Below are 115,343 nucleotides of genomic sequence, written 5' to 3'. Positions count from 1 at the left end.
TGGCATATCCATTATCAAAGAGTAAACGAGAATTTCGTTTTAGAAATATTTATATGAATTTTATGATATTTGCAATGTTGTTTTCAGGTGGAATGATACCAATATTTATTACTGTAAAAAATCTACATTTATTAGATACTATCTGGTCTCTAATTTTACCAGGTGCTGTGCCTATATTTAATGTAATTTTATTAATGAACTTTTTCAAGAGTGTACCAAAATCATTGGAAGAAGCGGCAGAATTAGAGGGATGTAATAAATGGCAAATTTTATTTAAGATATATATTCCTATCTCGCTTCCTGCATTAGCAACAATTTCATTGTTTAGCATTGTTGGACACTGGAATGATTTCTTTGGTGGATTATTGTACATAAATAAGGCAGCAAATTATCCACTGCAAACTTATATACAACAATTAACAGTGGATATTACAAAGGTGACAAATCCGGCTCAGTTACAAAGCATTGCTGATATTTCTAACAAAACATTAAATGCAGCTAAAATCGTTGTATCAACTATTCCATTGCTAATTATATATCCGTTCTTACAAAAATATTTTGTTACAGGAATGGTTATGGGATCGGTTAAGGAATAGAGTATTTTAAGAAGTAAAGAAAGGACATAGTATAATGAAGGATATATATAGAATTGATACAAGTCCATTTTGTAATAATAACAATGTTGTAAAAGGAGATAAATATAGATTTACTGTATTAACATCTCAAATGATAAGACTAGAATATGATGATAAAGGAATATTTGAAGATAGAGCAACTCAGAGAGTGCTAAATAGAAATTTTATATCACAAAGTTTTAAATTAATTGATGAAGAGGAAAATTTAGAAATAATAACTGATCATATTCATTTAATCTATGATAAAAAGAAATTTTCAAAGAATGGATTAACTATAACAGTGCGAGGGAATATAAGTAATTATCATAGTATTTGGCATTACGGAGAAGAAATTAATGATTTAAAAGGTACAGCAAGAACTTTGGATGGAGTTGATGGCGCAATTCCTTTGGAAAGAGGTCTAATTTCAAAAGATGGATTTTCTATTATAGATGATAGTGAATCGTTAATTTTAACAGAAGATGGATGGATTGAGACAAGGAAAAAAAAAATAACAGATATTTATTTTTTGGGATATGGAAGAGATTATATTAAGTGCTTTAAAGACTTTTTCAAACTATGCGGGAATACTCCTCTTCTACCTAGATATGCATTAGGAAATTGGTGGAGTAGATACTATAGGTATAATGAGAAAGAATATAAGAAACTATTAGATAGATTTAAAGAAGAGAAAGTACCATTTTCAGTAGCTGTAATTGATATGGACTGGCATCTAGTAGATATAGATCCTAAGTATGGAAGTGGATGGACCGGATACACTTGGAATAAAGAGCTATTTCCAGACCCTAAGAGATTTATGAAGTGGCTTCATGAAAATAACTTGAGAGTCACATTAAACGTACATCCAGCTGATGGAATAAGGGCCCATGAAGAAATGTATACTGATATGGCGAAACATCTAAATATAGATTATTTAAACGGACAAAATATTGAGTTTGATATTTCAAATTCAAAGTTTTTGGAAGCTTATTTTAAATATGCACACCATCCAAATGAAGAAAACGGAGTAGATTTTTGGTGGATTGACTGGCAGCAAGGCAATAATTCAAAGATAGAAGGTCTTGATCCATTATGGATGCTTAACCATTATCACTTTTTGGACAATAAACGTAATGGAAAGAGACCACTTACTTTTTCTAGATATGCAGGAATAGGGAGTCATAGGTATCCTGTGGGATTTTCAGGAGATAGTATTATAACTTGGGAGTCTTTGGATTTTCAGCCTTACTTTACAGCTAATGCATCTAATGCAGGATATGGGTGGTGGAGTCATGATATTGGAGGACATATGCTGGGTGTAAAAGATGATGAGATGGCATTAAGATGGCTCCAATTTGGAGTATTTTCTCCAATTATGAGGCTTCATAGTTCATCAAGTGTTTTTAATGGAAAGGAACCTTGGAGATATAATTCCATTGTTCATGAGACAATGAATGAATTTTTAAGATTTCGACATAGTCTAGTACCGTATATTTATACAATGAATAGAATTTTTAGTGAAGACGGAATTCCTTTAGTACAACCAATGTATTATAAAAATTCTGAATATGATGAGGCTTATGAAGTACAAAATCAGTATTATTTTGGATCAGAATTGATTGTATGTCCTATAACACATCCAATGAACAGAAAAACTGGAAGAGGAAAGGTAAAAGCATGGCTGCCAGAGGGAACTTATATAGATATATTTAATGGGATGATTTATTCTGGAAATAGATATATTAATTTATATAGGGATATTAGAAGAATACCAGTACTTGCAAAGTCAGGAGCAATAATTCCAATGATAAATATGGAAAATTGCTATAATCAGATAGATAATCCAAAAGATATTGAAGTAAGAATTTTTGCAGGTGATAATGGCAGATTTAAAATGTATGAGGATGATGGTAATACTTTAGAATATTTAAAAGGAAGATATGCAGAAACAGAAATGAATTTAGAGTGGGGAGACTCCACTAGATTTGTAGTAAAAGCAGTAATGGGAGAGTTTTCTGTTATACCAAAGGAAAGAAATTATACTTTTAAATTCATAGGATTTAAAGATTGTAAAGAAATAATGGTTATATCGGATGGTAAAGAAGTAATTTATGAAAAATATTATGATAATTTAATGAATACCATCATTATAAGATGTAATCAAATTGATGTACTTAAAGATTTAGTTGTTGATTTTAAGGATGTCATGCAGTTAAGTCGTAATAATATTGATAGAGAAATATTTGATTTTTTAAATGAAGCACAAATAAGATTTGATATAAAAGATAAAATTTATAATATAATAAATTCACATGAAAATAAAACTAAGATCATAGGGGATTTGCAAACATTAGATTTAGATAAAGATTTATTTGGTGCAGTTTGTGAAATTATTCTCGCATATTAGATAAATTGAGCATATAGGATGATTAAAAAAGATGCAGTAAAACCCTCAATACTTAAGTAATCGTTTAATGAATTGAATAATAATTATCGTAATTTAAATTAATAAATAGGAAGATTGATAGTTGAATATTTTAGTGGCCTTTGGTAAGGCGACTTACTAAAATAAATTATTTGAAAATATATTAATTGGAGGCAGTTATGAATAAGGAATGGTGGAAAGAAAGTGTAGTATATCAGGTATACCCAAGGAGTTTCAAAGATTCTAATGGGGATGGAATCGGCGATTTAAGAGGAATAATAGAAAAGTTAGATTATTTAAAGGAGTTAGGTATAGATGTGATATGGCTATCTCCAGTATATAAATCGCCAAATGACGATAATGGATATGATATAAGTGATTATGAAGATATAATGGATGAATTTGGAACAATGGAAGATATGGATGAACTTATTAAAGAAGGAAATAAGAGAGGAATAAAAATTCTCATGGATTTAGTGGTTAATCATACTTCTGATGAACATAAGTGGTTTATTGAATCTAAAAAATCAAAGGATAATCACTATAGAGATTATTATATATGGAGAGATCCAGTAAATGGGAAAGAACCAAATGATTTAAAGTCAACATTTAGCGGTAGTGCATGGCAATATGATGAGACCACAGGACAATATTACTTACATTTATTTAGTAGAAAGCAGCCAGATTTGAACTGGGAGAATGAGGAAGTCCGTAATAAAGTTTATGATATGATGAATTTTTGGATTGATAAGGGTATTGGTGGCTTTAGAATGGATGTCATAGAACTTATAGGTAAGGTTCCAGATAAAAAGATAAAAGAAAATGGACCAAAACTTCATGAATATATTAAAGAAATGAATAGAAAAACTTTTGGAGATAAAAATCTATTGACGGTTGGAGAAGCATGGTGCTCTAATCCAGAAATAGCAGAACAGTATTCTAATCCTGATGGAAGTGAGCTTAGTATGGTATTTCAGTTTGAACATATTTTATTGGATCAACAACCCAATAAGGAAAAATGGGATTTAAAACCATTGGAATTATTAGATCTAAAGAAAGCGTTGTCAAGATGGCAGTTAGAATTAGAAGGAAAAGGTTGGAATAGTTTGTTCTGGAATAATCACGATGTTCCAAGAATAGTTTCAAGGTGGGGAAATGATAAAGAATATAGAGTAGAAAGTGCAAAAATGCTTGCTACATTGTTACATGGAATGAAGGGAACACCGTATATATATCAAGGCGAAGAACTTGGCATGACAAATATAAGATTTGAGGAACTAAATGACTATAAGGATATAGAAACACTTAATATGTATGAAGAAAGAATAGAGCAAGGTTATAAGCATGAAGATATAATGAATTCAATATATGAAAAAGGTAGAGATAATGCACGTACTCCAATTCAATGGGACGATAGTGAAAATGCAGGTTTTACAAATGGAGATCCTTGGATAAAAATAAATCTTAACTATAAAGAAATAAATGCGAAATCGCAATTAAATGATGAAAAATCTATATTCAATTACTATAAAAATCTAATTAAAATTAGAAAAACAAATCCAGTAGTTGTGTATGGAAAATATGAATTGATTTTAGAAGAAAATAAAGAAATATTTGCTTATACAAGAACTTTAGAAAATGAAATGGTATTAGTTATTTGCAATTTTACAGAAAGCAAGGCAAAGTTTGTTTTTGATGGTATAAGTAAGTTTAAATATAAAGAACTTTTAATTTCAAATTATGATGTAGATATAAATCAATCAGTAAATAATATAGAGCTAGAACCTTATGAAGCGCGAATTTATAAATTTATCAATTAATTAAGGTTTTTATTGGGGAAGGAGTTATCCAAATGGAAAAGTATATATTTGGTGTAGATATTGGAGGAACTACCGTTAAACTTGGTTTGTTTGAGACTGAAGGAACATTACTAGAAAAGTGGGAAATTAAAACAAGAAAAGAGGAGAAAGGAAAATATATTATAAAAGATATTGTAGAAACAATTGAAAATAAGCTTAATGAGAATAATATTTCCAAAACTGAGGTATTAGGCATAGGGATAGGGGTACCAGGACCAGTTAAAGATGATGGAACAGTACTTAAATGTGTAAATCTTGGATGGAAAGTTTTTAACATAGTAGATCAGGTTAATAAATTAGTAAAGTTACCTATTAAAGCTGCAAATGATGCAAATGTTGCTGCACTTGGAGAGATGTGGAGGGGCGGAGGAAAAGGCTATAAAAATGCTGTAATGGTAACACTTGGAACTGGTGTTGGCGGTGGAATAATTGTTGACGGAAAAATAATATCAGGATCAAATGGTGCGGGTGGTGAAATTGGTCATATAAAGGTTTCTGATAACGAGACAGAATGCTGTGGATGTGGAAATAAAGGATGTTTAGAACAATATGCATCTGCAACAGGGATCGTTAGTTTAGCTAATAAGGCTTTAAAAAACACGAAAACAAAATCCGATTTAAAGAATTTTGGGAATTTATCAGCAAAAGATATTTTTGATTCTGCAAAGGCAGGTGATGAATTAGCATTAGAATTGGTAGATGATTTTGGTAATAGATTGGGGAAAGCCTTAGCTAATATCGCATGTGTTATTGATCCAGAGATATTTGTGATTGGTGGAGGAGTATCTAAAAATGGGAGTTTTCTGATTGAAAGCATCACTAAGTATTTTAAAGAAAATGCATTTCATATTTCAAGAAACACAAAATTTGAATTAGCTAAATTAGGTAATGATGCTGGAATATATGGTGCTGCAAGATTAATTTGTGAAAATTAAATAAGCTGTACGATAAAAGGAGGTTTGCCTTGAAAAACCATTACGTATATTCTCTTTATAAATTTTGCAAGTATTAATGAGGGAGTGATCGCCCGATGATTAAATTAAAAAAAAGAAATAATAAAAAGGGAATAAAAAATTTGTTTAATAAAAGAAAAAATATTTTCTTTTACTGTGAAAACATTATAAGAGGTTCTAAAATAAAAGTTAGATTGACAACTTCTTATGGATTATTAGTTTTAATTCCATTATTAATAGTAGGTGTTTCAATAATAATGCAATCTAAAAGTTCAATCGATAATAAAATTTCAAATTTCTCATCTCAGATAATGGCGCAAATTGGAGTAAATATATCAAGCGAAATGGATAAGAACTCCAACTTCGCTATGTCAATATTTACTGAACCTGATTTTCAGGATTATTTCGAAAATGGACAAAATGTTGATTATCATAAACTTAATGATTTAAATAAATTAATAAGAAATAAAGTGGGAACCAAGAATGATATGACCGGACTCGGAATTGTCAGTGCAGACAAAGGAAAAATAGGAAGTTTTTCAAATCAACTATCTGACGATTTAATGTTGAAATTATCAGATTTATCTAGCAAGTCAAAGGGAAAATTCTCATGGTCATTAAACAAAAGTTCATCAGGATATAAAATCTACGCTTCAGTTCAAATGAATACTTTGGCTACAGGTAAGAACTTTGGAATAGTTATAGAAGAATTGGATCCTAAATTATTTATTAATTTGTTTAAAGACATTAGTTTAGGAGATAATTCTGATATATTTGTTTTAGATTCACAAGGAGCTGTTATTCTAAGTAATGAATCAAGTCTAATTGGAACAGAATATAAAGATAAAAGTATTATAGAGAAAATTCAAGAGAAAGAATCAGCTAAAAGCAAGGATAAAAGTGCTAAGATAGAAAATTCTTTTTCAACAAGTGATGGTAATAATCTAGTATCTTATGCACCTTTAAGCGGTTCAGACTGGTATGTAGTAGGAGTTATACCGTACACTTATATAAACTCTGAATCTAATAGTCTAACAAATAATACTATAATAATTGGTTTGATTTCGTTTATGGTAGCCATGTTGGTAGCATTAATAGTATCAAGAAGCATATCAAAACCTTTGGGAAAATTAGTTTCACTTATGAAAAAGGCTAGAGATGGAAATTTAGCTTTGCATATAGAAGATAGTAGTAAAGATGAAATCGGAGAAGTAATAAGTGCATTTAATGAGATGGTGAGTAAAATAAGTGCTTTAATTGGTGATGTTAAAGCTATTACTAACAATGTATCTAATAACACCAAAATAGTTGCACAGGTTTCAGAACATTCTTGCTCATCTTCAGAAGAAATCGCAGCTACAATGAGTGAAATTGCTAAAGGGGCTTCGGAACAAGCTGTTAGTGTTAATGAAGGAATTGATTTCATGAGCGTATTATCCGATGGAATAAATATAGTGAGTAAGAAAACAGAAAACGTATGGTCAGTATTAGAGGAAACACAAAAAATGAAAAAAGAAGCAGTTATATCAGTTAATACATTGAAAGATAAAGCCGACGAAACCAATAATGTTTCAGCTAAAATTGTTAGCGATATAAACTCTTTAGATACAAATATAAAAGATATAAAAGAAATTATAGAGTTAATTGGTAGCATTGCAGAGCAAACTAACCTTTTAGCATTAAATGCAGCAATCGAAGCAGCAAGAGCTGGAGATTCAGGTAAAGGTTTTGCTGTTGTTGCTGATGAAGTTAGAAAACTAGCTGATAGCTCAAAAGAGTCATCTGATCAAATTAATAAAATAATTAATAATATTGAAAATAAAACAAGAATTGTAGTGAAAGAAGCAAGTAATTCTAGAATTATAATAAAAGAACAGATGGATGCAGTCGATGGTGCAGATGAGGCTTTTAAAGTTATATTTGAAGGAATGAACCAAATATCATACCAATTAAAAGATATAGTTGTGTCAATTAATGAAATAGTTGATTGTAAAGATAAAACTAAAATAGCAATGGAAAACATTTCAGCTATTTCGGAAGAAACAGCCGCAACTACAGAACAAGTTTCCTTCGGAGCTAATGGACAAATTAGCGAAATTCAAAAAATATTTGAATTTGTAGAAGAACTAAATTCAGTGGTTGAAAAATTAAATCTAACAATAAATAAATTTATAGTTAATTAGTTTTAAATGTAAATTTATTAAATAGAATCAAGATATTAGAAAGAAAATTAATTATATATAAATACTAATTTAACTACAACATAGTAGGGGAGAGAATATAATGATTAAAAGAGTTAACAAAATAATAACACTAGTAACAATTACAACAATTGTTACTACGCTTAGTTCATCGCCAATTGCATTTGCTTCCGATGCATTGAAAGAAAAGGATGGGGATTTTAATGCTGCCGTTGCTTACTCAAATAAGTATTTATACGATGGATATAGAGGAACTGATGGGGAAGAACAAACAATATACTACAATAATGGAAAGTATAATGAACTAGGTAATTCAGATGCATATGATGATTCTATAAAGTACGATAATAGGTATATTGAACTAGATAATAATGGTAAGGAAGATCTATTTAATTTGCAAACAGGAAAGTTTGAAGGGGAAGATATAGAGGATCAAAAATTTGATATTAGAAGAGATTTAGTAAAAAAATTAAAAGAAACCAATAGATATGGCAGTAATATAACAGATTATCTTAAATTAGGTGATAGAATTTCAAGTAATAAAGGTTCCTTTGGTGATGTATGGTATAAATATACTGCAGATTATAATTATGGACAAGCTATTAAATATGTAACAATAATCAATTTAGCTGCAAATTCCAATGATGAATGGGATAATATTACATTGAAAAAAGGTGATGGAATAACATCAGACTTTGGAGACAGCTATCAATTTTGGTTTTCAGTAACAACTAATGATCCTACTAATAAAGAAACTGATGGTATAGAAAAAACCTATAATGGCGATATAACTGCAGCATCAAAGTATATAGCTAAAAGATTAAAAGATTATTGTGGATATGATGCAGAGGTGACTACAGAGAATGGAAGTCCTGTTATCCAAATAATATCTGATGAAAAATTAGAAGGAACTGTAATAACGGGGCATAATAGTGATATTTCAATAGAATCTAAAATGGCACTTGCTAAAAATATTCAATATGTATCGGATGATACGAAAAATTCTAACGATGCTGTAAGAGATATGATTGCTGATAATTATACTTCTAAAACCGTAGAATCAGTATATGGAACTACAACAACAGATTCTGCTGTAAAATATACAACAACCATTGATATAAATGCGAAAACGGAGCATACATGGAGGAATATAAATTTAAAAAAAGGTGATGGAATAACATCAGACTTTGGAGACAGCTATCAATTTTGGTTTTCAATATCAGATAGTGATTTAAGCAATACAGACTCTGATGGACAGGCAAAGACTTATAATGGGGATGTAGAAGCAGCAGCAGAATACATAGCTGGAAGAATAAGAGATTACTGTGGATATGGTGCACAAGTTATTGAGCAAGATGGAAAGCCAGTAATTCAGATAAAATCTGATACAAAGATAGATGGAAATATAATAATATCTTATGATGACAATATTTTAGTAAAAACAGAGGAAAACTCTTCTTTGACAGATGAAGATGATGGAGGTAATTCGGGAAATAGCAGTGGAGAAGATACTCCAAGTGGTCCAGAAATAGATAATGAAGATAGTGATAACAATTCAGAGACAAATAGTGGAGAAAACACAACTGGTTCTGACACAAACAATGGAGAAGAAACTTCAAGCGGAACACACGCTATAATAAATTATGACAAGGAGCCAATATATTATGGCTTTGTAAATAATTCTGGCAAATATATGGATGTCTCTAAGTTTGCAAACATTAAACTTATATATACAGTTAATGGAGAAACTAAAACAGAGAAAATAGAAAAATTTGGAGAAAAATATGGAAATGAGAACATTGTAGCTAATTTAACAGACGTAGGGTCAGATTTATTAACACAGGATTCAACTTATATCTATGTTAGTGCAAATGTAGAATTCACTTCAGATAGTGATATAAACATTGCATATCCAGATGGTACAAACAGCAAAAAGTATATTTTAAAGATTTCTAAGGCTGTAGGAGATAAAGTTGATGGAGCAGATACACCTAAAGAAGTTACAGCATATGAAATGAATGGAGAATCTGATTTTCTATCTTGGATTCAGCCTAAACTTAGTGATGATTGGTATAATTTAGATGTATGCGCTAAAAATGGAAACATATATGTTATAAGATTCAATAAAGACGGAGGCAATAATAAGATACAAGTAAATCAAGTTGGATTTGAAACTGTACGTGATGATGATTTGAAGGTTAGTAGGAATAAGATATATAAGGTTAATGATCCATCTATTGAAACTAGAATTAAAGGACAAAAATTAACAGTTACGGATGCAGGTGAAATAAGAAATTTAATAAGACCATATTATTCTATAGATGCTGAAGGAAACTTGTGGGTATTAGGCTTGAAAAAGATATATGAATTTAATGGAAATGGCTTTGATGAAAAGTATACAATTCCTGCAAAGATAACCAACTTAGACGTTTACGATGGTAACAATTTAATTGCTTGGGGAGATAATGGTACAGAATATGGTTATGTAACTAATATTAATGAATTTTCAAGGACTAGTGATGAAAAGGATTTGGGAACTGAAAATAATGGCAATGAAGGTAATGGTGGCGAAGGAAGTACTAGTGATAAAGACAATACTTCAAGTGATGAATCAGTAATTAAAAGTGGATGGATTAAAACAAAGTCAGGTTGGCAATTTTTTGATGAATTAGGAAAACAAGTTAAAAATTCTTGGATTAAAGTAAATGAAAAATGGTATGTAATTGATGAAAACGGTATTATGAGGACTGGCTGGATTAACATAAGTGGAAAATGGTACTACCTAAATTCTGATGGAAGTATGGCAACAGGATGGATGCAAGAAGGGAGTAGTTGGTATTACCTACAATCAGATGGAGAAATGTCAACAGGCTGGGTAAATGATGATGGGAATTGGTATTATTTAAAAGAATCTGGTGAAATGTCAATTGGATGGATTTCTAATAACGGAAACTGGTATCACCTGGGAACTGATGGGAGTATGAGTACAGGCTGGTTGAAATATGGGAAGCACTGGTATTACTTGGACGAAAATGGAAAAATGTTATCGGATGCAACTATGAACGGATATAAACTTGGAACTGATGGTGTTTTAATTTAGTGAGAAAGATGGTGAAAATATGAATAATTCAAGAAAAAAATTAAAAGTTTTATGTAGTTTAGCACTTATGTCGACTACAATCCTATCAACTTTATCAATTATATCAAATACCGCATATGCAAAGTCTGATTTTATAGAAATGCCTATAGTAAATACTTCTGAAAAAGGAGTATTTAATCAAAAGCTTTTATTATATGATGTTTCAACAGATAAATCTATGTATAATCCAGGATCAAATGTAAGTGTAAAAATTGATCTGGTCAATTATACAGGAAATGAAATATCCAATGGAACTATAGAGTTATCGGCAAAGCATCTTGATACACAAGTTGGAAATGCAGTAACTCAAAATTTTTCAATTGAAAAAGATGAAAATAAAGAGTTATTTATAAACTGGACAGCGCCTAATGAGGATTTTAAAGGCTATTTACTTGAAATAACGTGTAAAGATTCTGAAGGAAAAGTCATGGAGTCATCATCAACAGCTGTAGATGTCTCCTCAGGTTGGCTTAAGTTTCCTAGATACGGTTATCTAACTAATTATGAGAAAAGTGTTAATACAAAAGATATAATAGATCAGTTGAAAAAATTCCATATAAATGGTCTGCAATATTATGATTGGCAAGACAAACATCATGATCCTATAGCAGGTGAAGGTTCAAATGTTGAAGATGTATGGCAGGATTTATCAAAACATGATGTATATAAATCAACAATAGAAGGATATATTAAGAATGGTCATGAAGCAGGAATTTCTTCAATGCAATACAATTTAATATATGGAGCGACTCAAGGATATGAAAATGATGGTGTGAAAAAGGAATGGGGATTATACAAGGATCCAAGTGGAACTGATGGAGAACAGTGGACCATGGCAATGCCTAGCGGCTGGGAAACAGATGCGCTTTACTTTATGGATCCATCAAATAAAGAATGGCAGGATTATCTCTTTGCAAGGGAAAAGGAAGTTTTTGAAGCATTTGATTTTGATGGATGGCATATGGATACTGTAGGTGATTTTGGAACAGTGTATAAAGCAGATGGAACACCAGTATCAATTACAACTACTTTTAAAGATTTTATAAATGCAGCTAAGAAAGAATTTCCTGACAAATATATATTATTTAATCCAGTTGGAAATAAGGGGCACGAAGATGTAAATAGTAGTAATGTAAGTGGTGCATATACAGAAGTATGGCCTTGGGATGGAATTATAACATATAATTCCTTGAAAGGTATTGTGGATCAAGCAAGAACGGAGGCAAAAGGAAGATCATTAATAGTGCCGGCATATATGAATTATGACTTGGGAGATAAGCATAGTGAAGAAAAGCCTGGAAAATTTAATACTTCCTCAGTGCTATTAACAGGGGCTTCAGTCTTTGCAGCAGGTGGATCTAGACTTGAGTTGGGCGATGATACAAGAATGCTTACCAAAGAGTATTTCCCCAATAAAAATGTTGTTATGGATGAAGAGTTAAAGGTAAGGGAAAGAAAATATTATGACTTTATAGTTGCTTATGAAAACTTATTAAGAGATGGACAAATAAATAGTAATAATGAAATCCAGGTTGAAGGGCATGAGAATAGTAATATAGGTGAAGCTAATAAAATATGGACTTACGGAAAAAAAGATTCAAATTATGATGTTATTCAAATGGTAAATCTTTTAGGTGTTTTTGATAATACTTGGAGAGCTGCTGATGGATCGAAATCTAAGCCAATTAAAGCAGAAAATTTTAAGGTTAAATATTATGTAACCCAAGATATTCAAAGTGTTTTATTAGCATCGCCTGATGCTAATGATTGTAAATCACAAAGTTTAGAATTTTCAAAAGGAAACGATGAAAAAGGAAATTATATAGAATTTACAGTACCATCTTTGGAATATTGGGATATGATTTATTTAAAAAAATTAAGTTCTGAGAATATTGATAAGAATAATGATATAATAGGCGTTCAAGGTCAATTAACAAATCCAGGTTTTGAAGATGGATTTATGGGCTGGAATATATCCGGAAGAAGTTATGGCTTAGATTCCACAGATGCAGCATCTGGAAATAATAAGTTATATTTCTATGATAACAAGCCTTATACCAAAAAGATTGATCAAACAGTTGTAGGATTAAAAAATGGAAAATATACAGTAACGGCTATGGTAAAACAAAATACAGGGATTCCAGATTATGCAGCTATGGAATTAACTTCTGGAGATAAGACTGAAAAAGTTAATATAAAACATGGCGATAATTATAGAAAAATAGAAGGAACTATAGATGTTAAGGATGGAAAATTAAATGTAGCTTTTAACTTTATATCTACTTTAAATGGCGAAGCTAATTTACAAATTGATGATATTCAGTTATTAGATGAGAATGGAAATGTTGTATCAAAGGAAGCTAAGGTTATTAAACAGGGCGAAGGTGCAAGTTCATCTAACATACCAGAATCTGTTGGGAAAATAACAAATGGAGATTTTGAAACAGGTGATACAACAGGCTGGGTAGCAGCTAATCCAGATGGATTTGGAGTTAATGATGAAGATGCTTTTGCTGGAAATGATAAATGTTATTTCTGGGGTCAGGGAAAACAAATGTTACAACAAAAAGTAACTGAGTTACCTAATGGAACTTATACGGTAAAGGCAATGGTTAAACAAAATACTGGAAATCCTACCTCATCACAATTAGAATTATCAGGTTTTGGAGGAGAGGCAGCTTCGGTTAAAATTCCACATGGGGATTCCTATGTTGAAATTTCGCAACAAGTCACTGTTACTAATGGCACTTTAATAATCTCATTTATACAAGATGGCAGGGAATGGACAAATTTACAAATTGATAATGTTGAGTTAGTAGCAAACTAGATTTGATTAATATTAAGGTATATAAAAATAATAAATGTAAAGCTATCAAAGATGTTTTTAGAATTATACCTCGATTAAGCTTTTGAAAATAAAAAAGGAAACATAGCAATAATTTAGTGTAAAAGGAAGGACGAAAAAAATTTATTTTACACTATAATGAAAATATATTGCTATGTTTCTGTTATTTATAAGAAATTTTAATTAAAATAATTAATTATTTGGGAGGAAATTTATGAATTGGCAAAAGGAGTTAGTAGCTTATCAAATATATCCAAGAAGCTTTAAAGATTCTAATGGAGATGGAATAGGGGATTTACAAGGAATAATTGAAAAATTAGATTATTTAAAAGATTTAGGTATTGATTTAATTTGGATAAGTCCAATATACAAGTCTCCTAATGACGATAATGGATATGATATTAGTGATTATAGAGAAATTCTTAAGGAATTTGGTACCATGGAGGATTTTGATAATTTATTAAAGGAAGTTCATAAAAGAGGAATGCGTTTAATTATGGATTTAGTTATAAACCATACTTCAGATGAACATCCATGGTTTATAGAAGCAAGGAGTTCAAAAGATAATACAAAGAGAGATTGGTATATTTGGGGAAAGGGTAAAAAATCTACATATAATGAAGAGAATTTAGAACCAAATAACTGGGCAAGTATATTTGGAGGTTCAGCCTGGGAATATGATTCTGATGGTGATGAGTATTATTTACATTTATTTAGTAAGAAAATGCCAGATCTTAATTGGGAAAATGAAGATTTAAGAAATGCACTTTATGAAATGATTAATTGGTGGCTGGATAAGGGGATAGATGGATTTCGCGTAGATGCAATTAGTCATATTAAAAAGTGTGATTACAGTGATATGCCAAATCCAGATAATTTGAAGTATGTTCCATCTTTTGATAAGCATATGAAGCAGCCGGGTATAGAAGTTCTCTTGCAGGATTTAAAAGAACATACTTTTGATAAATACGATATATTTACTATAGCAGAAGCAAGCGGTGTAACAGTAAATGATTTGGAAGAGTGGTCTGGAAATGAAAAAGGGAAGTTTTCTATGATATTTCAATTTGAACATATGCATTTATGGAATATGGATAATGCTGAAAAATCTTTATTAGTGGATTTTAAAAAGACGTTATCTAGATGGCAGGACGCTGTTTATAAAGATGGTTGGATTGCTTTATTTCTTGAAAACCATGATTTAACAAGATGTGTATCAAAGCTTGGAAATGATAAAGGATATTGGAAAGAAAGTGCCAAAGCGTTAGCTTTAATGTATTTCATGCAAATGGGAACCCCATTTATTTATCAAGGACAAGAAATTGGAATGACAAATGCAGATTATGATAATATTGATGATTTTGATGATATTTCAACAGTGCATAGTTACGAAGAGAGAGTAGAAAATGGGGTATCAGAAGAAGAAGCACTTGCAATTGTGAAAGCGACTACGAGAGATAATTCAAGAACACCAATGCAGTGGAATAGTACATATAATGGTGGTTTTACTACAGGAACTTCATGGATAAAAGTAAATAAGAATTATAAAGAAATTAATGTAGAAGATCAGCTAAAAGATACTGATTCTATATTGAATTTTTACAAAAAAATGATAAAAATCAGAAAAGAAAATAAGGCTTTAGTATATGGCAGGTATGATATAATATTAGAAGAGAATGATAAAATATATGCTTATACAAGAACTTCAAATAATCAAAAATATATAATAATTACTAATATATCAGAAGAAAATGTAAAGTTTTATTATGAGGAAGAAAAATTGAAATATGAAGAATTACTTCTTTCAAATTATGAAGTTGATAAACATGAGGATATGACAAAATTTATATTAAGACCATATGAAGCACGATTATATAGATTGTATTAATAAAGAAATATTCATGCAAATTCAAATTATTATAGATAGAATTTTGGTTAATTTTACGTAAATTCAGAGCTTGTATGGAATTTATTTTGAGTTTTGGGGGAATGCGTAAGTTCTTAAATTATATGACTGCCATAAAAAAGAAAATAAATTAAATATTTGTCATGAAACGCTATATTAGCAGCTATCCATTATATTGCTTAATATAGCGTTTATTGTGCGTTGAAAGTTACTATAGATTCGGTGTAATATATTTGATACAGGGAAGAGAAAAAACAAAAAAATGTCGTTTCAAGTCTAATTTTATAAATAAGCAAATAAGAAACGTTGCTATTTACCAAAATAAACACAGATTAAAAAAGGCTAAAATATTTAGCTAATAATTAATTATGATAGGATGGTGATAAAATGCAGCAAATAGAAATTAATAAGAGAGAATTTACTCTTGAAGAAGAAATAAGATCTAAAGGTAAATATTGTTTTTTAAAAAGAATTACAGACATACTTTGTTCGCTATTTGGGTTATTAGTTTTAAGTCCAATATTCTTGATTGTTGGAATTTTAATTAAGCTTGAATCAAAAGGGTCTGTAATTTTTTCACAAGAAAGAATTGGTAAAGATGGCAGCGTATTTAAAATGTATAAATTTAGATCTATGGTCAGTAATGCCGAGGAGCTAAAAGATAAGCTGTGTCATAAAAATGAGATGAGTGGGCCTATGTTTAAGATGAAGGATGATCCTAGAGTAACTAAAATAGGTAAATTCATAAGAAAGACAAGCATTGATGAACTTCCACAATTGTTTAATGTTCTAAAAGGTGATATGAGTTTAGTTGGACCTAGACCATCGCTTCCAAAAGAAGTAGAAAAATTCGATAATTGGATGATGACAAGGCTTGAAGTAAAACCTGGTCTAACATGTTACTGGCAAGTATCAGGAAGAAATGATATTGATTTTGAAGATTGGATGAAACTAGATATTAAGTATGTAAGGGAAAGAAATACTTTAGTTGATATTAAGTTAATATTTAAAACATTTTTTGTGCTGTTTGGAGACAAGCATGCTAGATAAGTAAATTTAAGCATATGGACGTGTTAGTTTTTGATTATGTCTTAATAAGGCGCATTAGATAAAATAATAATTTTAAAGCTATGGGTAATATGGGAACAAATGAATTTAGTCAATTAGAATAAAGGAATATATGGAGGTAAGTATGAAAATAGTAGTAGCAGGAACAGGATATGTAGGATTAGTTACAGGAGCATGTCTTTCAGAGATAGGACATAACGTAACTTGTGTTGATATAGATAAAAACAAAGTTGAAATGATGAAACAAGGAATTTCACCAATATATGAACCAGGTTTAGATGAGCTTTTAAAAAGAAATCACGATGAAGGTAGATTAGATTTTACAATAGATTATAAAAATGCTTATAAAGACGCTGATTTAATATTCATAGGGGTTGGAACTCCGGAAAGAGAAGATGGTTCAGCAAACTTGGATTATGTGTTTAATGTATGCAGACAAATTGCTGAAAATGCTGAAAAAGATTGTTTAGTAGTAGTTAAATCAACAGTACCAATAGGAACCAATGATAGAATTGAAGAGTTTTTAAAGGAAAATGTTAAAAATGATATTCAAATAGAAGTAGCTTCAAATCCAGAATTTTTAGCACAAGGTACTGCTGTTGTTGATACTTTGTATGCTAAGAGAATTGTCATAGGAGTTGAATCTAAAAAAGCGGAAGAACTTTTAAAAGAAGTCTATGAAGGATATAATCAACCAATTGTTGTCACTAATAGAAGAAGTGCAGAAATGGTTAAATATGCATCAAACGATTTTTTAGCTCTTAAGATATCATTTATGAATGAAATAGCAAACTTCTGCGAAATGGTTGGAGCAGATGTTGAAGATGTAGCTAAAGGAATGAGTTTTGATCCAAGAATCGGTGATAAATTCTTAAATGCTGGAATCGGATATGGCGGATCATGCTTCCCTAAGGATACAAAGGCACTTCATTGGCTTGCAAATGACAATGGATATGAATTAAAAACAATAAAAGCAACAATAGAAGTAAATGAGAATCAAAAATATAAATTATTTAGACAAGCTAAGAATAAATTTGGAAGTTTAAAAGGATTAAAAGTGGCTGTACTTGGATTAACATTTAAGCCTGGAACAGATGATTTAAGAGAAGCTCCATCTATACCAAATGTAAGAAGATTATTAGATGAAGGTGCTGAAATAATTGCATATGATCCAGTTGGAGTTGAGAATTTCAAAAAGGTATATCCAAGTGGAATAACATATGTAAGCACTCCGGAAGAAGCTCTAAAGGATGCAGATATGGCATTTATATTTACAGAATGGAATGAAATTAAATCTTTAGATCTAAGTGTGTATGAAGATCTTATGTATACTCCAATCATATTTGATGGTAGAAATTGTTATAAAGTTAAAGAGGCTAAGGAAAGACAAATAGATTATTATTCAATTGGAAGAAAAGCTATATTGAATTTAGAAGAAAAAGCTTTAAGTAAAGTAAAAACAGCAATGGTAATATAGCAAGGGGAATTAAATGAAACTTTTTAGATGGACATGGTAACTCAATTTAAACTCATAGCTTAAAGAATGCTAACTATGGTATGGTAAATTTTTAAATGGTTAAGGAGGAGAATATTATGAAGGTATGTTTTATAACATCAAGTGGTGGTCACTTAACTCATTTAATCCAATTAAAAGAGTGGTGGAAAGATAAGGAGAGATTCTGGGTAACCTTTGAAAAGGAAGATTCTAAATCAATACTTAAAGATGAAAAAAAATATTGGTGCTATTTTCCTACAAATAGAAATATAAAAAATTTAGTTAAAAATACATTCTTATCAATAAAGATATTATTTAAAGAAAAACCAGATTTGATTGTCAGCACTGGTGCAGCACCTGCAATTCCATTTTTCTATATTGGAAAATTATTTGGTGCAAAAGTTGTTTATATTGAAGTGTATGATAGGATAGAAAAACCAACTATAACGGGGAAGGTAGTTTATCCTATAAGCGATTTATTTATATTGCAATGGGAAGAACAAAAGAAGTTTTACCCAAGAGGACAAGTATTGGAGGGATTATTTTGATATTTGTAACAGTAGGAACACATGAACAAGGCATGGAAAGATTATTTATCCAATTGGATAAATTAATTGAAAGTGGAAATATTAAAGAAGAAGTATTTGCTCAAATTGGGTACTGTAATTATGAGCCTAAAAATTATGAATACAAGAAAATGATTGGATATGATGAAATGGATGAATATGTGAGAAAAAGTGATATAATCATAACTCACGGAGGACCAGGAAGTATATTTCATCCTCTCCAATATAATAAGGTTCCAATTGTAGTGCCAAGAGATCCAGAGTTTGATGAACATGTTGATGATCATCAAATACTTTTTACCAAAAGATTAGATAAAAATTCAAAGATCATTGGAGTATATGATATAGAAGATTTATGTAGCGTAATAAGTAATTATAAAGAATTATCGGCAAAATGTAATACATATAGTTCTAATAAAAATGACTTCATTAGAAAGTTTGATAATGTAATCGGCCAGATAATGTAGACCAGCATTCATAAATAAAGGAGATTATTGATGAATATATTATATCTTAACAGAGGTATGGGTCTTGGAGGAGTTGAGAAATGTATTATTCAACTATGTAAATTATTCAATAGTAGTAATAAAGTTATAGTTGCAAGTATGGGTGGTGAATTAACTAAGGATTTAGAAAAGATGGGAGTTAAACACTACAATATTTTAAATACAGATTCCAAGAATCCTGATGTTATATTAAATAACTTAATAGCTATATATAAGATAGTGAAAAAAGAAAATATAGATATAATTCATAGTCATCATAGAATGACAACATTATTAGCTAAATTAATATCGAAAATTACTAAAGTTAAAGTAATACATACTCAACATTTATGTATAGAAGATAAGTTTAAGTTAACGAATGTATCTTTAAAAGGTATTAAAACAATAACTGTAAGTGAAGCAGCTAAAAGAATTTTAATTGAAAAGGCTGGTTTAGAAGAAAGGAATATAAAAACTATATATAACACTGTAGAAACTGAGCATGATAGTAAAGAAGTTGATGATAAGCTTTTAGAGCTAAAGAAAAAAGGATACTTTATAGCAGCTCAAGTAAGTAGAATAGTAGATTATAAAGGAGTTTATGATTTTATTTCTATAGCAAAAAGTACTGCATTAGAAAATGAAAAAATAAAGTTTGTATTAATAGGCGATGGACCAGAATTAAGCAATATTAAAGAACTTATAAGGAAAGAGAAATTAGAAGATTATATTTATCCGCTGGGAGCTAAGGATAACATTATAGAATACCTAAAATATATAGATGTATTATTACTATGTTCCTATATAGAAGGTTTACCTCTAACTCCGCTAGAAGCATTTTCACAAGGAATTCCAGTTGTAGCTACCAATATAGATGGAACAAATGAAGAAATAGAAAATGGATATAATGGATATTTAGTAGAGGCTAAAGATATTGAAGGCTTTAAAGAAAAAATAGTTGAATTATATGAAGATGAAGAAAAATATTCTTATATGAAGGGGAATTGCTTTGAAATTTTCAATAATAAATTCAATAAAGAGATATATTTTAAATTGCATCTTAAAAAATATAAAGAAATTTTAAGCAATGAAAGAAAATAATGAGTCCAAAATGTCATGATTATTTTTCATTATGTGAGGAAGCAGATTGGGATCATAGCGAGTCTATTAGTAAAATCTGCTGGTAAGAAGAGAACCAAAATCTATGATTTGGTGTGAATCGCTTACTCATGGAGCGTAACAAGTCGAGTTCCCTCTATAATGGAAAACAGGATTGGTAGATGGATTTGTTATTTTTTTGATTATAATTTAAGTTAGGTGAGATAAATGATGATTGGAAAAGGCATTAAGTATTTAAGATCATTAATGAGAATTATTGTATTAAAAATAAGATATAGTAATAGAATTGAGTTTAAAATTAAGAATTTAAAATCACTTTATATAGGTAAAGGTGTAAAAATAAGAATAAGTAAAGGAAATGTATTATCTCTTGGCAATAATGTTTATATCGAAGATTATTGCAGCTTCGAATGTATAAATGGAAGTATTTATGTTGGAGAGAATACATTTTTTAATACTAATAATAAAGTAGTATCTTTAGAAAAAATAAGTATCGGATCAGATTGTTTATTTGGACCTAATATAGGGATTTTTGATCATGATCATCGCTATGATATTAGCGATAAGCCAATAATATCTCAAGGCTATAATACTAAAGAAATAAATATAGGTAATAATATTTGGATTGGGTGTAATTCTACTATTACACGTGGAGTAAATATATGCGACAAAGTTGTTGTTGCTGCAAATTCAGTTGTAACTAAAAACATTGTTAATAAAGGGATTTACGGTGGGGTTCCCGCTAAACTTATTAAAGAACTGTAATGACAGTCAAATTCTTCTCTATTAGATGATATATATCGTCTCTTTAATCTGTTATTTTCTTTATATTTATCCAAAGATGAATATATAATTTCAACTTTGGGGTAATCTATATATAGAACTTTAAATTCAGTCATATAAAAAAATAACAAGTCCAAAATGCTATGATTATTTTCATTAGGCAAGGAAGCAGATTGGTCTCATAGCGGGCTATTAGGTAATCTGCTAACATAGCATAATGGGAAATGGGCTTAGCAGATGGATTTGTTATTTTTTTGATTATGCCTAAGAAGGGAGTAACAGATGCTTTTCGTTTTGAATGTATTATTTGATATTTTTATCTTTCAAAATTGTCTAATTGCGTATATTCCACAATTGGGGTATATTGATGAGCTATTCACATTTATGCTGATAATTCTATCAGTTTTTTATATATTTAATGGAAAAAATAAAATAAGCATGTATTCTAGTGAAGTTAAATCTATAATTTTATTTTTTTGTTTGCTACTTGTAGGAGTAGCAGGAAACGTAATGCATAAAATTCAACCAGAGAAGATTGCCATATATAAAGATATTTTAGCTATAAGTAAATTTGTAGTTTGTTACACATTTACGCTAATTGTATCAAATGATATAGATAAAGATTTATTGTTAGAAAAGGTAGCAAAAAGATCAAGAATTTATGTAAATGTAATATTTACTTTTTTGATTTTAAACATAATTCATGATATAGGAATGTCATCAGATATAAGATATGGAATAAGAAGTTATAAATTTCTATATCAGCATCCAACATATTTGGTTTCAGCTATTGTAATATTTTTATGTGTAATATTAAGTGATAATAGAAAAAAGTTTGATAATTTTATTATTTTTGAATCAATAGCTATATTGTTTTTTACATTAAGAAATAAAGCATTTGTATTCATATTAGGATATTTCTTTATGAAATTAGTTATGAAATATGCTAAATCTATAAAAATAAGATATATATTGATACTTGCTGTCATAGGAATCTTCTCGACATATAACAAAATAATGGAATATGCATCATATTATCTTACAGCTGCTCGGCCAGCGCTATTTATAGTAGGTTATAAACTAGCTTGTAAATATATACCTTTTGGAAGTGGTTTTGGAACCTTTGCATCAGAAATATCCGGAGATTATTATTCACCTATATATTATGAATATGGAATAAATTTAGTTAGTGGATTAGAGGAAACCGCTCATTCGTATATTGGTGATACTTTTTGGCCTTATGTATATGGTCAATTTGGCTTTTTGGGTTTAATTATATTTTTATGGATTATATTGAATATATTTAAATCAATACAGAAAAGATATCAGTATAACAGAGAAATTCAATCAGCGGCATTTTTGCTGCTATTATATATTTTAATAGCATCTACTGCAGAAGCTATATTTACGGATGTAACAGGCTGCTTTACTTTTGCTGTGATTGCTACGTATCTAGGAAACAACATTATAGACAGTGATTCGCAAGAATGTACTACTGCTAGTATAGAATAAGATAAAAATTAATTATCTATTTATAAGTTAAGAGTGATTTTATGAGAAGAATTTACTCATGAATCTTAGAAAACGAAATTTCATATATGTGAATGAGGATTATAGTGCCTGATATCAGATGAAGGAAGGTTGTTATGGAAAATAAAACGTTAAGAGTTCTCCAAGTTGTGGATTCATTAGGAGCTGGAGGAATTCAAGCCTTTATATTAAATATAAATAGAAATATGCATTTAGATAAAATTAAATTTGATTATGTAGTATATAAGAATAAAGAAGAAACTGAATTCTATGATGAAAGTGTTGAGAAAATGGGTGGAGAAATAATATGTCTAGAAAAAAATACTGGGATTAAAAGGCTGAAATCTTTTATGGATTTATATAGATTGCAAAAAGATAAAAAATATTCAGTAGTACATATACACGGGGATCGTGCAAAAAGCTTTTTTGAAGCAGTTGTTTTTAAGATATGTAAAACACCTACAATTATTATGCATTCACATAATGATAGAATAAGCAGAGATAAGAGGTTTTATCATTTACATTTAGGAATACAGAACATTATAAGAAGTCTTTGGAAATATGTAGTTGATTATGAATTTGCATGCTCAACTAATGCGGCACAATGGATGTTTTCCAAGGAAGATGTAAGAGATGAAAAAGCCAAGGTTATAAATAATGGTATTGATGAAAAAAAGTTTATTTATAATAAAAATGTAAGAGAAGAATATAGAAGAAAATTAAAGTTGGAAGACAAATTTGTATTAACTCATGTGGGACGCTTTAGCTATCAAAAAAACCATGATTTCTTAATAGATATTTTTAATTCTGTGAATAAGCAATATAGTAATTCAGTGCTATTGCTAATTGGAGAGGGAGAATTAAAAGAAAAGATTCAGGATAAGGTTAGATCACTGAATTTAGAGGATAAAGTAATATTTTATGGACTTTGTAATGAAATTCATAACATTCTACAAGCGTCTGATATATTTGTTTTCCCATCTCATTATGAGGGGCTTCCAGTGGTTGGAATAGAAGTTCAAGCCGCAGCTTTGATGGCTGTAGCTTCTGATGCTATAAGCAATGAAATAAAAATAACTCATTATTGGAAATCTCTTTCTTTAGATAGTCCACCAGAGGAATGGGCAAAGATAATTCTGAAATATAAAGATGGATATAGTAGAAAGGATACCTCTGAAGATATTATAAAATCAGGTTTTAGTGCTATGGCAATATCAAGAAACTTGGAAAACTTATATATGAATGTTGATAATAATCAAAAAAGTGGTAATAAATAATTTAGTATAGAATATCTTAGCGGTTCAAGGAGAACAAATATATGATAAGTGTTATTATTCCAGTTTATAATGTTGAAGAGTATATTAAAGAATGTTTAGATAGTCTTTTAATGCAGACGTATAAAGATTTGCAAATATTGATTGTTGATGATGGATCAACGGATAAAACTATGGATATAGTTAAAGATTATGAAGATAAATTTGAAGATTTCACTATATTGTATCAAAAAAATCAAGGTGTATCTGTTGCTAGAAACACAGCATTTGATTGTATAAAAGGTGAATATACTATATATATTGATCCAGATGATTTTTTAGAATCAGATATGCTTGAGAATATGTACAATAGAGCAGAAAAAGTTAATGTGGATATAGTAATAAGTGAATATTACGTATATTATGATGAAAAAGATAGCAGAAACTATATTGAGAAATATAGAGTAGATCCAAGAAAAATATATAACAATTATGAGGTTATGAATCTTATGCTGAATTATGAATTGCAAGGTCAATTATGGAATAAGTTTTTTAGAACTGAATTATTGAAACAGATTAAGTTTAAGTTTGAACCTCATAGATATATTCAGGATGCATTTCCAGTTTTTAAAGCAATACATTCTAGCAAGGGAATAGCTTTCATAGATAAACCATTGTATTACTATAGACAAAGAGCAACATCAACAGTTCATAAGAAAAATGCTAAGCTCGCAGAAGATTACTATTTTGCTATGAGTAGTATTATAAATTATATAGAAGATAAAAATATAAAAGTAGATAAGAAAAGCTTAAACATTTTTAGAGTCAAAGTTCTATCTCATTTTATAGCTCACTACACTAATGCACATGAGGGGAATAATCTAAAAAGTTTTAAGAAAAGTAAGTATGATGAATTAAGTGTGAAAAATAAAGATTTTTTATTTTTAAAGGAAATATCTAAAGACGATAAATTAAAGTTATTTTTATGGAATTGTGGTTTATACCCAGTTCTGAAGAAAATAAAAAATAGATGATAGATGATAGATTTAAGGTAGAGTGGCTTTGTTAAGAAAATATTAGTATGTACTCAAGCACAATAAAAAAAATAATAGACTAGTATGTTTGCTTATTTCGCAGTATACTTCGTCAGCAAATTTAGTTAATAGGCATTGTTATGAAATGAATTTACTTCCTTGTCTGAAACGAAATATTCAGCGCATCTTTGGTTCATTATTTTCTTTCATGTGCCTTTATAAGGAGAAACTATGAAAATATGTTTTATAACTACCACAATTTTTAATTTGGGAGGAGTTCAAAGAGTAGTATCTGTTTTAGCTAGTGAATTAAGTAAAAATAATAAAGTAGATGTAATTTGTACAGATAGAACTTTTAAAGTTAATAGAGAAATGTATAATTTGAATTCTAATGTAAGTATAAAGTTTAATTCGGGGCTGTTACATAAGAAGTTTACTAACAAAGTTATCTGTAAGATTTCTAGAGAGGTGAATTCTATAACTGGAATTTTAAACAATTCTGTTATGAGTGATTTATTGCTTTATGGATATTGTCCTAATGAAGTTCAAGATAGGTTTATAAATTATCTAAATACAAGAAATTATGATGTTATCATAGGTATAGAAGGTTATTATAGTATAGTTCTTGGAAAAATAAGTGATAAGTTAAATGGTAAGACTATAGGATGGATGCATAATTCTTATGATGCGTATTTAAATAATAAGGGCAAATATTATTGGAAGCAAGACGAGTTGTTTAAAAGATATATACCAAAATTAAATTGTAATGTAGTTTTAACTTATGATGACAAGATTAAATATAAAGAAAAGTTAGGAATAGATTGCAAGGTGATTTATAACCCTTTAAGTTTTGAATGTAATAAAAAATCTTCGTGCGATAAGAAAAGTATAATTTTTGTTGGAAGATTGCTAGAGCAGCAAAAGGGATTAGATCTTCTTATTAAAATTTTTAATATAATTCACAAAAAGAAAAGTGATTGGATTTTAAAAATAGTTGGAGAAGGTCCTGATAGAGAAAGTCTGATAAATCATATTGAAAAGTATAATCTAAAAAATAATGTAATATTGCTTGGTCAATGTGATAATGTTAAAGATCATTATTTGGAATCTTCAATTTTTGTTTCAACTTCAAGATGGGAAGGCTTTGGATTAGCTATCACAGAAGCAATGGAATGCGGATTGCCAGTAGTGGCTTTTGATAATTCTGGTCCTAAAGAAATAATAAGCAAGCCTAACATAAATGGAGTTTTAGTTGGGGATTATAATATTAACAAATTCGCTGATGAGATTATATCGTTAATAGAAAATGATGAGAAAAGAACAAGTATGTCATTAGAATCTGTAAAAAGAGCTAAAGATTTTAAGATAGATAATATTATTAAACAGTGGATTCAAATTATAGAAAAATAATAGATGCATGATGTAAGTATTTATAACCGGAGGAATAATGAGAGAGTATTCAAATTTAAAAAGTGGAATAATGATTACGTTCATATCTAAATATAGTAATATATTTGCACAGTTAATTATAAATTCAGTGTTAGCTAGGTTATTGATGCCAGCAGATTTTGGCATAATTGCAGTAATAACTGTATTTATATCATTTTTCAATATGCTTGGTGATATGGGGATAGGACCTGCTATAATACAAAATAAGTCTTTAGATGAAAAAGAAGTTTCAGATATATTTAAGTTTTCAGTAATTGGATCTATAGTTATAGCAATTGGATTTTACTTTTTTTCTTATTTTATAGCTTATTTTTATAATGATAAGATATATATAAGACTAGGAGGATTATTATCTTTTTCTGTGTTATTTTCTATATGTAATATAGTACCAAATGCTATATTATATAAAGCTCAAAAATTTAAACAAGTAGGAATAATAAATATAATTGTAAATGTAATAGTTGGTATTTTTACAATATCTCTTGCCTTTAAAGGATTCTCTTATTATTCATTGGTTTTCGATTCAATATTAAAAAGTTTATTTATTTTTATATTATGTTTTAGAATATGTAAATTGAAAATAAATAAAGGTTATTCATATAGTTCAATAAAAAAGATACAAAATTATTCAAGCTTTCAATTCTTATTTAATTTTATAAATTATTTCACCAGGAATCTAGATAACATATTAATTGGTAAGTTCTTAGGTGCATCAACTTTAGGGTATTATGATAAATCCTATAAACTTATGCTTTATCCAGTACAAAATTTAACAAATGTAATAACACCCGTATTACATCCAGTATTATCTGAATATCAAAATCAAAAGGACGTAATTTATGAAACATATATAAAAGTTATAAAAGTTCTTGCTTATTTAGGAATTTTTATAACCGTATATTGCTTCTTTTCTGCAAATGAAATAATACGCATAATGTATGGTCCTAATTGGGACGCATCAATACCAATATTTAAAATATTATCAATAACAATTGTGATACAAATGGTATTATCAAGTATTGGATCAATATTTCAAGCTACTGGGTATGTTAATAAATTATTTTCTACAGGAGTAGTATCAGCAATATTCACTGTAAGTGCAATAGTTACAGGGATAATGAATAGAAGTTTAATTATATTATCGTTAGGATTAGTTATAGCATTTATATTAAACTTTATCCAATGTTTCTATGTACTTATAACGCATGTATTTGAAAAAAGCTTTATTTCATTTTTATTACAATTAAAAAACATTCTTATTATCGGTGTATTAATGGTTGGAGGATATATATTAATAAGCAAAATAGTAATAAACAATATGTTAGTAAGTGCAATATTTAAATTTATTATTGGAACTATAACTTACGCTATAGGATTATACATAACAAAAGAATATAGACTATTGAAAAAGATAATTTTGAGAAAATAGAATTTAAATTATTGTTTATCCATAGATAACTCAATTAAGAATTAGACCTATTACATGAACATATTTACAAAGTTGCTAAAACTTTAAGTTTGTATCTTCACTAGAAATTATAAATATATTTGTGGAGAAAACATTTGAAAATGAGCTGTTAAAGGTTCTTAGCTGTAGGTTGTTCCATTTTAGCTTGTCAAACTGAAAGTTGGAGCATGCTAAAGTGGATACAACCTGCTGCTTAGAACCTTCAGCGATATTTTCATAGCTTTTCGGAATCAAAATATTTATGATTTCGGCGAAGTATACGCATAAGTTCAGGTCTTAGTTTGGTTATATATAGTTATAAAATCAACAAGGAGTATACGAAAAATGGCTTTATTAGAGTTGAGAAATATTAATAAGTATTATAGATTAAAAGATAATGACAAATTTCATGTATTGAATGATATTAATCTATCTTTTAATGCTGGAGAGTTAGTTTCTATTATAGGAGAGTCAGGTAGTGGTAAGTCTACACTAATGAATTTAATTGGTGGATTAGATTCTGATTTTTCAGGAGAATTACTTGTAAATGAAAAAGATATTAAAAAGTTAAGAAGAAAAGAGCTTGATAAATATAGAAAAAATGAAGTTGGATTTATTTTTCAAAGTTTTAATTTAATTGGTCATCTATCTGTTTTAGATAATGTTACGATTGCAATGACACTATCTAATGTTAGAAAAAAAGAACGATTGAAACGTGCAAAAGAAATATTAAGAGATTTAGGTTTAGAGAATCATATAAATAAGAAACCAAGTCAATTATCAGGTGGTCAAAAACAAAGAGTTGCAATAGCTAGAGCTTTAATAAATAATCCTAAAATAATTATTGCTGATGAGCCTACGGGTAGTCTAGATTCAAAAACTACAATTCAAGTTTTAGAAATAATGAAGGATATTGCTAAAAAGGGAAAGCTAGTAATTATGGTTACTCATTCTGAAAGAGTAGCATCCGCTTCAAGTAGAATAATTAAAATATCAGATGGAGAAATAATTGATGATAACAAGGTCATAGAATTAGATAATGAAGTTAATATAGAAAAACAAGATAATATTAGAAAGCAAAAGCAAAATCTTAGTTTAATATCATCTGCAAAACTAGCACTTGTTAATATGAAAGAAAAACTTCCTCGTAATATACTTGTTTCTGTGGGAGGCAGTATAGGAATAATGAGCATAATTTTAATGCTGTCATTAGGCAATGGGGTGAAATCTTATTTTAATAAGACTATGAATAATTATGTAAATCCATTAGTAATAGAAGTTAATATGCCTAGTGAAGAAAATGAGGATATAAATTTAGATGTTACAACAGTCCAGAAACCGGATGTTAATTCTACTAAACCATTTGAAGAAAGCGATATTGATACATTATCAAAAATAGAAAATGTATCTTCTGTGGAAAGGGGTTATAGTATAATTTCTCTTGGGGCGAATTCGTTAGTATACAATAATAAAACTAATAATTTAATGAATGTTTCAACAATATCTTCAAATATAACGGCATCTAATGTTGAAACTGGAACATTACCTAAAGATGGGGAAGTATTAATTAATAAAGCATTAAGCGATAATTTGGGGAAAGATATTATCGGGCAAAAAGTGAATTTACGCATACTTGCAAATCAAAAGATTTTAAATAGGGATTTTATTGTAAGTGGTGTTTATACAACAACAAGTGGAGATTTAACTGCAAATATGAAATCTGCTTTTTTAAATTATGCTGATTTAGAAAAGTTATATTCAGATAACGGCTATAAATTGAAGCCTAATGTGGTTTATGTTAACACAACAAATAGCAAATATACCCCTCAAATTAAACAAAAGGTTAATGAACTTGGTTATTCACAGTCATCTCAGGAACAAATGGCATCTATGTTTAATCAAATGATAGATATATTAACATATGTACTATCAGGAATTGCAGCAATATCTTTAATTGTATCAGCGATTATGATAATAGTTGTTATGTACATAAGTGTTGTAGAAAGAACTAAAGAAATAGGAATAATAAAAGCAATTGGAGCCAGAGCAAAAGACATACGTAGAATTTTTGTTTCAGAAGCTTTTTTAATAGGATTTTTTAGCGGCGCAATAGGTTTAATAGGTGCATATTTTATCATGAGAGGAATAAATCTCATGTCAAATAAACTATTTGCAGTAAGTGTGGTTTTAATAAAAAGAGAATACGCAATACTTGGAGTTACCGTAAGTATTGTAATAAGTACATTAGCAGGTTTACTACCAGCAAATAAAGCTGCAAGGTTGGATCCAGTAGAATCATTAAGGAGGGAGTAAAGAAAATAAAAGTAAAATAGCCTCGAAGCTATTAGCAGTATTTATTAATAAGAAGGTAGCTGGATCATTTACTTTCTTATAGATGGTAATGAAATAAAGTGAAAAGTTTAGTTACATATATAGATATCAAAAATAAAGGGTTAACTTATTAGATAAGTATATTTACAAATTTTCTAAAACTTTAAGTTCATATATTTAATAGAAATTATAAATATAGGTTATGCACTTAGTACGGGGTAGGCGCATAACCTATATTTTTTATTGGCATGCCTAAAAGATAGTCTTTTCTGCTTTAAATAAGGTTTCTTCATCAATTGAGTATTGTATTTAGAAATTAGAATCATGATTTTATTGATGAAAGTATTTTTCTTAGATACTTTAAAGGATGTTTTATATAATGTCTTAATGAATTAGGATTCATGGACGCCTACAAGTATAAGATATTATAAAGTAGAAAACTATATGTCGAATTTTGCATTTCATTATAGCAAAGTGGAATTAATGAATTTATACTACATCAATTCCATGATTTTTCAGCTTATAATTTAAAATGATTCAGGAATTGTTAAGGAAATTCAATTATAATAGAAATACGGGTAAAGTTTTTAGCATCCTAAAGGAAAGCTTTAAAGTCAAGCTTTTGTAGCCTGTTTTCATATATAATGCTTATGTTAATATATTAATTACAATCAGGTAACGTATATATGAAGATAATTAATTGGAGATTGATATAATTGCGCTCAAATATTGGTATTTTATTAAGTAAATCTTATAGAAATCTGGTCCTTAATTTTACAGTTAAGTATGTAGATTTACAATAAAAGAATAAAATTCAGCAAGTACTAATATTTTATTAAAAAAATATCGACAAAAAGCTCCAAATAAATACAAAAAGACGTAGACAAGCATAAATAAAGTTGCTATAATAATATTCGTAAACCAAAATAATATTTTTTAACCAAGATATTATTTTTAAACTAATAAGTAATTAATAAACCAAAAAATGAAACTCTAGGAGGAATATACAAATGATAAAAAGAATGACTAAAGCAACATCGTTACTAGTAGCTGCAGCTGCTATTATTTCAATAGTACCTGCACATGCAGCTGACTACACAAAAATCGATTCACAAGAAGGTACTATCTATAATGCAGTGGCATATAAAGATGGTAAGTTTTATGTTGATGGAGAAGTTAATGATAAAGACGAAGCAGCTTATTATTTAGCAGATGGTAAATACAATAATTTATCAGATATTGATAGTGGAGCAGATACTGATATTTATGGATCTAAATATTTAGATGTACAAGATGGTGACTATTTTGTCGACTTAGACAATGGTTCAGTAACTGATGAATCTATAAAAGAAAATGCAGAAGATGATGCTGCATCAGCTTTAAGAAAAAATCTTAAAAAGGATAACGATAAAAGATATGTTTCAACCGAAGCTGAAACAATTCAAGACTTAGCTGGAGCAGAAATTGCAGGAAATAAGTTCTCAGCTCCTTGGTATAAATTCCAATACACAAAAGATAATGCAACAAACGGTACAAACACTAAATTAAATGTATATACTGATGCTCAAGGAAACTATATTGATGCTGATTATAACTTAGGATCAATTAAAGTAACTACAACTGCTGCATCTGGAACTACTAATAAAACAGCAACTATAAGTAATACAGATGATACATATGATGCTGCTGGTGAAACTGTAAAAGATCAATTATCAGCAAGCGTTGATAGTGATAATGCTAAAGTAATTGGGCAAGATGCTAATAACATCTATAGAATAGCAAAAGTTACTGTAACAGTTAAGAACGGATCTACAATAGCTAAAATAAATGGAATAGATGTTTCTGTTGATACAAAGACTTTTGATACAACAGTATCTGGAAGTGTAAGCTTCAGTGTTATTCAAAAAATATCAAAAGCACAAGCTTCTGGCAATGTTGATGGAGCTAAATATGCTAAGTCAGTAACAACTTATATAGTTTCTGATGAAGATGGAAAGAATGAAGCTTTCACTTATGACAACTATACTGTTGCTAATGGAAAATTAGTTGGTTATACTGCTAATGGTACAAATGTAAAAACTGCTACAGGAACATTAAGTTCAAAGAATGGTTACTATTATGTTGATTTAGGTGATGAAGCAAGTGAAGATGTACAAGTAAATGGTAGTAAGAGTGCTGTTGATACAGATGCTGATGGAAATCTTTGGAGATTAGATGCTGGATATATCTACGAGTGGAATAATGATGAAGATTGGACAAAAGTGTACAAAGTAGACGGTTCTTTTGATCAAATGTCAGTATATAACAAAGATAATATCGTAGCTTGGAGTAAAGAAGATGATGTTTACTCAGTAATCGGTGGAAAAGGTACAACTACACCAACAGATCCTACTCCAGTTGTAAATAAAGGATGGGTTAAGACTGATGCAGGTTGGACATTCTACAATACTGACGGAACTCAAGTAAAAGGACAATGGGTTAACGATGGTGGAGTTTGGTATTACATCAAAGCTGATGGAACTATGGCAACTGGTTGGATTCAAGATGGATCAACTTGGTACTATTTACAATCATCAGGAGCAATGAAAACTGGTTGGTTAAATGATAACGGAACTTGGTACTACTTACAATCATCAGGAGCAATGTCTACTGGTTGGTTAAATGATAATGGAACTTGGTATTTCTTAAATTCATCAGGAGCAATGTTAGCTAACACAACTGTTGATGGATATAAATTAGGAGCATCAGGAGCTTGGATTAAGTAATAAATTAAAATAAGTAGAGGTCCAAATTATAAATTTGGACTTACTACAACAGAATACTAAAGATAAAAATTTATTGTTGAATAATTTCTTTATTCAACATAAATATAAGGAAATTAAGACTGTTCATAATGATTTATTTAAATCGTTATGAGCAGTTTTTTTGTGGTATCATTAAATAGTATTTTTACTAAAGTGTTAAAATAAAATTAATATAAAATTAAGATTTAAGATTATTCATCCGCGTTTACAGTAAAGTATTATAATGGTAACATTATTATTAGAAGAAATATAAAAATAGAATTAATCATATTGGATTCACAGCTTATTAATATACATATAGAAGTGAGTATCTGTAGAATTTATACTCTATTTATATATTAAATATAGAGATTTAGTTTAGAAATATTAAGTGGTGACAAAGGGGGGGCAGAATATGAGTAAAATGGTCAGAAGGATAATTTTAACATTTTTTATTATTTATAGCGTTTCATTTTTACAGACAAGCTCTTTGAATTTGCTTATGACAAAGGTTTATGCAGAACAAGATAATCCTTCTTTAAAAGATATTTATTTAAGTGATGGAGGAAATCTCGATTTTTCAGAAGATAAATACTCATATGTCACAGATGTTGGTAATGATATTGATCAAGTATTAATTAAGGCTAAACCGTATGATTTGCTAGATACGGTTAAGGTTGATGGAGAGATAGTAACTAGAGATGATAGTTATAGAAAAGTCGTACCTTTAGTAAAAGGTAAAAATAAGATAGAAATAGAAGTCTTAGATAATAGGAGCGATGCAACATCTACCTATAATGTGTATATTTATAAGGGAGGAAAAGATGCTGTTTATCTAAAGGATATCAATATAAATGATAGTAATATTGGATTTGATAAAAACACCAATTTTTATAATATAGAGTTAGATGAAGGAACAGATATAATGGAACTTCAGGCAACTCCAGATGATGGAAACTATTCAATGACAGCCAATGGAAAGCAATTAAGCAATGATTCTATAAAGGTTAAGTTTAATGGTATAGGAAAATATACTATTAATCTAGGGGTTAAGGATGATGATACTCAAAGAATTGGGAATTATACTTTAAATATGTACTTAGGTATTCCAGTAACACCTAATGTTAAGGATACAATTAATGCAGTAATAAAGCCGAATCAATGGGTGATAGTAAATGGAAGATGGAGGTACAATGATACTGCGGGTAAATGTTTGAAGAATACTTGGTATTATGATAATAAATATAAAAGTTATTTTTATTTCAACAGTAGAGGAAATATGCAAACAGGTTGGATGGAAGATGACGATAAGTGGTACTATCTGGAGGCAAATGGAGAAATGCAAACTGGATGGTTATATTATAAAAATGAATGGTACTTTTTAGATAATAATGGTGTAATGAAAACTGGTTGGATTAAAGATAATGATAAGTGGTATTTCTTGAAAGACGATGGCACGATGGCAACAGGATGGATAACCAGTAATGGAACTTGGTATTTCATGGAGCGTAACGGTAGTATGAGAACAGGGTGGATATATTATGGAAAACAGTGGTATTATCTAGATCAATCGGGCGCCATGAATACTGGATGGGTAAATGAAAATAATCAATGGTATTTTCTAAATGCTGATGGCAGCATGAAAGCTGGAGAATGGGTATATTGGAAAAATAACTGGTATTATTTGAATTACGCGGGTAATATGAGGTGTGGATGGCTTTATAAAGATGACAAGTACTACTATTTTAATGAGGATGGTGCTATGAGGACTAGTCCTGTAGAAATCGATGGATATATATATAATTTTAATAATGATGGTTCCGTGAATTTTGGGTAATTACCATATCTAAATCTGACTTTTAATTATTTGAAAAAAGCAAGTTTTGTGTAACATTATAGTAGGAAATACAGAACATATTAGAATAAAAGTCAAAAAGGAACCAATATTTCCAAGGAAATTTGTATATTATAGAGGAAATAAGTACGAATAAAGGCAGGATATCTATGTTTATTTAGTTAAAGAAACTTTAGGAAAATTCGATAATAAATATAGTAATAGATTATATACTTTATGAACTTGAATATGCTGTTTCTGGTGTTTAAATACATTAGAAATGGATGATAATAAATTTCGTAAACATAAGATGGGAGGACATACTAATGAGTGCAAAAAAAATCAATCTTAATAAGATTACTTCTTATTTATTAATTTTTACTGTATTTTTTACACTTATGCAGACAGTAAATTTGCAGAAAGCTAGTGCAACTGATGAAACTCAAATAAAAGGTCTGCAATTTCACATAGGAGATGTGAACGGAAAAACTAAAAATATTGATGGAAACGAGAAAGATGGATATGTATGTGAGTTTCTTCCAATAGGTCAAAATTTCACTTTGGTAGCTGATTCTGGTTATTCTATTGTAAGTGTCCAAAGTAGCTCAAGTTTTATGAATGTTAAGCCAGTAGCAAACTCAAGTGGAGGAAATGATTATGTAGTAAATACAATAACTGATTATAGCGATTTTACACTTACGGTGGTTATGAAAGATAGCTCAGGAAAACAAGTTACCTATCCGATAAGAATGAAATTCGAAGCGGATTCTTCTCTTTCATTTCAAAGTTTAAGGGTTACATTAGATGGTAAGATAACTTATAATTTATTTTTTACACAAACAGATGCAAATGGAAACTATCATATTTCTGATATAAATTCTGATGTTAAAATGGCGAAAGTTCAGTTGTTTGACAATAATAATACGCCAATGAATTTTTCTACTAATGGCGGTAGTAGTGCTGCAGAGGCGACTGTAAACTTAACTGGTGGAGATAATGTTATAAGTATAGGTGTGACAACCCAAAATATCTCTAGACAATATAAGTTGATTATAACTAAAAAAGGAGAGGCAAAATTACAGTCATTAGTGCCGTCGGCAGGTACTTTATCTCCAGCATTCAATTCAAATACGTATGACTATACAGTTCAAGTACCAACTACTCAAACAACAATTGCATTTACACCAATAGCTGTAGATAATTCATCTACTATTAAAGTCAATGGTGTGACTGTAAAAAGTGGAAGTAAGAGCCAAAGCATAAAGCTAGATGAAGGAGAAAATGATGTTGAAGTTATCCTTACAACTAAGGATGGTGATACAAGTACATATAATATTAAAGTTACCCGTACAGCTTTATTTAGAAGTTCTCAGCTTACTGGGTTGACACTGACATCAGGAACTCTAACTCCTGCTTTTAATAAAGGAATATATGAATATTCAGGAACCGTCGATAATAGTGTTACATCAATAGGGGTTACTCCAACAGCAGAGGATGTTAATGCGACAATTACGGTTAATGGAAAGAAAGTACCTAGCGGCGCAACTTCACCTTATATAAGCTTGGATGAAGGTGGAAATACTATAAATGTAAAAGTTACAGATTCTAAAGGAAATAGCAATACATATGTATTAAATATTACAAGAAGATATCCAAAAGACAATGTGAATTTAGCGAGTCTTTCTGTAACAGACGGAACAATGTCACCAAAATTTGATCCTGAGACTTATCTATACAGTGTTAAAGTTGCTAGAAATATTGAAAAAGTAAGAGTTATGTATACTTCACAAAATGACAAAGCAAAGATTAAGATAAATGGTAAAGAGTATACTAATGGACAATCTGATTACATAAAACTTGATATAGGAGCAAATCTTGTAGTTGTTGAAGTAACTGCTGAAGATGGAAAAACAACGACTACTTATAAGTTAAGTGTAATTAGAGGAGATATAGAAGGAACTAACCAGTGGGTACTTGTTGGAGGAAATTGGACATTCTATAATGCAGCTGGTATGCAAATTAAAAATCAGTGGGTTAAGTATGACAATCAATGGTATTTCCTGGACATAAACGGGTATATGCAAACTGGATGGATACAGGATTCTGGTAATTGGTACTATTTAAATAAAGATGGTATTATGCAAACAGGTTGGTTTTATGACAAAGGATATTGGTATTACCTTGAAGCTAATGGAGCTATGAGGGTTAATACATGGGCTACTTACGATGGAAAATGGTATTACTTTAATAACTTTGGAGAAATGCAAACAGCTTGGGCACAATATAAGGGTAAATGGTACCTTATGGATGATCATGGGGTAATGCAAAAAGGTTGGGTGACCTATGATAGAAATAAGTACTACTTGAATGATGATGGTAGTATGAGGACAGGATGGTTATATAATGGAAAGTCATGGTACTATTTAGATGATAGTGGAATAATGATAACTGGATGGAAGAATATAAATGGAAAGAATTATTACTTCGATGCGGGTGGAGTTATGAAGACTGGAATGCTTTTCCTTGACGGGCAATGGATAAATTTGAATAATGCATAATTAAGAATAGAAGTGATATCTTATGATAGGATATCACTTTTATTTTTGTACAAAGGATAAGCTAAAATTTATATATATGTCCAAATAATGTTATAATTGTAGAGTTATGTTTGTATTAGTTGAATGTAGGAAAAAATAATGATATCATAAAATTGTGTAGGATAGTCAATCACCATCTATAAATATGAATACATTTATTAAAATATTTTATAAATGAATGCAATTAGATTGAAAGGTACATATAGGAGGAGACAAAATGAATAAAGAGAAAAAAAATGTATCACTAAAGGTTAAACTTCAAGTTTCGTATGTAATTATGTCTATTTTGGTATTTATATCAGGAATAGTGAATTTTAAGCAGCTTAGTGATATAAAAAATGGTATTGCTAATGGAGATACATTGGCAAGAGATATTACGACAACTGTAGTGGTATGTATCATAAGTATAATTGCAGCAATTTTTGCTGGGTTTTATATGCATAAAAATATAATTTCAAGACTAAATACTCTTCAGAAATTTGCTATGAAGTTGGCAAGCTATGATTTTTCAGAAGGTGTTGAAATAACTAAATATGATGAAATTGGAGCTACTGCAAGGGAACTGAATATTGCTCAGGAGAATGTAAAAAATCTTATTTCAACTATTTTAAATGAAGCTTGTAACATGAGTGGGTTAAGTCAGGAACTATCTGCGAATGTAGAAGAAGTATCAGCCAAGCTTGATGAAGTTGATAATTCATCCAAAAATATAAATGTTATAATGACGGAAACAAGTGCAACGGCAGAAGAGATTGCTGCTTCTATTGAAGAAGTTAATTCCAGTATGGAAAGTTTGGCAAATAAAGCAGCCGATGGAAGTACAAATGCTGAAAAGATTAAAAGAAGAGCTGAAAAGGTCAAGGAAGATAGTAAAATTGCTATTACAAATACAACACAAATAAGAGAACAAAAAGAAAAAGATATAATAAAGGCAATTGAAGATGCAAGAGTTGTTGAGGAAGTTAAAGTTATGGCTGGGGCTATAGCCGATATTGCCGAGCAAACTAATCTTTTGGCATTGAATGCAGCAATAGAAGCTGCTAGAGCAGGAGAATCAGGAAAAGGATTTGCAGTTGTTGCAGAAGAAATTAGAAAACTTGCAGAGGAATCTTCCCAAACTGTTTTTACAATTCAAGATACAATATCTAAGATACAGGATGCAGTTAAAAATCTTTCAGATAACAGTAATGATATACTTAACTTTATGTCGAGTGAAGTTGATAAGCAGTTGCAGGATTATGCTAAGATCGGAGAAAAGTATAGCAATGATGGAGACTTTGTAAGCTCAATGTCAGAGGAACTAGTATCAATGGCTCAAGAGGTTGAAGCTACAGTCGAGCAGATAAATGAAGCACTTCAAAGTACAGCTGCAGATGTTCAAAAATCTTCTGTGAATAGCGAGAAAATACAATCAGAAATAGAAACTAGTTCATCAGCTATATCGCAAGTAGCCAATGCAGCAACTCAGCAAGCTCAGATAGCAATGCATTTAACTGAATTAGTACAAAAATTTAAATTAAAATAACAAGAATAAATATTAATGGCCATCAAATTTAGAATGCATTTAGGTGTAAACTATTTTGATGGCTATTTATAAATAACATGAAAAATACTAATATTGCATAATTTGAATATGTTTTCAATTTGACTAAATAATTTACTTTAAATAGTTTCAATTAAATAGGGTTGGGGGAATTTGTATGAGTATTAAATATAAAACACTCTTAATAGGCTTTTTTAGTATTTCATTAGTAATCGGAGCAACTATTTTAATATTTCATTTATCTTATTTTGGTTATATAAATAAAGACCAAGAGCAGCATATAAAAAGAGACTTCGATGTTATAGATTATATATTGAAAAGCGAAGAAGAGGATATGGAAGCAGTTCTTATTGATTGGGGACAATGGGACGATACGTATAATTTTATAAATACTAAAAAACAAGAATATATAAAATCAAATTTACAATCAAACACACTGAATAATTTAAATTTAAAAAGTATGATATTTCTAAATAGTAATAAGGATATAATTTATTCAAAAGAAAACGATATACAATCAGAATTAAGTAGAAATATTATGAATAAGTTAATGATTTCTAGTAAAAATTTTGATAAAACAGGATCTGGAAAAATCGGCTTAATATCGCTGCAAGGAAAGGTATATCTGGTTGGAATATTACCTATAACACCATCTGATAAGCATGAAGAGAGTAATGGATTTTTGATAATGACTCGTGAAATTGATAAGAAGTTAGTAAAGTATGTAGAAAAGGTATCTTCTGTAAGTTTTAATTTATCAGAAGCATTTCAAGATAAATATAAGAGAGATAAAGATCTATCTTATATTTACTTAGACGATAGTATAATAAGCTACAATAAAAATAATTTTGAAGCTTATAAAACAATCAAGGATATTAATGGAGAGGACTCCATTGAAATTACAATAGTGGATACAAATCATAGTGATGAACAGATAAATTATTTTTTGAGAAGTTTTATTTTTAAGTTTTTATGTTTAATAGTTATAGTTATTGTTTTTTATACTCTAAGTTTTGACAGATATATATTTAAGAGGATCACGAAATTAACTAAATTCATAGAAAAGGTTGGAAAAACAAAAGATATGACGCTAACTATTGATATTAATGGCAAGGATGAAATTAATAAGTTAGCTAATGAAGTTAATAGAATGCTTGAAAGGATTAATTCAGCGAATGATGAAATATTATTTCTTAGCTACACAGATAAACTTACGCATCTAAGAAACAGGGCGTATATGGAAAAACTGTTTGAGTCACTAGATAATAGTAAAGATATTAGTTATCATATCATAATAGGTGATCTTAATGGATTAAAATTAACTAATGATGCTTTGGGACACTCAGAAGGAGATAAACTGCTCCATATAGTAGGAAAAATACTGAAAGAGAATTGTGCCAGTGACGATATAATATCTAGGTGGGGTGGTGATGAATTTGTTATTTTGGTCAAAAATAAAAATAGAGAGTATATAACAAATTTAATTGATAGAATAAGGGAAAAATGCGAAAGTGAAGCAGAATTCCACTTCAAGATAAGCATTGCTTGGGGAAGCGCCGGATCGGATGAAGAAGGATCTAATACTGAAGCTATAATGGGATTAGCAGAAAAAAGAATGTATAGAAATAAACTTATGGAAAATAAAAGTGCTAGAAGTGCGGCTATAAATTCGCTTTTGATGACTTTGCATGAAAAACATAGTGAGACAGAGGAGCATACTATAAGAATTAAGAATCTAAGTGTAAAATTAGGTAAGAGCATAGGATTACCAAAAGAAAAACTAGATGAATTGGAGTTATTGTCTTCCTTGCATGATATAGGTAAAATCGGAATACCTGAACATATACTTATGAAACCATCTAAACTAACAGATGAAGAGTGGAAGATTATGAAAACTCATTGTGATATAGGTTATAGAATTGCATTGTCAACTCCAGAATTGGCTCATATTGCAAGTAAAATATTGGCTCATCATGAAAGATATGATGGTACAGGTTATCCGAATAAACTTAAAGGAGAAGAAATACCATTGCTTTCGAGAATAATAAATATAGTTGATTCCTATGATGTAATGTCTCATAAAAGAGTCTATAAGGATGCTTTTAGTAAAGATTATATAATTGAAGAGTTAAAAAGATGTTCGGGGACTCAATTTGATCCTCATCTTGTAAAAAAATTCATAGATTTATTAGAAAGAGATGGTGACCTTTGAAGATATTTGCATGTGCGTATAAAAAATATATGACGATATTAAGATTATATGTTTTAGTCACAATTTAACACATGCCTTACTAGAAATTTAATATTATTTTATTAATGTAAAATGCGTATAAAGGGATAAATTAATTAAAGAGTTTTAGAATAACCATATCAAAGATATAATTTTTGTATCACGATATGGTTATTTTTATGGGGATATTTATAGCTCAATTCGTAAATATAGTTATATCATTAATTATATAATTAGATATTTGTCCAATGAATTTTACATCATATAATGCACATTAAAAGTAACTATATATTGTTAGAATATTTAAACTCATCAGTATAAATGATATAATATATATAGATATTTTGGAGGCGATTGGCATGATAAGAAGAATTAATAAAATATTGGCACTTGTATTAATTGGGACAAGTATTATAGCTACAATACCAAATAGTGTTTTCAGTACTCCAGTTAAAGCGGAGACTAATGATATTTCAAAAATAATTTTAAATCCCCAAACTAATAACATAGCTCTTTCTGGAATTGATATAGGATCAATGGTTCCTGATGGAGATACTCTTATAGGAATGGCTGAAAACACAACTATAAACCCTCAGTTAGAAAATGGAGTAAAATTGATGTTTAGCAGCAAAGGAGCAAAGTCAATCGACAATGAGGAATGTGGCAAGTTATCGTACAATCTGTCGGGTTCGCTAGTTGATGAAATTTCAGCACAAGTTTATGAGGTTTTGAAAGATCCAATAACAAATGCAGTTGTATCGAAGGCAGAATCGGCTACAGGAGGTACTATACCAGAGGAAACGCTTAAAAACGTAATCGAACCTATAGTGGAGAAAAACTTACAAGCAGCATTACCAAGTGCTATTAAGAGCAGATTTCAGAATATCCCTATATATCAGTATACTGGGAAAAATAATTCAGGTGATGTTATAGCTCAGGCCTTTGTGGTAAAGGGGTTAGTGGGATCAATAGTTAATACTGTGGTAGGAAATGGCGCATATTGCGTAAATACTTATAGTGCTAATGTGAGGAATGCATCTTACAGCAGCATTGATATAGTTCCTTCATTGACATTTAATCCAGCAGTAGGTACAACGGCTTATTCAAAAGTAATTAATTTAGATAATGGTTCTAAAGTTATTGGTGATGGTATGAGTATCAATGTTATTGATTCCGTAAACAACAAGGTATATGTAATTAATAACCCAATTTATAATATGTTAAAGGCAAAACGGGGAGATTCAGATAAAATAAATAAAGATTTAAATATTATTGATTTTAATGGTGTTACTAATTTGAGTGGCAGCTTAAGTTTTCCTTTGGATATAGATGGAACTAAATTCTCTATTTTAAGCTTATCATTAACTAAAAACGGAGATATCACAGCAAATAAAAGTTATAAATATGCTGTTGTAGTTGGAGATTACGAAAAGAATTTATTAGATAAGATGATTGATGGAGTTAATCTAGGTAATGTTGGGGATAAGATAAAGGGAATGATAAAAAGTGGGACATACAATATGATTCCAGATATAAATACTCAAATTGGCGGCTTGATAGATAAAGGTAAAAATGAGTTTGATAAAACTATAGATGGAATAAGTGATGGGATAAATGACATAAATGACTCATTAGATGATCTTACTGATGCTCTTAAAGATAAGAATAATGATGTTGATGATGCTTGGGATAAAGTGTTTGATAGGTATGATAATGATAAAGGCTGGGGAAAACATGATGGATATATATATTATTATGATAAAGATGGAGTTAGTTTAAAAGGTGTACAAAAGATAAATGGAAAAATATATTATTTTAATAGAATTGATGGGGCCATGGAAACAGGTTGGCAGATTGTAGATGGTAAGAAGTGCTACTTCGATAAGAAAAAGGGCTGTGAACTGTTTAACCAATGGGTACAAGATGGTGATGATTGGTATTATGTTGGTGAAGATGGAGCCGTTAAAAAGATGGAGTGGGTCAATTATAATGGTAAATATTATTACTTAAAAGCTGATGGTAAGATGGTAAAGGACTGGTTTAAAGTTGATGAGTACTGGTATTATTTTAATAATGATGGATCAATGTCAACTTCAATTTGGAAATCGTCTAATGAAAAATGGTATTATTTAAAAGATAATGGACAGGCAGCTAGTGATTGGCTTAACTTGGGTAGTAACTGGTACTATTTTAAGAATACATCAGGAGAAATGCAGATAGGTTGGTTTAGAGCTAATGGAAATTGGTATTATTCAAATGATGATGGCTCAATGAAAACAGGATGGATTTATTCTAAGAATAATTGGTATTATTTAGATGAAGGTACGGGTGTAATGAAAAAAAATGAATGGGTAGTTATTGATGGTAAAAACTATTATTTTAATATTAATGGAGAAATGGTAACGGGATCAAGATATATAGATGGAACAAAATATGTGTTTGGTTCAGATGGAACCTTATATTAATTGAAGTCATGAATTAAATCTAAGGGGGAAGACGGCAACCTTCCTCCTTAGATTTTTAAATTATACTCAATATGGGATATTTAATGTAAAATGGTATTATATCTATATAGTTATTCAAAAAAGCTTCGATAATAAATAGAGTAATAAGATAAATTCAGGAATATTATTTGGATAATTGTGTGATAAGAATTCAATTGTTCAAAAGTACATATTATCTCTGTTAAATTTTATTATAATAGTTGTTTGAATTATGGTAAGACAAAAGTACTTTTTAATATAAGGTACTATGAAAAATATAAGATAGGGGTAGATTTGATGAAATGGAAGTTTATAAATAAAATAATTTCAGCAATTACCATTTCTATGACATTATTCACTCTAATTCCATTAAGGGCTTCAGCCGAATGGGTAAATGATTATCAAGGGAATTTTTATTATATGCAAGATAATCAAAAAGTTACAGGATGGAAGAGGATTGACGGACAGATATATTATTTTGATGGAAATGGGAAAATGCAAACAGGATGGATCAAAGCAGGCTCTTCATGGTACTTCTTGCAAAATGATGGAGCACTGAAAACTGGGTGGATTAATTATAATAAGAAATGGTATTATGCAGATTCAAGTGGTGTAATTCAAACAGGAATTGTTAATATCTCAGGAAAAGTTTATATTTTTGACGATAACGGAGCGATAAAGACAAATAATACAGTTATAAATGGAGAGTTTTACACTATTGGTTCTGATGGAGAAGTCGTTGGAACTAAAATGCCAACTCCAGAAAAAGAGTATGATGATTCAGGAAATTGCATTCAGGTATTGAAGAATACTGACAATAAGGTAATTACCTCTCCAACTGACTCGAAATTTAATGAAGTTATTGAGGATAAAACTGAATCGGATGACAATCCAAATGAAGGAAGAAGCTTTAAAGTTTTACTTAAAGATTCAGATGGATCAGAGCTTAAAACTAAAACTGTTAAATATGGTAAGTCATTTGACTTATATAAGCCAACTAAGGATGGACGTGTTTTTGCAGGATGGAATGCTAAAAGCAATGGATCCGGAAAGAGCTACGATGCAGATGATAGTATAAAAGTAGAAGAAGATATAATATTATATGCACAATGGAAAGAAGATACATCAGTTTATGTAGAAGATATTAATATAAAAGGAAACTCAAATGTTACTGTAAATAAATCAGTTACAATGACAGCAGAAGTATCACCAAGTAATGTTACTAATGCAGATGTGACATGGTCTGTTTCTGATGAAACTGGAAAAGCAACTATTGATAGCAATGGAGTATTGACTGGAGTATCAGCTGGTACAGTTATGGTGAAGGCAACTGCAAAGGACGGCTCTGATGTAAGTGGAACAAAAGAAGTTACAGTTACAAACACAGATGTAGTGGTTCCGGTAAGTAAGGTTACAGTAAGCGGACAAGCAGGAGAATCAACAATAACAACCGATGGAGGAACTCTTCAAATGAAGGCAAGTGTGTCTCCAGAAGATGCAACTAATCAGGCTGTAACTTGGGAAGTTCAAAATAATACAGGAAGCGCATCTATTGATTCTTCAACTGGGCTTTTAAAGGCAATATCTAATGGAACAGTTACAGTAAAAGCAACTTCAAATAATAATGTTGTTGGAAGTATGACAGTAACGATAAGCGGACAAAGTACAAAGATATTGGTAACCGATATGGAGATTACTACAACTAAAACTGATTTTGCAATTACAGAAGATGGTGGAACATTACAATTGAACTTAAATATAACTCCAACTACTGCAACTAATAAATCAGTAAAATGGTCGATTAAGTCTGGAGAAGACAAAGCGACAATTAATAGTTCAACTGGACTTTTAAAGGCGGTAACAAATACAAATGGAACACCAGTAACTGTACAAGCTGAGGCATTAGATGGTAGTGGAGTAGTTGCGACTAAAGATGTTACTATAAGTGGTCAAAAAATTAAGGTTTCTAAAATTACTATAGATGGACCAGATTCAGTAACAGGAACTGGGAAGGTAACTATGGATAAAACTGTATTACCAAAGGATGCAACTAATGGCGCGGTAATATGGTCTGTTGAGAATAATACAGGAAGTGCTACAATTGATGCTAATACCGGTGAATTAACTCCAAAGTCAAATGGAAAAGTAACAGTAAAAGCTACTGCTGCGGATGGATCAGGTATCAGCGATACGATAGAAGTTACTATAAGTGGTATAGACAATAATATACCTGCAACCAAGATTAATATAGCAACAAAAGATGGAGCGGCTTTATCAATAACAGAAGATGATGGAACACTTGGATTGATAGCTAGTTTATTGCCAAGTTATTCTACAACGACATCAGAAGCTGTAAATTGGGAAGTTATTAGTGGAAGTGATGGCGGAAGTGCTAAGATTGAAGGTGGAACAGTAGGAAGTTCTATAAATATAAGAGGAGTGACTAATGGAACAGTTACAGTAAAAGCAAGTGTAATAAATGCAGATGGCACAACCGCAATTGGAAGTGCAACTGTAAGAATAGCTGGACAAATTACAAATGTAACAGACATAATAATAAGTCCTGATGAAGCTCCAGAAGTAGTGGTTGGTGGAACATTGCAGATGAGCGCTAGTGTAGATCCCAATAATGCAACATATAAAATAGTGAACTGGTCTGTTTCCAATGGAACGGGAACAGCAACAATTACCTCTTCAGGATTATTAACAGGAGTATCTTCTGGAGATGTTAAGGTGATAGCTACTGCAGATAATGGAAAAGGAATTAGCAAATATATAACAGTAAAAGTAATTCCACAAGTTAAAGTCACTAAAATTACAGTTAATGCACCAGATGGAAGTGGAAATGAAATAACGGATGGCGGAACATTACAAATGACTGCAAGTTTTGAACCAACAGGGGCGACTAGTAAAAGTGTGACTTGGTCAGTAACACCTGGAACAGGAAAAGCAACAATTGATAGCAATGGGCTAGTAACCTCAGTATCAAATGGAACAGTTACTGTAAATGCAACTGCAACAGATGGATCAAAAGTTGTAGGAAGCCTGCCTATAACTATAAGTGGTAAAGTAGGGACAATAACTGTGGCAGGAACAGGAAATATTTCTACAATAGTTATTCCAAATGGTATATTACAAATGCTAGCAACGGTGGGGCCAACAGATGCAGTTAATAAAGCAATAACTTGGTCAGTAACGCCTGTAACAGGAAAAGCAACAATTGATAGTAATGGAATTTTAACTGCAGTATCAAATGGAACAGTTACTGTAAACGCAGCTGCGACAGACGGGTCTGGAATTGTTGGACAGTCAGTTGTAACAATAAATGCAGCATCTGGAATTACAATAAATCAATCAAGTAATACAGTAGCTGTTGGAAATACAGCGAAATTGACTTCAGTTATAAGCCCAACTAGTGTAACAGGTAAAAAAGTGATATGGTCTATAAGTAATATAGACGGAACAAATACGGATCTTGCGACTATTAATTCAACTGGAGATTTAACAGCAGATTTAACAGCTTTAAAACAAGGCAGCGTTAATATAAAAGCAACTCTTGATGATGGATCAGGAATATCAGTTACAAAAACAATAATAATAAATCCAAATAGTTAAAGAGTGTATAAAATACTAAAGGAAAAATGGTCAAGTTGTAGTTTTATGACTTGGCCAAATAATTAGGAAAGATAAGGGGGAGAACTTAATTGTGAAGTATGAATATTTAAGGAAATCTATTGCAGTAAGTCTTGCTATTTCATCATTAATTACTGTAGTTCCAGTAAAGTCTTTAGCTGCATGGATTGAAAACTATGATGGGAGTTGGAGTTATGCAGATATGTATGGTTATGCTAATGGAGGATGGAAGCAAATAAACGGAATTTGGTATTACTTTGATTCTTATGGATTAATGAGAACTGGATGGATTCTTGACAACGGAGAGTGGTATTATACTGATCTAAGTGGAGTAATGCAAACAGGTGTAATTCAAATAGAAGGAAAGATTTATATATTTTCAGAAAACGGTGCAATGCAGAAGGGAACTTCTATTATAAATGGAAGGATCTATAACCTTGATGATAGTGGAGCTTGTATAGGAAATGATTATCCAATACCGACTAAAAGTTTTGATTATTATGGAAATAATACACTTCCATATGTACCAAATCAAATAATTGATGAGGACTCAAAAATGTCAAAGGATATTCCTACAGACCCTTCAAAGGAAGTAAAAAAACAATATAAAGTTAAGTTTAAAGATCCTGAGGCTGAGGACGATGATGATGAGTTACTTAGGACAAAAACTGTTGATGAAGATACAATGCTTACTTTATATAAACCAGTTAAAAATGGGTATACTTTCATTGAATGGAATACAAACAGTGATGGCGATGGTACAAGCTACGAGTATGATGATAGAATAAAAATAACTAAAGATATTACATTATATTCTCAGTGGAAGAAAAATGAAAACACAAGTGATGAAACTACTATAAAAGTAGACAATATAGTAGTTTTAGGACCAGTTTCTGGAACTACAGAGATGAGTTCAATAACCACTAAGGGTGGAAGTTTACAAATGAGTAAAAAGGTATATCCTACCAATTCAGATAATCAAAAAGTAAAGTGGCTAGTTGTAAACGAGGATGGATCAGCAACAATAAGTGATACTGGCAAGCTAATAGCGGTATCAAATGGAAAAGTTATTGTAAAAGCAGTTGCAACTGATGGCTCAGGAGTTATAGGAACTAAAGAAATAAAAATAAGTGGTCAATAAAAAGTATGTATAGACCTGCACAAGAATATGCTTGGAACAAACTTATTCTTGGCAGGTATTTTTTATATTTAAAATTTTACTTATCTAAGTATTTAATCAGAATAAAATGCAGAAATTAAACTATAAATATATTTAAAATATAATAAATATAGAGTGTGTTATTATAAATTATTTTTAATTAAGAATCATGAAACTAATATTCATTATGGTAATATAGTTATGTTTAGTGTAAGATATGTATATTAGGGGAATTGTGTAAGATAAATTATATTTTAACAAGGGGGGAATAACTTGAAGATTTTAAATATTGCGCATAGAGGTTATAGTGGAAAGTTTGATGAGAATACAATGTTGGCATTTAAAAAAGCGATTGAGTATAATGCTGATGGAATAGAGGCAGATGTTCAGCTTTCTAAGGATGGAGTTCCAATTATACTTCATGATGAGACTTTAGATAGAACTACAAATGGCCATGGTTTTGTTAAAGATTATACTCTAGATGAACTAAAGATATTTAGAACTAAAAGTGTACCGGAAATTCAACTTTTAAAGAATGATTCTTTGCAGGAAATGGCACATTTAAAGTTAAATATGACAACAGAAAGAAACTATGAGGAAGGTAAACAAGTCGGTAGCTATAAGGTTGGGAAATATACTATGGAAGAAGCAGAATATTTTCAAAACAGAGGTGGAGAGGAAATACCAACTCTGCGAGAACTATTAGAGCTTGTTGCAGACTCTGATTTGAAAGTATTAAATTTGGAACTTAAGAATAGTGTCATAGAATATAAAGGACTAGAGAAAAAAGTTTTGTCTATGATTGATGAATATAATTTAAGAGATAAGGTTATAATATCAAGCTTTAATCATACTAGTTTAGTAAAAGTAAGAAAACTTGAGAATAATAAAAAGATCACTTTAGGTGCTCTGACAGAAACTATACTAGTTAATGTACCTAAATATTTGAAAGCCATTTCCGTTGATTGTTATCATCCTCATTTTTCAAGTATATTAAACGAAGAATATATTAAAGAAATTAAAGATGCAGGAATAAAAGTAAATCCATATACGGTTAATAGTTTAGTTGATATGAAAAAGGTGATAATGGTTGGAGTAGATAGTATAATTACGAATGAAGTTGAACTTTTAAATACATTATTATAAAAGTTTTTAATATTAGGAAATTATAATTTAGGGTAACCTCCAAAATAACTATGATCAATAATTTAAAGATTATATTTACTTTTATGTAAACGAAATTATATTAGATTTAGAATTTGAATCCTGTTATATTAAAATGTAAGGCTGTCTCCAAAAGTATCTATTTCTTTTGAGACAGCCTTGTTATAGTAAACCTAGGAGAGGTTTAAAAGAGCATATTATTTAGGTTAATATATTACGTATATTATTAAGCGTATAGTTTATATCTGATAATTTATACCCAAGCACCGCTTGCAGATAATCTATATCCGTTAATTACTGTATTAGCAGCCATAGCACCATTTGAATATAGATAGTACCAAGTTCCATTATCATTTAACCAACCAGTTTGCATAGCACCAGAACCGTTTAAGAAATACCAAGTACCATTAACGTTAGCCCAGCCAGTGGCCATAGCACCCGATTGATTTAAATAGTACCAAGTTCCATTTAAATTCAACCAACCAGTAGCCATAGCACCTGACGAATTCAAGTAATACCAAGTTCCATTTAAGTTTAACCAGCCAGTAGCCATAACACCATCAGCTTTTAAATAGTACCAAGTTCCGTTTAGGTTTAACCAACCAGTAGCTTTAGTTCCATCTTCTTTATTATAAGTCCAAGTTCCATCAGTAGCTTGCACCCATCCTGTTTTTACTACTGGAGTATCATCAGGATCACTATTAGACTGTTTTCCACCAATTACTGAATATACATCATCGTCTTGGCTCCAAGCAACGATATTATCTTTATCATAAACTGAGAATTCATCAAATGATCCGTCTACTCTGTATACTTTGTCCCAATCATCAGTATTATCAAATTTGTAGATATATCCACCATCTAATCTCCAAAGATTTCCGTCAACATCTGTTTGAACAGCAGCACCTTGGTTTTTGCTGTTTTCACAATCTTCTTTGCTTTGATCTTCCTCATCAGCGTAATAGAATCCGCTGCTTGATTTTAATGTATAAGCTCTAACAGTAACTTTATCATTATTATTAATTTCAGAATTGTAAGCTATAAGTTTTCCTCCAGCTACAGTATAGTTAGTTGTAGTAACTATATTACCTGAAGTATTTATAAATAATTCCTCAGCATCTAACTTTTTACCATCTTTATCAGAAAGTGCGTAAGTAGTTACAGTTTTAGCATATTTAGCGTCATCAACATCACCAGAAGCTTGAGTTTTTGAAATTTTTTGAATAGCTTTGAAAGATACAACTTGTCCGTTGTTTTCAACTTTAAATATATCATTGCTATTATTTGGATCAATTTTAACACCATTTATTTCACTAATTGTGGCAGCCGCACCAGTAGTAATAGTTACCTTTACAGTTGCAAGTCTATATATATAATCTTTATCTTGTGCCAATACTCTATCTTGAACAACACTTGCACTTAATTTATCAGATCCACTAATATTAGTTCCATTAATAATTCCATCAGCTGCATCGTAAGCGTCGTTTGTGTTCTCTATTGTATCTGTCTTTGTTAATGTAGTACCTGAAGCACTTGAAGCAGTTGTTGTAACCTTAACTTTACCTAAGTTATAGTCCGCATCAATGTAATTACCTTTTTCGTCAGTAAATACATTAAATATTTGATGGGCTGCATCCAATCCATTTAATCCATTAACATTTTTATCTATAGATTTTTGAGCGGCTTTATATTGTGTATAATACCAAACTTTATTATACTTTGCTCCTGGAATTAAATCGAATAGGTCACCATGATTTGAATCTTTAATAGTATTTGCTTCAGTTTCGTTATATCTATCATCTGTATCATCTTTTATTTTTTTTCTTAAAGCAGCAGCTGCATCATCTTCGGTATCACCTTTAATGTCGTCATCAGTTACAGTACCCTTATCTAAATCAACAGTGTAGTCTCCGTCTGATATATCTAAATATTTTTCTCCAAATAGAACTGCGTCATCTCCTGAATCAACATCTTCCAATTTATTAAATTTACCGTTAGCTAAATAGTAAGCTTCTTCATCATCATTGATTTCCCCATCAATATAAGCTCTACCATCCTTATATGCTATTGCATTATAGATAGTCCCATCATCAGCGCTAATTCTTTTTATCTCAGCAGCATTAACGCCACTAAAAGGTACTAATGAAGCAACTGTTGCTGCTGCTACTAATAGTGATGTTACCTTTCCCATTCCTCTTATCATAATATTGTCCTCCTCTTATGAAAATAAAATTTAATAGTATTTAAGCTAATTAAAATATTTAGCTAATAGTTATGAATGAATAATCAATTAAATGTAATATTATTAATATACAGGTAAGATTTTGTCATTCACTATAATATACAACTCTTTAAACAGTACTTGGTACTTTTTTAAGTGGTAAATTTTCTTAAGATTTTCTTAACGTGTCTTAAGAAAATCTTAAGGAGGTTGATTTTATAAATAAGATCTGAATATCGAATGAAAGAAGAGCTATACCAAATAGATTTTGATATAGCCCAATTATTAAGATATCCTCTATCTAATCCAAGCGCCTGAAGCATTTAATTTATATCCATCAACAATTGTGTTAGATAACATTGAACCTGATGCGCTTAGATAGTACCAAGTTCCATTATCATTTAACCAACCAGTCTTTATAGCACCTGATGATTGTAAGTAATACCAAGTTCCATTATCATTCAACCAGCCAGTTTTCATGGCACCTGACCCAGTTAAGAAATACCAAGTTGATCCATCTTTGAGCCAGCCAGTAGCCATGATACCATCTGCTTTAATATAGTACCAAGTTCCGGAATCATTAACCCATTGTCCTTTTAATTGAGTTCCATTAGTGTTGTAGAAAGTCCATCCTGCATCAGTCTTAACCCATCCTTTGTTTACTACAGGAGTTGTTGGTTCAGCTGGGGTTGTTGGAATTGTCTCTTTTCCACCTATTACCGAATAAACTTCATTATTCTTATTCCAAGTTACGATATTATTATCATCGTAAACTGACATTTGATCAAAAGAACCATCTACCTTATACACTTTTGTCCAGTCTTCATTATTATCCCACTTATAGATATATCCGGCGTCTAATCTCCAAAGGTTTCCGCTTACATCTGTATCAACAGCACTTTTAGAACCATTTACTTTAACATCTTCACTTGATTCATCAGCTAAATCAACATAATAATATCCATTTTTTGACGTTAATGTTGCTGTTCTAACTTTTAAATTTGAACTATTAGCTGTATATCCGACTAATTTCCCGTTAGCAATAGTATACTTATCATAGGAAAAAGACTCATTTTTTCCGTCCTTATCAGAAATAACATAAGTTGTTACTGATTTAGCGTACTTAGCTCCATCAATGTTACCTGAAGCTTGTGATTTTGATATCTTTTGAATTACATTGAAACTTACTGTACTAGTGCCAGAACCCAATGTGCTATTGTTTACAGTAAATGTATGCCCGTTATCAACAGTAACATCCATTCCATTTATTTTAGTTATTTTAGCTCCATTAGCAGCATTCACAGTAATTTTGGCTGTTCTATAAATATAGCTACTATCTTGTCCAATGATTTTTCCTGTAGAAGTATCAACGCTTGCTGATATTTTATCTTTTCCTGTAATAGAATTAGTGCCATCAGCATCATAAGTATCGTCTGTGTTAGCTACAGTTATTGTTTTGGATGTAGATGAAGATGCAACTGTAGTTACTTTTAGTGATCCTAAATTATAATCAGCATCAATGTAGTTCCCTTGAGTATCAGTATATACATTTAATTTAGTAATTGCCCCATTTGTTGAATTGTCTTTTGAATATTCAAATTTATACCATGGATCTGAAAATTTATTCCCTGGAAGCTCTGCATTCGTTAATTTTTGGATTGTTTCGGCTTCAGCTTTATTGAATCTTCCATCGTTATCTTTTTTCAGATTCTTTCTTAGGGTTGAAGCGGCATCATCTTCTGCATTTTCTTTTATAGATTCATCAGTTACAGAACCGTTATCCAAATTAATAAAATAATCCCCATTTTCTACATTTACATATTTAGAACCATAGATTTCAGAAGAGGATCCACTATCAATATCTGATAGATTATTGTATTTACCGTTTGCTAAGTAGTAAGCAGCTTCATCCTTGTTATTAATTTCTCCATCAATATAAAATTTACCATCTTTGTACGCTATTGCACTGTATATAGTACCTTCTTGTGAGTCGATTTTTTTATAATCAGCTGCATGAGCAGGTACTATTGAAATAATAGCAGCTGCAGCTACTAGTAATGATGTTGCATTAGTTAATCTTTTTAGCATAATTCGTCCTCCGTTTTATATAATATTTTATTTAAATAATATTTTTTATAAATTAAAAGTGATATTTAACTTTTTCACTATATTATACAGATTGAATGTGAAAAAAATGGTACCTTTTTTGGAAAAATATCAGAATTGTAAGAAAATTAAGGGGGATAATGATTTGTATTTTAATATAATATACATCCATTTAAGTATCATTAGGTACCTTTTACAGCAGCTTGACGTGATATTTTTATATAAAATTTGGTGTGAGTTTATAAAGGATAATCAATTAGAAATATAGGAATAGGTTATGAATTTCTGATATCTATAAAGAATTTAAGATAAAAATAGTGTTATATAGGAGTGGAAAATTAGAGAAGTATGAAATATATGCAGTTAGGGATCAATTTAGATGTAGAAATGTTATTGTTTATAGCATAAAAAATAACAAGGTAAGCTATACCATCGTTTAGATAAGGATGTATATAAACGACAGTATAGAAAACCTTGTCCTTTTATAAAGGAATAATTAGATTAAAACTATCTAATCCAAGCTCCATTAGAGCCTAATACATAACCATCAACAGTTGTGTTAGATAACATAGCCCCTGATGTATTTAAATAATACCAAGTTCCATTATCATTTAACCAACCAGTAGCCATAGCTCCTGATGAATTTAAATAGTACCAAGTTCCATTTAAGTTTAACCAGCTAGTAGCCATAGCTCCTGATGGATTTAAGTAATACCAAACTCCATTTAAGTTTAACCAACCAGTAGCCATAACGCCATCAGTGTTTAAATAATACCAAACTCCATTTAAGTTTAACCAGCCAGTAGCCTTAGTTCCATCTTCTTTATTATAAGTCCAAGTTCCATCAGCAGCTTGTACCCATCCTGAAGTTGTAGTTGGAGGATTAGTGTTATTATCATCATCAGAAGATTTTCCACCTATTAATGAGTAAACATCATCATCTTCGCTCCAAGCAGCTATATTGTCTTTATCATAAACTGAAAGTTCATCGAAAGATCCATCAACTTTGTAAACCTTGTCCCAATCATCTGTATTATCAAATTTATAGATATATCCACCATCTAATCTCCATAGGTTTCCATCAACGTCTGTTTGAACAGCTGATGTCTTATCATCTTGAGAACTTACTTCGCAATCTTCTTTGCTTTCATCTTCTTCGTCAGCATAGTAGTATCCGCCTTTTGTTTTTAATGAATATGCTCTGACAACAACTTTTTTATACTCATTCATTTCTGTATTGTAGGCTATAAGTTTTCCGTTAGCTACAGTAAATTTAGTATCTTCATTGATAGTGCCATCAGTATTTAGGAATAAGTCTTTAGCATCTAGGTTTTTACCGTCTTCATCAGAAAGTGCATAAGTAGTTACAGTTTTTGCATATTTAGCTCCATCAACATCATCAGAGTCTTGAGCTTTAGATATCTTTTGAATAGCCTTGAATGATACAGTTCTTCCATCATTTTCAACTTTAAATATTTGTGGTTTGTCGTTTGCATTTTCTGGGTTAAGTTCAACACCATTTATTTCACTTATTCTAGCTGTAGCAGCAGCATCAGTAGTTACATTTACTTTTATAGTTGCAAGTCTATAAATATAATCATCATCTTGTGTCAATATTTTATCTTGGGATACACTTGCAGTTAGTGCATCATCCTTACCAGCAGCATCGTATTTATCATTAGTATTTTCTATTGTTTCTGTTTTAGTTGATGCACCATCAGCAGTGGTTGTAACCTTAACTTTTCCTAAGTTATAGTCAGCATCAATGTAGCCACCTTTTGTGTCGGTATAAACATTAAAAAATTGTTTTGATGCATCTGTTCCTTTTAGTCCATTAACATTATCATTCACAGCCTTATCTGCTGCTTTATACTGTGTATAATACCATGGAGATTTATATTTAGCGCCTGGAAGTATATTTAATTTAGTTAAATCTTCAGTATCATCTTTATTTTCGTCTATTATATTATTAGCAAAATCTTCATCATATCTGTCATCAGTGTCATCTTTAATTTTCTTTCTTAGATCTGCTGAAGCGTCATCAGCAGTATCTCCCTTAGTATCATCATCAGTTATACTACCTTTATCTAAATCAACAGTGTAATCACCATCATTTATATCAAGATATTTTTCTCCGAATAGATCAGCGTCATCTCCTGAATCAATATCTTCTAATTTGTTAAATTTTCCATCAGATACATAATAAGCTTCTTCGTCATCGTTAATTTCTCCATCAACAAAGAACTTACCGTCCTTATAAGCTACTGCATTGTATACAGTACCATCGTCTGAATCAATTTTCTTTACATCTGCGGCATAAGCAGGAACTAAAGACATAACTGAAGCAGCTGCTATTAATAAAGATGTAATTTTGTTTGCTCTTTTAAACATAATTTTTTCCTCCCTAATAATTAAAAATTTAATATAAAAATAAAATTTGTTAACAAAACTTATAATTTAATCTAAAAGTTTTGAAACTAACAGAAACTAATATAATATGATTTAGTTTATGTTCCATTAAATCATTATATAGTAAAAAAGTGACAAAAATGTTATGAAAATATAAATTTAATCTAAACAAATAATTAAATTTTTGTTACTATTTACTTTTTGTTTTTATAATTAATCTTATTTAATAGATTAGTTTATCTGGCATTAATAAAGGATAGGCTCAAGTAAATATACTGCATAAAGTGTACATAATATATTTCATATGATATAATAATTTAGTTAATAATGAAGTCGTATAAGTATATATAAATGAAGTTATAAATTTTAAATAAAGCTATATAGGTTTTATCATTTTAAAATAATGATATATAAAATTTAGGAGGACTTGTCCGATGTAGATAAAGTACTTTTAATAATTTTCGTAGAAATTTTATGAATTAATTGATTATAAATTTAGGAGGATTTAGCGTTGGCTGATTATATAAAAGAAATAGAGAAAAGAAGAACCTTTGCAATTATATCTCACCCTGATGCAGGTAAAACTACACTTACAGAAAAGTTTTTATTATATGGAGGAGCTATTAGACTTGCAGGTTCAGTTAAAGCCAGAAAGGCATCTAAGCATGCAGTTTCTGACTGGATGGAAATCGAAAAGCAAAGAGGTATCTCAGTTACTTCTTCAGTTATGCAATTTAACTATAATAATCACTGTATTAACATATTAGATACCCCAGGTCACCAAGATTTCTCAGAAGATACATATAGAACTCTTATGGCTGCAGACTCAGCAGTTATGGTTGTAGATGCTGCTAAGGGTATAGAAGATCAAACAAGAAAGTTATTCCATGTTGCTTCTTTAAGAGAAATGCCAATCTTTACATTTATAAATAAGATGGATAGAGAAGCTAAAGATCCATTCCAATTATTAGATGATATTGAAAATGAACTTGGAATTAAAACTTATCCAATGAATTGGCCAATTGGTTCTGGTAAGGAATTCAAAGGAGTATACGAAAGAGACAATAACAGGATTATAGCTTTCAATGGTGGAAATCACGGTCAAAATGAAGTTGAAGCAATAGAAGGTTCACCAGATGATCCTAAGTTTAGAGAAATATTGGGAGATGCTCTTCACGATAAATTGATGGAAGATATTGAGCTTTTAGATATTGCTGGAGATGAATTAGATTTAGATGTTGTACGTCGTGGAGAATTAACACCAGTATTTTTTGGATCAGCATTAACTAACTTTGGTGTGGAACCATTCTTGGAACATTTCTTAGAAATGACTACATCACCACTTGCTAGAAATTCAAGTGGTGGAACTATTGATCCATTTGATGATAATTTCTCTGCTTTTGTATTTAAAATTCAAGCAAATATGAATAAGGCTCATAGAGATAGAATCGCATTTATGAGAATTTGTTCAGGTAAATTTAATAAAGGTGAAGATGTATACCACATGCAAGGTGGAAAGAAGATTAAATTAGCTCAACCACAACAATTTATGGCTCAAGATAGAGAAATTGTTGAAGAAGCTTATGCAGGAGATATAATCGGTGTATTTGATCCAGGTATATTTTCAATTGGAGATACACTATGTGCACCATCAAAGAAATTTAAATTTGAAGGAATTCCAACTTTTGCACCAGAACATTTTGCAAGAGTAAGACCAGTAGATACTATGAAGAGAAAGCAATTTATAAAAGGTGTTTCTCAAATCGCCCAAGAAGGAGCAATTCAAGTATTTAAGGAAATTCACATTGGTATGGAAGAAATAATAGTTGGAGTTGTTGGTGTGCTTCAATTTGAAGTATTAGAATACAGATTAAATAGCGAATATAATGTTGATGTTAAAATGGATAGATTAGACTACAGATATGTAAGATGGATTGAAAATAAAGATGTTAACATGGATTCATTGAACTTAACTTCTGATACTAAGAAGGTTAAAGATTTTAAGGATAGAAATCTTCTTATATTCCAAAATGACTGGGGTATAAGCTGGGCACTAGAACATAATAAGGGATTAATCTTATCTGGTGTAGGAAAAAGTGAGGACTAAAAACTATGTATTAACAGATTTATATTACAAGTAAATATGTAAAAATAATGAGAGCTTAGGCAGATTAAAGAAAATAACAAGTCCAAAATGTCATGATTATTTTTTTATGTGCTTTAAAAGCTCTCATTATTATTATATAAATTCTAGGAACTAAAAGCCTTTATAGGAACCATATAAAATCACATCTTCTGCATCACCAGATTGAATAGGAGGGCTTACAGCAATATTATACGTTTTATCTATAGGAAGAGGAGTATTATTTAAGGAATTATCATACTCATCTGATACATAATAATGATTTACTTGTCCACTAGAAGCGCGAGTTACTTGTAAATCTACAACTATATAATAAACTGATGTTGGAGCTACAGTTCCTGTCACTCGTACCGTTCTAGTAATGGAGGTATTTGAGGGGAATGGATTGCAATTACCTCCGCAAGCTTCTTTACAAACTTTAAATAAAATCGATTCAAGTTCTTCTTTGCATATTTTTATATATTTCTCACAACAATCATCTTTGAAGTATTCATCGTTATATTTTTTTTTACAACAATCCTTAGAATATTTATTAGTACATTCCTTTTTTAAACATTTATTGGGGGAATATGGATCATAATTTACTATTATAAATGGCATAAGATAGTTGTCTGAACTTTTTACAGATCCGAAGCTTGTGAATATATCTTCATTTCTTCCATATAGTATTATACCTTTATTTTTCAAACTATTTTTTACCCATGACGAAACTATTGTTGTAATATCTATTGTTACTGATATATTATCTGTCAATGGATAAAAGTTTATTACAGTATAATGATCATAATTAGGAGAATTATTATAAGTTGTATAAGTACTGAAGTATTCATAGAGCGGACTTATGGAGAATTTTTTACTAGTATCATAATAAAAATTATCAGTTTTGAAAAGCGTAAGCTTTGCATTATAAACTGTAGCATTAGTAGGTATCGATGAGATATCCCAAAACAAATAACTGTAGTAGTTATAGTTACCATCAGTGCCTACTATTATTTTATCTCCATTTAAACTTTTATCAGAATATTTATTTGTAATGCTTAAGCTTTTAATAGCTGGAATTGTAATACTATTCATTATTAACCTCCATTTCTTCGATATTATTGCACTATTATAGTATTACTTCACATTACTTAAAAACAGGTTCCACTTTAATATAGTATATGAGATCTATAAAAAGGAGTGAATAAACATACTATTTTAATTTTATGCAAATAGCTTAGTGCTTTATGTGGAATTATTTTCAAAGATAATTAGAAGATTAAGATATACTGTATGTTATATTTAACACAATAAAAAAATAATAAGTTCATCAGTGATTATTTAATTCTTTAGAGAAAATTATAATGCATTTAAATCCGTAGATGACTTTTAGAAGTATGTTAAACTAACACCTTGCGAAGTGGATTTTTTATAAAAATTATATAGACATATTAAAAACATGGAGTCGGATATTAGACTCCATGAAATTTATATTATAGTTCTTATTAATGCTTAAAGCTGTTTATAACAGTTGTTGAACTAACTGATTGAGTACCAAATAATTTAGGAGTAATAATTATCTGATAGTTACCAGCACCAGCCCATACTTGAGCAGTAGCTCTTGTAGCACTAGCAGCAACTTGAAATGTTTTATAAAAAGTTTCATGACCACCATTACGAGAAGCAACGGCTTGGATTTCAATAAAACCTGCATCATTGTGTGCAGGGATGGTTCCTGTAGCATAAATTGTTTGAATAGTGCTGTTTTGAGGTGTATCAAAACTTGCCATTAAATAACATCTCCTTTAATTGATTCCTTAGATTTTTTGTATATTTATAGTATATTATATTATTGTTTTTTAATTGTGATACAGTAATACATAATTTAGTGGGGAAAGTAAATTATCTTAAATTTATGATTAAAAGAATTCTATTGATCAATTTGTATTAAGTTAAGGAGCGTAAAAATAAATAACAAGTCCAATTTGTTATGGATATTTTTCGTCAGATAAATTGACTATTATTTTTCTGAATACGCTAACATTAAACTCATTTAGAAGTAAGATTCAAAAAAAGCCAATAATAAGAAATAATAAATCATAATTTAAATCAGCAGAGAGTAGAATATTATAATCAGAATTTTGGAGTGGTTTAATGAAAGACAACTTGGCTAATATTGTAATGCAATCAAAAGATGAATTAATTAATGATACTGAAAATTTAAAAGAAAATATTTCATGTGTCGTAAAAGATAAGATGAAATTGGTGTTTTTTGTAAGGCTAGGATTAGATAGTTTTTTAGGCGATATTATTGAGGGTCTGTCACAAGAATATGAGATAAAAAAAATTATAGCAACAGAATATAAGCAAATTGAAGATGGTATGCAATGGGCAGATATTTGCTGGTTTGAATGGTGTGATGAATTAATAGCATATGGAAGTAAATTAGAGTTAGCTAGAGAAAAGAAAGTTATATGTAGACTTCATAGTTATGAAGCATTTACAGATTATATTAATAATGTGACTTGGAACAGTATAGACAAGCTAATAGTAGTAGGAGCACATATAAAAGATTTTATTGTTGAAAATTTTAACATAGATGAAAAAATAATTAGTGTTATCCCAAATGGAATAGATGAAAAAAAATGGACATATAAAGAGCGAGAAAATGGATTTAATATAGCTTATGTAGGATATATTAATTATAAGAAAGGTCCTATGCTTTTATTGCATACATTTAAGGCTATTTATGATGAGGATAATAGATATAAATTATATATTGCAGGAGTTTTTCAAGATAATAGAGATGTACTTTACTATAATCAAATGGTTAGAGAATTAGGATTAGAGAATAATGTTATATATGAAGGCTGGCAGAATGATCTAGATAAATGGCTTGAAGATAAAAATTATATTTTATGTACAAGTGTTCTTGAATCACAAAATATGAGTGTTATGCAGGCGATGTGCAAGGGGATAAAGCCGATAATACACAATTTTGTTGGAGCAAAGAAAATTTATGGTAAAGAGTATCTTTGGAATACAATCAAAGATGCTGTAAATATGATTTGTAGTGATGAATATAAATCTATTGAATATAGAAAATTTATAGAAGATAATTATTTATTAGAACAACAAATAACTAAAATTAGGTTGGTGATTACCAAAATAAATTTAGAAAAAGAGAAATTTAAATTATTGGATGAGCCATTAGTTACTGTTGGGATTATAAATTATAATTATTCGGAATTTTTAGATAAATCTATAGAATCAGTATTGAAGCAAAACTACAAGAATATTGAAATAATTATAACTGATGACAGCTCGAGTGATGATTCTGTTGAGAAAATAAAATCATATGAAAATAAATATGAAAATATTAATGCAATATATCATGCAAGTAATAGTGGAAATGCGTATAGAGGTATAGAAGAAATAATAAAATATGCAAGAGGAAAATATTTTATGTTTTTGTCATCTGATGATTTTTTATCAGATTCAAATGTAATAAAAATGTATGTTAGCGAGTTGCTATTAGATTCTAGTATAGATTATGTTTTTGGTAATATTAGTGTTTATAATGATAATAATACAGAAAATATTAGGTGGACATATAGAAACTATACAGATGATGAAATAATATCTGAAACTTTTAATCGCAAAGGTTCAGGAGTAGTTCCATTTAGTGTTGGTTTATATAAAAAAGAATTTTTTGATAGAAATAAAATAACTTTATTTGAAGATAAAAATAATAAAGTAGCAGGAGATACTTTAAATACTCTTGCGTATTTAAAGTATGGCTGGAAAATAAAATATATTAATTATGATGCTGTATCATATAGACACCATAACAACAATATGACATATGATTTAGAAAATAGAATTAAATCAATTATATCTGTTATGGAATATATAGTAGAGAACTTTAGTGAAACAAAATATTTGATAAATGTAGATTGGAGTAATTTGAATGAAAAAAACAAGGAAAGTACAAAAAATTATCTTATAGGAGTAAATTATTATAACACATATATAATGTATTTAAGTGGTAATGGTATGCCCTGGAAATGTAATTTAGATTTTGATATAGAGCAAATAAAAGTTTACTTACAACCACTTATTAATATTATAGAAAAATACATGAAAAAAAGTTTAACTTATGGTGATTTATACTGTAATGAAATCAATAAAATTTTAAATGAGATAAAGCCTTATAAATTAGATATAAAAGTTAATAAAAATGATAAAGAATACATGCAACAAGTACAAATAATTGATAAGGGAGAAGAATTACGGGGAAGCTTATTAGAAAAATATAAGAATAAATATAAGAGACATGATAAAAAAATATTAATTTATTCTGTAATAAATGGTTTTTGGAAGTATAGTTTTCTATCGTGGAAACAAGTTTTGAATTATATGGGAATTAAAGCTGATGTAATTTATGAAGTAAATCAGAAGTTAAATTATGAAGACTACGATATTTACATTAATTTGGCGGATAAAATATATATTGATAATTCATTTGCAAATAAATCTATAGAACGTATAAAAAATAAAATTGGAATAGCATCAAAACAAGATAATGATGATTTAGATTTGATCAATATACAAAAATGTAAAGATTTTAATTATAAGTTCTTAATATCACCATTTCATGAAGAAACATATATTAGCTATTTTAAGAATTTGACGAGTAGTAACATTAATATAGAAAGTGTTCCATTTGGTTTTAATCCATTAATTTATTATCCTGAAAATACTAAAAAAATCTATGATTACTTTTTTGTTGGTACGAATAGTTATTTAAAATACAAAGAGACGGAAAAATATCTTATACCTATTTTAAATAAATATAAAAATGGAATATTAAGAGGTTCAGGATGGGGAAATATTAATGTAGAATTAAATCCTGATAATTCAAAGTTTTTCTATAACAGGTCTAAGATAAATTTAAATTATCATTTAGACATACAAAAGAAAATGAAAAATGAAGTTAATGAAAGAACATTTATTATTGGAGCGTGTGGGGGATTTCAGATAGTAGACAATCCTAAATTAATATATGAATTATATACAAAAGATGATATAGCTATAGCTAATGATGAATATGAATATGCAGAAATGTTTAAATATTATTTGAATAAACCACTAGAAAGGTATGAAAAAGCGTATAACTCATTAGTAAAAACTTATGAGAATAAATACAGTTTATTTGACCGTTTAGAAAAAATTTTACAATTAATTTTATAGCAAGCTATGTTTAATAATAATCTGTAATTTTATTCTTACATTTGAATTTATAAGGAGTAAAGTATATATGATTAGTAATAAAAAAGTTTTATTAACAGGTGGTGCGGGTTTCATAGGTACCAAGTTGTGCGAAAGGCTTAGTAGTAATAATGAATTGTTAATATATGATAATTTGAAGAGAAACTCGATTAAAAATACAAATTTATTAAATAAAGATAATATAAAATTAGTTAAAGGAGATATTCTAAATTTTAATTTTTTAAAGCATACTATAGATGAATTTAAACCTAACATAGTAATTCATTTAGCTGCAATTGCAGGAATAGATACTGTTATAAAAAATCCAGTGAGTACTATGAAGGTTAATATGATTGGAACTTATAATATTCTTGAAGCATTAAAAGATCAAAAAATAGAAAGATTTATAGATTTTTCAACTTCGGAGATATTTGGATCTTATGCATACAAAGTTGATGAAGCACATACATCCAATTTAGCTCCTGTGGGAGAAGCAAGATGGACTTACTCGGTATCAAAACTTGCAGGAGAACATTTAGCGTATAGTTTTTATAAGGAGTATGGACTTCCAATAGTAACAATAAGACCTTTTAATATATATGGAGATGGTCAGGTTGGTGAAGGCGCGATTCATCAATTTGTTGTAAGAGCCATCAAAAATGAACAGATACAAATTCATGGAGATGGTGATCAAATACGATCTTGGTGCTTTATAGATGATTTTATAAATGGAGTAATGTTATGCTTAAACAATCAAAAGGCAATAGGTCATTCATTTAATATTGGTAATCCAAGAGGAACAATAACTATATCAATGCTTGCTAGATTAATAAAAACAATAGCAAATTCAGATTCTGAAATTGTATATGTACCTAAAAACTATGTAGATGTTGAACTTAGGATTCCTAATATAGAAAAAGCAAAAAAAATTTTAAGATTCAATCCAAGATATGATTTGGATGAAGGTTTAGAGAAAACAATAGAGTGGTATAGAGAAAAAATTAAATAAGCTATAGGAGTTTATATATGAATAGAAATATAATTATCACAGGCGGTACAGGATTTGTAGGAAGCAATTTAATAAATGCTTTTAAGAAGAAGGAATATGTTTCATACAATTTGGGAAGAAACAAAAATAAATTCTGTAAAAATATATATTGGGATTTAAGGGATGATATGCAAAATATAAAATTACCATTGGATGTAGATACTATAATTCATTGTGCAGCTATTGTGGGAGATTGTAATGCAAATGTTAGAGAATATATTGATGTTAATGTAGGAGCTACATTAGAGCTTTTAGAATATGGGAGAAAGGTAGGCATAAAGCAATTTATTTATATTTCAACAGGCGGAGTATATGGATTTAATGATAATCCGTCTAAAGAAAGTGATAAATGTGACCCGCATGGTATGTATAGTTTATCTAAATATTTTTCGGAAAAAATCTGCATGGAATATATGGATAGAATGAAGATTGCTATTATAAGAGTATTTTTTCCGTATGGAAAAGATCAAAGAGGAAGATTAATTCCAAATCTTATTAATAGCATATTAAAAGGGGAAAAGGTGATTTTAAATAATGAAGGGAAGCCACTTATAAATCCAATTAATATTATGGATTTATGTAATATTATAAGTGGAATAGTTGACAAAAGACTTGAAGGAATATTTAATGCCTGTGGAAATGAGATTGTCTCTATAAAGGAACTATGCCAAAAAATAAGTGATAAGTTTGTAATTAAAAATGTACAGTATGAATTTAATGATAAAAAATGTAAGAATCTATTAGGAAATAATAAGAGAATAATGGATGATTTGCATTATTCTATAAAGGCGAAATTATTAGATGGAATGTAATTAAGTTAAAGTATTTAGATTGTACTGAAAAGAATTTATATTAATAAACATATAATGTTTTAAATTAAAGTTTTTATAAAAGTGGTGATTCAAATGGATTTTTTTAGTTATAGCAATTATAAAATAATTTTAAATAAAATGAAAGCAATAAAAGAAATATATAACTTTAAATCAATAAATAATTCCATAAAAAATGGATATATATTAAGACATGATGTTGATATAGATATTGAAAAAGCATATGCATTGTCTACTATAGAAAATGACATGAATGTTACTTCTACGTATTTTATATTAGTTACTTCAGATTTATATAATATTTTGTCATATAAAAATAAAATGCTTGTAAGGAGAATGTTCTTAAATGGATTCGAAATAGGACTTCATTTTGACCCGTCAATATATGACTATATGAGTTTAAGTCAGTTAGAAAAGCAAATGAAAAAAGAATGTTCTATTATAGAAGATATTATAGGAGAAAAAGTTTCTTCAATTAGTTTGCACAATCCATCAATTCATAATAAATATCCTATATTTAAAGAATATAAGAATACTTATTCAAAGGAATTTTTTAATCCAGAACTATATTTATCAGATTCTTGCAAGGACTTTAGGGGAAAGAATGTATTTGAATTTATAAAAAAGGGAGAAAATAATCTACTTCAAGTATTATTTCATCCTATACATTTTTCTGAAAATGAAGAAACGTATGTGGAAAGTTTCAATAAGATTATAGAGCTTAAGATTAACAATTTTGACAGATATTATACTTGTATTAATAAGACTTACAAAAATGAAATTAAAGAAAATACTCTGCTAAGTTGCTTTAAAGATTATATTAAGGAGAACAATAAGCATGAAGAAAAAATTTGAGTTTAATTGCAAGCTATTAAAAAATATTATAGAGTATGGAAAGCAAAACATTAATGAAACTGTCATTTATTCAGTATCGACATTAAAGGATCCTAAAGATAATACTTTAATTTTTGGAAATGCGCTAAATGAAGAAAGTATAAAAAAGTTAAAAAAAGTTAAAAATAGTTTGATTATATTAAATACAAAGGATTCTTATTTTTCAAGTGATTCAAGTTATTTACTATATGTTGATAGACCGAGAGAAGAATATGCTAAAGTATTAGATTTTATATTAAAATTACAACCTAAAGATAATAGAAAACATATATTAATAGATGGATATTATAAAGGTGAAAGTTCTATTATTGGTAAAAATACGGTAATTGAACCTTTGGTTTTTATTGATAATGATGTAAAAATAGGAGATAACTGCATTATAAAAACAGGAGCTAAAATAAGGAGAAATGTAATTATTGGTAATAATTGCATAATTAAAGAAAATGCTGTTATTGGAGATGATGGATTTGGAGTAGAGCGAGACGAAGATGGAACAACATATAAAATTCCTCATCTAGGTGGAGTAAAGATATGTAATAACGTTGAGGTAGGAGCTTTAAGTTGCATCTGCCAAGGTACTATTGAGCCAACAGTTATTGAAGAATATGTGAAGATAGATGATTGCGTTTTTATTGCACATAATTGTTTTATAGATAGAGGAACTTTGATTATTGCTAATGCGGAGATTAGTGGGAGTGTTCACATAGGGGCAAATAGTTGGATTGCTCCTAACTCATGTATTAGAGATGGTACTACTGTAGGAGATAATACTCTTGTTGGGATTGGTGCTGTAGTAGTTAATAATATTGATAGCAATGTTGTGGTTGCTGGAAATCCAGCTAAACTATATAATAACAGTTAAATAATAATAAAGAATAAGAATGGGATAACATATACTTTTCTTTGGTATATGTTATCCCATTCTTATTTTTTAAATATACTGCAAAATCAAAGAACTAATTAATAAGAAATACATATTATATTATTGAACTTAGGCATATTCAAATAAATAACAAATCCATTTGTCTTAACTGAAAAAAATGACTAACTAGGGGAGAATTTGATGTTAGATAAGGATAACTTGATTTATAAGATTAATAATAAAACAGCAACTGTAGGGATTGTTGGATTAGGCTATGTAGGCTTACCTTTAGCAGTTGAATTTGCAAAAAGTGGATATAGAGTATTGGGATTTGATATTCAACAGAAGAAAGTTAACATGATTAATAATTGTGAAAATTATATAAGTGATGTTGTAAATGAAGAACTAAAGTTTGTAATTGAAAATAGAAGATTAAAAGCGAGTAATGAAATTAAGTTTTTGAAAGACACAGATGTAATATTAATTTGTGTTCCTACTCCATTAGATAAATATCAACAACCTGACATAAGCTATGTTAAAGAATCTACAGAATCAGTTGGAAAGTACTTGCATGAAGGGATGCTCGTAATTCTAGAAAGTACAACCTACCCAGGAACTACTGAAGAATTAGTATTACCTACATTAGAGAAGATGTCTGGTTTAAAGTGTGAAAAAGATTTTTACTTAGCATTTTCACCTGAAAGGGTGGATCCGGGAAATTCAATATATCATACTGCTAATACAGCAAAGGTAGTCGGAGGAGTAGGAAGAGATAGCACGGAAATAGCAGCAGCATTATATAGAAAAGTTTTAAACAGCGAAATTTTTGAAGTATCTACGCCAAGAGTAGCTGAAATGGAGAAAATTCTTGAAAATACTTATAGAAATATAAATATTGGATTAATTAATGAAATGGCAGTTATATGTAATAAGATGAATATAAATATTTGGGAGGTTATAGAAGCAGCAAAAACTAAGCCTTATGGGTTTCAAGCATTTTATCCAGGTCCTGGGCTTGGCGGGCATTGCATACCATTGGACCCTTATTATTTAACATGGAAAGCTCGAGAATACGATTATCACACAAGACTTATAGAAACCTCAGGAGAAATCAATAATTTTATGCCTCAATATATAGTGCAAAGGTCTGCTACTATATTGAATAAATTCAATAAAGCTTTAAATAAGGCAAATATCTTGATATTAGGAATCGCCTATAAAAGTGATATAGGCGATTATAGAGAAAGTCCAGCGCTTAAGATAATAGAAAATTTTCAAAAACAAGGTTCAGAAGTAAAATTTTATGATCCATATATATCATCTTATATGTATAAAGGCGAAGAGCATTATGGAATAAAATTGACACAAGAAGTATTAAGGAATGCAGATTTAGTTATTATAACTACTGCCCATAAAAAATATAATTATAGTTTTATTCAAGAAAATTCTATATTCATATTTGATACAAGAAATGCAACTAAAAATGTTCAAAATAAAGATAATATTGAATTGCTATAAGATACTAAAAATATCTATCGCATTAAGAATATATTCCATAAGATAGGAGGATTGCATGAAGAATCAAGTAAGTTTGTGTATGATTGTAAAAGATGAAGAAGAATATTTACCTAAATGTCTTAAAAGTATTAAAGATATTGTTGATGAAATAATAGTAGTTGATACAGGTTCTACAGATAAAACAGTAGAAATTGCCCAAAATTATGGTGCGAAGATTTATTACTTTAAATGGAATAATAATTTTAGTGAAGCCAGAAATGAATCTTTAAAATATGCCACAAAAGATTGGATATTCATATTAGATGCAGATGATGAGTTGAGTTTAGAGGGAAGAGAAGCCTTTAAAGTATTACTAGATATGGAATTAGATGAAAAAGCAATTTATCATTTTGAAACATTAAGTTACTATGGAAGTGTGATAGAAAATGGTAATATTGCTGTAAATTTAAATCCACGGTTATTTAAAAATTATCGTGGTATTCATTATGAAGGGGAAGTTCATAATCAATTAATTAGGGTAGATGGAGATTATAATGCTGTTTGCAATGATGTAAAAATATATCATTATGGATACCTTGATAAAAGAATCATTTCTAAAGATAAAAGAAATAGAAATATACCTATTTTGAATGAGCAAATTAAAAAAGATCCTAATAATAAATTTGCTTATTTTAATTTAGGAAATGAATATGGGGCAGAAGATGATACGAATAAAGCGTTGGAATGCTACTATAAAGCCTATGAAAATTTTACTCCCAATATAGGTTTTGGTTCCTTATTGATATTACGAATAATTGTCTCTAATTTAATATTAAAAAAATATGATGAAGCTTTAAAGTTTATAAGTATAGGGAATTCAAATTATCCCAAATGTACAGATTATTATTTTTATGAATCGATTGTTTGGAAAGAGATCGATAGACCTACTCTTCAAATAAAGGCATTGAAAAAATGTATTGAACTTGGTGAACCGCCTTCTGAATTTAAATTTATATTTGGAACATGGAGTTATAGAGCTTATTATGAGTTGGGGAAGGCTTATATGAAATATAAGGATTATTATACTGCTTATAATTATTATGTTGATGCGTTGAAATCAAAACCTGATTATATTGAGCCTTTATATGATATAGCAGATGTATTAAAAGCACAAAATGTATCACTGGAAGAGATGAAAAGAATAATGGAAGAGTTTTTTCCAGAAGACAAAAAGGTTCATTATGGAACTATTGCTGATTTATTTTATCATATTGGATATTACAACATAGCATTAGAATATATAAAAGAATATGAAGAATCAGTAAATGTTACTGAAAATACAATCATGTTAAAATCAAGATGTCTTATAAGAACTGGAGATTTTAAAGAATGTACTAGTATAAATTATAATGATAAAAAAAGCTCAAATTATGTAATTTTGTCTATGTATAAAGTTTTAAGTTTCGTATTACTAAATAGATATGAGGATGCGTTATTTATAGTAAATAGTTTTAACGCAAAGAATTTATCTAATTATGATAAAAAGTATTTAGGAGTATATTCTGAATTAATAAAATTAGTAACCCAAAAATCAACAAGTATGTTGGCAGAGGATGAAAATGATAAAGAATATATGAATATAATTTTAGAAGTTATAGAAATATTGCTTATAAATAATAAATTTGATGAATTAACAGTAGCAGTTAATTTGCTGAATTTAGTAAACACTAAATATGCATTACTTTATCTTGGAAAATTATATTATAAACATGGGTATGTTGATCTTGCGAAGAAAGAAATATTAAGATCAATAAAAGAAGTAGATATATATGATGCAGAAGGATTAGATATATTAAAATACTAAATTAGTTAATAGAGGTATTCAAACCATAGATCATACTTATGGGATGGTTAACCGAAATTCAATAAATATTTGTTCCATAAGGGCTATGAAATTTTTAATAAAAGGTCTCATGTGCAAGGTTGTGCCAATTTTTGAATAATTCTAACATAAAATTAGGACAAGCAAAAAACGCATAACCTTGTATTAGGAACTCTCACAGTTTAGATTCAATGATTGTTTCACGAAATGTATGTAATTTCTAGTATGGAAACACATTCTAATTAGAAGTCTAATTAATTGTTTATCTATAGAAATTTTTAAAAAATTTATTGTATTTATTAGATAATAATGGTGAATTGTCATTCTTTATGTGATATTTATGTTTTGTTGAATTATTATATTACAAAGGAATGACTTAATTATTTTATATCAATAAAGAATCCGTACTTTCGATAAGTTAACACATAACTTATAGTTATAAGCTGCATTTTAATACAACATCTTTGCCACCAGAAACTTGTTTGCCAATAATGGGACTTAATGATTTTAATTTGTCATGATTTACTATTATAACTGGAGTTATCAGTGATAATCCTTTGGATTCTATAAGTTTTCTATCTATTTTTAAAATAGGTGTACCAGCAGTTACTTTAGTATTAACAGATTTTAGAACTTCAAATCCTTCACCATTTAATGAAACAGTTTCTAAGCCTACATGGACTAATAATTCAATTCCATTACTAGTGGTTATTGCAAAAGCGTGTCCACTATCCATTATTAATGATATAGTACCATCACAAGGTGCGACAACTATATCGCCAGTAGAGTTAATTGCAATTCCATCACCTGCCATTTTTTCTGCAAATACTGGATCAGGAACTTCGCTTAGATCTATAGTTCTTCCTGAAATAGGAGCAATTATAGTTAATGGTTTCTTAAAAAAATTAAACATAAATATATGACTATATTAAAGATATTTTTAGATATATTCTACTTTATTAGGATATATAAGGAGAAAATATTTCTAAACGATAATCTTCAAAAAGTCATTCACCTCTCTTTCGTGTATTCTAATTATTATATAACGTTAACATAATTACAATGAATTATACTAGTCAACTTTCTTATTGATATGTGTATTCTTAAGTAGAATGCGTAAAATAAAATCACAAGATTCAACTAAGGTGTATTAAGTATAATATAGGTTAATTTTACTTATATTTTATTTAAAAGCAATAGTATTACATAATAGTGTGAAAATTCACGTAAAAAGTGAAAAATTTCATAAAGATTAGTTTAATTCCTAAAGTACTACAGAATATTGATAATGAAAAATGATAATGTTAACATGAAATTGTAGAAAACAGAGAAAGGATGAAGAAAAAATGATGCAGAAAATTCAAAAATTCGGTGGAGCGATGTTTACACCTGTTCTACTTTTTTCATTTGCAGGTATTATAATTGGTATAGGAACATTATTTACTACACAGACAATTATGGGAGGATTAGCAGATCCAAGTAACTTGTGGTTTAAATGCTGGAATGTAGTTTTACAGGGTGGCTGGACTGTATTTAATCAATTACCATTATTATTTGTAGTAGGACTTCCAATCGGAATGGCAAAAAAGCAAAATGCAAGATGTTGTATGGAGGCATTCGTATTATATTTAACATTTCATTATTTTCTAAGTACTATCATTTCACAATGGGGCGAATTTTTTGGAGTTGATTTCTTTGCTCAAGTAGGAGGAACTAGCGGTCTTACCATGATAGCCAATATTAAAACATTGGACATGGGAATGATTGGCGCATTACTCATTTCAGGACTTGTAATTTATTTACATAACCGTTTTTTTGATACTGAATTACCAGAATGGTTGGGAACGTTTAGCGGATCTACATTTGTATTTATGATTGGATTCTTTGTTATGATTCCAGTAGCAGTTCTTGCAGCATTTATATGGCCTAAAATTCAACTTGGAATGCATAGTTTTCAAGGCTTTGTAAAAGGTGCAGGGGCATTAGGTGTATGGGTGTTCATTTTCTTAGAACGTGCTTTAATTCCATTTGGATTACATCATATACTGTATTCTCCGTTTTATTATGATAATGTTGTAGTACCAGGAGGGCTTTATTCTTATTGGGCAACAAAGTTACCAGAAATAGCAGCTTCTAAAGCCTCTTTGAAATCGTTATTACCAGAAGCGGGATTTACAGCTACAGGATACTCTAAAATTTTTGGATGTCCAGGTATTGCATTAGCATTTTATGCAACAGCAAAACCTGAAAAGAGAAAAAAGGTATTGGCGTTACTAATACCTATTACATTAACTGCAATTTTGTGTGGTGTAACAGAACCAATTGAATTTACATTTTTATTTATTTCACCAGTGCTATTTGTAGTACATGCACTACTTGCAGCAACAATTTCAACAACTATGTATCTTGTGGGGATTGTAGGAATATTCTCTGGTGGAGCTATTGAAATGGCTTCTTTAAATTGGATTCCTCTAATGGGAAATCATTGGGTCCAATATTTACTCCAGTTTGCTATAGGACTTTGTTTTACAGGAATTTGGTTCATAGTATTTAGGACCTTAATTTTGAAATTTAACTTTAAAACTCCTGGTAGGGAAGATGAAGAAGAAGATATAAAATTTCATTCAAAAGCAGAGTATAGAGAGAAAAAAAGTGATTCAAAAGATAGTAGTAAGGCAGTATTTGCAGAAAATATCTTAGTTGGATTAGGCGGAAGAGATAACATTGTTGATGTTACAAATTGTGCAACTCGTTTAAGAGTAAATGTAAATGATCCAGCTCTTTGTAAGGATGATCCTTATTTTAAATCTATTGGAGCTCATGGATGCTCTGTAAATGGAAAATCCTATCAAGTTATTGTTGGATTGAAAGTTGCGCGAGTAAGGGAAGACTTTGAAGCGTTACTGTAAAGATAGTTGGAGAAGTTAAGCTTAAAAATGTATGGTATATAATTTCACTTTTATTTTTATTGATTAAACATTAAAAGCATATAATTCTTGGTTAAAGAATGTCTTAAAACTAAACGGAATAAAGTCTTTTAGTACTATTTTAGGTGGAATTATAGTGATAGATTAGTATGCATTTGCTTATCTGCTAATTTCAGAATTAACATGCAACAAATAATATTTTTAAATAAATAAAAAGCTGATTTCTGCGTAGCAGAGATCGGCTTTTTATTTTATACATCATATATCATTGAATGATTCAGAGTTATGTAAAATCTAGTTTTAAATTTCAAGTAGTTAAAGAAATATATAATTTCATAACAGAAATTTCCTGTGAAAAGTCACAGAAAATGTTAAGAAATACACTTGAAATGCTTATTTCCCTAAAGGGTTCATATATATTGTAAGGTGCCTTTCTCGGGTGTATTATGTACTCAGAAAAGATAATAAAGCAAAAAATAAGCAGGTTTTGGAGGAAGAAAAATGGCAAAGAAGAAGTATTCAATTACAGTAGCAGGTGGAGGAAGTACGTTTACACCAGGAATTGTACTTATGCTGTTAGAACACATGGACAGATTTCCAATTAGATCTATTAAATTTTATGACAATGATGCAAAGAGACAAGAAATTGTAGCAAAGGCATGTGAAATCCACTTAAAAGAACATGCTCCAGAAATTGAATTTGCATATACAACTGATCCAGAAACAGCATTTAGTGATATAGATTTCGTACTAGCACATATCCGTGTTGGAAAATATGCAATGCGTGAGAAAGATGAAAAAATTCCACTAAAATATGGAGTGGTAGGACAAGAAACTTGTGGACCAGGAGGGATTGCATATGGTATGCGTTCTATTGGAGGAGTTATTGAAATACTAGATTATATGGAAAAGTATTCACCAAATGCATGGATGTTAAATTATTCAAATCCAGCAGCTATAGTAGCAGAAGCAACAAGAAGATTAAGACCAAACTCAAAAATATTAAATATTTGTGATATGCCAATTGATTTAGAAGAAAAAATGGCAAGTATGTGTGGCCTTAAATCAAGAAAAGAAATGCAAGTATCTTATTATGGATTAAATCATTTTGGATGGTGGTCAAAGATTTACGATAAAGATGGAAATGATTTAATGCCGCAAATTAAAGAACATATGGCAGCAAATGGATTTGCAGATGCATTATCAGATACAAATCAACATGTAGATGAAAGCTGGGTACACACTTTTCAAAAGGCAAGGGATATATTTGCAGTGGATCCAACAACAATTCCAAACACATATTTAAAATATTATTTATTCCCAGATTATGTGGTTGAAACTTCGAATCCAGAATATACTCGTGCAAATGAAGTAATGGATGGAAGAGAAAAACATGTATTTGGAATATGTAAAAAAATTATTGAAAGTGCTACAAGCAAAGACGGAGGTTTTGAAGTGGATGCACATGCAACATATATTGTAGATTTAGCATGTGCAATAGCTGAAAATACAAGGGAAAGATTCTTACTTATAGTTCCAAATGAAGGTGCTGTAGAAAACTTTGATAGAACTGCAATGGTTGAAATACCATGTATCGTTGGAAGTAATGGTTATGAAAGAATATGTCAAGGAAGTATTCCTCAGTTCCAAAAGGGATTAATGGAACAGCAAGTAAGTGTAGAAAAATTAGCAGTAGAAGCATGGATAGAAAGAAGTTATCAAAAGTTATGGCAATCACTTACTCTTTCGAAGACAGTACCAAGTGCAAGAGTTGCAAAATTAATATTAGATGATTTAATTGAGGCTAACAAAGGTTATTGGCCTGAATTAAAGTAATTAGAATATATTACCTATATCAATAAAAAACAATAGCTTATAAAACCTTATTTATAATATGCAAAGAAGAGAAATGAGTTCATGAGGACTTGTTTCTCTTTTTTTAAGAAAAGATAGATTAACCTTTAGTTTTTATTCCAACTAAATTCGAGAATTAATTTATTAAGTATTTACAATAATAGACAAAAGATAAATTATAGAGTAGAATTTAAAGAAACATGAAACAAAGTAGAAAATAGTGGTGGGGAATATCATGAAACTGGATGAACTGATAAACAAATACCATAAGCACTTAAATGAGAATGATTTATATATTTGGAATTATATTTCTAAGCACCGAAAAGAGTGTGAAACTCTTGCTATAGATCAATTAGCACATAAATGTAATGTTTCTAGAACGACTATTCTTAGATTTTCACAAAAATTATCTCTAAAGGGATATGGGGAATTAAAGGTTTATTTAAAGCTTGACAATGAAAAGTCAAAAGAGAATGTTAATAATGTAGAGGCTGTTTGCGATGCATATAATGAGGTAATAAAAAATATAAAGGAAAAGGATTGCACAGATATTTTTGAATTGATTGATAAATCCAGAACTCTCTACGTATATGGAATTGGTATGGTACAGTCGTCGATAAAGAAAGAATTTAAGCGTACTTTTTTAACTGCTGGAAAAATATTTTATGACTTAAGCGGTTATACTGAAGCAAATGCTATAGTAGATTTGGCTACGGATGAAGATGTTTTCGTAATTATTTCAGTATCAGGTGAGAATCAATTTATTATGGATTTTGCTAAAAATTTGAAAATTAAAAATATTCCTATTATATCAATAACAAAGTTAAAAGATAATTCTTTAGCTAAATTAAGTGATTATAATCTATATACATCTACAGCTCTTATACCAAGTATCTATAATGACATAGATTTTGAATCTTTAACATCATACTTTATTTTAATTGAAATATTATTTTTGAAATATATGGAATATAAAACACAAAAAAATAAGAAGGAAGAAAAGCATGAAATTGGAAACGTTGATTGATGAAAATTATGAAAAATTAAATGAAAGTGATTTGTATATATGGAAGTATATTTTACACCATAAAAAAGAGTGCCAAACCATGTCAATACAAGAATTAGCTTCTAAATGTAATGTTTCTCATACAACTATTTTACGTTTTACACATAAATTAGGATTACAAGGATATAGTGAAATGAAAATTCATTTAAAATGGGAAGACAAGCAGCGAAATTCATTCGATAATAAAGAAATTGAAAAAACATATAAAGATATTGAGAAGACCATGGAAATTATGAAAGAAAGAGATTTCTACGATGTATTTGAATTAGTTGAGAAGGCAGATAAAATTTATGTTTATGGATCTGGAGCAGTGCAAAAAAATGCAGCAAAAGATTTAAAGCGTAGCATGATTTTTGGCAATAAGTTAATATATGTCATAGAGGGAAGGGAAGAAACTAACATTATTTTAGATGCTTTATCTTCAAAAGATATTTTTTTCTTATTATCTTTATCTGGAAACAATTTATTTATGAATGAGTTTGCGCAAAAGTTAAAGGAAAAAGATGTGAAAATTATTTCTATTACTCAGGTTGGAAATAATGAATTAGCTTCTATCAGTGATATTAGTCTTCAATTCTATACACATCCAATTTCAGTAGGAGAAAATAAAACAAAACTTTATTCAACTACACAATTTTTTCTGATAAATCAAATATTGCTTTTAAAATACTTAGAATATAGATAATGCTTTTAAATCTAACAGCAGATTTATTACTTAAATAAAACTGAGATTCAGGTGAATTTAATCTACACCTGAATCTCAGTTTCATTTTAGCATACTTTATTTCTTCCTGTGCGCTTTGCTAAATATAATGCATTATCAGCTTTGCTTAAGAGAGTATTTATATTTTTTGTTATATCAGGATAAGAACTAATTCCAATGGAAACTGTTATTTTGGCTGTGGCATTATTGTCAAGTTTAAAAGTATTGCATTCTACATTTTTTCTTATCTTTTCGGCAATATCAACTGCATGTTTGTAATTGCAATCTAGTAAAACTGCAGTGAATTCTTCACCACCATTTCTTGAGATAATATCGAAAGTTCTACAAGAATCAATTAAAAGTTTGCTAAGTTGTTTTAATACTAAATCTCCAGAATGGTGTCCATAGGTATCATTAATATGTTTAAAAAAATCAATATCTATCATGAGAATTGATAAGTTTTCTTTCTTTTGTAAGGTGTTTCTAATTGTTTTATCTAATAGTCCATTAAATGCTCTTACATTATTAAGCCCTGTAAGAAAATCCTTTCTCGAGTCGACCTTGAGTTTTTTATACATTTTATTAGTTTTAGAGATGTAGTTTAACTCATAATAAACTACAGTAGAAACCATTATTATAGAAATAACAAAGTTTCCTAGAGCAGGGAGTATAAGATTCATATCTTTTAAAACTAATGAAATCCAAATTATTGTTGATATTATGTTAACTATAGTCATCAAAAAATATTTCTTTGAAAAGTTTATCTTATATCTTGATATAATGGTAAAAATTATTAGTAATATAAATAAATTTCCAGAAGTAATTAAAGAAGAATAATTTATTCCAAAGAAAGTAAGTCTAAATAGTATTATTATAAATACACTTATAAAAGTTGATATAAATCCTCCATAAATTGAAGTGATTATAACAGGAATAATTCTAAAATCTATTATTGTATTGTGAGTCAAATTAATTCCATAAAATATAAGTACACATCCAGATAAACCAGATAGCATGCCAAAGCATAATTTGAATTTTACTTTAGAATTTGATTTTATAAATTCATCATTTAGTATGTGGCTTCCTAAATATAAAAAAGATATAAGAATTGCAGCGTTCGCAAATAATAATTTAAGCATAAATTCTCCTTTCGATCTAACATATCTAGCAGTTATAATCTATACTTCTGATAAAATATATTGTTCAAATTATTATTATGTATTTATTAAATAATAATACTTTTATTTATAAAGTAACAAAACGACAAGATTACTCATATTATTATTATATAAAATCTTTGTACATGGAGAGGAAGAGAATGAGTAACTGTAACTATTGTGATCCTGGCTTTGAAAGTCCCGGAGCAAACACTCTTGGAGCAAATTGTAATGAACCAATTAGTGACCTAACTTTGTCTACAATGGTTGTAGGAAATCAAGAAGCCGTATTAAGTCGTTTAGTAACGGTACTATTATTTCTATATGCATTTACTAACCAAAATTTTATTTGTCATTTAATCAATACTAACGAAAAGCTGTTATGTAACCAAATGTGTCTTACAGATAAATTAGTAGACAATTTAATAGACAACCTAAATGACTGTAAGAGTGATCTTGCAGGTTGTAGGAGACACCATAGTCACTAAAAGAGAGCACTAAAACAGGCTCTCTTTTAATTATGCGCAATAAAATATTTTTGTTTGAAGATATATATACATTATAATTCAGCTTATATATTCTAAGCATATTTGATAATGTGTTTTATTAGAACTCTAGATATAATTTTACTATAAAACAGATATATGATTGTAATTAATTAACACATTTACATATTAAAAATTGATTAAAGCTATGAAATTTATTGATAAAAAACAATAACTGTGGTTTTATTCTAAAAAAGTCCACATTTTTTCAAATTTGCCTTTAATGCCATGACGTTTTTTGTTAAAATCAAATGTAAGGAGGTGGCACACTGTTTTGAATATTAAAAAGAAATTTACAACATTTGCTTTGGCATTTGCAGTTGTATTAAGTTTAATTCCAGGATTAAGTGCACAAGCGGCAACTACTGATTTTAAAATAATTTCAGAAAGTAAGGTTACTGCAAAGCAAGCAAAAAGTTGGGCTAAATCTAAAGGAGCAACAGATACTTTTGCTGATTTAGCAGATCTCTACTTCAAATACGCATCAGAACATGGTGATGTAAATCCAGCAATCGCATATGTACAAGCAGCAAAAGAGACTGGATATGGTAATTTTGGTGGTGTTCTAGATGAAAGTTATCACAATCCATGTGGACTTAAAAATCCATCTGGTGGAGGCGATACTGATAAAAATGCACATCAAAAATTTGAAAGTTGGGATGAAGGTGTACAAGCACATTTGGATCATTTGGCTCTATATGCAGGAGCAGATGGATATCCAAGAAAAGATACGTATGATCCAAGACATTTTGTGACAATTAAGGGTAAAGCAACTACGGTAAATTCTTTGGGTGGAAAGTGGGCACCTAGTGCTACATATGGAGAAGAAGTTAATGCATTATACAAAAATTTAATGGATTATGCTGGAATAGATTATCCAAAAGATAATGGTAAAACTCCAGATAATCAACCATCAAATGCGTCACCAAATCCAGCAACTCCTGAAAGTAAGCCTAGCGCACCAAATGCATCTGATATTATTACAGAGAATAAACCTCAAAGCTCAAATGATACTGTAGACAATAGTGTTAGTATAACATCAAATATTGGTTGGAAGTATGAGAATGGAGCTTGGTATTACTACAAATCAGATACTACCAAAGCAGTCGGTTGGATTAAACCAGATAAAAATTGGTATTACTTAAATGATGAAGATGGTAAAATGACAACTGGCTGGATAAAAGATAATGGAACATGGTACTATATAGATAAATCAGGTGCTATGGCAAAAGGTTGGAGGCAAGTAGATAATAACTGGTATTTACTAAAGGATTCAGGTGTCATGGAAACTGGATTTCAATTTGATGGATCAGGATTATATTATCTAAATGATTCTGGAGCTATGGCTACTTATAATGGTTGGACAAAGATAAATAATAAGTGGTATTACTTTGAGAAAAGTGGAAAGATAAAAACTGGATGGTTCAAGGAAAATGCTAAGTGGTATTATCTTCAAGGCGATGGAAGCATGGTAACTGGTCTTAAAAATATAGACAATAAGAAGTATATGTTTAATGATAACGGAACCATGACTACTGGTTGGATGAAATTGAACAATTACTGGTATTACTTTAATACAGATGGCAGCATGGCATCAGGATGGATTATTGATAATGGAACTTACTATTATTTGTATGAAACCGGAGCTATGGCGAAAGGATGGATTAATCTTGGTGGAGCGTGGTATTATTTAAAAGACAGTGGTACAATGGCGACAGGATGGGTTACATCTAATGGAGATTCGTATTACCTAGATACTTCAACAGGAAGAATGGTTACTAATACAACAATAGATGGATTTAAGATTGGCTCTGATGGGAAAAAGCAGGCTTCATCTAATCAAAATGATGAAGATAGTTCAGGAAATAATACTCCAACAGATCAAGACGATGAAGATAATTCAGGAAATAGCCCTTCAGCAGGAAGTAATTCTTCAAATGGTAAAAAGACTATAGTAATAGATCCAGGACATGATTATGGCAAAGATTACGGTGCTGAAAGCACTATTGATGGAGTTACTTACAGTGAAACAGTTCTAAATATGCAAGTTGCAGATAAGTTAAAGACAGAACTTCAAAATAGAGGATATAATGTGATAATGACGAGAAATCTTGGTGAGCAGCCTTCATATGGCTCATTAGTTGCGAGTCTTACTCATAGGGTTGATGTTGCAAATAATGCTAATGCAGATTTCTTTATAAGCGTACATCATAATTCAGCTGGGGAGACAGCGAAAGGCGTTCTGACTCTTTATAGTTCAGAAGCCCAAGACTCTAAGTTTGGGGGAAAACTAGATAGCAATAGAATAGAAAGAAGTAAGCAAATGGCAACTCTTATAAATAATAATATTGCTAATAAGCTTGGCTTAAATAATAGAGGTGGACAGGAACAAAATTTATTTGTATGTAGAAATACCAATATACCAGCAGTTTTAGTTGAAGTTGGATTTATAACCAATAAAGAAGAAGCAGCAAGATGCGCTGATCCAGCTAGTCAAAAAAAGGTAGCTCAAGCAATAGCAGAAGTTATCGCTGGTAATATTTAAAATGTAATTGTATTAAATTAACTAAGATCCAGGGAGAAAACTAAAGTTGGATATAGTTGAGTTCATACCATCAATATGTATATTATAATTACAAAATTTACAGTAGATAAGTATTAAATAAAGGCTTTGAAGTGTTATTCAATAACATTTCAAGGTTTTTATCTATTTATCAGAGTATGTATTAGCAAAATCGTTGGTTTTAATAAAAGCATTTATTATTAGTAAGACTAATATTTAGCGAATTGTATAATTAAAGAATATAAAAAATGTAAATTTATATAGCCTTGTTGCTAAGTTTATGATTATATTCGATAATTTTCCTTAAGATAGTGCCATATAATTGGATATATTAGTACCTAAAATAGAATAAAAGCTTGTACTATATAATAGGCAAACTACTTTTAGGGAAAATTTGTCTATATAATTTTTGTTCTTTAGAACTAAATAGAACGGGGGAAAGCTGTTTTGAAGGCTATTAAGAGATCGACTACATTATTTTTTGCTTTTGTGATAGTTTTAATATTAATTCCTATTACTAGCGTAAAAGCTGCTATCACTGATATTAAGATAGTATCAGAGACGAAAGTAACAGCAAAACAGGCTGAACAATGGGCTAAATCAAAAGGTGCAACAGATGCGTTTATTAATCTGGCAAAGTTATATTGGAAGTATTCGCCAGAGCATGGAAATGTTAATCCAGCTGTGGCATATGTGCAAGCTGCAAAGGAAACAGGATATGGTAAATTTGGAGGAGTTATAAATGAAAGCTACCATAATCCATGTGGATTGAAAATAAGTGCTGGTGGATTGGATAATGATCCAAATGCTCATCAAAAATTCAACACATGGGATGAAGGTGTTCAAGCTCATTTAGACCATCTAGCACTTTATGCAGGTGTAGATGGATATCCAAGGAGTGATTCATATGACCCAAGGGATTTTATTACCATAAAAGGTACAGTAGTAACGGTAAATGCTTTAGGTGGAAAGTGGGCTCCAAGTCTTACATATGGAGAAGAGGTTAATCAATTATATAATGATTTATTAGTATCAGCAGGAATTGTATCAAAATCAGATAATGACACTTCTAAAAATTCTGGTAGTGATAACGACTCAGGCAAAACTGTAGGAACTGATAAGCCTCAAACAAATACAACAGTTCCAAGTGGAATGGAAGCAACCAAGCCAATCCCAGCATCGCCGGATGGTAGTAAAGGTATTTCTTCATCAATAGGTTGGAGATTTGGAAATGGAAATTGGTACTACTACAACTCAGATGGATCTAAAGTTACTGGGTGGATTAAGCCTGATGGTAACTGGTATTACTTATATAGTGATGGAAGTATGGCAAAAGGCTGGAGCCTTTTAAGAGGAAAATGGTATTACTTTAAATCAAGTGGAGCAATGCAGCTTGGATGGATAAAAGATAGCAATAAGTGGTACTATCTTCAAGGAGATGGAAGTATGATTACTGGATTTAACTTGATTGATGGTAGGAAATATTTTTTAGATTCAAGTGGGGCAATGAAGACTGGATGGGTTTCAATTAGTGGACAATGGTATTATTTCAATAGTGATGGAAGTATGCTGACTGGATGGATTAAGCCAGATGGAAGCTGGTACTATTTGTATTCCAATGGAGTTATGGCGACAAATTGGCTTCAGCTTAATGGAACATGGTACTATTTAAGAAGTAATGGCACGATGGCAACAGGCTGGATTTTATCTGGAAATGCCTATTATTATTTATTGCCTGTTTCAGGAGCAATGGCTAAGAATACAGTTATAAATGGATGGCAGATAGGTGAAGATGGAAAAAGAGGAGATAGAATGCCTGGAAGTACAAACGGTAAAGTCATAGTTATAGATCCGGGGCATAACTTTGGCGGTGATGATGGCGCATATTCAACTAATAATGGCATTACATATTCTGAAAGAGATTTAAATATGCAGGTTGCGGATAAGTTAAAAGAAAAGCTTGAGGCAAATGGATATACAGTAATCATGACTAGGAAATCATCTGATAGAGAAGTCTTAGAAGTTAATCAAAGCCTTACTAATAGAGTTAATATAGCAAATAATTCAAAGGCTGATCTATTTATAAGTTTGCATCACAATTCAGCTGATGCAGAATCTGCAAGAGGAGTTGAAGTTTATTACAGTTCAAAATCACAAGATGAAAGTTTTGGTGGTGGATATAGTTACGATAGGCTTTCCAAAAGTATGAATGTAGCTTCATCTATAGCATCATCTCTTACAAATAGTACAGGAGCTATAAATAGAGGTGCTAAAGATGGTAATTTATTTGTATGCAGAAATACTACAATGCCAGCTGTTTTAGTTGAATTAGGATTTATAACAAATACAGATGAAGCTAAAAAATGTGCAGATTCATCATATCAAGATGTAGAAGCAACAGCAATTGCTAATGCAGTTTCAACAATAATTTAAATGATTTTACTGCTGAACAGAATTGGCAATTTAATAGCTATAAAAATATAGTGAGAAAAGTTTTAATACAATATACTGATATAATATTTGGTATATTGTATTATTTTTTATAATAATACTTACAGTAAAGAAGTGAGTTCATATTTAAACTAATAGGTTGTAAAATTTTGCAGGATTTGATTACGAATGTATATCATAAAAAATTAATGGATTATTAATAATATAAATGTTGATAGATCTTATTAATTATACTATATTTTATATTAATAGAATTCAAGAGAGGTGAAGTCCATGGATAGGTTAAGAAGATTTATGTTTGGAAGATATGGTGGAGATGAATTATCTAAAGCATTACTTGTTTTATCTTTTATACTACTGTTGATAATGAATTTCGTACCAAAGGATTTAAGATTTTTAACAATATTAGCATATATTCCTGTTATTATATGTATGTTTAGGATATTTTCAAGAAATATATATAAGAGAAGAAATGAGAATTATAAGTATTTAAAAATTAAAAATAACATAGTAATGTGGTTCAAGAATAATATAAATAGAATAAAAACATTAAAAAACTATAAATATTACACTTGCTCAAATTGTAAGCAAAAATTAAGAGTGCCAAGAGGAAAAGGAAAAATTTCTATTACATGTCCGAAATGTAATAGTTCGTTTAAAGGAAAATCATAAAGTGTTTCATTTAGGGAATATGAATAAGATTATAGAAGTTTAATAAAAGTACCTTCCATAATATATAACTGCTGTATTATATTATGGAAGGTTATTTTTTATTTAGATATTAATATAAGATTATTCATTATTTTATATTATATGATTTTTAGGTAAATTTAATGAATACGCCTTAATACATTCATATAAAGGATATAAATGTCTAAAGGCACAAGGAAATGATTCGATAATAAATAATGGAATGTATTTAAAATTAGTAAAATAATAGTAATTTATTATAACATATTAACACATAAGGGATTTATATAAATTTAGATATTTTTTATTTAATATAATTCTAAGATATGTCTTAATATGATGAGATAAATAGGCGAGCGGCTATATATAAACTAAATTTTGAATTTGAAGCACAATTTAAGGAGGACGAGAATGATGAGCAAGATTAAAAAAAGGTTTATAGCGCTAATAGTGGTATTTACAAGTATAATATCACTTATACCACTTGGATTTAATTCAGAAGTGGCAAAAGCGGATGATATACCTGCAGAAGCTACAGCTAGCAGAGTAAATTTAGATGGAACTATGACACCTCTTCCAAGTAGAATAGATAGCACTACTCAAGAAGAGATACATACTGCTAATTCTCTTGAGGATAATTTTGATATATCTCTTAAAAATATTCAAAAGACTCAAGCTGAATTGATACAGCAGGCGAAAGATTCAAAATCATCAATTACTGGAGTAACAAAGCAGGAAATAGTTGTTAAGGCTATAAATGAAGCTATACTAATCAATGATGATGGGACTGCCAATACAGACGGACAAAATGCTGTGGCAGGGATGGGAATAACTTTAAGTTATAGTAACAGTACTGGAAATGGTGGGCCGACTCCTGTAGAAAATGATTCAGAAAGAATAGGAGTAAAGATAACAGGTTTACCAGCAGGTGTTAATAAAATTAAATATTCAGTTAAAATAACAACTTTGTCAATAATATATAAAGAAACTAAAAATTCTGACGGAACTGTAACACAAGATGCAACTCCGGATCCAGCTGGAGAAAAGACAGTTACAAAATATGAAAAAACAATAACAATAGAGAATGGTAAGGATTATGCAACTAACCAAATAAGTGAAATGACATTTAAAGCTTATGTTGGTGATGCAGATGCATTTAATGATAAAGATGAGATTTTAGATGCCACAAAAAATGAAAATAATACAGTGCCATTTTTATATTCGACTACGGTGACACCAGATCCTAATATGAAATTAAGATATAATTTTGATGTGCCAGATTCACTTTCAGCATTAAAATATATCATGACTTTTGGAGATATGATTAATTTAGATAAAGGTGTTGAATTATATAAAAATGGTATACGTGCTGTTGATGGAAGTTTCAGTCTTAATGGACAGAAATTATCTGGAGATTTATCAAATCGAAGTAAGTCAGATTTAATAGTAATTAAGGTAAACTCAGTTACTAATGACAGTAGCTCTACTGTAAAGATAGCGAAGGCATATGCAGTAGAAATTAGATACAATAAATTAGATGCAGAGAAAGATTATAGCTTAAAAAATGCAGGTATAACAAAGCTTGATTTTAATGACGATGATGATGTTAAAGCATATATTGGAAAGGCGTTTACTGTCACAAAAACTACGTCTGGTTTTTCGGAATATAAAGGAAAAATATACGTAGATTCAAGGGCAGGAATGATAAGTATAAATCCTACGTTAATAAGATCTCAATCCAGTAACAATGTAGCATATACTGTGACTAATAATTATAAAGATTCATCAGGGAAGACTAAAACTGAACAGTCGCAGCTCAAAAATGGAAAACAATATGTTAATTTTGATACGAGCTCAGATTATAATCAGATACAGATAGATGCCTATGAGGGCAAAGATGGAAATATAACCAATTCATCACAGATATTAGCGAGATATCTATTAGATGTCGTTGTTATAAATAATGATAATAACTTTACAATGAATTTAGAATTTAGTAAAACTACAGATAGTAATAGTGATGTGGTGTTAACACAACCAGGAGTAACTAAAGCGAATAATGGGGAAGTTAGTTTTACTTCATCTAGGCGTAGTTATGATTTGTATTATGGGTCGCCTAATGCAAATTCAGTTATAGTTTCTTTTACAGGTCATCAAAGTGATAAGCATGAATATATAAAAGTATTTTTTGCGGATGATGTAAATAGTACTAATCTTGAGGAGGCCACTGAATCAGTAAATAATTTGCCTGATAAGGATCTTTTAAGAAGTACTAGCCTTAATGTTAATATTGCTCATAGTAGAAAGAAAATGGTTGTTCAAGCATATTATGATAAGGTTGAAATAAAGAAAGATGAGAATGGTCAGGATGTAAAAGTCAAAACTGGTACGTATACTGTAGGAGATAGTTATGTGTTTTATCTTCCGGAAAATTTTACAGGTGAAGTGACACCAGATCCAGGAGCAAGTTCAAGCAATGCTTCATTAAATTCATTAAAAATTTCAGGATATACTTTAACTGATAGTGATGGGAATTCAGGATTTTCAAGTGATAAATTAGATTATACAACTACTGTGGCAAAAGAAGATACAACTGAAAAGATAACAGCAATAGCCCAAGATGATAATGTTAAGTCAATTATTGCAAGTATTAATGGAAGTGATGCAACTTATGATTTAACTTCTGGAGAATCAAATGAAATTCCTTTAAATACAAATGGGAATACAACTATAACCATAGTTGTAACAGCACAAGATGGGAAAACTAGTAAAACATATAGCATTGTAATTAAGAACAATTCAAAAGGTAGTAATGCGAATTTGAAAAATGTTATTCTTAGCCAAGGAGACTATACATTTGATCCTAAAGAAGATATAACTAAAGTTCGAGTTGATCAAAATGTATCTAAGATTAATGTAACTCCAATAGCAGAAGATTCCAAATCAACAATTAGTGTTAATGGAGAGGAATATTCAGATTCTGCAATAAGTGTTAGCCTTAAAGGAGCTCAGAAAACGGAGATCGATATAGAGGTTATATCTGAAGATGGCAAGGAGACTAAAACTTATACTTTAGAAGTTTATAGGGTTGACTCTTCTGATTGGAATAACGATGATAATAATAATGATAGTAGCAGTGATGATGATCAATTTTATGATGATTACAATGATTGTTGGGTAGATTTAACTAAGTATGATGAATGGGGAACAGTAAATGGGAAACCAGTATACTTTGATAAAAAAAGCAGACAAGTTAAAAATGCATGGGTATCTACTGGCGGAAAGTACTACTACCTAAATAATTTAGGATACAGAGCATCAGGTTGGAAGGTTGATGATAAGACTGGTCAAACATATTACCTAGATCCAACAAACGGAGAGATGAGAAAAGGATGGATGAATTTAAATAATAGCTGGTATTACTTGGGGTTAAATGGAGTAATGAAAAAAGGCTGGTTAAATTTAAATGGAAAATGGTATTACTTTACTCCTAATGGACAAATGGTTGTGAATCAAAGTATGTATATTGATGATGGTGTATATAAATTTGGACAGGATGGAGCTATGTACTAAAAATATTTATAGTTTTGTTAAGCTATGACTTTTAATTACATATAGCTCATAGAAATAAAGATTATGCTATTTCTACAGTTTTAAAGGAATTATGATTGGTGGATGTAAGATTATATTTACAAATCAAATACGTACGTGTATAACAGGGATTTAGAAATTTCTATACAAAAAGGCACTAAGAGGGAGGTTTTTCAACTTTCGCTTGTCTGATTAAAGATTTAGGCAAGCGAAAAGTGAGTTTAGCTTTCCTCTTAGTGTTTTTTTAAATATTAAGAGTTCAAATTAAAACAAATGTATTTGATTTTAAACAAGTATCATATAGAGGCGAACTTTGGGGCAGAAATATACAAGGGAGTTTTTATTGACAACTGGAATTTTAGGGAATATAATAATTATAGTTCAAAATTCGAACAATAAATACTATGTTTAATTAAAGGGGAGTTAGGTGTAATATGTTAGAAGATAGGATAGAAATTTTAAAAACGCTGAATGATAATTTTAATATTAATCAAAGAGAATTGGCTAAAAGAACTAATATATCCCTTGGGAAGGTTAATGCAGTTTTAAAAGAATTTACCATGGATGGATTTATTGACAGAATAACAAATAATAGAGGAACTTTATATAAAGTAACTGAAAAGGGCATGAAGTTTTTAGAAGAAAATATTGCTTCTGCAAAAAGTACTAGATTAAAGATTCATGAAGAAGAGAAAAAAATAGTTAAACAAGCTGTAATACTTGCAGCAGGTAAGGCAGAGGAATTTGGGAAACCTGTAGGAATGTTGGATATTGAAGACTTTAGGCTTATTGATAGAACTCTAAATATTTTAAAAGAAAATGGAATAACTAAGACCGTTATAGTAACTGGATATGAAAGTCAGTACTATGAAGAAGCTTTTAAAAATAGTAAAAATATAATATTAGTAAAGAGCGATACTTATAAGTGGACAGGAACAATGCATTCATTATCTTTAGCTAAAGATTATATAGATGATGATTTTTTACTTATTGAAAATGATTTGATTTTCGAAAAAAGAGCTATTAAGGAATTAGCAGAAAGTCCAAATCGTGATTGTATTCTTTTTACAAATGAAAGTGGATCAGGTGATGAAGCATTTGTTGAAATAAGGGATAATCATTTATTTAAAATGTCCAAAGATATTCATCAATTTAATAGAATTGATGGAGAAATGATAGGACTTACTAAGATATCACATAAATTATATACAATGATGCTTGAAGAATTTAAAGGGAATGTAAATCCGTATTTAAATTATGAATATGTACTTTTAGATGTTGCTAGAAATTATAATATTGGTTTTGTTAAAATAGATGATCTTGCATGGGGGGATGCAGATAGTTCTAAGGAATATGAAAAAATCAAGAATTATCTTTATCCAACTATAAGAAGAAGAGAGCTAAGTTATGAGATAAGTAACATAAAAGCTATTGTTAGAGAATCATTAAAAGTAACAGATGAAGATATTACAGAAGTTGAGCCAGCAGGTGGTATGACAAACAAAAATTATAAAATATGTGTTAAAGGTGATAGATACATATTAAGAGTCGCAGGTGTTGGAACGGAACAAATGATTAATAGAAACACAGAAATGTTTAATTCGGCGATTGCTTCTGAGAAAGGCTATAATGTAGAAGTACCTTATTTCAATCTTGAAACTGGAGTTAAAATATCTAAGTTTATAGAAAATGCTGAAACTTTAACTCATAGAAGTATTAAGAAAGAAGAAAACTTAAAGCAAGTTACAGCTATCTTAAGAGACTTGCATGAATGTACTGATTTTCATATGGATAATGAGTTCAGTATGTTTAGGGAACTTGAAAAATATGAAGGGATTTTAACAAAAGATAATGGAAACTTTTTTGAGGATTATGCTGAAGTAAGAGAAAAGGTTATGGCTCTTGAAGAAGAATTAAATAGATGCAACAGAGTCTATGTACCATCTCATAATGATTTGGTTTCGGAAAACTTTGTTAAGGATACTGCAGGCAGAATTTATTTAATCGACTGGGAATACAGTGGGATCAACGATGATATGTGGGATTTGGCAGCTCTTTCTTTAGAAAATGAATTTTCAGAAGATGATATAGAGTTAATGTTTAGACTATATTTTAAAGGAAAAGATGCTGATAAAGATTCAAGAAGAAGATTATTAATTCATCAAATATGCCAAGATTTCTTATGGGCTGTTTGGACACTAATTAAGGAAGCAGAAGGAGACGATTTTGGTACTTATGGATTAGATAGATATAATAGAGCTAAGGAATATTTAAATAAACTTTAATTATAAATCAAATTTATAATTCTGGTTAGATATCACATAAGCTTAGGATATAACTTGTTTATTTATATGTATTGAAATTTAAGATGATTTATATATTTTTAATTAGCTGAGGAGAAGGTAGATATGAGAGCAATTTTAATGGCAGCGGGCATGGGAACAAGATTAAGACCATTAACTGAAAATACTCCAAAATCTTTAATAGAAGTCAATGGGATGTCTTTACTTGAAAGACAAATAATAAATTTAAAGGAGATTGGGATTAACGAGATTATAGTATTAACTGGATATCTCCATGAAAAGTTTGATGATATAGTTAAGAAATATAATTTAATCAAAGTGGTTAATGATAAATACGATATCTATAATAATATATATACTATGTATTTAGTTAGGCAATACCTTAGGGATGCATTTGTAATTGATGCAGATAACTATATTACAAGGAACTTCTTACCTAAAAGTAAACCAAAAACATCATTATATTATTCAGCTTGTAAAGAAAACATAATAGGTGAGTGGATTTTGAAATATGATGAAGATGGCAGAATACATAGTGTTGAAATTGGAAAAGAAGGAGATAAACCTGATTTTATAATGTCAGGAGCATCTTTTTGGACTGCTAAAGATGGCGAATTTATTTCTAATAAAGTTGAAGAAGCAATAAACAAAGGGGACTTTAGAGATTTATATTGGGATAGTATTGCTGTAGATAATCTTAAGGACATGGAAGTGCATATCGAAAAGATACAATCAAATGATATATTTGAAATAGATTCATTGGAGGATCTAGCATATCTGAAAAACGCACTTAAATTATAATTTAATGATATAAAAGCAAAATATAATATGGAAATATGAAAAACTACACTAAAATATACTTATTTTGATGAAGGTATATTTTTGTGTAGTTTTTTATGTAAAAATATATGTTTAAAAGGCTACTGAATATGTCTATTATGCAAGTGAGATTGATATTTCCAGGAACTTAATTGTATAATATTTGGGCTGCTATCTATAAGAGCGTTATTATCTTTTGAAAAAATCACTTTTCTTAAAATTAATCTTTTCTTATTGTATGTACGATTATGTAGGCCTAATATTTTGTAGGAAAGTTTGAAAATATCCTTATGTATTCTCATTTTAGTTTTTAAACTCACATCTTCCCAACTTATCTCATAAAGAGTTCTACAAAACTTTAAAGTGTTCTTTATTCCCAATGAATTAAGATTTCTCTTTAGAATTTTAGATGTATAAAAAAGACCAGCACCAGAAGTTGTTGACATGGACAATCCTATTTTATCATTTATTTGGGATCTTGAGCTACTTAATAGGTAACAACAAGATAGTCTGTGCAAAAACAGTTTCATTTCATTGCTAATATCACATTTTGATACTGGAGAAGCTATTATAAGTAAATCAGAGCTATCTAATGAATTTATGATGTACTCCATACCATTAACAGTTTTTGAATCAATATCGGGATAAGAAAGACGTCCATTGTAAATATAATCTTTTGATAAGAAAAATTCCGTGACTTTTAATTCAATATTAAGTTTAAGAGCATTTAGCAAGAGTTGCACACAATTATATGTATTTGTCTCGCTTGAGTTATCATAAATGACAATTACATTCACAAGTGATCATCCTTTCACTATATATGTGTCTTTAAATTCTGAAATATGATTTTCTAAGAATCTACGTTCTTTATCAGTTAAGTTTTCGTGCTTATAAAATAGTAAGAAAACTGGGGAGTAGAATTGAAGTGCTAATGTATAAGGGTCTTTTTTTATAAATACGTTTGAACTTATTAATTTTGAAAATACGTCAGCTTGAAAATCTAATATATCATCAATAAATATCTTATTATATAAATCTGAAAGTTTAGAGTTGTTACATTGCTCTATTGTCAGCAATTTTCTGAATTTAATCATATTCTCGTCTTCTAAGTAGAAATTAAAAATGTATGAACTTTTTTTGAAAAAGTATTCGTCAGATAACCAATTTGTTTTATTAGGAAGATTCTCATCAGAATTATCCCTAATTTTTATACTGTTCAAAAATTTATTTACTAAATCTGAATATTTTTGGATTATAGTATCAAAAATATCTTGCTTATTTTTGAAGTGATTATAAAGAGAACTTGCTTTTATGCCAACTGCTTTGGCGATATCTCTAACAGATATTGCATCAAAACCTTTCCTTGAAAAAAGATTTAATGATTCAGATATAATTTTTTCTCTTGTATTCATAAAAACTCCTCACAAAAATATTATTGCATAACTTTAAAGTGCTTAATTTATATTAATATATATCAAACACAAATACATATAAACTATAATTAGAGTTTGAGAAATAAGCATAATATTCCACTACTATTATCTTATAATTTAAAACTAACAGTTGTTAGTTTGATTATAACTCAAAGTAAGAAAAAAGTCCATAAATTTTCAACACTTTCCATATAATTTGTATATGAATTGACAATGAATAAACTAGAATGTACAATTGAAAAAGCGAAAAATATACACATATAAAAAAAGCGCGAAGCGCAACTAAGAACTTATAAAAAAGCAGGAAGTGCTAAAAACTGATATAAAAAGTGCGAAGCGAAGTCAATAACTTGTTAAGTAGAAATAAATTCAATCGGAACTGTGCATTTTAATAAAATAATTTCTAATTTATCACAGTGTGCTTAAAAGTCATTAAATGTGCATTGTTGATTAGAATACGTATATGGAGGACAAACAAATGGCTAAATCTATTTCAAAAAATGCGATATTCAAAGCAATGCTTAACTTATTTAACATAATATTGCCGATTTTGGTAATCCCATTAGTTACTAGATCAGTTGGTAAAGAATTATATGGTTATATGGGATATGGAGATTCTCTAACTGCTTATTTTTTAATATTCGCAAGCTTTGGAATTTACCAGTATGGACTAAGAGAAATAAGTAAAGTTCGTGATGACAAGGCTAAACTTAGACAAACGTTTACGAGCTTGTTTCTTTTTGCAAGTGTTACTAATATCCTAGCTTCAGCTGCATACATGATATTTGTAGCTATTTTTTATAAAAATGAACCATATTTTTATACATGTATAGTTATGGGATTTAATTTGGTATTTAATCTTTTTTACGTGGAATGGGTTAATGAAGCATTAGAAAATTATGATTTCATTGCTATTAAAACAATGATAGTTAGAATAGTATATTCTGCATTGATTTTGCTATTTGTTAGAAAACAAGAAGATTATTTGTTTTATTTATATTTAGTTATAGGATTTAACTTTATAAATAATATAATAAGTTTCGTATACGTAAAAAGAAAAGTAAGGCTTGATTTTTCTAATCTTGAATTTTTTAGACATTTAAAACCTATGTTTTACGTTGTAATTCTTTCTAATACAGGAGTTTTATATACTCAGCTTGATAAGATTATGCTAAAAGACAGTATTGGAGGGACTACCGATGTTGGATATTATTATATGGCTCAGAGGGTAACTACTATAGTAAGTACACTACTATTAACAGTTATCCAAGTTACTATGCCAAGGCTCTCTAACTACTTGGGAAATGAATCTAAAGGTGAGTATTTGGTCCTACTAAAAAGGGTTATAAAGATATATTTTCTGATTTTATTTCCAGCATCTATAGGTCTTTTGTGCCTTTCTAAAGAGGCTATATATATCTTTGGAGGACCAGAATTTTTAGCGGCAGTTCCGGTTATGGTTATATTTTCAATACATATGTTAAGTGTTGGAGTTGAAGGGGTAATAGCAAATCAAATAATATATCTTCACGGAAAAGAAAAGTATGATGCAATGTTAGTATTAATTGGAGGAATACTTAATTTAATTTTTAATACAACATTATTTCTAACAGGAACATTTAATATGGTTACTGCTATAAGTACAACTCTTTTAGCAAATCTTATTGTAATAGGTTTAGAATATAGGCTGGTTAAGAAAGTTATAAAATTAGATATACATTTGTTCGCTTACGAGAATATAAAGTATTTCTATTATTCTTTGATATTCATTCCTATAACGTTTGGAATAAAGCTTGTTATACATAACATACTTTTTGGATGTGTAGTGGAGGTTTTTGCATGTGGCTTAATATATGCTGGAATTCTTATATTTACTAAGGATCAGGTATTTTTTGAGCTGGCAGACAAATTACTTTTGAAATTCAAGCTTAAAAGATAATTAGAATTGAATAAGAAATTAAGAGGATATTATTTTATATAGCTCTTAAGTTAGAATCATGCGTTTGTTAGTGCTGTTGGGAATTGACATGTAAAATGTTAAAGATATAGCGCTTTCAAAGGCATGATTTTTTATTAAGTATTTAAATATGAATGGGAATAAATCAATTTAAAGCTTTTTATGAAAATTTATAATATTTTTTTATGTGAACATGTTGATTTGAACAGTGAACAATGATAATATAATTTTGTTCACAAAATGAACTTAAGGCTAAGGCATAATTAAGTTTAATATATATTCATTTTGTTTATTATATAGTATAAGGAAATAATTTAGTTTAAGAAGATTATTGTAAGGTAGAAAAAGTTAAAATTATACGAATAAGAAGTTATATTTAAGGGGGAGATTTTTGATGCAAAATATTATAAAAAATACCAAAGTTAATGAAGCTGCAGTTATTGCAAAAAGGAAATTATCGGCACAATTTTTTAAAAAGGGTATTACAATAGCTTTATTTTCAGGTCTCATGTATGGATTCTACTCAGCATTTCTAACTTTGGGGATGACTAAAGGAGTTTGGGGAGATTGGACAGGAGTAAATTCAGCTGGTTTATCAGCTTTTGTTATTACGTATTTATTAGGGGCACTTGGAAGTGCAGTAAATGATGTTTGCAGCGCTGTATGGGCAGTGATTTATGCAATTATTAAAGGTAAGTTTGGAGATTTCTTAAGATGTATTAATACTACCCCAGGGCGTGTAATGATGTTAGCAGCTCTTATAGGAGGACCTATTGCTAGCACGGCTTATGTTATTGGGCTTCAGATGGCAGGGTCAATAGTTATTCCTATTACTGCCCTTTGTCCAGCTATTGGTGCTATTTTAGGTAGAATTTTATTCAAGCAGGAATTAAATAAACGTATGATATTGGGTATTGCTATCTGTGTTTGTGCAAGCTTTATGATTGGAAGTACAGGTATTACAGGGGATGCACCAAAAGGTATGCTATTAGGTATTTGCATTGCTTTCATCGCGGCTCTTGGATGGGGTTTTGAAGGTTGTGTAGCTGGCTATGGTACATCTATGATTGATTCAGAGATAGGTATTACCATTCGTCAGGCAACAGCAGGTCTTTCAAATTTAATTATATTCATTCCTATTTTAGGGATGATAGCAGGTGGAGTTAATATTTCAGCAGGGCTTGTGGCTCAAGCATTTACAAGTGGTTCTGCTATGATTTGGTTTGCTGCAAGTGGCCTTTGTGCATTTATTTCATTTATGACATGGTATAAAGGCAATAGTATGTGTGGTGCTGCACTTGGTATGGCTTGTAATGGTACATATTCATTCTGGGGACCATTTTGCTGTTGGATATTACTTGGTGTAATCTTTGGAATAGATGGATGGTCTCTACCTCCAATCGCTTGGGGAGCAGCAGTACTAATGATAGTTGGTATATTAGTAATTGCAATGAATCCGCTTGATTTATTCAGAAAAAAGGAGGTAAGATAGTATGAAACCACTTAATTATGCTATTTTAAAATACTTTACGAAAGTACCTGAAGCTTGTGCAGAAGACGTTATTGAAGCTCTAAAAGGTGAGTATGGTAAATTTAAGGCCCTTAAAAGAGATGCTGTAATTTCAGCTCTAATGACAGCAGAAGCTAATGGACTTTTAGAAGAAACAAGGTTTGATATGGATGAGGCAGGCAATTTAAGAGTTTATTATCATGCAAATGAAGAAGGAGCAGCTACAATTAATAAATATATTAGAGACTAATGATTATATATTTGTATTAATAAAAAAATGAATAATACTGGTGTAATCGTAGAATAAAAGACAATAATATATTTTAAAGTTTAAATATATGAAATGCACAACTCATACTGAGTGGTTAGGAATAAGGCACATAAACTTTTATTGTGCTTAAGGTTTTATTGAAACCAAAATCTCTAATCATGAAATATGAGGTGTGTATTTTTTTTTGCTATAGAACAATAGTCTAAGTTGCAAAATTCTGATATAGAACGTTTCGAAATAATGATTAAATGATAAAGAAGAATGAAATATTGATATTAATTTGTTTATAACTACAAAAAAACACAATAATTAATATAATATGTATAAAATAATTATAAAATCTGATAAAATTAATATATAATTTGTCTATTAATGATATATTAATGAGGTGAAAGATGAATATAAGAAGAAAGTTTATAGTTTTATCTATATTATGGGGAATAATTCCTGCAATTATTTCGACAAGCATATGTATTTCAAATTTTAATACTAGAAACTTAGAATTAACTAAGCAGAATGTAGAAACTTTTTCTAAGGATCAATCTATACACTTAAAAGCTTTTTTTGATGAGAATATTAGTAATCTTAATAATGATACCAATATACCAATAGTAAAAAAAATATTAACTGCATTAAATAATAAAGAAGATTTAGAAGATAAAAGGCATGATATACAAGTTTTAAATGAAATCTTGGCTGGTAGAATGCAAGAAGAATTTTTTTTAAGTAGAGAGGTACTTGTTGACAAGGAGGGTGTAATTATTGCATGTGATAATAGTGAGTTCATAAATAAGAAGGCTATGATTCCTAATAATGAAGTTGAGAAGCTTAAGCAAAACGAAGTTGTTGTAACAAACATTATAGAAAGAGAAGATTTTAATGATGGAGCCAAAAGTGCGATAATTGCAAGCCCTATATTTGTAGGAGGCAAATACCAAGGTTTTATAGCTAATATAATGAATATGAATTATTTTGAAAAACTTGTAAACGATGTTAGCTTTTTTGATACTGGAAGAATACTGATAATGGACCCAAATGGCGCTGTTGCAGCTGGAACTAGCAATAATATAAAAGAAAATATAAAAAAGATAAATGTTCCTAATAATTTGTACGAGCAGTGGGAAAAGATAGATTTTGATAGTACACCTAATGGAATAATCGAATATAAAATTAATAACACTGAAAAGATAGGATATTATTCGAGGATTAGTAATACTGGCTGGATAGTATTAAGTGCAATTGAATTATCAGAATTTAAGACGCCAACTGAGAGAACTATAAAGAATACTGTGGCATTTTTTATAATTATTTCACTATTAATAACAGTATCATATTTATTTATAGTTAATTATTTCTCTAAGCCTATATATAAATTATTGGAGGTAATTAGAAAGATAAAACAAGGTAATATGGATGATCGATTTATATATAATAAGGAGGATGAATTCGGAGAAATAGCAACAGCATTTAATGGATTGATGGATACTATAGAAAAGAATAAAAAGCATATAGAAGAAAAAAATAGAAGGCTACAATCTCTAACATCCAATATACCAGGAGGAGTATATACGTGCAAAATAGAAAATGGAGAATATATTTTAGATTTTGTAAGTAGTGGGTGTCTAAGCATTTTAGGTTACAAAGAAGATGAATTTACTGAAAATCAAAGGCGTAAAAAATTAATTGAATTAATTTGCGAGGCTGATAGAGAAAGAGTAATGAGGGATATAAGAGAACAAATAAGTAAATATGGTAAGTACACTGTAGAATACAGGGTTAAAAGGAGTGATGGAGTCAATGTATGGTTATTAGATAACGGTCAAATAGTAGAAAATAGCTATGGTAAATTATTTAGCTACAGTGTAGTAATAAATATAACTGAATCCAAAATAACTCAAGAAGAGCTTAGAATGAGTGAGGAGCGCTATCGTATAATTATGTCTCAAACAGAAGACGCAATTTTTGAATGGAATATCCCCAAAGATACTGTTTATTTTTCTGGAAATTGGGAAAATAAGTTTAGCTATAAATCAGTTGTAAACAATGTTAGTGAGATTATATATAAAACAGATTATATTTATAATGATGATATAAAGAATTTTGGAAAATTGCTTAATGGTATTATATATGGGGATACATATAAAGAAGCTGAAATTAGAATAAAGAAAAATACTAATGAATATATTTGGTGCAAAATAAGAATAACTGCCATGTTTGATGGAAATGGAGATATATTTAAGGCCATAGGGATAATTATTGATATTGATGAAGAAAAGAGAGAGAATGAAAAACTTTTATTTAAAGCACAAAGAGATAGTTTAACTAGCTTATATAATAAAGGAACAGTACAAAATATGATTGAAGAATATATGAAAAGTGCTAAGAAAGGCGATAGTGGAGCGCTATTTGTTGTAGATCTTGATAATTTTAAAGCTGTAAATGATAATTTAGGTCATCTAGCAGGAGATTTTGTTTTAACTGACATTTCACTAATGTTTTCAGAGATATTCAAAGAAGATTCTATTGTAGGACGAATAGGTGGAGATGAATTTGTGATATTCCTTAAAAATATTACATCGGAAGAGTTATTAATTGAAAAAGCAAAAGATCTAATGAATGGTTTTAGGAGTAATAATACCGATGAAGTTTTAAGTCAAAAAGTTTCTGGAAGCATAGGAATAGCAAAATATCCAGAGCATGGTAAGAGTTTTAAGGAACTTTTTACAAATGCGGATAAAGCAGTCTACTTAGCAAAAAGTAAAGGTAAAAATAATTATTGCATTTTTGAAGAAAATTAATTATACGAATAATAAGATAATACTGATGGGATAGCTCTCATCAGTATTATTTTTGATTAGAATCTATTGTTGAGTTGTCGTAGTAAAATCATAAAAGTGCTTTTGAATTATTTAATACTTTAATGGAGAACATAAACTTAGCATTGTTATACTTGTATTGTTTAATTGTGCCTTAACATTAAGTTCAAGAAGGAAGGTATGCAAAAGTTATGAGTACAATATTTAAAATTTACAAAAGGGATATAAGAAAAATAACAACTAATATTCCTCTCATGATTATAATAGTAGGGTTACTTTTCGTACCTGCTTTATATGCATGGATTAATATAATAGCTTCTTGGGATCCATATGGAAACACCAAAGGACTTTTAGTAGCAGTAGTAAATAATGATGAAGGCGCTCAATTTCAAAACCTAGAAATTAATATAGGTAGAGAGGTAATAGATAAGCTGAAAGGTAATGAAAGTATTGGATGGACTTTTGTTAACGAGGATGAAGCAGAAAGTGGAGTAAAATATGGTAAGTATTATGCTAGTATAACTATACCTGAAGATTTTTCGAGTAATCTTCTCTCAGTTGCAGCAAGTGGTGAGCCTAAAAAAGCTAAACTTATTTATTCTGTTAACGAAAAAATTAATGCTATAGCACCTAAAATTACAAAAAGCGGATTAACAAGTTTACAAAATGAAATAACTAGTTCTGTTACAGAAGAAGTAAGTAGTACTGTGCTTAATTATATGAATGCTTATGGTATTGAACTTGAGAAAATTAAGCCTCAGCTAGAAGAACTTATGAATATTATAAATGACATAGATAATAACCTACCTCAAATTGGTGAAGGAATAAATAATGCTTATAATGGGGCAGTAGATCTAAATAACTTTATACAAAATATTCAAGGGAATATACCTAATATAACAAATTCACTGAACAACGCTCAAAATGCTGTTCAATCCAGTAATGACTTTTTTATTAAGGTTAATGACACAATAAAAAATATATCTCCGTATGTTAGAACAGATTTAGCTACAGTAAAGGCTAATTCTACTGCAACAAGAGATGCACTTAACAGTATTAATAATTCCGTTGATACAGATGTTAAGGGGCAGCAGGATATTCTAAGATTAGCTTCAACTAAAATGAATAATGCACTATCTGCTGTTAATAATGATATAAATATACTTCAATCTGTAAATAATATTTTACATAGTAGTGCAATATCTAATTTTATAAATAAAATGCAAAATATTAGGGATCAATTAGTTCAAAATAAATTAAATTTAGATGCTTTGATAACTACATTAAGTAATGGTAATAAAATTTCTTCCGATGCAGTAGAATCTCTAATACAAGGGATAGATAAAACATCACAACTTATTGATGATTCAATAAATAATTTTGACAGCGCTATTTCGCCAGCAATAAATAGTCTTGTGAACAATACAACAAATATGGCAAACAACTCATTAACACTTTTAGAAAGTGCAAAAAATAATATACCTTTAATAAATAGTCTGCTAAAAGATGCTAATATTGGTACTGATTTAGGGGCAGAACAGATTAAAAATATTAAAGATAAATTTCCAAAAACTGAGGAGACTATCCACAGTAATGTTGAAAAATTTAAAAGTTTGAGTAATGATGAAAAATTCAACGAACTCACAGGTCTTCTACAGAAAAATACAAAGGATGTAAGTGATTTTCTGGCAAATCCAATTGAGCCAGTTCAAAACAGGGTATTTCCTATACCTAATTATGGATCAGCTATGGCTCCATTTTACAGTACTCTTGCTATATGGGTAGGTGGATTTACATTACTTTCTATACTATCTGTCCATGTAGAAGCGCTGGATGATGTTAAGAATTTAGGAACTACAAAAATGTTTTTTGGCAGGTTCTTAACTCTTGCAACCCTTTCACTACTCCAAGCTATTATCATTGTTTTAGGAAATTTATTTTTTATTAAGACTTATTCTGTAAGTCCAGTAATACTTTTAATATTTTCTATGTATGTAAGTATAATTTTTATAATGATTATATACACCTTGGTATCAGTATTTGGGAATGTGGGTAAAGCTTTAGCTTTAATTATAATGGTACTTCAGGTTTCAGCATCAGGAGGAACTTTCCCAATACAGCTTACGCCTAAATTTTTTCAAAATATAAGTCCAATGCTTCCTTTTACATATGCAATAGGAGGAATGAGAGAGGCAGAGGGTGGGATCATCTGGAGTTCCTTATATTACAATATTGGAATTTTATCTATATATTTTTTCATATCAATAATTATTGCTGTATTTTTAAAAGAAAAGATGAATAAGAAGTCAGAAAAATTTGTTAATAGGATGAGAGAAAGTGGATTAGTAGGAGAGTGAAGATAAACGCTAATTAAATTATGTTCATTTTATGTAAATGTATGAGCCTAATTTAATTGCTTAAGGTAGGTATTTACAAGAAAGTAAAAAAGCAATGATATAATTTGTAATTGGACTATTACAAACAAATATCATTATTGTCATTGATAAAGTAGGCGAGACTAATAAATAGTATGTTATTATATTACTATGTATAGAGTCTCGCTTTATATATTTTAAGTTAAGTAGTGTATGTAAAAATATTTTAAGTTAATAGGGGGGGATTAATGAGATGAAAAGAATTGAATTAATTCTTGCAAAGTTAAGAGAAATAAAAGATTTGTTTCCAAATGGAATTTCTGCATTAGAAATTGCGGAGGAGTTAAACCTTAGCAGAGCAAATGTAAGTAATGATTTGAATAAATTAGTAAGTGATGGGAAGGCAATAAAGATAAAGGGGAAGCCGACACTATTTATTGCAATAGATGAGGAAAACGTTACCTCAAATTTATCAGTCATAAATAAGTTTTCGGAAGCTAACCCTAGTCTATATTCAGCAGTAGAGCAAGCAAAAGCCGCAATATTGTATCCACCAAATGGAATGAATATATTATTACTTGGGGAAACAGGAGTTGGTAAATCGACTTTTGCAGGACTGATTTATAAATATGCCATTGAAATGAATGTGAAATCTAAAGATAGTCCTTTTATAACATTTAATTGTGCAGATTATGCAAATAATCCTCAGTTATTACTTGGGCAATTATTCGGAGTAAGAAAAGGTTCTTATACAGGGGCGGATTTTGACAAGGTCGGTTTGCTAGAGAAAGCTAATGGAGGAATTTTATTTCTTGATGAGGTTCATAGATTGCCTGCAGAAGGGCAGGAGATGTTCTTTACATTTATGGATAGAGGGGTATATAGAAGGCTTGGAGAAACAGAAAGTGAAAGAAGTGCAAATGTTCTTATAATAACGGCTACTACAGAGGATCCAAATACTACATTGCTAAAAACATTTACTCGAAGAATTCCTATGGTTATAACAATACCATCATTAAAGAATAGAGGAATGGAAGAACGATTCAATCTAATAAAACAATTTATGATTGAAGAGTCAGGAAGACTTGGAAAAAGTATTAAGGTGTCAGTAAACTCAATAAAAGCTTTTTTATCATATAACTGTGAGAACAATGTAGGGCAGTTAAGATCTGATATACAATTAGCTTGTGCTAAAGCATATGCTGATTTTCTGTCGAATAGAAAAGATGTAATAAAGATAAATAGTATAGATTTACCGCTATATATAAGGGAAGGTTTATATAAAGAGATAGAACATAGACAGTTATGGAACAAATTGATTGATATAAATAAGAGATATCTAATATTTGATAAGGATGAAGATAGGGAGATATTTGAAGAAGGTACTAATGATAGCAATATCTATGAGATGTTAGATTTAAGGACAAATGAACTTAAAGCAAAGGGAATAAAAGGAGAACATCTAGAGGAAGAAATAGAAAAAGATATTGAAGATTATTTTAAAAAATATATTAACGATTTTAGTACTAAAGTTGATATGACCAATATAAAAAACATCGTAGAGAAAGATGTTATGGATATAATCGAGGAGATTATTTTATTCTGCGAAGAAGAACTGGGAATAAAGCTAGACAAAAAAATAAGTTATGGGTTAGCAGTTCATATTAGTAATTCAATAGATAGAATAAGGAGAAATAAAAAAATTGTTAATCCTAAATTAAGTAGTATTAGAGAAGAAAATAAAAAAGAATTTAGTGTGGCTTTAGATGCTTTGAAGATGATAGAGAGATCAATTGATATAAGTATGCCAATTGATGAAGCCGGATTTATAGCTATGTTCTTAAGTTATAATTATAGAAACGTAAGATATATACAAAATGATGTAAAGATAATAATAATTGCCCACGGTATTAGTACTGCGACATCAATGGCTGAGGCAGTTAATAGTCTGCTTGGAACAGAAAATACTGCGGGTATTAATGCACCCATAGAAGAAAAACCTGAGAATATATTAGAGAAAACTATAGAATATATTAGAGAACAAAAAATTAAATCGGATATATTATTTTTAGTAGATATGGGATCACTTACGACTTTTGGAAAAGAAGTAGAAAATATATCTAATATAAAAACTAGAACCATACCATTAGTCAGCACTTTGCATGCATTAGAAGCAACAAGAAAATCTATGATGGGATATTCTTTGGACGAAATATATAGAGAAACACTAGATGTTAATAGTTTATATGATGATAATGTTGCAGATATAGATTATAAGGAAAACGAGAAAGATAAAAGATTAGCAATAGTAACAGTGTGTACAACTGGTGAAGGTGGAGCTAAGACTATTAAGGGAATATTGGAACGAAATCTAACTTTTGATAAAAATGTAATAGAAATTGTGCCTATAAATTTTATAGGCAAAGAAAATGTATATGAAAGAATAGAAAAATTAAGGAATAAATACGAAATTATTTGTTTTGTCGGACCTTTTGAATTAGATGTAAATAGTCCGCAGTTTTCGCTAGATGATATTATAGATGGAGATTGTGCTAAGGATATACAAAACCTTATTGATGCAGAAGAAACATATATAAAAATGGAGGAAACTTTAGAGCGTGATTTAAAAAATGTTGATGGAATAATGGTACTAAAGAGCATAAAGAAATTCAATAGAACTGTTACTGAAGAATTAAAGGTTAATATAAAGATTAATATTCTAATTGGAATAACACTTCATATGGCGTGTGTAATAGATAGATATAAGGAAGGTAAAATTACCTTAGAATTTGAAGGGAAAAAGGATTATATAAAAAATAATTTTAATCTATATAAAATTGTGAAAAATGCATGTGCACCTATAAATACAAAGTATTCAATTAGTGTTTCAGATGATGAAATATGTTATTTAATGACATTCTTTGATAGTAATAACATTTAATAAATGAATCATGAAAAAATAAGAAATATATAAATATCTATTCTGTAGGATAACTAGTAATCTTACTTTATAGATATTTATATTTTTTTTGTTTAAATTTATAGACTAAGTTTTATAATTTAGTGCAAAATATTGTCTTGAATCTATAATATCTAAAAAATTGGGTATAAAACATATAATAAATACACAAAATAAAACACATTGACCATTTGTTTTAAAAAATTTGTGAAAAAGTAAAACACATAATAATTGTTTTTAAAGTGTTTTATTATCCTCAAAAGTGCATAAATGCTACGATTGAACTCATAATCACATTTTTATTTCTGCATCAGAAACTTGGCACGGTTATTGCTTTATATATAAGCATAAGAAAAACAAAACAAAATTAATATAAAGTATAAAAACAAAAAGTATTAAAAGGAGAGAGCAAAATGGAAGAATTAGAATTAGCAATCATGAATATTATAATAAACGCTGGAGACTGCAAAAATCATGCTTATATGGCTCTTAATAATGTAAACGAAGGAAATTATGAGGAAGCTGAAAAAGAAATGCAATTAGCAAATGATGCATTAGCTAAAGCTCATGAAGGTCAGACAATGTTTCTTCATAAAGAAGCTAATGGAGAAAAAGTTGATATATCGGTTTTATTTGTACATGCACAAGATCATTTAATGACAGCAATAACTGAAAAGAATTTAATTGAACAAATAATGGAATTAAGGAAAATTATAAATACATTAGTAAAACAATAAAAGAGATATAAATTTAATTAATCAACAACTATAATTCTTATTTTAATAAACTATATATATTTAAGGAGGAATCAACTATGATGAAAATTAGATTATTTTGCGCAGCAGGAATGTCAACAAGTCTTTTAGTTAGTAAAATGAAGGATGCAGCTAAGGTCAAAGGTGTAGAAGTAGATATAGAAGCTTTTCCAGAAGGACAAATGGATAAACATCTAGATAATGTAAACGTTGCACTATTAGGGCCACAAGTTGGATATACATTAGGAAAAGCAAAAAAGATGTGTGAACCACTTGGAATTCCAGTGGATGTAATACCAATGGTTGATTATGGAATGATGAATGGAGCAAAAGTGCTAGAATTTGCACTAAATTTAGCTAATAAATAAGAACTGAATTTATATAGAAAAATGTAATATAAAACTGAATTATTGTACAAAGTTATATATAATCATTTAAGATATTAGCAGGCTATATGGAAGGTTGTAACTTTAATATAAAAGATAATATTAAGCCTAACATATTTATTATTATATATTCTGACTATCATATTATATTTAATTAAGGAGGAATCATTATGTCAATTGGAAATACCCTAAATGAAAAGGTTATACCAGTAGTTATGAAGTTTGTTAACCTAAAAGGTGTTATAGCATTAAAAGATGGTATTTTATTTACATTACCTTTTATTATGGTAGGATCAGTATTTTTATTACTTGCACAAATACCATATCAGCCATTTAACGATTGGATGGCTAGTCAGCTTGGACCAGGATGGACAGAGCCATTATTTCAAGCTTATGGAGCTACATTCTCAATAATTGCATTTATTGCGGCAATAGGTATAGCATATACCTATGCGAAAAACGAGGGACATGAACCTCTATCTGCAGGAATAATATCATTTGTAGTATTTTTATTAACAACTAATTCTTATGTGATAACTAAGGGAGGAGAAAAAGTAAGCGATGTTATTAGTAAAGAATTTGCTGGTGGAAAAGGAATGGTTACAGCAATTATTATTGGTTTAGTTGTAGGTGCAATTTACTCATGGTTCATGAAAAGGAAGATTACAATTAAAATGCCAGCTGGTGTACCACAAGGGGTTGCAAACTCATTTGCATCATTAATACCAGCAGCAGTTATAGTGCTTGGAGCAACAATACTTTATAGTATTCTTAAATATGGAATGAATACAACATTTATAGAACTAATATATAAGTTAATACAAACACCATTACAAGGAATGACAGATTCTTTAGGCGGAGTTATTGTTATGACATTTATAATCCCATTTTTATGGTGGTTTGGAGTACATGGATCATCAATTATAAGTGGTATAATGACAGGAATACTAACATCAAATGCAATGGAAAATCAAGCTATAGTTAATAGTGGAAAAGCACTTACAGTAGCTAATGGTGGTCATATAGTAACACAACAATTTTTAGACAATATGATTGGTATGACAGGTTCAGGTGTAACAATAGGACTTGTAATATGTATGTTATTGTTTGCAAAATCAGCACAAAGTAAAGAACTAGGTAAATTAGCTATAGTACCAGGATTTTTCAATATAAATGAACCAGTTTCATTTGGAACTCCAATAGTAATGAATCCATTTATGGCAATACCATTTATACTTACTCCAATGGTTACAGGGTTAATTACTTATTTTGCAATGTATACAGGGTTAGTTCCATTATTTACTGGAGTATTAGTTCCATGGACAACACCACCAATAATAGCAGGACTTATCTTAGGTGGATGGAAAATGGCGTTATTGCAATTAGTAATTATGGGAGTATCATTTGTTATTTACTACCCATTCTTTAAGAAACAAGATGCTTTAAACTTTAAAAATGAACAGGCAGCAAAAAATGCATAAAATTGAAATTTGATATAAATTAAATCAAGAACATTTTTAAAAATTAGTAGTCGTAATTTAATTAAAGATAAATTATTATTACTTTTTCTATAATAAATAGCCTCTATATAAAATAGTTATTTTCAAAGACTATTTATATGGAGGCTTATTTATATCAATGTTGTAATTTGAATTCAGAAATTTGCTCATGCATAATTTGCGAGTGAGATGCTAATTCTTCAATAGATGCTGATGTTTCCTCTGCTGTTGCTAGGTTAGTTTGGACAATATCTGATATAATATCCACTTTTAAAGTCATTTTTGATATTGCACTTGTTTGCTCTTCAGAAGCAGTAGCTATTTCCTTTACTAACTCTGAAGTATATTCAACATTTTCGACAATGCTATTTAAGGCTATACCAGTTTCATTTGCTATCAATTCGCCTTTAGATACAGTGTTTAATGAGTTCTTTATTATTTGAGTAATATTTTTAACAGAATTAGAAGATTGTTCAGCTAATTTTCGTACCTCATCAGCAACAACGGCGAAACCCTTTCCGGCATCGCCTGCTCTGGCAGCTTCTATAGCTGCATTTAAAGCTAATAAGTTAGTTTGTTCAGATATTGACTGAATTGTATTTATAATTGCTGAAATTTCATTGGAGGCAGTAGCAATCTCGTTTATAGATTCCATTAATTGTTTCATTTTATTATTTCCATCAGCAACAATCTTTGTTGTTTCATTGTAATAATTATAAGCTTTTTCAGAGTTATTTGTATTCTTTTTTACTTGATCAAGTATTATATTAAAGTTTCCCTGAAGTTCTTGCACTGCGCTAGCTTGATTAGAAGCTCCTTCGGAAAGTACTTTTGTAATTGAAGAAATTTCTTTCGCGCTATTTGCAGTAAAATCAATTGATTTATCTATATCTAAAAAGCTAGAATTTAAGTTAGCTATAATTTCATCTAAAGATTTTTGTATTGGCGCAAAATCCCCAATGTAATGAACGGATTCCATTTTGTTAATATTTAAATTTCTATTTGATAATTCCTCTAATGTATATGTTATATCTTTAATATATAATTTTAGCATATCTATAGATTTCTTCAAATCATTGAACATATCACCCATTTCATCTTTTGAAGAATATTCATTGTCTATGTTTAATATTCCATTTGATAAATTTGTAGAAACTTTTTTTACATTATTTATTCCTTCAAATATAGAAGATTTTAAAGTTTTACCTAGAAATCTTGGAATGAGTATTAAAAATATAATTATTAAAACAAGAATTACGGTAGCCAAATTCCTGTAAAAAATGGATTCATTTACAAATGTTTGTGCATTTCCTTTAGAAGATTCGTATAATTGAGAAATATAATTTTCGACAATATCTATTTGAAAGCTATATGTATCCAACTTAGAAGTTATTGTACTTTTAGGATCATTATTTTTGATAGAATTGCATAGTTCTTTTCTATAGGTATCAGCAATACTTAAATTTTTAGTAAGTTGATCTATGGCAGATTTATCACTTGTATTTTGCTTCAATAAATCTATCTTACTAGTGAGCTCTTCAAGGGCTTCATCGGAATTTCTTATAAAGTCTTCCTTATTTTTAGGACTATTTTCTATTACAGCTCTAGAAATATTTGTATCAGAAACCTGAAATGCAAGCCTAATATCGGATAATGCTTGAGAAATATGATAAGGACCATTATATAGAGAAAAAGTTCTAGCAGATAATGATAGTAGTACACCTATAGATATAACCATACTCAATAATGTAAATATAAGTATAAAATTAAAGGTTGTATCTATTTTTTTACTTATAGAATAGTTTTTGAATTTTTCGTTTAATTTGAATGATTTACTTATGAAGGATTGTTTATCTTTATTAAAAGCTTTTTTAATTTTATTCATACCGAATCACTCCTACTAAATTCAAAGTGAAAACATTAACATATATTATTATATCAAAGTTTACATATTACAGCAATTGAATAAATAGATAAAAATTTATGCATTTTACAGTATATAACTATTAGAAAAATTAATTATGAAAATGTATACAAAAAGGTATTGACTAATTAATATAAAAGCTTTATTATAGACTTATCAAACAACATTTAAAAAGTTATTTTAAAATATATTTAAAGTGAAACATTAACAAGTACTAAAGCTAAATTTAAAACTCGGACAGGCTATGTAAAATAATAGCTAGATTCAATTATTTAGGAATAGGATATTAATTAATATCTAACTTAATAAATCTAATTTGTAGCATTAAAATATCGAATAATATACTTCGTAAAATTTGTCAAGATCTGATTATAAGAATTTAAAATTCATAAAAAATGGAGGAGTTAAAAATGAATAATATACCACAAGTAAAATTAGGAATTGTTGCAGTAAGTAGAGATTGTTTCCCAATGGAATTATCAGAAAATAGAAGAAAAGCAGTAGTAGAAGCTTTTAATGGAGAAATTTTTGAATGTCAAACAACTGTTGAAAATGAAAAAGATATGAGAAAAGCTTTAGCTGAAGTTAAAGAAGCTGGAGTAAATGCATTAGTTGTATATTTAGGAAACTTTGGTCCTGAAACTTCAGAAACTTTACTTGCTAAAGAATTTGATGGACCAGTTATGTTTGCAGCTGCTTCAGAAGAGAGCGGAGATAATTTAATAGGCGGACGTGGAGATGCATATTGCGGAATGTTAAATGCAAGCTACAATTTAGCTCTAAGAAACATTAAAGCATACATTCCAGAATATCCAGTAGGAACAGCTCCAGAAGTTGCAGGAATGATTTCTGAATTTGTGCCAGTTGCTACTGCATTATTAGGATTAAAGAACTTAAAAATAATTTCTTTTGGTCCAAGACCTCAAGATTTCTTAGCTTGTAATGCACCTATTAAACAATTATACAATTTAGGTGTTGAAATAGAAGAAAACTCAGAACTAGATTTATTTGCTGCATTTAATGATCATAAAGATGATCCAAGAATTGCAGACGTTATAGCTAGCATGGAAAAAGAATTAGGTGAAGGAAATAAAATGCCTGGTATCTTACCAAAGCTTGCTCAATATGAAATTACATTATTAGACTGGATGGAAGAACATAAAGGTTCAAGAGAATACATTGTATTTGCAAATAAATGCTGGCCTTCATTCCAAACACAATTTGGATTTGTACCATGTTATGTAAACAGCCGTTTAACAGCTATGGGAATCCCAGTATCATGTGAAGTTGATATTTATGGTGCATTAAGTGAATACATCGGAACTTGCATAAGCCAAGATGTTGTAACATTACTTGATATAAACAATACAGTTCCAGCTGATATGTATGAATCAGAAGTTAAAGGGAAATTTAATTATTCATTAAATGATACATTCATGGCATTCCACTGTGGTAATACAGCAGCTTGTAAATTAACATGTGGAACAATGAAAAACCAAATGATTATGGCAAGAGCTCTTGAACCAAATCAAGAACCAAATATAACTAGAGGAACACTTGAAGGAGATATAGTACCAGGAGATATTACATTCTTCAGATTACAAAGTAATGCAGATGCAGAACTTACAGCTTATGTAGCAGAAGGTGAAGTATTACCAGTTGCAACTCGTTCATTTGGAGCTATAGGAGTATTTGCAATTCCTGAAATGGGAAGATTCTATCGTCACGTATTAGTAGAAGGCAGATATCCTCATCATGGAGCAGTTGCATTTGGACACTTTGGAAAAGCTGTTTACAACTTATTTAGATATTTAGGTGTTAAAGAAGTTGGATTCAATCAACCAAAAGGTATGCTTTACAAAACTGAAAATCCTTTCAAATAGTATTGGATATTTACCAGAATCAAAGGGTTATAGATAAATATTCTTGGCAGTTTTTTTATCTATCTTTGTTTTTGAGGTAATATATTTCAAAGGCTGAAGGCAGGTTCCCCTCCAGCTTTCAGCCTCAATTTATAAAAATTTAATATGTGAATAAAAATATAAATGCCTTCATTATTTAGATAGTATTTTAGAGAACTATTTAAAATGGAGGTTATTTATGCGTTTAATAAAGAAAAATTACAATAGGATATAAAATTATATCTAAAAGACAAATTATTCAATTTTTATTAAACGTTATCAATGCTAATATATAAGTATATCAAATATATGAAAATTCTAGGGGGTAGAAAGGTATATGAATAAGAATTTGAAAAGGATAGCATCAATCATAATGACAGTAACTATGGTTTCTGCATCAATGATTGGCTGCGGAAACAGCACTTCACAGACAAGCGGTGGATCTGCTTCAGGAAAGACAAAATTGACATTATGGCATATCCAAACGTCAACAGCAGCAGATGCAATTAAAGCATCAGTTAAAAGGTTTATGGAAGCTAACCCACAATATGATGTAGAAGTTGTTGATCAGGTTAATGATTCCTACAAACAGAAATTATCTATGGCAATGAGTTCAAATCAGACTCCAGATGTATTTATTCAATGGGGAGGATCAGGATTAATTGATTATGTAAATTCAAATAAAATTGCTGATCTTACAGAATTCATGAACAAAGATAACTACAAAGATAAATTTATAGATGCTGGAATTAATCAATGTTCATACAATGGAAAAATTTATGCCGTTCCAGTTGAAAACGTATCCGTAGCAGGTTTCTTCTATAACAAAGATGTTTTTGCTAAATATGGAATACAAGAGCCAAAAACTATTTCTGAATTAGAAGCTGCATGTGATAAGTTAAAAGCAAACGGAGTGGCGCCATTTGCTTTAGCTAATGCTACAAAATGGACAGGATCTATGTATTATATGTACTTAGCAACTCGTTTTGGTGGGTTAAATGCATTCGCAGATGCAGCATCAGGAAAAGGAAAATTTGAAAACCCTGCATTTGAATTTGCTGGAAGCAAAATTCAAGATTGGGTTAAAAAAGGTTACTTTATAGATGGATTCAATGGTATGGATGATGATAGTGGTCAAGCTAGACAAGCATTATACAAAGGTGATGCAGCTATGGATTTAATGGGTTCATGGTTCACAGGTACAGTACTTGGTGAAAATCCAGACTTTATGAGTAAATTAGGATTCTTCCCATTCCCAGCATTAGACGGTTCAAAAGAAGATCAATCACTTTGTGCAGGAACAGTTGGAGATAACTTATATTCAATTTCAGAAACATGTAAAGATAAAGAAGGTGCTTTTAAATTAATTCAATCTTTATTAGATGATCAAGCATTACAAGATCGTAAGAAATTAGGTAAGATTATTCCACTTAAAGATTTCAAACCAGACGATGCATTAACACAAAAAATCTTAGACACAGTTAACCAAGCAAAAGGAGTTCAATTATGGTATGACCAATACTTACCAGCAGAAGTTGCAGAAGTACACAAATCAACTTGCCAAGAAATATTTGGGCTAACTAAGACTCCACAAGATGCAGATAAGGAACTACAATCTGCTATGGATTCATATAAGGCAAAAAATAAATAATTATAGCAGCATTAAAAAATAATGTAAAAGCTGTTGCAAAATAAAAATTCTATTATATATAAACAATTGCAAATTTAGATTTGAATTATAGCTTATCTTTGAATGAGAATGTGCAAAGCATTTATGATTTCTGAAAAAGGAGTACAAATATGATATATCAGAGATGTAAATATGTTTATATTATAAGTCAAATGCAGAAGTTGAACTTATGCGGTGGAATTAATTTTGTAACAGCTCAATAATTATATAAAGGAGAGAGAGAAAAAGTGCAATCACAAACTAATAGTTTAGCTAAAAGACGTGCCGCGTCAACGAGAAATGCAGCAATTATATTTCTTGTGCCAGCATTTTTATTCTTAATAATATATATAGCATATCCAATTGTCTACTCTTTTAATTTAAGTTGCTATAATTGGAATGGATTTGCATCAAATAAGGTATTTGTAGGATTAAATAACTGGAAAGAACTTATTGCTGACCAAATTTTTAGAAAAGCGTTTCTAAATAATATTGTTATTATGGTTCTATCTATAGCTGTCCAATTACCAATAGGTCTTGCTCTTGCAACATTTTTAGATTTTGGTGGGAAAAAATTTAATATATTTAAAGTAATTTGGTTTATACCAATGTTAATGTCATCTGTTGCAATTGGTTATTTATTTAAGTATGCATTAGATGCAAATTCTGGTATAGTATCAGGAATATCAAAGTTATTAGGTGGGCATTCAGTAGACTTATTAGGTAACCCTAAGACAGCACTATTAACCATCACAATAGCTATTTGCTGGCAATTTATTCCCTTCTATATGGTGTATTTTTTGGCTGCATATAGTGGAATACCATCAGATTTATATGAAGCAGCAATAATTGATGGAGCAAAAAAAAGTCAGTATTTTTGGAAAATAGCACTTCCACTTATGAAACCAGCTATTAAAAGTGCAATTGTATTATCAATGGTTGGATCATTAAAATATTTTGATCTCATATATGTTATGACAGGTGGAGGACCAGGTAACGCGTCAGAACTTATGGCAACTTATATGTACAAAAATGCGTTTTTATCTCAAAGAATGGGATATGGTTCAGCAATTGCTTCAGGGATGTTTATTCTTATAACAATAATATCATTAATCACAATTAAAACATTAAATAGAAAGGAAGATTGACTATTATGAAGCAGAATTCATTAATAAAAAAATTATCTATAAAAGCTATCGTTGGAATACTAGCAATAGCATGGCTTTTAATTACAATAGTTCCTTTTATATTTATGTTATTAGCAGGATTCAAACAGCAATTTGAGATGCTTATGGGAAGTGTATTCGATTTACCAAAAAGTTTATATTTAAAGAATTTCATTGACGTATTCAAAGGAAACATATTTATTTATTTTAAAAACAGTATATTAGTACTTATAGTGTCGCTAGTAATTTTACTATTCTTAAGTGCATGTGCATCTTATCCATTATCTAGATTCAAATTTAAGTTAAATAAGCCAATATATGCTATAATAGTAGCATGTATGTCAGTGCCAATTCATGTAACATTACTTCCAATATTTTTGATGACTACTAAGATGGGTTTGTATGATAGTCCTTGGGCATTAATAGGTCCATATGTGGCTTTTAATTTACCAATCTCAGTATTTATATTAGTTACATTTATGCAGGCAATTCCTAGGGAATTAGAAGAAGCGGCTGAGATAGATGGGTGCAATAAATATAAAATTTTTTCAAATGTTATGCTTCCATTAGTGAAGCCAGGGCTAGCAACTTTAGCAATTTATAATGGTGTTGCTATATGGAATGAATTCAGTTTTGCATTAGTTTTAACTCAAACATTACCTAATAGAACATTACCACTTGCTATTTGGGAATATCAAGGTCAATATACAATGAATGTTCCAATGATTATGTCGGTATTAACTATTTCTATGTTACCAATGATCATAGCATTTATTTTTGGACAAGATAAATTAATAAAGGGCATGATGGCAGGAGCTGTCAAAGGTTAATAATATACTTATGGTAGGTAACTCTTATATATAAGAATTACAAAAAGGGATACAGGTATGTATAAGGAATTGAGAAAAGTTATAAATAAGCTATCTAAAATGAAATTTAATCAGAAGATTACTACATTTTTTATATTGGCAGTCTTAATTACT

At 29.5% G+C, this 115,343-nt stretch carries 72 protein-coding genes (2 of these 72 only partly in view); 62 read left to right on the top strand and 10 right to left on the bottom strand.

Annotated features, from left to right (window positions below; all coding sequences use genetic code 11):
* The 29 genes from F3K33_RS24165 to F3K33_RS24025 all read left to right on the top strand — a co-directional run.
* Window positions 1-596, top strand: the 3' portion of a protein-coding gene (locus F3K33_RS24165; protein ID WP_017212072.1) for a carbohydrate ABC transporter permease. 286 nt of this gene lie to the left of the window's left edge; the window shows 596 of its 882 coding nt (coding positions 287-882); the start codon falls outside the window, past its left edge; it ends in the stop codon at window positions 594-596.
* 34 nt (window positions 597-630) lie between these two features.
* Window positions 631-3,021, top strand: a complete 2,391-nt coding sequence (locus F3K33_RS24160) for a glycoside hydrolase family 31 protein (RefSeq protein WP_017212073.1) — start codon at window positions 631-633, stop codon at window positions 3,019-3,021.
* Window positions 3,022-3,218: 197 nt separating this feature from the next.
* Window positions 3,219-4,859 (top strand): glycoside hydrolase family 13 protein, encoded by a 1,641-nt coding sequence (locus F3K33_RS24155; RefSeq protein ID WP_017212074.1) that lies wholly within the window; start codon window positions 3,219-3,221, stop codon window positions 4,857-4,859.
* Window positions 4,860-4,891: 32 nt separating this feature from the next.
* Window positions 4,892-5,833, top strand: coding sequence for an ROK family glucokinase (locus F3K33_RS24150; RefSeq protein ID WP_017212075.1), 942 nt, complete (start codon window positions 4,892-4,894; stop codon window positions 5,831-5,833).
* Between the two features lie 95 nt (window positions 5,834-5,928).
* Window positions 5,929-8,034, top strand: a complete 2,106-nt coding sequence (locus F3K33_RS24145) for a methyl-accepting chemotaxis protein (RefSeq protein ID WP_017212076.1) — start codon at window positions 5,929-5,931, stop codon at window positions 8,032-8,034.
* A gap of 100 nt (window positions 8,035-8,134) precedes the next feature.
* Entirely contained in the window at window positions 8,135-11,152 is a 3,018-nt protein-coding gene (locus F3K33_RS24140; RefSeq protein ID WP_017212077.1) for a PspC-like choline-binding domain-containing protein, read from the top strand.
* A 19-nt stretch (window positions 11,153-11,171) separates the two neighbouring features.
* The gene (locus F3K33_RS24135) at window positions 11,172-14,018 is read left to right on the top strand and encodes a glycoside hydrolase family 66 protein (RefSeq protein WP_017212078.1); all 2,847 of its coding nucleotides are present in this window, start codon (window positions 11,172-11,174) and stop codon (window positions 14,016-14,018) included.
* A 232-nt stretch (window positions 14,019-14,250) separates the two neighbouring features.
* Window positions 14,251-15,924: a glycoside hydrolase family 13 protein gene (locus F3K33_RS24130; protein WP_017212079.1), complete on the top strand. Its 1,674-nt coding sequence runs from the start codon at window positions 14,251-14,253 to the stop codon at window positions 15,922-15,924.
* Window positions 15,925-16,329: 405 nt separating this feature from the next.
* Window positions 16,330-16,992, top strand: coding sequence for a sugar transferase (locus F3K33_RS24125; RefSeq protein WP_017212080.1), 663 nt, complete (start codon window positions 16,330-16,332; stop codon window positions 16,990-16,992).
* A 142-nt stretch (window positions 16,993-17,134) separates the two neighbouring features.
* Window positions 17,135-18,487 (top strand): UDP-glucose dehydrogenase family protein, encoded by a 1,353-nt coding sequence (locus F3K33_RS24120; RefSeq protein WP_017212081.1) that lies wholly within the window; start codon window positions 17,135-17,137, stop codon window positions 18,485-18,487.
* Between the two features lie 116 nt (window positions 18,488-18,603).
* The gene (gene pssD / locus F3K33_RS24115) at window positions 18,604-19,053 is read left to right on the top strand and encodes a PssD/Cps14F family polysaccharide biosynthesis glycosyltransferase (RefSeq protein ID WP_017212082.1); all 450 of its coding nucleotides are present in this window, start codon (window positions 18,604-18,606) and stop codon (window positions 19,051-19,053) included.
* On the top strand, window positions 19,050-19,538 hold the full coding sequence (gene pssE, locus F3K33_RS24110; RefSeq protein WP_017212083.1) for a PssE/Cps14G family polysaccharide biosynthesis glycosyltransferase: 489 nt from the start codon (window positions 19,050-19,052) through the stop codon (window positions 19,536-19,538). The genes pssD and pssE overlap by 4 nt, the downstream gene beginning before the upstream one ends.
* 30 nt (window positions 19,539-19,568) lie before the next feature.
* Window positions 19,569-20,657 (top strand): glycosyltransferase, encoded by a 1,089-nt coding sequence (locus F3K33_RS24105; RefSeq protein ID WP_017212084.1) that lies wholly within the window; start codon window positions 19,569-19,571, stop codon window positions 20,655-20,657.
* 225 nt (window positions 20,658-20,882) lie between these two features.
* A complete protein-coding gene (locus F3K33_RS24100) occupies window positions 20,883-21,440 on the top strand; it encodes an acyltransferase (protein ID WP_242836921.1) in 558 nt (185 codons plus the stop codon).
* A 528-nt stretch (window positions 21,441-21,968) separates the two neighbouring features.
* Entirely contained in the window at window positions 21,969-22,970 is a 1,002-nt protein-coding gene (locus F3K33_RS24095) for an O-antigen ligase family protein (RefSeq protein ID WP_242836922.1), read from the top strand.
* A 134-nt stretch (window positions 22,971-23,104) separates the two neighbouring features.
* The gene (locus F3K33_RS24090; RefSeq protein ID WP_017212087.1) at window positions 23,105-24,265 is read left to right on the top strand and encodes a glycosyltransferase family 1 protein; all 1,161 of its coding nucleotides are present in this window, start codon (window positions 23,105-23,107) and stop codon (window positions 24,263-24,265) included.
* 41 nt (window positions 24,266-24,306) lie between these two features.
* A complete protein-coding gene (locus tag F3K33_RS24085; RefSeq protein WP_017212088.1) occupies window positions 24,307-25,275 on the top strand; it encodes a glycosyltransferase family 2 protein in 969 nt (322 codons plus the stop codon).
* A 231-nt stretch (window positions 25,276-25,506) separates the two neighbouring features.
* The gene (locus tag F3K33_RS24080; protein WP_017212089.1) at window positions 25,507-26,685 is read left to right on the top strand and encodes a glycosyltransferase family 4 protein; all 1,179 of its coding nucleotides are present in this window, start codon (window positions 25,507-25,509) and stop codon (window positions 26,683-26,685) included.
* Between the two features lie 37 nt (window positions 26,686-26,722).
* Window positions 26,723-28,153: a lipopolysaccharide biosynthesis protein gene (locus tag F3K33_RS24075; RefSeq protein WP_017212090.1), complete on the top strand. Its 1,431-nt coding sequence runs from the start codon at window positions 26,723-26,725 to the stop codon at window positions 28,151-28,153.
* Window positions 28,154-28,516: 363 nt separating this feature from the next.
* Window positions 28,517-30,484 (top strand): ABC transporter ATP-binding protein/permease, encoded by a 1,968-nt coding sequence (locus tag F3K33_RS24070; protein ID WP_017212091.1) that lies wholly within the window; start codon window positions 28,517-28,519, stop codon window positions 30,482-30,484.
* A 1,028-nt stretch (window positions 30,485-31,512) separates the two neighbouring features.
* A complete protein-coding gene (locus F3K33_RS24065; RefSeq protein ID WP_017212092.1) occupies window positions 31,513-33,267 on the top strand; it encodes an N-acetylmuramoyl-L-alanine amidase family protein in 1,755 nt (584 codons plus the stop codon).
* Window positions 33,268-33,700: 433 nt separating this feature from the next.
* Entirely contained in the window at window positions 33,701-35,122 is a 1,422-nt protein-coding gene (locus F3K33_RS24060) for a cadherin-like beta sandwich domain-containing protein (RefSeq protein ID WP_039770696.1), read from the top strand.
* Between the two features lie 323 nt (window positions 35,123-35,445).
* Window positions 35,446-37,677, top strand: coding sequence for a cadherin-like beta sandwich domain-containing protein (locus F3K33_RS24055; RefSeq protein WP_039770697.1), 2,232 nt, complete (start codon window positions 35,446-35,448; stop codon window positions 37,675-37,677).
* Between the two features lie 256 nt (window positions 37,678-37,933).
* Window positions 37,934-39,241 carry a methyl-accepting chemotaxis protein gene (locus tag F3K33_RS24050; RefSeq protein WP_039770699.1) on the top strand — a complete coding sequence of 436 codons (1,308 nt, stop codon included), beginning with the start codon at window positions 37,934-37,936 and terminating at the stop codon, window positions 39,239-39,241.
* Between the two features lie 175 nt (window positions 39,242-39,416).
* On the top strand, window positions 39,417-41,471 hold the full coding sequence (locus F3K33_RS24045; protein WP_039770702.1) for an HD domain-containing phosphohydrolase: 2,055 nt from the start codon (window positions 39,417-39,419) through the stop codon (window positions 41,469-41,471).
* Window positions 41,472-41,848: 377 nt separating this feature from the next.
* Window positions 41,849-43,954, top strand: coding sequence for a cell wall-binding protein (locus F3K33_RS24040; protein ID WP_039770703.1), 2,106 nt, complete (start codon window positions 41,849-41,851; stop codon window positions 43,952-43,954).
* Window positions 43,955-44,269: 315 nt separating this feature from the next.
* Window positions 44,270-47,587 (top strand): Ig-like domain-containing protein, encoded by a 3,318-nt coding sequence (locus F3K33_RS24035; protein ID WP_051144796.1) that lies wholly within the window; start codon window positions 44,270-44,272, stop codon window positions 47,585-47,587.
* A 91-nt stretch (window positions 47,588-47,678) separates the two neighbouring features.
* Window positions 47,679-48,746 carry an InlB B-repeat-containing protein gene (locus F3K33_RS24030; protein WP_039770705.1) on the top strand — a complete coding sequence of 356 codons (1,068 nt, stop codon included), beginning with the start codon at window positions 47,679-47,681 and terminating at the stop codon, window positions 48,744-48,746.
* Window positions 48,747-49,037: 291 nt separating this feature from the next.
* Window positions 49,038-49,910 carry a glycerophosphodiester phosphodiesterase gene (locus tag F3K33_RS24025; RefSeq protein WP_039770707.1) on the top strand — a complete coding sequence of 291 codons (873 nt, stop codon included), beginning with the start codon at window positions 49,038-49,040 and terminating at the stop codon, window positions 49,908-49,910.
* Window positions 49,911-50,181: 271 nt separating this feature from the next.
* On the opposite strand, the gene F3K33_RS24020 is transcribed toward F3K33_RS24025, so the two are convergent.
* From F3K33_RS24020 to F3K33_RS24010, 3 genes are all read right to left on the bottom strand, one after another.
* Window positions 50,182-52,131, bottom strand: a complete 1,950-nt coding sequence (locus F3K33_RS24020; protein ID WP_039770709.1) for a PspC-like choline-binding domain-containing protein — start codon at window positions 52,129-52,131, stop codon at window positions 50,182-50,184.
* Window positions 52,132-52,446: 315 nt separating this feature from the next.
* Window positions 52,447-54,237, bottom strand: a complete 1,791-nt coding sequence (locus F3K33_RS24015; protein WP_039770711.1) for an N-acetylmuramoyl-L-alanine amidase family protein — start codon at window positions 54,235-54,237, stop codon at window positions 52,447-52,449.
* A 525-nt stretch (window positions 54,238-54,762) separates the two neighbouring features.
* Entirely contained in the window at window positions 54,763-56,646 is a 1,884-nt protein-coding gene (locus F3K33_RS24010; protein WP_039770713.1) for an N-acetylmuramoyl-L-alanine amidase family protein, read from the bottom strand.
* Window positions 56,647-57,175: 529 nt separating this feature from the next.
* Between F3K33_RS24010 and F3K33_RS24005 the strand changes: the two genes are divergently transcribed.
* A complete protein-coding gene (locus tag F3K33_RS24005; RefSeq protein WP_023974296.1) occupies window positions 57,176-58,771 on the top strand; it encodes a peptide chain release factor 3 in 1,596 nt (531 codons plus the stop codon).
* Between the two features lie 150 nt (window positions 58,772-58,921).
* On the opposite strand, the gene F3K33_RS24000 is transcribed toward F3K33_RS24005, so the two are convergent.
* Together F3K33_RS24000 and F3K33_RS23995 are read right to left on the bottom strand one after the other, a co-directional pair.
* A complete protein-coding gene (locus tag F3K33_RS24000; protein WP_023974295.1) occupies window positions 58,922-59,881 on the bottom strand; it encodes a DNRLRE domain-containing protein in 960 nt (319 codons plus the stop codon).
* A 410-nt stretch (window positions 59,882-60,291) separates the two neighbouring features.
* Complete coding sequence (locus F3K33_RS23995) at window positions 60,292-60,576, bottom strand: hypothetical protein (protein WP_023974294.1); 285 nt, start codon at window positions 60,574-60,576, stop codon at window positions 60,292-60,294.
* A gap of 364 nt (window positions 60,577-60,940) precedes the next feature.
* Between F3K33_RS23995 and F3K33_RS23990 the strand changes: the two genes are divergently transcribed.
* The 7 genes from F3K33_RS23990 to F3K33_RS23960 all read left to right on the top strand — a co-directional run bounded on the left by F3K33_RS23990 (window position 60,941) and on the right by F3K33_RS23960 (window position 71,052).
* Window positions 60,941-64,039 (top strand): glycosyltransferase, encoded by a 3,099-nt coding sequence (locus F3K33_RS23990; RefSeq protein WP_243141287.1) that lies wholly within the window; start codon window positions 60,941-60,943, stop codon window positions 64,037-64,039.
* A 67-nt stretch (window positions 64,040-64,106) separates the two neighbouring features.
* Window positions 64,107-65,066: an NAD-dependent epimerase/dehydratase family protein gene (locus F3K33_RS23985; protein ID WP_023976120.1), complete on the top strand. Its 960-nt coding sequence runs from the start codon at window positions 64,107-64,109 to the stop codon at window positions 65,064-65,066.
* A 17-nt stretch (window positions 65,067-65,083) separates the two neighbouring features.
* Window positions 65,084-65,917 carry an NAD-dependent epimerase/dehydratase family protein gene (locus F3K33_RS23980; RefSeq protein WP_023976119.1) on the top strand — a complete coding sequence of 278 codons (834 nt, stop codon included), beginning with the start codon at window positions 65,084-65,086 and terminating at the stop codon, window positions 65,915-65,917.
* A gap of 93 nt (window positions 65,918-66,010) precedes the next feature.
* Complete coding sequence (locus F3K33_RS23975; protein ID WP_023976118.1) at window positions 66,011-66,790, top strand: polysaccharide deacetylase family protein; 780 nt, start codon at window positions 66,011-66,013, stop codon at window positions 66,788-66,790.
* Entirely contained in the window at window positions 66,774-67,691 is a 918-nt protein-coding gene (locus tag F3K33_RS23970) for a UDP-3-O-(3-hydroxymyristoyl)glucosamine N-acyltransferase (RefSeq protein WP_051144797.1), read from the top strand. Before F3K33_RS23975 ends, F3K33_RS23970 begins: the two co-directional genes overlap by 17 nt.
* A 201-nt stretch (window positions 67,692-67,892) precedes the next feature.
* Complete coding sequence (locus F3K33_RS23965) at window positions 67,893-69,209, top strand: nucleotide sugar dehydrogenase (protein ID WP_023976115.1); 1,317 nt, start codon at window positions 67,893-67,895, stop codon at window positions 69,207-69,209.
* Between the two features lie 55 nt (window positions 69,210-69,264).
* The gene (locus tag F3K33_RS23960) at window positions 69,265-71,052 is read left to right on the top strand and encodes a tetratricopeptide repeat-containing glycosyltransferase family 2 protein (protein ID WP_039770716.1); all 1,788 of its coding nucleotides are present in this window, start codon (window positions 69,265-69,267) and stop codon (window positions 71,050-71,052) included.
* 454 nt (window positions 71,053-71,506) lie between these two features.
* On the opposite strand, the gene F3K33_RS23955 is transcribed toward F3K33_RS23960, so the two are convergent.
* Window positions 71,507-71,983, bottom strand: a complete 477-nt coding sequence (locus tag F3K33_RS23955) for a PTS sugar transporter subunit IIA (RefSeq protein ID WP_039770719.1) — start codon at window positions 71,981-71,983, stop codon at window positions 71,507-71,509.
* 433 nt (window positions 71,984-72,416) lie between these two features.
* Here F3K33_RS23955 and F3K33_RS23950 point away from each other — a divergent pair, with 433 nt between their 5' ends.
* From F3K33_RS23950 to F3K33_RS23935, 4 genes are all read left to right on the top strand, one after another.
* A complete protein-coding gene (locus F3K33_RS23950; protein WP_039770722.1) occupies window positions 72,417-73,979 on the top strand; it encodes an alpha-glucoside-specific PTS transporter subunit IIBC in 1,563 nt (520 codons plus the stop codon).
* Window positions 73,980-74,498: 519 nt separating this feature from the next.
* Complete coding sequence (locus F3K33_RS23945) at window positions 74,499-75,833, top strand: 6-phospho-alpha-glucosidase (protein WP_023976111.1); 1,335 nt, start codon at window positions 74,499-74,501, stop codon at window positions 75,831-75,833.
* Between the two features lie 253 nt (window positions 75,834-76,086).
* Window positions 76,087-76,878, top strand: a complete 792-nt coding sequence (locus F3K33_RS23940; RefSeq protein WP_012060857.1) for a MurR/RpiR family transcriptional regulator — start codon at window positions 76,087-76,089, stop codon at window positions 76,876-76,878.
* On the top strand, window positions 76,856-77,602 hold the full coding sequence (locus F3K33_RS23935; RefSeq protein WP_012060856.1) for a MurR/RpiR family transcriptional regulator: 747 nt from the start codon (window positions 76,856-76,858) through the stop codon (window positions 77,600-77,602). Before F3K33_RS23940 ends, F3K33_RS23935 begins: the two co-directional genes overlap by 23 nt.
* A gap of 86 nt (window positions 77,603-77,688) precedes the next feature.
* On the opposite strand, the gene F3K33_RS23930 is transcribed toward F3K33_RS23935, so the two are convergent.
* Entirely contained in the window at window positions 77,689-78,759 is a 1,071-nt protein-coding gene (locus F3K33_RS23930) for a diguanylate cyclase (protein WP_023976110.1), read from the bottom strand.
* 179 nt (window positions 78,760-78,938) lie between these two features.
* Between F3K33_RS23930 and F3K33_RS23925 the strand changes: the two genes are divergently transcribed.
* The 7 genes from F3K33_RS23925 (at window position 78,939) to F3K33_RS23895 (ending at window position 91,721) form a co-directional block, all read left to right on the top strand.
* Window positions 78,939-79,265 (top strand): hypothetical protein, encoded by a 327-nt coding sequence (locus F3K33_RS23925; RefSeq protein WP_012060854.1) that lies wholly within the window; start codon window positions 78,939-78,941, stop codon window positions 79,263-79,265.
* A gap of 331 nt (window positions 79,266-79,596) precedes the next feature.
* Window positions 79,597-81,867 (top strand): N-acetylmuramoyl-L-alanine amidase, encoded by a 2,271-nt coding sequence (locus tag F3K33_RS23920; RefSeq protein ID WP_039770724.1) that lies wholly within the window; start codon window positions 79,597-79,599, stop codon window positions 81,865-81,867.
* Between the two features lie 465 nt (window positions 81,868-82,332).
* The gene (locus F3K33_RS23915) at window positions 82,333-84,318 is read left to right on the top strand and encodes an N-acetylmuramoyl-L-alanine amidase (RefSeq protein WP_039770726.1); all 1,986 of its coding nucleotides are present in this window, start codon (window positions 82,333-82,335) and stop codon (window positions 84,316-84,318) included.
* A gap of 291 nt (window positions 84,319-84,609) precedes the next feature.
* Window positions 84,610-85,008, top strand: a complete 399-nt coding sequence (locus F3K33_RS23910; RefSeq protein ID WP_023976107.1) for a Zn-finger containing protein — start codon at window positions 84,610-84,612, stop codon at window positions 85,006-85,008.
* A 429-nt stretch (window positions 85,009-85,437) separates the two neighbouring features.
* On the top strand, window positions 85,438-88,599 hold the full coding sequence (locus tag F3K33_RS23905) for a cadherin-like beta sandwich domain-containing protein (protein WP_023976106.1): 3,162 nt from the start codon (window positions 85,438-85,440) through the stop codon (window positions 88,597-88,599).
* Between the two features lie 452 nt (window positions 88,600-89,051).
* Entirely contained in the window at window positions 89,052-90,902 is a 1,851-nt protein-coding gene (locus tag F3K33_RS23900) for an NTP transferase domain-containing protein (protein WP_023976105.1), read from the top strand.
* Window positions 90,903-91,025: 123 nt separating this feature from the next.
* Entirely contained in the window at window positions 91,026-91,721 is a 696-nt protein-coding gene (locus F3K33_RS23895; RefSeq protein WP_012060848.1) for a sugar phosphate nucleotidyltransferase, read from the top strand.
* A gap of 119 nt (window positions 91,722-91,840) precedes the next feature.
* Here the strand turns inward: F3K33_RS23895 and F3K33_RS23890 are convergent, their stop codons facing one another.
* Together F3K33_RS23890 and F3K33_RS23885 are read right to left on the bottom strand one after the other, a co-directional pair.
* A complete protein-coding gene (locus F3K33_RS23890; RefSeq protein ID WP_012060847.1) occupies window positions 91,841-92,536 on the bottom strand; it encodes an NAD(P)H-dependent oxidoreductase in 696 nt (231 codons plus the stop codon).
* A 6-nt stretch (window positions 92,537-92,542) separates the two neighbouring features.
* Window positions 92,543-93,151 carry a TetR/AcrR family transcriptional regulator gene (locus F3K33_RS23885; RefSeq protein WP_017212122.1) on the bottom strand — a complete coding sequence of 203 codons (609 nt, stop codon included), beginning with the start codon at window positions 93,149-93,151 and terminating at the stop codon, window positions 92,543-92,545.
* A gap of 499 nt (window positions 93,152-93,650) precedes the next feature.
* Between F3K33_RS23885 and F3K33_RS23880 the strand changes: the two genes are divergently transcribed.
* From F3K33_RS23880 to F3K33_RS23840, 9 genes are all read left to right on the top strand, one after another.
* Window positions 93,651-95,111, top strand: coding sequence for an oligosaccharide flippase family protein (locus F3K33_RS23880; protein WP_039770729.1), 1,461 nt, complete (start codon window positions 93,651-93,653; stop codon window positions 95,109-95,111).
* A gap of 412 nt (window positions 95,112-95,523) precedes the next feature.
* Window positions 95,524-96,621 (top strand): DMT family transporter, encoded by a 1,098-nt coding sequence (locus F3K33_RS23875; RefSeq protein WP_039770731.1) that lies wholly within the window; start codon window positions 95,524-95,526, stop codon window positions 96,619-96,621.
* A 1-nt stretch (window position 96,622) separates the two neighbouring features.
* Window positions 96,623-96,889 (top strand): hypothetical protein, encoded by a 267-nt coding sequence (locus F3K33_RS23870; protein WP_017212125.1) that lies wholly within the window; start codon window positions 96,623-96,625, stop codon window positions 96,887-96,889.
* Between the two features lie 416 nt (window positions 96,890-97,305).
* Complete coding sequence (locus F3K33_RS23865) at window positions 97,306-99,708, top strand: diguanylate cyclase (RefSeq protein WP_039770733.1); 2,403 nt, start codon at window positions 97,306-97,308, stop codon at window positions 99,706-99,708.
* Between the two features lie 209 nt (window positions 99,709-99,917).
* Entirely contained in the window at window positions 99,918-102,083 is a 2,166-nt protein-coding gene (locus tag F3K33_RS23860; RefSeq protein ID WP_039770735.1) for a YhgE/Pip domain-containing protein, read from the top strand.
* Window positions 102,084-102,354: 271 nt separating this feature from the next.
* On the top strand, window positions 102,355-105,042 hold the full coding sequence (locus tag F3K33_RS23855; protein WP_023976102.1) for a sigma-54-dependent transcriptional regulator: 2,688 nt from the start codon (window positions 102,355-102,357) through the stop codon (window positions 105,040-105,042).
* Between the two features lie 431 nt (window positions 105,043-105,473).
* Window positions 105,474-105,797, top strand: a complete 324-nt coding sequence (locus F3K33_RS23850) for a PTS lactose/cellobiose transporter subunit IIA (protein WP_017212129.1) — start codon at window positions 105,474-105,476, stop codon at window positions 105,795-105,797.
* 77 nt (window positions 105,798-105,874) lie between these two features.
* The gene (locus F3K33_RS23845; RefSeq protein ID WP_023976101.1) at window positions 105,875-106,183 is read left to right on the top strand and encodes a PTS sugar transporter subunit IIB; all 309 of its coding nucleotides are present in this window, start codon (window positions 105,875-105,877) and stop codon (window positions 106,181-106,183) included.
* Window positions 106,184-106,371: 188 nt separating this feature from the next.
* Window positions 106,372-107,682, top strand: coding sequence for a PTS sugar transporter subunit IIC (locus F3K33_RS23840; protein ID WP_103698919.1), 1,311 nt, complete (start codon window positions 106,372-106,374; stop codon window positions 107,680-107,682).
* A 154-nt stretch (window positions 107,683-107,836) separates the two neighbouring features.
* On the opposite strand, the gene F3K33_RS23835 is transcribed toward F3K33_RS23840, so the two are convergent.
* Window positions 107,837-109,585 (bottom strand): methyl-accepting chemotaxis protein, encoded by a 1,749-nt coding sequence (locus tag F3K33_RS23835; RefSeq protein ID WP_023976099.1) that lies wholly within the window; start codon window positions 109,583-109,585, stop codon window positions 107,837-107,839.
* A gap of 449 nt (window positions 109,586-110,034) precedes the next feature.
* Here F3K33_RS23835 and F3K33_RS23830 point away from each other — a divergent pair, with 449 nt between their 5' ends.
* The 5 genes from F3K33_RS23830 to F3K33_RS23810 form a co-directional block, all read left to right on the top strand.
* Entirely contained in the window at window positions 110,035-111,507 is a 1,473-nt protein-coding gene (locus F3K33_RS23830) for an L-fucose/L-arabinose isomerase family protein (protein ID WP_054249045.1), read from the top strand.
* A 355-nt stretch (window positions 111,508-111,862) separates the two neighbouring features.
* Entirely contained in the window at window positions 111,863-113,176 is a 1,314-nt protein-coding gene (locus tag F3K33_RS23825) for an ABC transporter substrate-binding protein (RefSeq protein WP_012060834.1), read from the top strand.
* A 266-nt stretch (window positions 113,177-113,442) separates the two neighbouring features.
* Window positions 113,443-114,342 carry a carbohydrate ABC transporter permease gene (locus tag F3K33_RS23820; protein ID WP_012060833.1) on the top strand — a complete coding sequence of 300 codons (900 nt, stop codon included), beginning with the start codon at window positions 113,443-113,445 and terminating at the stop codon, window positions 114,340-114,342.
* A 5-nt stretch (window positions 114,343-114,347) separates the two neighbouring features.
* A complete protein-coding gene (locus F3K33_RS23815) occupies window positions 114,348-115,190 on the top strand; it encodes a carbohydrate ABC transporter permease (RefSeq protein WP_039770769.1) in 843 nt (280 codons plus the stop codon).
* Window positions 115,191-115,247: 57 nt separating this feature from the next.
* Window positions 115,248-115,343, top strand: the start of a protein-coding gene (locus F3K33_RS23810; protein WP_023975925.1) for a cache domain-containing sensor histidine kinase. The gene runs 1,674 nt beyond the window's last position; only the first 96 of its 1,770 coding nucleotides appear in the window; the start codon lies at window positions 115,248-115,250; the stop codon falls past the right edge of the window.

It is taken from the genome of Clostridium beijerinckii (assembly GCF_008705175.1).
GTDB lineage: Bacteria > Bacillota > Clostridia > Clostridiales > Clostridiaceae > Clostridium > Clostridium beijerinckii.
The sequence above is the reverse complement of the archived record's forward strand: the minus strand, read 5'-3'. Positions and strand labels throughout refer to the sequence as shown.

What these genes read in the sequence shown, in the direction of transcription:
- F3K33_RS24160 (WP_017212073.1), top strand. Translation starts at nt 631, where the DNA reads ATGAAGGATATATATAGAATTGATACAAGTCCATTTTGTAATAATAAC.
- F3K33_RS24155 (WP_017212074.1), top strand. Translation starts at nt 3,219, where the DNA reads ATGAATAAGGAATGGTGGAAAGAAAGTGTAGTATATCAGGTATACCCA.
- F3K33_RS24150 (WP_017212075.1), top strand. Translation starts at nt 4,892, where the DNA reads ATGGAAAAGTATATATTTGGTGTAGATATTGGAGGAACTACCGTTAAA.
- F3K33_RS24145 (WP_017212076.1), top strand. Translation starts at nt 5,929, where the DNA reads ATGATTAAATTAAAAAAAAGAAATAATAAAAAGGGAATAAAAAATTTG.
- F3K33_RS24140 (WP_017212077.1), top strand. Translation starts at nt 8,135, where the DNA reads ATGATTAAAAGAGTTAACAAAATAATAACACTAGTAACAATTACAACA.
- F3K33_RS24135 (WP_017212078.1), top strand. Translation starts at nt 11,172, where the DNA reads ATGAATAATTCAAGAAAAAAATTAAAAGTTTTATGTAGTTTAGCACTT.
- F3K33_RS24130 (WP_017212079.1), top strand. Translation starts at nt 14,251, where the DNA reads ATGAATTGGCAAAAGGAGTTAGTAGCTTATCAAATATATCCAAGAAGC.
- F3K33_RS24125 (WP_017212080.1), top strand. Translation starts at nt 16,330, where the DNA reads ATGCAGCAAATAGAAATTAATAAGAGAGAATTTACTCTTGAAGAAGAA.
- F3K33_RS24120 (WP_017212081.1), top strand. Translation starts at nt 17,135, where the DNA reads ATGAAAATAGTAGTAGCAGGAACAGGATATGTAGGATTAGTTACAGGA.
- pssD (WP_017212082.1), top strand. Translation starts at nt 18,604, where the DNA reads ATGAAGGTATGTTTTATAACATCAAGTGGTGGTCACTTAACTCATTTA.
- F3K33_RS24105 (WP_017212084.1), top strand. Translation starts at nt 19,569, where the DNA reads ATGAATATATTATATCTTAACAGAGGTATGGGTCTTGGAGGAGTTGAG.
- F3K33_RS24100 (WP_242836921.1), top strand. Translation starts at nt 20,883, where the DNA reads ATGATGATTGGAAAAGGCATTAAGTATTTAAGATCATTAATGAGAATT.
- F3K33_RS24095 (WP_242836922.1), top strand. Translation starts at nt 21,969, where the DNA reads ATGCATAAAATTCAACCAGAGAAGATTGCCATATATAAAGATATTTTA.
- F3K33_RS24090 (WP_017212087.1), top strand. Translation starts at nt 23,105, where the DNA reads ATGGAAAATAAAACGTTAAGAGTTCTCCAAGTTGTGGATTCATTAGGA.
- F3K33_RS24085 (WP_017212088.1), top strand. Translation starts at nt 24,307, where the DNA reads ATGATAAGTGTTATTATTCCAGTTTATAATGTTGAAGAGTATATTAAA.
- F3K33_RS24080 (WP_017212089.1), top strand. Translation starts at nt 25,507, where the DNA reads ATGAAAATATGTTTTATAACTACCACAATTTTTAATTTGGGAGGAGTT.
- F3K33_RS24075 (WP_017212090.1), top strand. Translation starts at nt 26,723, where the DNA reads ATGAGAGAGTATTCAAATTTAAAAAGTGGAATAATGATTACGTTCATA.
- F3K33_RS24070 (WP_017212091.1), top strand. Translation starts at nt 28,517, where the DNA reads ATGGCTTTATTAGAGTTGAGAAATATTAATAAGTATTATAGATTAAAA.
- F3K33_RS24065 (WP_017212092.1), top strand. Translation starts at nt 31,513, where the DNA reads ATGATAAAAAGAATGACTAAAGCAACATCGTTACTAGTAGCTGCAGCT.
- F3K33_RS24060 (WP_039770696.1), top strand. Translation starts at nt 33,701, where the DNA reads ATGAGTAAAATGGTCAGAAGGATAATTTTAACATTTTTTATTATTTAT.
- F3K33_RS24055 (WP_039770697.1), top strand. Translation starts at nt 35,446, where the DNA reads ATGAGTGCAAAAAAAATCAATCTTAATAAGATTACTTCTTATTTATTA.
- F3K33_RS24050 (WP_039770699.1), top strand. Translation starts at nt 37,934, where the DNA reads ATGAATAAAGAGAAAAAAAATGTATCACTAAAGGTTAAACTTCAAGTT.
- F3K33_RS24045 (WP_039770702.1), top strand. Translation starts at nt 39,417, where the DNA reads ATGAGTATTAAATATAAAACACTCTTAATAGGCTTTTTTAGTATTTCA.
- F3K33_RS24040 (WP_039770703.1), top strand. Translation starts at nt 41,849, where the DNA reads ATGATAAGAAGAATTAATAAAATATTGGCACTTGTATTAATTGGGACA.
- F3K33_RS24035 (WP_051144796.1), top strand. Translation starts at nt 44,270, where the DNA reads ATGAAATGGAAGTTTATAAATAAAATAATTTCAGCAATTACCATTTCT.
- F3K33_RS24020 (WP_039770709.1), bottom strand. Translation starts at nt 52,131, where the DNA reads ATGATAAGAGGAATGGGAAAGGTAACATCACTATTAGTAGCAGCAGCA.
- F3K33_RS24015 (WP_039770711.1), bottom strand. Translation starts at nt 54,237, where the DNA reads ATGCTAAAAAGATTAACTAATGCAACATCATTACTAGTAGCTGCAGCT.
- F3K33_RS24010 (WP_039770713.1), bottom strand. Translation starts at nt 56,646, where the DNA reads ATGTTTAAAAGAGCAAACAAAATTACATCTTTATTAATAGCAGCTGCT.
- F3K33_RS24000 (WP_023974295.1), bottom strand. Translation starts at nt 59,881, where the DNA reads ATGAATAGTATTACAATTCCAGCTATTAAAAGCTTAAGCATTACAAAT.
- F3K33_RS23995 (WP_023974294.1), bottom strand. Translation starts at nt 60,576, where the DNA reads ATGGCAAGTTTTGATACACCTCAAAACAGCACTATTCAAACAATTTAT.
- F3K33_RS23990 (WP_243141287.1), top strand. Translation starts at nt 60,941, where the DNA reads ATGAAAGACAACTTGGCTAATATTGTAATGCAATCAAAAGATGAATTA.
- F3K33_RS23985 (WP_023976120.1), top strand. Translation starts at nt 64,107, where the DNA reads ATGATTAGTAATAAAAAAGTTTTATTAACAGGTGGTGCGGGTTTCATA.
- F3K33_RS23980 (WP_023976119.1), top strand. Translation starts at nt 65,084, where the DNA reads ATGAATAGAAATATAATTATCACAGGCGGTACAGGATTTGTAGGAAGC.
- F3K33_RS23975 (WP_023976118.1), top strand. Translation starts at nt 66,011, where the DNA reads ATGGATTTTTTTAGTTATAGCAATTATAAAATAATTTTAAATAAAATG.
- F3K33_RS23970 (WP_051144797.1), top strand. Translation starts at nt 66,774, where the DNA reads ATGAAGAAAAAATTTGAGTTTAATTGCAAGCTATTAAAAAATATTATA.
- F3K33_RS23965 (WP_023976115.1), top strand. Translation starts at nt 67,893, where the DNA reads ATGTTAGATAAGGATAACTTGATTTATAAGATTAATAATAAAACAGCA.
- F3K33_RS23960 (WP_039770716.1), top strand. Translation starts at nt 69,265, where the DNA reads ATGAAGAATCAAGTAAGTTTGTGTATGATTGTAAAAGATGAAGAAGAA.
- F3K33_RS23955 (WP_039770719.1), bottom strand. Translation starts at nt 71,983, where the DNA reads ATGTTTAATTTTTTTAAGAAACCATTAACTATAATTGCTCCTATTTCA.
- F3K33_RS23950 (WP_039770722.1), top strand. Translation starts at nt 72,417, where the DNA reads ATGATGCAGAAAATTCAAAAATTCGGTGGAGCGATGTTTACACCTGTT.
- F3K33_RS23945 (WP_023976111.1), top strand. Translation starts at nt 74,499, where the DNA reads ATGGCAAAGAAGAAGTATTCAATTACAGTAGCAGGTGGAGGAAGTACG.
- F3K33_RS23940 (WP_012060857.1), top strand. Translation starts at nt 76,087, where the DNA reads ATGAAACTGGATGAACTGATAAACAAATACCATAAGCACTTAAATGAG.
- F3K33_RS23935 (WP_012060856.1), top strand. Translation starts at nt 76,856, where the DNA reads ATGAAATTGGAAACGTTGATTGATGAAAATTATGAAAAATTAAATGAA.
- F3K33_RS23930 (WP_023976110.1), bottom strand. Translation starts at nt 78,759, where the DNA reads ATGCTTAAATTATTATTTGCGAACGCTGCAATTCTTATATCTTTTTTA.
- F3K33_RS23925 (WP_012060854.1), top strand. Translation starts at nt 78,939, where the DNA reads ATGAGTAACTGTAACTATTGTGATCCTGGCTTTGAAAGTCCCGGAGCA.
- F3K33_RS23910 (WP_023976107.1), top strand. Translation starts at nt 84,610, where the DNA reads ATGGATAGGTTAAGAAGATTTATGTTTGGAAGATATGGTGGAGATGAA.
- F3K33_RS23905 (WP_023976106.1), top strand. Translation starts at nt 85,438, where the DNA reads ATGATGAGCAAGATTAAAAAAAGGTTTATAGCGCTAATAGTGGTATTT.
- F3K33_RS23900 (WP_023976105.1), top strand. Translation starts at nt 89,052, where the DNA reads ATGTTAGAAGATAGGATAGAAATTTTAAAAACGCTGAATGATAATTTT.
- F3K33_RS23895 (WP_012060848.1), top strand. Translation starts at nt 91,026, where the DNA reads ATGAGAGCAATTTTAATGGCAGCGGGCATGGGAACAAGATTAAGACCA.
- F3K33_RS23885 (WP_017212122.1), bottom strand. Translation starts at nt 93,151, where the DNA reads ATGAATACAAGAGAAAAAATTATATCTGAATCATTAAATCTTTTTTCA.
- F3K33_RS23880 (WP_039770729.1), top strand. Translation starts at nt 93,651, where the DNA reads ATGGCTAAATCTATTTCAAAAAATGCGATATTCAAAGCAATGCTTAAC.
- F3K33_RS23875 (WP_039770731.1), top strand. Translation starts at nt 95,524, where the DNA reads ATGCAAAATATTATAAAAAATACCAAAGTTAATGAAGCTGCAGTTATT.
- F3K33_RS23870 (WP_017212125.1), top strand. Translation starts at nt 96,623, where the DNA reads ATGAAACCACTTAATTATGCTATTTTAAAATACTTTACGAAAGTACCT.
- F3K33_RS23865 (WP_039770733.1), top strand. Translation starts at nt 97,306, where the DNA reads ATGAATATAAGAAGAAAGTTTATAGTTTTATCTATATTATGGGGAATA.
- F3K33_RS23860 (WP_039770735.1), top strand. Translation starts at nt 99,918, where the DNA reads ATGAGTACAATATTTAAAATTTACAAAAGGGATATAAGAAAAATAACA.
- F3K33_RS23855 (WP_023976102.1), top strand. Translation starts at nt 102,355, where the DNA reads ATGAAAAGAATTGAATTAATTCTTGCAAAGTTAAGAGAAATAAAAGAT.
- F3K33_RS23850 (WP_017212129.1), top strand. Translation starts at nt 105,474, where the DNA reads ATGGAAGAATTAGAATTAGCAATCATGAATATTATAATAAACGCTGGA.
- F3K33_RS23845 (WP_023976101.1), top strand. Translation starts at nt 105,875, where the DNA reads ATGATGAAAATTAGATTATTTTGCGCAGCAGGAATGTCAACAAGTCTT.
- F3K33_RS23840 (WP_103698919.1), top strand. Translation starts at nt 106,372, where the DNA reads ATGTCAATTGGAAATACCCTAAATGAAAAGGTTATACCAGTAGTTATG.
- F3K33_RS23835 (WP_023976099.1), bottom strand. Translation starts at nt 109,585, where the DNA reads ATGAATAAAATTAAAAAAGCTTTTAATAAAGATAAACAATCCTTCATA.
- F3K33_RS23830 (WP_054249045.1), top strand. Translation starts at nt 110,035, where the DNA reads ATGAATAATATACCACAAGTAAAATTAGGAATTGTTGCAGTAAGTAGA.
- F3K33_RS23825 (WP_012060834.1), top strand. Translation starts at nt 111,863, where the DNA reads ATGAATAAGAATTTGAAAAGGATAGCATCAATCATAATGACAGTAACT.
- F3K33_RS23815 (WP_039770769.1), top strand. Translation starts at nt 114,348, where the DNA reads ATGAAGCAGAATTCATTAATAAAAAAATTATCTATAAAAGCTATCGTT.